The sequence below is a fragment of the Psychromonas algicola genome (assembly GCF_004378355.1).
GTDB lineage: Bacteria > Pseudomonadota > Gammaproteobacteria > Enterobacterales > Psychromonadaceae > Psychromonas.
In genome coordinates this window covers 1-80,894 of sequence record NZ_SNUB01000014.1, presented here as the reverse complement: position 1 = coordinate 80,894, position 80,894 = coordinate 1, and the positions used below count along the sequence as shown (strand labels likewise).

Annotated in this window: 66 protein-coding genes; 13 read left to right on the top strand and 53 right to left on the bottom strand. The window is 37.6% G+C overall.

The window, feature by feature from the left end:
- Positions 1-362 precede the first annotated feature (362 nt).
- The 43 genes from tuf to E2R67_RS08825 all read right to left on the bottom strand — a co-directional run bounded on the left by tuf (position 363) and on the right by E2R67_RS08825 (position 47,578).
- Positions 363-1,547 (bottom strand): elongation factor Tu, encoded by a 1,185-nt coding sequence (tuf, locus tag E2R67_RS09030; RefSeq protein ID WP_134290622.1) that lies wholly within the window; start codon positions 1,545-1,547, stop codon positions 363-365.
- A 73-nt stretch (positions 1,548-1,620) separates the two neighbouring features.
- Positions 1,621-3,717, bottom strand: a complete 2,097-nt coding sequence (gene fusA, locus E2R67_RS09025) for an elongation factor G (protein ID WP_134290621.1) — start codon at positions 3,715-3,717, stop codon at positions 1,621-1,623.
- A 76-nt stretch (positions 3,718-3,793) separates the two neighbouring features.
- Complete coding sequence (gene rpsG, locus E2R67_RS09020) at positions 3,794-4,264, bottom strand: 30S ribosomal protein S7 (RefSeq protein WP_134290620.1); 471 nt, start codon at positions 4,262-4,264, stop codon at positions 3,794-3,796.
- Positions 4,265-4,348: 84 nt separating this feature from the next.
- Positions 4,349-4,723, bottom strand: a complete 375-nt coding sequence (rpsL, locus tag E2R67_RS09015) for a 30S ribosomal protein S12 (protein WP_134276375.1) — start codon at positions 4,721-4,723, stop codon at positions 4,349-4,351.
- A gap of 188 nt (positions 4,724-4,911) precedes the next feature.
- Positions 4,912-5,202 carry a sulfurtransferase complex subunit TusB gene (gene tusB, locus E2R67_RS09010; RefSeq protein WP_134290619.1) on the bottom strand — a complete coding sequence of 97 codons (291 nt, stop codon included), beginning with the start codon at positions 5,200-5,202 and terminating at the stop codon, positions 4,912-4,914.
- Positions 5,203-5,562 carry a sulfurtransferase complex subunit TusC gene (gene tusC / locus E2R67_RS09005; RefSeq protein ID WP_243836989.1) on the bottom strand — a complete coding sequence of 120 codons (360 nt, stop codon included), beginning with the start codon at positions 5,560-5,562 and terminating at the stop codon, positions 5,203-5,205.
- 8 nt (positions 5,563-5,570) lie between these two features.
- Positions 5,571-5,975, bottom strand: a complete 405-nt coding sequence (gene tusD / locus E2R67_RS09000) for a sulfurtransferase complex subunit TusD (protein ID WP_134290617.1) — start codon at positions 5,973-5,975, stop codon at positions 5,571-5,573.
- Between the two features lie 31 nt (positions 5,976-6,006).
- On the bottom strand, positions 6,007-6,399 hold the full coding sequence (locus E2R67_RS08995) for a RidA family protein (protein ID WP_134290616.1): 393 nt from the start codon (positions 6,397-6,399) through the stop codon (positions 6,007-6,009).
- A gap of 779 nt (positions 6,400-7,178) precedes the next feature.
- Positions 7,179-11,399, bottom strand: coding sequence for a DNA-directed RNA polymerase subunit beta' (gene rpoC, locus E2R67_RS08990; RefSeq protein WP_134290615.1), 4,221 nt, complete (start codon positions 11,397-11,399; stop codon positions 7,179-7,181).
- A gap of 82 nt (positions 11,400-11,481) precedes the next feature.
- Positions 11,482-15,519, bottom strand: a complete 4,038-nt coding sequence (gene rpoB, locus E2R67_RS08985; protein WP_134290614.1) for a DNA-directed RNA polymerase subunit beta — start codon at positions 15,517-15,519, stop codon at positions 11,482-11,484.
- Between the two features lie 315 nt (positions 15,520-15,834).
- Positions 15,835-16,203, bottom strand: coding sequence for a 50S ribosomal protein L7/L12 (gene rplL, locus E2R67_RS08980; RefSeq protein WP_134290613.1), 369 nt, complete (start codon positions 16,201-16,203; stop codon positions 15,835-15,837).
- A gap of 43 nt (positions 16,204-16,246) precedes the next feature.
- Positions 16,247-16,750, bottom strand: a complete 504-nt coding sequence (rplJ, locus tag E2R67_RS08975) for a 50S ribosomal protein L10 (RefSeq protein ID WP_134290612.1) — start codon at positions 16,748-16,750, stop codon at positions 16,247-16,249.
- A gap of 265 nt (positions 16,751-17,015) precedes the next feature.
- Positions 17,016-17,720: a 50S ribosomal protein L1 gene (gene rplA / locus E2R67_RS08970; RefSeq protein WP_134290611.1), complete on the bottom strand. Its 705-nt coding sequence runs from the start codon at positions 17,718-17,720 to the stop codon at positions 17,016-17,018.
- 4 nt (positions 17,721-17,724) lie between these two features.
- Positions 17,725-18,153, bottom strand: a complete 429-nt coding sequence (rplK, locus tag E2R67_RS08965) for a 50S ribosomal protein L11 (RefSeq protein WP_134290610.1) — start codon at positions 18,151-18,153, stop codon at positions 17,725-17,727.
- Positions 18,154-18,665: 512 nt separating this feature from the next.
- On the bottom strand, positions 18,666-19,214 hold the full coding sequence (gene nusG, locus E2R67_RS08960) for a transcription termination/antitermination protein NusG (protein WP_134290609.1): 549 nt from the start codon (positions 19,212-19,214) through the stop codon (positions 18,666-18,668).
- Positions 19,215-19,223: 9 nt separating this feature from the next.
- Positions 19,224-19,604 (bottom strand): preprotein translocase subunit SecE, encoded by a 381-nt coding sequence (secE, locus tag E2R67_RS08955; protein WP_134290608.1) that lies wholly within the window; start codon positions 19,602-19,604, stop codon positions 19,224-19,226.
- Between the two features lie 299 nt (positions 19,605-19,903).
- Positions 19,904-20,764 carry a dTDP-4-dehydrorhamnose reductase gene (gene rfbD / locus E2R67_RS08950; RefSeq protein ID WP_134290607.1) on the bottom strand — a complete coding sequence of 287 codons (861 nt, stop codon included), beginning with the start codon at positions 20,762-20,764 and terminating at the stop codon, positions 19,904-19,906.
- A gap of 148 nt (positions 20,765-20,912) precedes the next feature.
- Entirely contained in the window at positions 20,913-21,461 is a 549-nt protein-coding gene (rfbC, locus tag E2R67_RS08945) for a dTDP-4-dehydrorhamnose 3,5-epimerase (protein WP_134290606.1), read from the bottom strand.
- Entirely contained in the window at positions 21,461-22,408 is a 948-nt protein-coding gene (gene rfbA, locus E2R67_RS08940; RefSeq protein ID WP_134290605.1) for a glucose-1-phosphate thymidylyltransferase RfbA, read from the bottom strand. The genes rfbC and rfbA overlap by 1 nt, the downstream gene beginning before the upstream one ends.
- A 68-nt stretch (positions 22,409-22,476) precedes the next feature.
- A complete protein-coding gene (locus E2R67_RS08935; protein ID WP_134290604.1) occupies positions 22,477-22,830 on the bottom strand; it encodes a four helix bundle protein in 354 nt (117 codons plus the stop codon).
- 158 nt (positions 22,831-22,988) lie between these two features.
- Positions 22,989-24,068, bottom strand: a complete 1,080-nt coding sequence (gene rfbB, locus E2R67_RS08930) for a dTDP-glucose 4,6-dehydratase (protein ID WP_134290603.1) — start codon at positions 24,066-24,068, stop codon at positions 22,989-22,991.
- An 86-nt stretch (positions 24,069-24,154) separates the two neighbouring features.
- Entirely contained in the window at positions 24,155-25,324 is a 1,170-nt protein-coding gene (locus tag E2R67_RS08925; protein ID WP_134290602.1) for a nucleotide sugar dehydrogenase, read from the bottom strand.
- Between the two features lie 88 nt (positions 25,325-25,412).
- A complete protein-coding gene (locus tag E2R67_RS08920) occupies positions 25,413-26,372 on the bottom strand; it encodes a DHH family phosphoesterase (RefSeq protein ID WP_134290601.1) in 960 nt (319 codons plus the stop codon).
- A gap of 118 nt (positions 26,373-26,490) precedes the next feature.
- Positions 26,491-27,864: an MBL fold metallo-hydrolase RNA specificity domain-containing protein gene (locus tag E2R67_RS08915; RefSeq protein ID WP_134290600.1), complete on the bottom strand. Its 1,374-nt coding sequence runs from the start codon at positions 27,862-27,864 to the stop codon at positions 26,491-26,493.
- A 197-nt stretch (positions 27,865-28,061) separates the two neighbouring features.
- Positions 28,062-29,987, bottom strand: coding sequence for a polysaccharide biosynthesis protein (locus E2R67_RS08910; RefSeq protein WP_134290599.1), 1,926 nt, complete (start codon positions 29,985-29,987; stop codon positions 28,062-28,064).
- 205 nt (positions 29,988-30,192) lie between these two features.
- The gene (locus E2R67_RS08905) at positions 30,193-30,753 is read right to left on the bottom strand and encodes a sugar transferase (protein ID WP_208379503.1); all 561 of its coding nucleotides are present in this window, start codon (positions 30,751-30,753) and stop codon (positions 30,193-30,195) included.
- Positions 30,754-30,756: 3 nt separating this feature from the next.
- Positions 30,757-31,707, bottom strand: a complete 951-nt coding sequence (locus E2R67_RS08900; RefSeq protein ID WP_134290598.1) for a UDP-glucose 4-epimerase family protein — start codon at positions 31,705-31,707, stop codon at positions 30,757-30,759.
- Positions 31,704-32,855 (bottom strand): glycosyltransferase family 4 protein, encoded by a 1,152-nt coding sequence (locus E2R67_RS08895; protein WP_134290597.1) that lies wholly within the window; start codon positions 32,853-32,855, stop codon positions 31,704-31,706. Before E2R67_RS08895 ends, E2R67_RS08900 begins: the two co-directional genes overlap by 4 nt.
- Complete coding sequence (locus tag E2R67_RS08890) at positions 32,845-33,849, bottom strand: NAD-dependent epimerase (protein ID WP_134290596.1); 1,005 nt, start codon at positions 33,847-33,849, stop codon at positions 32,845-32,847. The genes E2R67_RS08895 and E2R67_RS08890 overlap by 11 nt, the downstream gene beginning before the upstream one ends.
- Positions 33,850-33,862: 13 nt before the next feature.
- On the bottom strand, positions 33,863-34,975 hold the full coding sequence (locus E2R67_RS08885; RefSeq protein ID WP_134290595.1) for a glycosyltransferase: 1,113 nt from the start codon (positions 34,973-34,975) through the stop codon (positions 33,863-33,865).
- Between the two features lie 86 nt (positions 34,976-35,061).
- A complete protein-coding gene (locus E2R67_RS08880; protein WP_134290594.1) occupies positions 35,062-36,081 on the bottom strand; it encodes a glycosyltransferase family 2 protein in 1,020 nt (339 codons plus the stop codon).
- On the bottom strand, positions 36,078-36,395 hold the full coding sequence (locus tag E2R67_RS17005) for an acyltransferase (RefSeq protein ID WP_445177037.1): 318 nt from the start codon (positions 36,393-36,395) through the stop codon (positions 36,078-36,080). The genes E2R67_RS08880 and E2R67_RS17005 overlap by 4 nt, the downstream gene beginning before the upstream one ends.
- 170 nt (positions 36,396-36,565) lie before the next feature.
- Complete coding sequence (locus E2R67_RS08870; RefSeq protein WP_134290593.1) at positions 36,566-37,411, bottom strand: alpha-1,2-fucosyltransferase; 846 nt, start codon at positions 37,409-37,411, stop codon at positions 36,566-36,568.
- The gene (locus E2R67_RS08865; protein ID WP_134290592.1) at positions 37,408-38,460 is read right to left on the bottom strand and encodes a glycosyltransferase family 10 domain-containing protein; all 1,053 of its coding nucleotides are present in this window, start codon (positions 38,458-38,460) and stop codon (positions 37,408-37,410) included. The genes E2R67_RS08870 and E2R67_RS08865 overlap by 4 nt, the downstream gene beginning before the upstream one ends.
- A complete protein-coding gene (locus E2R67_RS08860) occupies positions 38,457-39,893 on the bottom strand; it encodes an MATE family efflux transporter (protein ID WP_134290591.1) in 1,437 nt (478 codons plus the stop codon). The genes E2R67_RS08865 and E2R67_RS08860 overlap by 4 nt, the downstream gene beginning before the upstream one ends.
- Positions 39,894-40,049: 156 nt before the next feature.
- On the bottom strand, positions 40,050-41,222 hold the full coding sequence (locus tag E2R67_RS08855) for a DegT/DnrJ/EryC1/StrS family aminotransferase (RefSeq protein ID WP_134290590.1): 1,173 nt from the start codon (positions 41,220-41,222) through the stop codon (positions 40,050-40,052).
- Positions 41,215-42,141 (bottom strand): GDP-L-fucose synthase family protein, encoded by a 927-nt coding sequence (locus E2R67_RS08850; protein WP_134290589.1) that lies wholly within the window; start codon positions 42,139-42,141, stop codon positions 41,215-41,217. Before E2R67_RS08850 ends, E2R67_RS08855 begins: the two co-directional genes overlap by 8 nt.
- A 10-nt stretch (positions 42,142-42,151) precedes the next feature.
- Entirely contained in the window at positions 42,152-43,276 is a 1,125-nt protein-coding gene (gene gmd, locus E2R67_RS08845) for a GDP-mannose 4,6-dehydratase (protein WP_134290588.1), read from the bottom strand.
- Positions 43,277-43,594: 318 nt separating this feature from the next.
- Positions 43,595-45,022 carry a phosphomannomutase gene (locus E2R67_RS08840; RefSeq protein ID WP_134290587.1) on the bottom strand — a complete coding sequence of 476 codons (1,428 nt, stop codon included), beginning with the start codon at positions 45,020-45,022 and terminating at the stop codon, positions 43,595-43,597.
- Between the two features lie 112 nt (positions 45,023-45,134).
- On the bottom strand, positions 45,135-45,293 hold the full coding sequence (locus E2R67_RS16940) for a GxxExxY protein (protein ID WP_279587491.1): 159 nt from the start codon (positions 45,291-45,293) through the stop codon (positions 45,135-45,137).
- A 37-nt stretch (positions 45,294-45,330) separates the two neighbouring features.
- Positions 45,331-45,522, bottom strand: coding sequence for a GxxExxY protein (locus E2R67_RS16935; protein ID WP_208379502.1), 192 nt, complete (start codon positions 45,520-45,522; stop codon positions 45,331-45,333).
- Between the two features lie 130 nt (positions 45,523-45,652).
- A complete protein-coding gene (locus E2R67_RS08830; protein ID WP_134290586.1) occupies positions 45,653-47,065 on the bottom strand; it encodes a mannose-1-phosphate guanylyltransferase/mannose-6-phosphate isomerase in 1,413 nt (470 codons plus the stop codon).
- Positions 47,066-47,107: 42 nt separating this feature from the next.
- Positions 47,108-47,578 (bottom strand): GDP-mannose mannosyl hydrolase, encoded by a 471-nt coding sequence (locus E2R67_RS08825; RefSeq protein ID WP_134290585.1) that lies wholly within the window; start codon positions 47,576-47,578, stop codon positions 47,108-47,110.
- A gap of 276 nt (positions 47,579-47,854) precedes the next feature.
- Between E2R67_RS08825 and E2R67_RS08820 the strand changes: the two genes are divergently transcribed.
- Positions 47,855-48,706: a class I SAM-dependent methyltransferase gene (locus E2R67_RS08820; protein ID WP_134290584.1), complete on the top strand. Its 852-nt coding sequence runs from the start codon at positions 47,855-47,857 to the stop codon at positions 48,704-48,706.
- 481 nt (positions 48,707-49,187) lie between these two features.
- Positions 49,188-49,460 carry a hypothetical protein gene (locus tag E2R67_RS08815; protein WP_134290583.1) on the top strand — a complete coding sequence of 91 codons (273 nt, stop codon included), beginning with the start codon at positions 49,188-49,190 and terminating at the stop codon, positions 49,458-49,460.
- Between the two features lie 291 nt (positions 49,461-49,751).
- Here the strand turns inward: E2R67_RS08815 and E2R67_RS08810 are convergent, their stop codons facing one another.
- The 4 genes from E2R67_RS08810 to nirB all read right to left on the bottom strand — a co-directional run bounded on the left by E2R67_RS08810 (position 49,752) and on the right by nirB (position 56,188).
- A complete protein-coding gene (locus E2R67_RS08810; RefSeq protein ID WP_134290582.1) occupies positions 49,752-51,512 on the bottom strand; it encodes a bifunctional protein-serine/threonine kinase/phosphatase in 1,761 nt (586 codons plus the stop codon).
- A gap of 201 nt (positions 51,513-51,713) precedes the next feature.
- Complete coding sequence (locus E2R67_RS08805) at positions 51,714-53,186, bottom strand: NarK family nitrate/nitrite MFS transporter (protein ID WP_134290581.1); 1,473 nt, start codon at positions 53,184-53,186, stop codon at positions 51,714-51,716.
- Between the two features lie 103 nt (positions 53,187-53,289).
- Positions 53,290-53,646: a nitrite reductase small subunit NirD gene (gene nirD / locus E2R67_RS08800; protein ID WP_134290580.1), complete on the bottom strand. Its 357-nt coding sequence runs from the start codon at positions 53,644-53,646 to the stop codon at positions 53,290-53,292.
- A 13-nt stretch (positions 53,647-53,659) separates the two neighbouring features.
- The gene (nirB, locus tag E2R67_RS08795; RefSeq protein WP_134290579.1) at positions 53,660-56,188 is read right to left on the bottom strand and encodes a nitrite reductase large subunit NirB; all 2,529 of its coding nucleotides are present in this window, start codon (positions 56,186-56,188) and stop codon (positions 53,660-53,662) included.
- A gap of 432 nt (positions 56,189-56,620) precedes the next feature.
- Between nirB and E2R67_RS08790 the strand changes: the two genes are divergently transcribed.
- The 4 genes from E2R67_RS08790 (at position 56,621) to E2R67_RS08775 (ending at position 62,964) form a co-directional block, all read left to right on the top strand.
- On the top strand, positions 56,621-59,371 hold the full coding sequence (locus E2R67_RS08790; RefSeq protein ID WP_134290578.1) for a nitrate reductase: 2,751 nt from the start codon (positions 56,621-56,623) through the stop codon (positions 59,369-59,371).
- Between the two features lie 652 nt (positions 59,372-60,023).
- On the top strand, positions 60,024-60,719 hold the full coding sequence (locus E2R67_RS08785; RefSeq protein WP_134290577.1) for an ABC transporter ATP-binding protein: 696 nt from the start codon (positions 60,024-60,026) through the stop codon (positions 60,717-60,719).
- Positions 60,719-62,293 (top strand): ABC transporter permease, encoded by a 1,575-nt coding sequence (locus E2R67_RS08780; RefSeq protein ID WP_134290576.1) that lies wholly within the window; start codon positions 60,719-60,721, stop codon positions 62,291-62,293. Before E2R67_RS08785 ends, E2R67_RS08780 begins: the two co-directional genes overlap by 1 nt.
- 8 nt (positions 62,294-62,301) lie before the next feature.
- Positions 62,302-62,964 (top strand): DUF3299 domain-containing protein, encoded by a 663-nt coding sequence (locus E2R67_RS08775; protein WP_134290575.1) that lies wholly within the window; start codon positions 62,302-62,304, stop codon positions 62,962-62,964.
- A gap of 86 nt (positions 62,965-63,050) precedes the next feature.
- On the opposite strand, the gene cysG is transcribed toward E2R67_RS08775, so the two are convergent.
- Complete coding sequence (cysG, locus tag E2R67_RS08770; protein WP_134290574.1) at positions 63,051-64,469, bottom strand: siroheme synthase CysG; 1,419 nt, start codon at positions 64,467-64,469, stop codon at positions 63,051-63,053.
- 558 nt (positions 64,470-65,027) lie between these two features.
- Here cysG and E2R67_RS08765 point away from each other — a divergent pair.
- The 4 genes from E2R67_RS08765 to E2R67_RS08750 all read left to right on the top strand — a co-directional run bounded on the left by E2R67_RS08765 (position 65,028) and on the right by E2R67_RS08750 (position 69,660).
- Entirely contained in the window at positions 65,028-65,291 is a 264-nt protein-coding gene (locus E2R67_RS08765) for a DUF4212 domain-containing protein (RefSeq protein ID WP_134290573.1), read from the top strand.
- A 15-nt stretch (positions 65,292-65,306) separates the two neighbouring features.
- Positions 65,307-67,025 carry a sodium:solute symporter family protein gene (locus tag E2R67_RS08760; RefSeq protein WP_134290572.1) on the top strand — a complete coding sequence of 573 codons (1,719 nt, stop codon included), beginning with the start codon at positions 65,307-65,309 and terminating at the stop codon, positions 67,023-67,025.
- 71 nt (positions 67,026-67,096) lie between these two features.
- Positions 67,097-68,971 carry a DUF294 nucleotidyltransferase-like domain-containing protein gene (locus E2R67_RS08755; RefSeq protein WP_134290571.1) on the top strand — a complete coding sequence of 625 codons (1,875 nt, stop codon included), beginning with the start codon at positions 67,097-67,099 and terminating at the stop codon, positions 68,969-68,971.
- Positions 68,971-69,660, top strand: a complete 690-nt coding sequence (locus E2R67_RS08750; RefSeq protein ID WP_134290570.1) for an exonuclease domain-containing protein — start codon at positions 68,971-68,973, stop codon at positions 69,658-69,660. The genes E2R67_RS08755 and E2R67_RS08750 overlap by 1 nt, the downstream gene beginning before the upstream one ends.
- 79 nt (positions 69,661-69,739) lie before the next feature.
- On the opposite strand, the gene glnS is transcribed toward E2R67_RS08750, so the two are convergent.
- Entirely contained in the window at positions 69,740-71,401 is a 1,662-nt protein-coding gene (glnS, locus tag E2R67_RS08745) for a glutamine--tRNA ligase (RefSeq protein WP_134290569.1), read from the bottom strand.
- Between the two features lie 127 nt (positions 71,402-71,528).
- The gene (gene nagE / locus E2R67_RS08740) at positions 71,529-72,986 is read right to left on the bottom strand and encodes an N-acetylglucosamine-specific PTS transporter subunit IIBC (protein ID WP_134290568.1); all 1,458 of its coding nucleotides are present in this window, start codon (positions 72,984-72,986) and stop codon (positions 71,529-71,531) included.
- Between the two features lie 263 nt (positions 72,987-73,249).
- On the opposite strand from nagE, the gene nagB reads away from it, so the two are divergent.
- Together nagB and nagA are read left to right on the top strand one after the other, a co-directional pair.
- Positions 73,250-74,041 (top strand): glucosamine-6-phosphate deaminase, encoded by a 792-nt coding sequence (gene nagB / locus E2R67_RS08735; RefSeq protein WP_134290567.1) that lies wholly within the window; start codon positions 73,250-73,252, stop codon positions 74,039-74,041.
- Between the two features lie 49 nt (positions 74,042-74,090).
- Positions 74,091-75,224, top strand: coding sequence for an N-acetylglucosamine-6-phosphate deacetylase (gene nagA, locus E2R67_RS08730; RefSeq protein ID WP_134290566.1), 1,134 nt, complete (start codon positions 74,091-74,093; stop codon positions 75,222-75,224).
- 102 nt (positions 75,225-75,326) lie between these two features.
- Here the strand turns inward: nagA and clpB are convergent, their stop codons facing one another.
- The 3 genes from clpB to rluD all read right to left on the bottom strand — a co-directional run bounded on the left by clpB (position 75,327) and on the right by rluD (position 79,766).
- Positions 75,327-77,900 (bottom strand): ATP-dependent chaperone ClpB, encoded by a 2,574-nt coding sequence (gene clpB / locus E2R67_RS08725; protein ID WP_134290565.1) that lies wholly within the window; start codon positions 77,898-77,900, stop codon positions 75,327-75,329.
- Between the two features lie 130 nt (positions 77,901-78,030).
- Positions 78,031-78,777, bottom strand: coding sequence for a peptidoglycan editing factor PgeF (pgeF, locus tag E2R67_RS08720; protein ID WP_134290564.1), 747 nt, complete (start codon positions 78,775-78,777; stop codon positions 78,031-78,033).
- Between the two features lie 8 nt (positions 78,778-78,785).
- Entirely contained in the window at positions 78,786-79,766 is a 981-nt protein-coding gene (gene rluD, locus E2R67_RS08715; RefSeq protein WP_134290563.1) for a 23S rRNA pseudouridine(1911/1915/1917) synthase RluD, read from the bottom strand.
- 182 nt (positions 79,767-79,948) lie between these two features.
- Here rluD and E2R67_RS08710 point away from each other — a divergent pair, with 182 nt between their 5' ends.
- Entirely contained in the window at positions 79,949-80,740 is a 792-nt protein-coding gene (locus E2R67_RS08710; RefSeq protein WP_134290562.1) for an outer membrane protein assembly factor BamD, read from the top strand.
- The last annotated feature ends 154 nt before the right edge of the window (positions 80,741-80,894 follow it).

Genomic DNA, 80,894 nt, shown 5'->3' with positions numbered 1-80,894 from the left:
GCTTCGAGTGAGTGGAAATCGTAATCTAAAGGCATAAAAAAATCCGATGTTGAGTGAACATCGGATTCTGATCCCATTCGGGTAAAAATCAACTAATTTTTCTTAACTGATCGGCATTAGAGCTTAAGCCCTCTTTTTTGAATGCAGTTTAAAACTATATTACGTAATGTTTATTTAAACGCAGTCGCGATGATAGCTGAAACAACACCAGCACCTACATGTACTTGGGTATAGCGCCACCTTTACGGATAGCGAAACGTAGACCTTCACCCATGGTTTGCACACTTTTCTATAGGTATAAAAAAAGACAGCTTAAGCTGTCTTTTTTGTATATTGTAAAACTAAAAACGAGTAATTATAAATTACGCGATGATAGTTGAAACAACACCAGCACCTACAGTACGGCCACCTTCACGGATAGCGAAACGTAGACCTTCATCCATAGCGATTGGACCAATTAGTTCAACAACGAACTTAAGGTTATCACCAGGCATTACCATTTCTACACCTTCAGGAAGCTCAACAGCACCTGTGATGTCAGTTGTACGGAAGTAGAACTGTGGACGGTAACCTTTGAAGAATGGAGTATGACGACCACCTTCATCTTTACTTAGTACGTATACTTCAGATTCGAACTTAGTATGTGGGTTGATTGAACCAGGCTTAGCAAGTACTTGACCACGTTCAACATCTTCACGTTTAGTACCACGTAAAAGAACACCAACGTTCTCACCAGCACGACCTTCGTCAAGCAGTTTACGGAACATTTCAACACCAGTACAAGTAGTAGTAGTAGTTTCTTTAAGACCAACGATCTCAACAGCATCACCAACAGTGATAATACCACGCTCAACACGACCTGTAACAACAGTACCACGACCAGCAATTGAGAATACATCTTCAATTGGTAGAATGAATGGTTTGTCGATATCACGCTCTGGCTCTGGGATGTAAGTATCTAGAGCGTTAGCTAATTCAACAATTTTCTCTTCCCACTCAGCTTCGCCTTCAAGCGCTTTAAGAGCAGAACCAAGGATAACTGGTAAGTCGTCACCTGGGAAATCGTATTCAGAAAGAAGTTCACGAACTTCCATTTCTACTAATTCTAGTAGTTCTTCATCATCAACCATGTCACATTTGTTTAAGAAAACAACTAAGTGTGGAACACCAACTTGACGAGAAAGTAGGATGTGCTCACGAGTTTGTGGCATAGGGCCATCTGTTGCAGCAACAACTAAGATACCACCATCCATTTGAGCAGCACCAGTGATCATGTTTTTAACATAATCGGCATGTCCAGGACAGTCTACGTGTGCGTAGTGACGAGTTTCTGTATCGTACTCGATGTGAGAAGTATTGATTGTAATACCACGCTCACGCTCTTCTGGTGCATTATCGATTGAAGAGAAATCTTTAGTGTCGCCACCAAATTTCTTAGTTAGTACAGCAGAGATTGCAGCTGTTAAAGTAGTTTTACCATGGTCAACGTGGCCAATTGTACCTACGTTTACATGTGGTTTATTACGTTCAAATTTTTCTTTAGACACAGTGTGTACCTTCTTTATCAGTAAATACCTCTCCACATGCCATCACATGGAAAGGTGTAGTTTAATTTATTTTTTATTTCGCTTCAATAATTGCGTTAGCAATTTTTTTAGGCGCATCAGCGTACTCTAAAAACTCCATAGAATAAGATGCGCGACCCTGCGTTGCTGAGCGAACTGCGGTTGCATAACCAAACATTTCAGACAGCGGTACTTTAGCATGAACGATTTTAACGCCACCAGGGCCATCGTCCATTCCTTCAATAATACCTCGACGACTATTAAGGTCGCCGACAACAGAACCCATCCAATCCTCTGGAGTCGTTACTTCGACTTTCATCACAGGCTCAAGAATTGTTGCATCAGCTTTTAATGCCCCATCTCTAAAACCCATCATGCCAGCGATTTTAAATGCCATTTCGCTAGAGTCAACCTCATGGTATGTACCATGGAGCAAAGTGACTCGAACGTCAAGCATTGGATAACCAGCAAGCACACCTTGGTTCATTTGTTCTTCGCAGCCTTTGCTCACTGCTGGAATGTATTCTTTCGGAATAACATTGTCAGCCATTTTGTTCACAAATTCAAAACCTGATCCCGCTTCAAGCGGCTCTAGTTTTAATTGGACGTGGCCATAATGGCTTGGTCCTTCGCCTTGACGAATAAATTTACCTTCCACTTCAACCGTTTTGCGGATAGTTTCACGGTATGCAACTTGAGGATTACCCACGTTACAATTAACAGAAAACTCACGACGCATACGGTCAACAATGATATCAAGGTGAAGTTCACCCATACCAGAGATCAGTATTTGTCCAGATTCTTCATTCGTTTCAACACGGAATGAAGGATCTTCGGCAGATAGTTTTTCTAGTGCTAGCGCTAATTTATCTTGGTCTGCCTTGGTTTTTGGCTCAACCGCGATTTGAATAACCGGTTCAGGGAAATCCATACGCTCAAGTATAATATTATGTCCAGGGTCACAAAGCGTTTCTCCCGTAGTGACGTCTTTAAGACCGACCGCAGCAGCGATATCGCCAGCACGGACTTCTTTGACTTCCTTACGTTCGTTAGCATGCATCTGTACGATACGTCCTAAACGCTCTTTTTTCCCTTTAATAGGATTAAATACTTGGTCACCAGACTTAACTACGCCTGAGTACACTCGGAAAAATGTTAACGTACCCACAAATGGGTCGGTTGCAATTTTAAATGCGAGTGCAGCAAATGGAGCGTCATCTTCAGCAGGACATGCTATTTCCTTGTCGTTATGTCCATTGATAGCTTTAATAGCTTCAACTTCTACAGGAGAAGGTAGATAGTCAATCACTGCATCTAACACTGCTTGAACACCTTTATTTTTAAAGGCACTTCCACAAGTTGCTAGTACAATTTCATTGTTTAACGTACGAATACGTAAACCTGCTTTGATGTCTGCTTCTGAAAGTTCACCTTCTTCAAGGTATTTATCCATCAGCTCTTCATTTGCTTCTGCTGCTGTTTCTACTATCTCATCGTGCAATTCTTGCGCGTGATCCAGTAAGTCAGCTGGAATGTCATCATATTCAAATGTCATTCCTTGATCTGCATCGTTCCAATTAATCGCTTTCATTTTAATTAGGTCGATAACACCGCTAAACTCATCTTCCGTTCCAATATTCAAATGAATAGGAACACAAGTTGCGCCTAGGCGGTTACGAATTTGCTCAAGTACAGATTCAAAATCAGCTCCAGTTCTGTCCATTTTATTAACAAATACAACACGCGGAACGTGGTATTTATTAGCTTGGCGCCAAACGGTTTCTGATTGAGGCTCTACACCTGACGAGCCACAAAATACAACTACAGCACCATCTAATACGCGTAAAGAACGTTCAACTTCAATCGTGAAGTCTACGTGTCCAGGTGTATCGATAATGTTGATGCGGTGCTGCTCATACTGATTTTGCATACCTTGCCAGAAAGTAGTAGTAGCAGCAGAAGTGATAGTAATACCACGCTCTTGCTCCTGCTCCATCCAATCCATCGTTGCTGCACCATCGTGTACTTCACCGATTCGGTGAGATACGCCAGTGTAGAACAATATACGTTCAGTAGTAGTAGTTTTACCTGCATCGACATGAGCGACAATACCGATATTACGGTAGCGCTCAATAGGAGTTGTACGTGACAATGCAATGTCCTTTTAAATAAAGCTTTGTGCAAATAGAAACGAAAAAGCACAGGCAAAAGCCCGTGCTAAGTATTTTCTACCAACGGTAGTGAGCAAACGCTTTGTTCGCATCAGCCATACGGTGAACGTCTTCACGTTTCTTAACCGCTGAACCTTTGTTATCTGCTGCATCGACTAACTCACCAGCTAGACGTAATGCCATTGATTTTTCACCACGCTTACGAGAAGCTTCAACTAACCAACGCATTGCTAACGCATTACGACGAGAAGGGCGAACTTCTACTGGAACTTGGTATGTTGAACCACCAACACGACGAGATTTAACTTCGACGCTTGGGCGGATGTTTTCTAATGCAACGTCAAATAGTTCCATTGGATCTTTAGCGCTTTTTTCAGCAGCTGATTCCAATGCACCGTAAACGATTTTTTCTGCAATAGATTTTTTTCCGTCAACCATTACTACGTTAACGAATTTTGTTAGGATTTCTGATCCAAACTTAGGATCTGGTAGTACTTTACGAGTAGCTACGACGCGTCTTCTTGGCATCTTATTTTCTCCGTGCGCTTCAGGATATTACCCAAAACATATTAAATTTAAATAGTGTTTGTTTGGCCTTACTTACGGAAAGTATTAAGATTTAGGCTTTTTAGCACCGTATTTAGAACGACCGTTACGACGTGCAGTTACACCTGAAGTATCAAGTGCACCACGAACTGTATGGTAACGAACACCCGGTAAATCTTTTACACGACCGCCGCGGATCAAGATTACACTATGCTCTTGCAAGTTATGGCCTTCACCACCGATGTACGAAGTTACTTCGAAACCGTTAGTTAGACGTACACGAGCAACTTTACGCATTGCCGAGTTAGGTTTTTTTGGTGTAGTAGTATATACACGAGTACATACACCACGTTTTTGTGGACACGCTTCTAGCGCAGGAACGTTAGTTTTTTGAACTTTGTCCTTACGCGGTTTGCGTACCAATTGTGAAATTGTTGCCATTGTTAAATAGCTCCTAAGTGTGTGTGAAAAATCAAACCCTAAAGATTAGGGTCGCAAGAGTTTACGCTGATTAGAATGGCGAGTCAATAATTAGACAATCGTGTTTTTGTTCACAAAACAAGATAAAAGAAAAAAACAGAAAGATGGAAGAGATAGAGGGTAAAAATTTTACTTATTTTCGTTAACAATTACCAAGCTAACTGACTTTGGCATTGGATAGTTAAATTAACAAAATCTGAATAGTCAATAACACGCCCATATTCAGCAGTGAGTCCGCGCGCTTGTAAATCTTCTTTTAAAATAAATAAACGTCTTTCGTCGTGAAGTTTAAGGAGTTCAGGCTGACAATCCACTGGTGCACTAACGGCAGTAACAGCGTCACTAATTAATAACAACTTATCGTCATTATTTAATAGTTTCAAACAATCCTTTAACGCAAAAGAACTAAAAGGAGAACTTTTTACAGTATGTAATATCATCTAAAAACTCAGTAATTGATCTTGTCGAGCAAGACAGGCTGTCATTTCATCTGGCGTCAGAAAGGTGGTTTTAATCACTAAATCATCCACTGAAATATTGCGTATAGCCAAAGACATTTGGCAGACATAAATTTGCTCCACATCATACAAATCCAACATTTGTAACATGGGTTGGAAATCTTTTTGTAAAATAAGATCGGCTTGATGCTTTGCGACTAATTGATAAACCCCATCCCCAATAAAAAAGATGCTTAAGGATTCATTAAAAGCTGATAAAGCGAGAGTTAAATCTAATGCTTCTCTAGCATGGCTTTTCCCATGAGGAGCTTGTCGATTAATAATGCCAATTTTTTTTTCCATCATGCTACCTAAAATTGAACCAAACGATCACAACTTGCAGAAAGCTCGGCTAACTGCCCTAACCCACTTAGTACAAAAGGAGAATTCACATTATGATGTAGCAATCCTAATTGTTCAGCTTCTTGCTGGTTAATCACTCCACGTCTTAAAGAAGCAGAAACACAAACCTCCAAAGGAAATTCATGTTTTTCAGCTAATAACGCCCATAAACTAGGCAAATTAACTTCATCCGTTGCAGGACTAATTAAACGATTTGCATTAAGCACACCATCTAAATAGAAAAAAACACCATTAATAGTATGACCCGCAGATAAAGCTGCACTACAAAACTGATAAGCAGATGAAGCACTTTGGCTACTGGCTGGATTGCCAGTCACCAAAATTGAAAATTTAACTACCTGATGGTCACACATAATTAACCTATGTTTAATGTGTTAATAATTGCTATTTATTTGCAACGTATGCAATCGCTTCCACTTCAACTAACACGTCTTTTGGTAAGCGAGCTACTTCTACGCATGAACGAGAAGGTGCAGATGTCGCAAAATATTTTGCATAGACTTCGTTAAAAGCGACAAAGTCATTCATATCTTTAATGAAACAAGTTGTTTTAATGACTGTTTCACCTGTTGCACCAGCTTCTTCTAGCACTGCAAATAAGTTTTTCATTACTTGTTCAGTTTGCTCAGTGATCCCGCCTTCAACGATTTCCATTGATTTAGGCTCAAGTGGGATTTGACCAGAAGTAAATATTAATTCACCAAATTGTGTTGCTTGACAGTAAGGACCAATTGCAGATGGAGCATTTTCTGTTGAGATAATTGTTTTTGAAGTCATTATTATACCTTTAGATAGCGGTTACTTTTACTTTTCAGCAAATCGAGAAATAAATTATTATTTAGTGTAAATATTTACCACCTAAAATAACAATTATATTGGTGAAGCTGAAATTTAACGCACAAAGCCACTTGCTGCAAATTTTATATTAACAAGCTTCGTAATTGGTAATAGAAATTAACGTAATTAACGACACAAAATAAGCAATAAAAAGGTCGGATAAATCCGACGTCCCGAGAACGAATCGATAAGTTGGTTTTAAGGCGCCATCGACTAGCTAAATAACTCATATAAATCCAACACATCGAATACATAGTTACATTCAGGGATGTGACTTTTAAGTCACCTGTTTATTAGCTGAATTACCTCGGATGAATCCAACCTCGAATATATGGTTACATTTAAACATGTGGCTTTATAAGCCCCCCGTTGATTTGAATTATTTCGAATGAAACCAACGATTCGAATACATAACTACATTTAGAGATGATACTTTTAAATCAGCTGTTTATTAGTTTGAATTAGCTCAGATGAATCGACGCCCAATATATGGATACATTTAGGCATATGACTTTTACTTCACCAGCAGCAACTTAGAGTTCAGCTTGGAGATACTCAAATTTTAGGTATAAAGAAAGGTGCCGAAGCACCTTTTTATTTTAAACATCTATTTAATTAGATGAGTAATATTTACAAAATAACTTTATTTAAATTGCTTTCAAAAAACCTAAAGACTGGTTATTTTGAAAACAATAGTTCAAGTATTTTGAAACCTATCCTTATTCACCAAAATCAACGGCGTTTAATAAGTCAGCTAAGTTTTGCTCAGCAGCTTCAACGTCAATGGTTGGTTGTTCAGCAATAGGCTCTAGCTCTTTCGCTTTAGCAGCAGCACGTGTTTTGTGATGTGCAAAACCAGTACCAGCAGGAATCAAGCGACCTACGATTACATTCTCTTTCAAGCCATGTAATTGGTCACATTTACCAGCAACAGCCGCTTCCGTAAGAACACGTGTTGTTTCTTGGAAAGAGGCAGCTGAGATAAATGACTCAGTTGCTAATGATGCTTTAGTAATACCTAATAACTGGTATTCAAACTTAGCAACATTTTTGCCTTCAGCTTCAAGTTTACGATTTTCAATAATAACACGTACTACTTCAGCTTGTTCACCCACTAAGAATGACGTGTCACCAGCATCAGTGATGATACATTTACGTAGCATTTGATTAACGATAACTTCGATATGCTTATCATTAATTTTTACACCTTGTAAACGATATACTTCTTGTACTTCATTAGTGATGTAGTTAGCCACTGGGCTAATACCACGTAAACGAAGAATGTCATGAGGAGACTCAGGACCGTCAGAAATAACCTCACCTTTTTCAATCTTCTCACCTTCGAAGATGTTTAGGTGACGCCATTTAGGGATCATCTCTTCATAGACATCACCATTTGCTTGTGTGATCACTAAACGACGTTTGCCTTTAGTTTCTTTACCAAATGATAATGTACCTGACACTTCAGCAAGAATCGCAGCATCTTTTGGCGTACGTGCTTCAAACAAGTCGGCTACGCGAGGTAGACCACCCGTGATATCACGAGTTTTTGAACTTTCTTGAGGGATACGAGCAACCGCATCACCAACTCGTACTGGAGCACCATCTTCTAGACTAACAATCGCTTTTGCAGGTAATGCATATTGCGCAGCAACATCAGTACCAGGAATGAATAAATCATTACCTTTAGCATCAACTAGTTTAGCCATTGGACGCATTTCTTTACCAGCACTTGGACGTTGTGCAGGGTCAATAACAACAATACTTGATAAACCAGTTAGCTCATCAGTTTGTTTGTTAATCGTTACGCCTTCAATGAAGTCTAAGAATTCAATCTTACCTTCCACTTCCGTAATGATTGGATGTGTATGCGGGTCCCAGTTAGCAATGATTTCGCCAGCAGTGATTGCTGTTCCATCTTGCTTCTCAAGAACGGCACCGTAAGGTAGACGGTGATTCTCTTTTGTACGACCTAATTCATCGATAATTGTTAATTCAGTTGAACGAGAAGTAACAACTACTTTCTCATCAGAATTAATTACAAACTTAGCGTTATGTAATTTAATTTTACCTGAGTTTTTAACTTGAATGCTGTTTTCAGAGGCAGAACGCGATGCTGCACCACCGATGTGGAACGTACGCATCGTTAACTGTGTACCAGGTTCACCGATAGACTGAGCAGCCATAACACCTACTGCCTCGCCTTGACCAACCATATGTCCACGAGCTAAGTCACGACCGTAACATTGTGCACAAGCACCGAAGTCAGTGTGACAAGTAATAACTGAGCGAACCCATACTTGGTCAACAGAAGCTTCTTCGATCAAGTCACATTTTTTCTCATCAAGTAATACGTTACGTTCGATTAATACTTCGTTATCCGTACCTGGTTTAATGATGTCACGAGCAACAACACGACCTAGTACACGCTCACGAAGTGGTTCAACAACGTCGCCACCTTGAATAAGTGGTGTAACTAATAGACCTTCTTCACTACCACAATCTTCTTCTGTGATAACTAAATCTTGAGCAATATCAACAAGACGACGAGTTAGGTAACCCGAGTTTGCTGTTTTAAGTGCGGTATCGGCTAGACCTTTACGTGCACCATGCGTTGAGATGAAGTACTGAAGTACGTTTAGACCTTCACGGAAGTTAGCCGTGATTGGTGTTTCGATGATTGAACCATCTGGTTTAGCCATCAGACCACGCATACCAGCTAGCTGACGAATCTGAGCGGCACTACCACGTGCACCAGAATCGGCCATCATGTAAACGCTGTTAAACGAATCTTGTACTGCTTCTTCGCCTTTCGCTGTTAATACTGTTTCTTTAGAAAGGTTTTCCATCATCGCTTTAGCAACTTGCTCATTCGCACTTGCCCAGATATCGATAACTTTATTGTAACGCTCACCCGCAGTAACAAGACCAGCTTGGAATTGCTCTTGGATTTCTAATACTTCAGCTTCAGCTTCTTCAACTAATGTTTTCTTAGCATCTGGAATAACCATATCGTCGATACCAACAGAAGCACCCGACAATGTCGCGTATTCAAAACCGGTATACATTAATTGGTCAGCAAAGATAACTGTATCTTTAATACCCAACAGACGGTAACAAGCATTCAATACGTTAGAGATTGCTTTTTTACCCATGTTTAGGTCAACATGCTCAAAAGGAAGACCTTCAGGCATAATTAAAGAAAGAATTGCACGACCGATAGTTGTTTCAACTAACTCAGTAGTAGAAGTACGAGATTTGTCTTCACCAATATGTACTTGCGTCATACGTACTTTAACAATCGCTTGTAAATCAACAACACCAGCACGGTATGCTTTTTCAGCTTCTTTAGCATTTTGGAAGTACATACCTTCACCACGCGCATTAATGCGAGTACGAGTCATGTAGTACAAACCTAATACAACGTCCTGAGATGGTACGATAATCGGCTCACCATTCGCTGGTGATAGGATATTATTCGTAGACATCATTAAGGTACGAGCTTCAAGCTGCGCTTCAATTGTTAACGGTACGTGTACCGCCATTTGGTCACCATCGAAGTCGGCGTTGTATGCCGCACAAACCAATGGATGTAATTGAATCGCTTTACCTTCGATTAATACAGGTTCAAACGCTTGGATACCTAATCTGTGAAGTGTTGGTGCACGGTTAAGTAGCACTGGATGTTCACGGATAACACCTTCTAGGATATCCCAAACTTCACCACCTTCACGGTCAACTAATTTCTTAGCCGCTTTAATAGTAGTCGCAAGACCTAATGCTTCTAACTTACCGTAAACGAATGGTTTGAATAGCTCTAATGCCATCTTCTTCGGAAGACCACATTGATGTAAACGTAAAGTTGGACCTACTGTGATTACAGAACGACCAGAGTAATCTACACGTTTACCTAGTAAGTTTTGACGGAAACGACCTTGCTTACCTTTGATCATATCTGCAAGCGATTTTAGAGGACGTTTGTTCGAACCAGTAATAGCTCGGCCACGACGACCATTATCTAATAACGCATCCACAGATTCTTGTAACATACGTTTTTCGTTACGTACGATGATATCTGGAGCAGCTAATTCTAAAAGACGTTTTAGACGGTTATTACGGTTAATAACACGACGGTATAAGTCATTTAGATCTGATGTAGCAAAACGTCCGCCATCTAGTGGTACTAGAGGACGTAAATCAGGTGGCAGTACTGGAAGTACAGTTAAGATCATCCACTCTGGTTTGTTTGAAGACTGGTGGAAAGATTCCACTAACTTCAGACGTTTAGTTAATTTCTTACGGCGAGTTTCAGAATTAGTTGTTTCTAATTCTTCACGCATGCCTTTGATCTCGTGGTCTAGATCTAGTTGCTTAAGTAATGCAAATACGGCTTCTGCGCCCATCATTGCATCAAACTCATCGCCCCATTGCTCTAGGTTGTCCAAGTACTCTTCTTCAAGAAGGATTTGGCCACGCTCAAGATCAGTCATTCCAGGTTCAACAACCACGAATGATTCAAAATATAGGATACGTTCGATATCACGTAACGTCATATCTAGCATTAAGCCGATACGAGACGGAAGTGATTTAAGGAACCAAATGTGTGCAACAGGTGATGCTAATTCGATGTGTCCCATACGGTCACGACGAACTTTAGCTTGAGTTACCTCAACACCACATTTTTCACAAATAACACCACGATGCTTAAGGCGTTTGTATTTGCCACATAAACATTCGTAATCTTTAATTGGACCAAAGATACGTGCACAGAATAAACCTTCACGTTCAGGTTTAAATGTACGGTAGTTAATGGTTTCAGGTTTTTTAACTTCACCAAAAGACCATGAACGGATCATTTCAGGTGATGCTAAACCGATTTTAATACCATCGAATTCTTTGGTTTTATTTTGTTGCTTTAAAAACTTTAGTAAGTCTTTCACGCTACTCTCCCATAGGAGTTAAAACTAGGCGCCTTAATGTACCAAGACGCCACATATTTACTTAAGCCAACTAACTTAGTGCTTAGCCGTTTTCTTCATCTAACTCGATGTTGATGCTTAATGAACGGATCTCTTTCAACAATACGTTGAATGATTCAGGCATGCCTGGTTCCATTCTATGGTCACCGTCTACGATGTTTTTATACATCTTAGTACGACCATTCACATCATCCGATTTAACCGTTAGCATTTCTTGTAGAGTGTAAGCAGCACCGTAAGCTTCTAGTGCCCATACTTCCATCTCACCGAAACGCTGGCCACCGAACTGAGCTTTACCACCAAGTGGTTGCTGAGTAACCAAGCTGTAAGAACCTGTTGAACGTGCATGCATTTTGTCATCAACCAAGTGATTCAGTTTTAACATGTACATGTAACCAACAGTTACTGGACGCTCAAATGGAATACCAGTACGACCATCAGTTAACTGTAATTGACCAGATTCTGGTAAATCAGCTAATGATAATAGTTCACGGATTTCACTTTCATGTGCGCCATCAAATGCAGGTGTTGCTACTGGTAAACCTTTGTATAGGTTTTTAGCAAGACGTAACACAGCTTCGTCATCAAAGTCATTTAAGTCAACGTGGCAAGGTGCATCGCCGAATGAGTAAAGTTTTTGTACGTATTCACGTACTTTACTGATTTCAACGTCGCGTTGATCTTTGATCATACGCTCTAGTTTCTCACCCACACCTTTACAAGCTAGACCAAGATGCGTTTCAAGAATCTGACCGATGTTCATACGTGATGGTACACCCAATGGGTTAAGTACGATATCAACTGGAACACCAAACTCATCGTGAGGCATATCTTCTACAGGTACGATGTTTGAAATAACACCTTTGTTACCGTGACGACCCGCCATTTTATCACCTGGTTGTAGGCGACGACGTACCGCTAGGTAAACCTTAACAATTTTTTGTACACCTGGTGCTAAATCATCACCTTGTGTAATTTTACGACGTTTAAGGTCAAACTCTTTATCGTAGTCTGCTTTAATTTCATCGTGTTGTGCATTGATTTGATCTAATAGTGTTTGTTTCTCGTCATCAGAAAGTACGATGTCAAACCACTGTGCCTTAGGCATTTGCAGTAGACGCGCTTCTTCTTGACCCGCTGAAACTAATAGATTTAATGCTTTTTCGTAGATAGCGCCTTCTAAGATTTTGAACTTCTCAGTTAAATCTTTCTTAGCCGCTTTCAACTGCATTTCTTCGATTTCTAATGCACGTTTGTCTTTCTCAACGCCGTCACGAGTAAAGACTTGAACGTCAATAACTGTTGCGTAAGTTGAGTTAGCTACGCGTAAAGAGCTGTCTTTAACATCAGACGCTTTTTCACCGAAGATAGCACGTAATAGTTTTTCCTCTGGCGTAAGTTGAGTCTCGCCTTTTGGCGTTACTTTACCTACTAAGATATCACCCGGTTTAACTTCAGCACCTACATAAACAATACCAGATTCATCTAGTTTGCTTAATGCAGATTCACCAACGTTAGGGATATCCGCAGTGATCTCTTCAGTACCCAATTTAGTTTCACGTGCAATACATGAGAACTCTTGGATATGGATCGTAGTGAAACGATCTTCTTGAGATACACGCTCAGAAATAAGGATTGAATCCTCAAAGTTGTAACCATTCCAAGGCATGAAGGCAATCTTCATGTTTTGACCCAATGCTAAATCACCCATATCAGTCGATGGACCATCGGCTAATACGTCACCGCGAACAATTGGCTCGCCAGGTTTACACGTTGGTTTTTGGTTAATACAAGTATTCTGATTCGAACGCGTGTATTTAGTTAAGTTGTAGATATCGATACCGGCTTCACCAGCAACTAATTCATCATCAGCAACTTTAACAACAATACGAGATGCATCAACGTAATCAATCGTTCCGCCACGTTTTGCGATAATTGTTACACCAGAATCGATCGCTAAACGACGCTCGATACCAGTACCAACTAACGGCTTATCAGCACGCAATGTAGGAACCGCTTGACGTTGCATGTTCGCACCCATTAAGGCACGGTTTGCATCATCATGTTCTAAGAACGGGATAAGTGACGCAGCAACAGAAATGATCTGTTGTGGTGACACATCCATGTAATCGATATCGTTTGGTCCCATAAAGGTAGTTTCACCTTTATGACGACATGGAATCATCTCTTCGTCTAACTGCCCAGTTGCATCAATGTTTGCAGATGCCTGTGCGATTACGAACGTACCTTCTTCAATTGCTGATAAATATTCAACTTGATCAGTTGGTTTACCATCAACTACTTTACGGTAAGGTGTTTCTAAGAAACCGTAGCTGTTAGTACGAGAGAAAGTCGCTAACGAGTTGATAAGACCGATGTTTGGTCCCTCAGGTGTTTCGATAGGACATAAACGACCGTAGTGAGTTGCATGTACGTCACGTACTTCAAAACCAGCACGTTCACGAGTTAGACCACCAGGACCTAATGCTGAAATACGACGTTTGTGTGTTACTTCTGATAACGGGTTATTTTGGTCCATAAACTGAGACAGTTGTGAAGAACCAAAGAACTCTTTAACAGCAGCTGAAATAGGTTTTGCATTGATAAGATCTTGCGGCATAGTTGCATCAAGGTCGCCTAAAGATAGACGCTCTTTAACAGCACGTTCAACACGTACTAAACCAACACGGAATTGGTTTTCAGCCATTTCACCTACACAACGGATACGACGGTTACCAAGATGATCGATATCATCTACTTCGCCATTACCGTTACGGATATCAATCAGCGTTTTCATCACACTTAAGATATCTTCTTTAGATAAAATACCAGGACCTTCATCGCCTTCAATGTTAACACGGCGATTAAACTTCATACGACCTACTTTAGATAAGTCATAACGTTCAGGTGCAAAGAATAAGTTTTGGAATAAACCTTCAGCTGCATCTTTTGTTGGTGGCTCACCAGGACGCATCATACGGTAAATTTCTACTAACGCTTCTAAACGGTTAGTTGAAGAATCAACACGTAATGTATCTGAGATAAATGAACCACAATCTAATTCATTTGTGTAGATAGCTTCGAATTTCTTGATACCAGATTGAGCAAGCTCAGCCAGTAATTCAACAGTAAAGATATCGTTTGCATTAACAATGATTTCGCCAGTATCTTTACTGATGTAATCTTTTGCAGAAACTTTACCTTCAACATGTTCAAACGGAACTTCGATAGTTTTAACGTTCGCTTTTTCAAGTTCACGAATATGACGAGCAGTAATACGCTTACCTGCTTCAACATACGTTTTACCTTTACTTACGATGTCAAAGTTAAATTGCTCACCACGTAAACGGTCAGCGATCAATGCCATTTGTATAGCACCGTCTTTAACAGTAAATTCAGTCGTATCGAAGAATAAATCTAAAATTTCTTCAGTCGTGAACTCAAGAGCGCGCAGCATAATAGTTGCTGGTAGTTTACGACGACGATCGATACGAACAAATAGGTTATCTTTAGGGTCAAATTCAAAATCTAACCAAGAACCACGGTATGGGATAACACGTGCGTTATATAACACTTTACCCGAGCTGTGTGTTTTACCTTTATCATGGTCAAAGAAAACACCAGGAGAACGATGTAATTGAGAAACGATTACACGCTCAGTACCATTGATTACAAAAGTACCGTTTTCTGTCATGAGTGGCATTTCACCCATGTAAACTTCTTGTTCGCGGATATCTTTAACCGTGCCTGCAGGTGCATCACGATCATAAATAACAAGACGTAATTTAACACGTAAAGAAGCAGAGTATGTTACTCCGCGAATTTGACATTCTTTAACATCAAAGACAGGTTCGCCTAAACGGTAGCTAACATATTGTAGCTCCGAAGTGCCTGAATAACTTGCGATTGGGAAGATGCTGTTAAAAGCAGCTTCTAGACCTACTTCGCCAGTTGGATCGACTTCAATGTATCGTTTGAATGAATCAAGTTGAATTTCCAACAAGTATGGTTTTTCCATAACTTGCGGGCGTTTCCCAAAATCCTTACGAATACGTTTTTTCTCAGTATAAGAGTAACCCATGTGGTTCCTTTGCTCGCTGATTAAATTGGTCATAGTTGTCTCATTTTTTGACTCTTAATGCATGACAACGGCGGCACATTATTTTGTTGTTAATGATATTTTGTAATCTTAACGGATTCAGTTTAGACCTATTTTTTAGGTGCAGCTTATTTCGCTAACTTTAAATACTGAAACAGTTGATTAGAACATCACCTTAAGCGTCCGATGACCGTAAAAAATAATGGCAAATCACGGTATCCTATAGCGCAAAAAGGCCGGTGATCAATAATCACCAGCCAGTGCCATTTTCATGGCTAATAAGTTAAAAAATTTAACTTATTTAAGTTCAGCAGTTGCACCGATTTCTTCAAGCTCTTTGATGAATGCTTCACCTTCAGCTTTCTCGATACCTTCTTTAAGTACCGCTGGGCAAGATTCAACAGCTTCTTTAGCTTCTTTCAGGCCTAGACCTGTGATGCCACGTACAGCTTTGATTGCTTTAACTTTGTTCTCACCGAATGCAGTAAGTACTAGGTTGAATTCAGTTTGCTCAGCAGCAGCGTCGCCGCCAGCAGCTGGACCTGCAGCAACAGCAGCTGCAGCAGATACGCCGAATTTTTCTTCCATTGCTTCGATTAGTTCAACAACTTCCATTACAGATAATTCTGCAACTGCATCAATGATTTGGTCTTTAGTAAGAGACATGAGTCAATTCCTATATATAGATTATAAAATGGTATTACAGCAATTACGCTGCAGATTCTTCTTTCTGGTCGCGAATAGCAGCCAGAGTACGTACAAGTTTGCCAGCTGCAGCTTCTTTCATAGTAGCCATCAGTTTCGCAATTGCTTCGTCGTATGTTGGTAATGTCGCTAAACGATCGATTTGAGCGGCTTCAATGAATTCACCCTCAAATGCTAATCCTTTAATTTCAAACTTATCATTTGCTTTAGCGAAGTCTTTTAAAAGACGCGCAGCAGCACCTGGATGTTCGTTTGAAAATGCAAGGATAGTAGGACCGGTAAACGTTTCTGTCAGACATGCAAAGTCCGTACCTTCAACTGCACGACGTGCTAGTGTGTTACGAATAACTCGTAAATATACACCGTTTGCACGTGCTTTTGCACGAAGTTCAGTCATTGCACCTACTGTTACACCGCGTGAATCGGCAGTTACAGCAGACAGAGCGCCTTTAGCAGCTTCGCTGACTTCAGCAACAATTGCTTGTTTGTCTTCGAGTCTTAATGCCATTTGGTTTTACTCCTGGATTCCACTAGGTTTTACCCTAGATAAACACCCCCATCTAATGATGAGGCACTATTTTGGTTACGGATCCAGTAGAATAATCTTTCTGGGGTCCGGTACCATCTACGCAGGAAATTAAGTTAAATCAAAGAGTTAACACCTGCGGTCTAAGAAGGGACCTAAGGCCCTCCAAAGTAAGGTCGCATATTATACAAACAATACACAACCTTGTATAGTCACTTAATGATTAATCATCAAATGACTAAAAAAATTACGCTACTACAGTTACTAAAGATGCTTGGTCAATTTTAACGCCAGCGCCCATAGTAGTAGATAGTGAAACTTTCTTAATGAATTGACCTTTAGCACCAGATGGTTTTACTTTTTTAAGCGCAACGATTAGGGCTTCTAGGTTTTCTTTAATTTGCTCAGCAGAGAATGATGCTTTACCGATTGTAGAATGGATAATACCATTCTTGTCGTTACGGTAACGTACTTGACCTGCTTTAGCGTTTTTAACAGCGCCAGCTACGTCAGGTGTTACAGTACCCACTTTCGGGTTAGGCATTAGACCACGAGGACCTAAGATTTGACCTAATTGACCAACAACACGCATAGCGTCTGGTGATGCAATAACTACGTCAAAATCCATTTCGCCAGCTTTAACTTGCGCAGCAAGATCGTCCATACCAACGATATCTGCACCAGCAGCTTTAGCAGCTTCTGCGTTAGCGCCTTGTGCGAATACAGCAACACGAACTTCACGACCAGTACCGTGTGGTAATACAGTTGCACCACGAACGTTTTGGTCACTACGACGAGAGTCAACACCAAGGTTAACTGCAACATCAATGCTTTCGCTGAATTTAGCTGTAGCGAACTTTTGTAAAAGTGCTACTGCTTCATTGATTTCGTATTCTTTAGTTCCGTCAACTTCTGCGCGGATCGCTTTCATGCGTTTAGATAATTTAGCCATTGTATTAACCCTCTACTTCCAGACCCATAGAACGAGCAGAACCCGCAATACAACGTACCATCGCTTCAAGATCGGCACCCGTTAAATCAACTTCTTTCGCTTTCGCGATTTCTTCTAGTTGAGCAACTGTTACTTTACCTACTTTATCTTTATTAGGTACAGCAGAGCCAGACTTGATGCCAGCAGCTTTCTTAAGTAAGTAAGATGCAGGTGGAGTCTTAGTTTCGAATGTGAAAGAACGGTCAGCGTATACTGTAATTACTACAGGAACTGGCGCGCCTTTTTCTTGAGATTCTGTTTTTGCATTGAATGCTTTACAGAATTCCATAATGTTAACACCGTGTTGACCAAGTGCAGGACCAACTGGTGGTGACGGGTTTGCCATACCAGCTGCTACTTGCAGTTTGATATATGCGGTTACTTTCTTAGCCATGATATATTACCTTTATTTGGGTATAACGCTGATTTAAAGCAGCTTCCCGATTAATACTTAAGTGCACGCATTATTGCAGTGAACTTGGTTCTTTTTTCTGTAGTTGTGAAACAAATCAAACCACAAATAAAAAGGGTGGCAAATTATACCTATAAGACACCCCAATTAACAAGGCCTTTGTCGTTTTTTTAACCGAAAAAAGTATTCCTCTTAAAAAACAACATTTCCACCTATTATTGGGACATCAAATTCATCCAACCTAGTATTAACTAACCATCCAACAGGTGGCTTAAAAGCCACGTCCCAAAACCATAACCTTCGTGGCCAACATTACCTCGGGACGTCGGATTCATCCGACCTGTATTAGCAAACTAAAAAGGCCGGCTTAAAAACCACGTCCTAATAAATCCCCGAATACAACCCAATGAATTAAAGCCTCAAAAACAACAAAGCCAATAAGTTTTCACTTATTGGCTTTTTAACGTATTAACAAAACGCGATTGCGTTGTTAATTAATCTTTTTCAACTTGAGAAAATTCAAGCTCAACCGGTGTTGCACGACCGAAGATAGAAACTGACACTTTCAAGCGGCTTTTATCGTAATCCACTTCTTCAACAGTACCAGAGAAATCTGCAAATGGACCATCAGTAACACGAACCACTTCACCCGCTTCAAACAAGGTACGAGGACGCGGTGTATCATGCGACTCTTGTAAACGGTTAAGAATATTATCAACTTCTTTTTTAGAAATAGGTGCAGGACGCTCAGCAGTACCACCAATGAACCCCATTACACGATCAATACTTTTCACTAAATGCCAGCTATCGTCATTCATTGCCATTTCAACTAAAACGTAACCAGGGAAGAACTTACGTTCACTCTTACGTTTTTGGCCAGCACGCATTTCAACCACTTCTTCAGTTGGTACTAAGATTTGACCAAAATGCTCTTCCATTTCATTTAAACGGATATGCTCTAATAATGTTTTTTGTACGCGACCTTCATAACCTGAAAAGGCTTGTACCACATACCATCTCTTTTTTTGAACTTCTTCTGTCATAATAAACCCTTAGATTGAGGTAGTGATAAATGAAACAACACGAACAAATATGCCGTCAAGACCCCATAAAATAAGGCCCGCAATCGTTGATACAACTAAAATAATTAACGTTGTTTGTACTGTTTCTTGGCGAGTTGGCCAAACGACTTTACGCACTTCAAGACGAGAGTCTTTAGCAAAACCTACAAACGTTTTACCTTTCTCAGTAAATGCAGCTGAAAGCAAAGCTAAAGCAGCCAATAATAGAAGTATTGCTATACGTGCAACAACATGAACTTGCTCGCCGTATAAATAATTACCAACAATAACTGCTGCTAATAACACGATAGTGATAGCCCATTTCAACCCATCAAGTGAGCTTTTGCTGTTTTCAGAATTTACTGTACTCATAACTCGTTGTATCCACTGTTAAAATTAATAATACCTTTCTTAGCATCAGTTGCTAAGCGGTAAAGTAACCACTCAAATGAGCCATTACTTGGTAGGTGAAAGACCTTATTTACGATAATAAAAGTCGCCACCTAGAAATAAAGCACGTCAGTATAAGGATTTTTCTGCCTTTTGTAACCTGATAATATACAAAATTAGTGATTCTTATTGATAAAAAACAGCTAAAGGCTTTTTATTGTTAAGCATTTTTGCATTAAGTTGCTTCATTATTTTAGTTTATATAAACATTCAGCATTATTTTACAGCTCATCCATCATTAAAGATAACTGCTTACGCCAATGAATTGTATTTAAACTCGAAACCTCTTCTGCACTAGTTTTATCTATTACAGAAAAAGCAGGTCGTTTAGCCGGAGTCGGATAAGCTGAACTAGGGATAGGCAATACAGGAATGGCTTTTTTAAGCAACCCTTTCTCAATACCAAGTTCTTGAATTGCAATAGCAAAATCATACCAAGATGCCACTCCGGCGTCAGTCCAATGATACACTCCTTTTACTTCAGGCTTCTCTACAATAGCCCATAGCCATGCAGCAAGGCCTCTAGCCCAAGTAGGCGTTCCAACTTGATCGTAAACAATACCAAGTTGTGGTTTGTCTTCCATTAAACGCAACATGCTTTTGACAAAATTATTTCCATGCACAGAATAAACCCAAGCTGTACGAACAATAACACTTCTTTCAGGAAGTATATTTTGTAAGGCATTATCACCAGCAAGCTTTGAAGCACCATAAACATTAATAGGATTAGTCATAGCATCAGTTTGATAAGGGGTTGTATTTGATCCATCAAAAACAAAATCAGTAGAAACATGCAAAATACGAGCATTAGTTTTTTGGCAAGCTTCAGCTAAATATCGAACGCCCTTTTCATTAACATCATAAGCAACCTCAATATCTTCTTCCGCCTTATCGACCGCAGTATAAGCCGCTGCATTAATAACTATATCGGGCTGTTCTTTACTTATAAATAAATTAATAGCATCTAGATCGGTAATATCTAATTCATTTTTACCAACACATAACACATCATAAGCAACGGGTATTGTGCGTTCTAACTCCCAAGCTAATTGCCCGCCTTTTCCGGTAATTAATACTTTCATACATATTCCTTTGGGGATAGTTATGGGTTATGAGCTATAAGTAATGAGTTATGAGTTATGGGTAATTTCCCACTACTCTTTACCGTTTACTCTTCGCCGTTTACCCATTCTCTTCACTCTTCACAGTTTACCCTTCACTACTACCTAATTATCTAAACTTAGGTGCATCTTGAAAAGAAAAACCTTTAGCATCTTTACCTGACAACTGAGGAGCCTCCCCATTAATTAACGGCCACTGAATAGCAAGAGAACTATCGTCCCAACGCACAGACACCTCTGATTCAGGATGATAATAATCAGTACATTTATAAACAAATTCAGCCGATTCACTCATAACATAAAAACCATGAGCAAAACCTTCTGGCACCCATAACTGACGCTTATTTTCGGCGGAAAGAACAACACCAACAGCTTGACCAAAAGTAGAAGAGGATTCTCGCATATCAACAGCAACGTCATAAACCTCGCCATCAGTAACACGTACTAATTTACCTTGAGTTTGCGCTCGTTGATAATGTAAACCACGTAAGATCCCTTTTGACGATTTGCTGTGATTATCTTGTACGAAAGGCTTCGCGCCGGTTACTTTCATGAACTCATCTGCACGAAAGGTTTCCATAAAAAAACCACGATCATCACCAAATACATTCACTTCGACAATTTTTACATCAGCTATCTCTGTATCGATAAACTTCATTAAATTATTCCGTTTGCAACATTAAATAAATACTGGCCATAACCCGTTTTTTTCAGGCGTTCTGCTTGTGTAAGAAGATCTTCTTTACTCAACCAACCTTGCGTATAAGCAATTTCTTCTAAGCAAGCGACTTTAAAGCCCTGTCGATGTTCGACTGTCTGCACAAATTGCCCAGCTTCTAGCAATGAATCATGAGTTCCAGTGTCGAGCCATGCGAAACCTCGACCAAGCAATTCAACATTTAAATCACCACGCTGCATATAAGCAATATTAACATCGGTAATTTCTAATTCCCCACGAAGTGAAGGTTTAATGCTTTTAGCAATATCGACAACGTCGTTATCATAAAAATACAAGCCAGTAACCGCATAATTTGATTTTGGCTTTTCAGGCTTCTCTTCAATACTCAACGCTTTACCATTTTTATCAAATTCAACCACCCCAAATCGTTCTGGATCGACAACATGATAACCAAATACTGAGGCTCCTTTTTTTACTTTCGCTGCAGCAAGTAATTTATCCGAAAAATGTTGTCCATAAAAAACATTATCGCCCAAAACTAAAGCGACATTATCGTCACCAATAAATTCTTCTCCAATGATAAACGCTTGCGCTAGACCATCAGGCGAAGGTTGCTCTGCGTATGAAACCGAAATACCAAATTGACTACCATCACCTAACATACGCTCAAAATTAGGCAGATCTTCGGGAGTCGATATAATTAGCACCTCTTTAATACCCGCTAACATCAAAACAGAAAGAGGATAAAAAATCATAGGCTTATCATATATTGGCAATAATTGCTTAGAAGTACCTAAGGTAATAGGGTGCAAACGACTACCAGAGCCACCAGCTAAAATAATACCTTTATATTTAGGTAAAGAGGCATGGGTAATGGGTGAGGAGCTTGGGCTCTCCGATGAAATTTCTATATTATTTATTGTCATTTTTTATCTTTTTTCCCGAATTTTAAACTGCAAATAGTGAAGAGTAATGAGAAATTACACATCGCCCATCACCTTGATACTTTTTTATGCAAACCAGTAATAAGGCGAGAGGCTTGATCAATACAATCAAACAACTCAGATGATTCAGGAGCAAAACCTAGATTCACTGCAATTAAATATTGAGTTTCAACTTCGCTTAAAGAACCACGAGCAATACTTAAAAAGTGAGCAAATTCCTTTGAGCCACTTCTTGCCGCACCCTCTGCAATATTAGAAGGTACTGATACTGCTGCTCTTCTAATCTGTGAAAGTAAGCCAAACTTTTCTTCACTCGGAAAACTATTCGACCATGAGTAAACAAGTTTAACCAAAGTCATGCTTACCTGCCAAGCCTGTAAATTATAATGTGGTCGTTCACTCATTGCTCAATCCTTTCTGTTATGAATAGTCATCGGTGAACGGTAATGAGTAAATGGTAAACTTACCCATAACCCATTACTCATAACTCATTACTCATAACTCATTACTCATTACTCATAACCCATTACTCATAACCCATTACTCATAACCCATTACTAAATCACTTGCCGCCAATACGTTGAAGTTGATATTCGCCACTTAATACTCTTCTCCACCAGTTTTCGTTATTCAAATACCATTCAACGGTTTTACGAATACCTGTATCAAAACTTTCTTCTGGTACCCAGCCTAACTCTTTTTCGATTTTAGAAGCATCAATAGCATAACGAACATCATGACCAGGACGATCTTTAACAAAAGTAATCAACTCACTGTAACTTTTCATTGAAGAAGTACTAAAAGCAGGATTTTCTGAAATAGGTTTTAAATCATCAAGAATGTTACAAAGAGTCTCAACCACTTCAATATTTTTCTTTTCGTTGTGTCCACCAATATTATAAGTTTCACCCACAATGCCTTCAGTGACCACTTTATATAAAGCGCGAGCATGATCTTCAACATAGAGCCAGTCTCTGATTTGGCTACCATCGCCATAAACAGGTAAAGATTTAGCGTCTAGCGCGTTTAAAATGACATGGGGGATCAATTTTTCAGGAAAATGATAAGGGCCATAATTGTTTGAACAATTAGTTACAACAACGGGCAAACCATAAGTACGATTCCATGCCCGCACAAGGTGATCACTAGAAGCTTTAGAAGCAGAATAGGGAGAACTAGGTGCGTAAGATGTTTCTTCAGTAAAAAGGTCGTGAGTCCCTTCCAAATCACCATAAACTTCATCAGTACTAATATGATGGAAACGAAAATTAGATTTTTTATTACCTTTAAGCTCCAACCAATATTGACGAGCAGCTTCTAACAAAGTAAATGTTCCCATAATATTCGTTTGCATAAACTCAGCGGGGCCATCTATGGAACGATCAACATGAGATTCAGCCGCTAAATGCATAACCGCAGTTGGTTGATATTTTTCAAAAGTTTCCTTCATCACCTGCGCATCACAAATATTAGCTTGCACAAAATGATAACGCTCATGATCTGAAATAGATGCAACAGACTCTACGTTCCCCGCATAAGTTAAACAATCAACATTAATAACTGAATCTTTAGTATTTTCTATAATATGGCGTACAACGGCACTACCAATAAACCCAGCACCGCCAGTAATTAAAATCATAATAAAACCTTACAATAAAAATGTATTAAAATAGAACTTTATATCAGCATGCGCTTCAGAATTAATTCTATTAAATAACAAATAGAGAACTAATCACTCCCAAAAAGATCACGCGTATAAACTTTGTCAGCGACATCTTTAATTTCATCAACCATACGATTAGACACAATAACATCACAGGATTGCTTGAATTCATCCAAAGATGAAATAACTTTAGAATTAAAGAAAGTCGGCTCTTTAAGCTCAGGTTCATAAACCACGACTTCAATACCTTTTGCTTTAATACGTTTCATAATCCCTTGAATACTTGACGCCCTAAAGTTGTCAGATCCAGACTTCATAATCAGCCTATAAATACCAACTACCTTGGGATTTCTCGCTAAAATAGAGTCAGCAATAAAGTCTTTACGTGTTGTATTGGCATCAACAATAGCGCCAATAATGTTGTTTGGTACATTAGCGTAGTTAGCTCTCAATTGCTTAGTGTCTTTAGGCAAACAATATCCGCCGTAACCAAAAGAAGGGTTGTTATAGTGAGAGCCAATGCGTGGATCTAAGCCAACACCTTCAATGATTTGACGAGAATTTAAATTGTGTGCTTCTGCATAACTATCTAATTCATTAAAATAAGCAACACGTAACGCAAGGTAAGTATTAGAGAACAACTTAACCGCTTCAGCTTCCGTTGAATCAGTAAAAAGTACATCAATATCTTCTTTTAACGCTCCTTCTACTAATAAACTAGCAAATACCTTCGCGCGCTCTGATTGTTCACCTACGATAATTCGTGAAGGATATAAATTGTCGTGCAACGCTTTTCCTTCACGTAAAAATTCAGGAGAGAATATAATATTCTCGCAACCAAACTCTTTTTTAATGCTTTCGGTATAACCGACAGGGACAGTTGATTTAATCACCATCACAGCTTTAGGATTAATTTGCATTACATCTTTAATCACCGACTCAACGGATGAAGTATTGAAGTAATTTGTTTCAGAGTCATAGTCAGTGGGAGTAGCAATGATCACAAACTCAGCACCTTTATAAGCGAGTTCTTTATCTAAAGTCGCATTGAAATTTAACGCTTTATTTGCTAAAAAATCTTCAATTTCAGCATCCGCAATAGGAGATTTTTTCTGATTCAATAACTGTATTTTTTCAGCGACAAGGTCAACCGCGACCACTTCATTATGTTGTGCGAGTAAAACTGAATTAGATAATCCAACATACCCTGTTCCTGCAACGGCTATTTTTTTCATTTTAATATCTCATCATGGCAATGTAAGTGATCCAAATATTATACGCTGACTTTCTTACTTAAGAATAGCAAAGTCATTATTTTATTTATTAATCATGATAATAGGCTTCGACAACATCAATAAACGGCTGTAATAAAGTAGTAGGCAAATGGTTAACTCCAGCAGCTGCTGCTCTTCCACCACCCGTTTCAAATTGACTACAAAGTTCACCAGCGCCTTGCTTGTTATTCAAGGGTGCACGCAAAGAAACTAAATAACCACCCTGTGTATTTTTAGTTAAAACTGTAAATGCACTATTTGGCTCTTGGTTTGCTAATAAATTGCCATAGACCCCACTGATACGACGAGACCACTTTTCATCAGGTAATTCAAAAACTTTAAGTAAATCACTTTGGTGTAACGCAGGAATTGCTAACGCTTTTTCTAGATCTTCTTGATAAGCCGTTTGTAATTGATAAAAAGGCGACAACTTATCTTCAAAAACATCAAATGGACTCGCATAAGCTAATAAAGCCTGATACAAATCAGCCGGGTCAAAATGTAAATCAGCAACATTCGCCCCATAGCCATTGTAATTAATTAATGTACCTAACTCTTTTAATAACACAGATTGTTCTTTTGTATGGCCGGCAGCAGCAGATAAGGCATCGGCTTTAGCAATTAAATTATCACCATAAGCCGCACAAATAGCCCAATCGTGAAATTCTCCTTTTAAATGCTTATCAACAATTAACGCAGTACAGGTATTAGCATCTAAATCAATTAAGGCCGTTAAATTTTTATGTTGAGGAATATCTCCAGCTCGATGGTGATCGGCATAAAATACAGTCGCACCGCTATTAAGAGAGCTCAATAATGCCTCGATATTTTTTTCCATAGAAATATCTAACACGGTCACGCTATCTTCAGCATTAACTGAAATAGTCTGTAATAATTGAATATTACGTTTTACCCCTGTCACAAGCGTAGAGGTTAGAGGAGAAGATAAACGCAATTGTAGTAATGAAATAATGCCATCAGCATCGCCATTGAAAATATCGTAATGCATAAAAACCTTTATAATTCGAGCCAAGAGCAAAAAATAGATTAACAAATAAAAATGTAGTAGAAACAATCTTTTAATTGTACCCCACCATCAAACCAAAATCTAAGAAAGTAAGAAACCGTTAACAAGGAATATCAACATTTAGACCTTGCTGCTGTAATTTATTGGCTAATGCTTGTTTTGCTTGCTCATCGCCATGCACAATAATCACTTTCTCGGGTTGATAGCGAATACGTTTAATAAAATTAAGTAAATTAGCTTGATCAGCATGTGCCGAGTAACCTGAAATCGTATGTATACCGGCTTTGATTGTTAACTTATCCCCATCAATAATAGCATAACCACCGTGTGGTCCATAATGTTGAATCTGTTGCCCTAAGGTCCCCTTCGCTTGATAACCAACAAATAACACATCAGCTTTTGGGTCATCAATAAACCGCTTTAAATAATTAACAACACGACCGCCAGTACACATGCCACTAGCGGCAATCACAATTGCGGGTTTGTCTCGCTTAGCAAGATAATCTATCACCTGAAGGTGCTCTTGGTGCGTATCAACCGTATACAAGCTTTCAAAATCTAAAGGATGACGTCCTTGTTTTAATCGCCCTTTAGCTTCCGCATCCCAGAGTTTTTGAAATGCTTCATAATATTCAGTGAACTTGGCTGCCATAGGCGAATCAACAATCACTTCGATATCGGCTAATTTTTTGAATTTAGCATGGGAAATAATTTGCTCAAGCTCGTAAAGCAACTCTTGTGTACGCCCAATACTAAAAGCGGGAATAATAACAACACCATTGTCAGAGATAGCTTTAATGAGTACCTTTTCTAACCGTTTACTACGTTCACGCCGCCCTTCATGATTCTTATCACCATAAGTACTTTCAATCACAACCACATCGGCTTTATAAGGGCTTTTAGGGGAAGCAAGCAAAGGAGAATAAGTTGCACCAAGATCGCCTGAAAATACAACTCGCTTTGCTTTCGCTGAAACAGTTTTAATATCCACTTCTATATAAGCAGATCCTAGAATATGACCTGCAGGCTGAAACTTTACTTTTGTCGAAAAAGGACCATGTAAAGGAATGCTTAACCATTGTTTATAAGGTACCGCGATAAGTTGTTCTTTTAGTCTAGATAAACAAGCTTTAATAATAGATTGGTTACGTGTCACACCCACTTTCAAAGCATCTTCAATGACCATAGGCAACAAAGCAGCAGTCGCTTCCGTAGCAATGATAGGCCCTTTAAATCCAACGGCTAATAAATAAGGAATTCGACCAACATGATCAATATGACAATGCGTCACCAACAAAGCCTTAACAGTCGTGATATCAAATTCGATAGATAACACATCATTTTCATTATGCTCAGTGATATCAGCACCTTGAAACAACCCGCAATCAACCAATAAACTATTATGTTCATCAATCACCAACTGATGGCAAGATCCAGTAACTCCATTAACAGCGCCATGATGAAGTATTTCCATAACGACCTCCGAAAATTTAATCTTATATTAACAGTAGCTAAGAATAATAACGGCGAGATTCTAAATCAGAAAAGTTTAATTATTCAATTAAATAGCAAAAATTCAATTTAGTTATGACTTGAATTCAAGAGTGATATAAAAAGAAATTTTCCCAGAAAATAATAAAATCACCGAATAGATCTTAAATAAATATTCATCTAAATTTTTATTTTTAAAGCATCAATCTTTTCATTCCAGACTAAATCTCCAATACCATCAGTTGGGTTAAAACCAGTAGGTGTTGATAATAAAATATCGCGAATTAAATCATGTTCAAAATTACTACAAACACCATCCAGTTTTGCTAGTATTTCCTCATATTCTTTTAAAGGCAAAAATGATTCATTGGCAGTCATTATTCTACCATGTGCGGTTTGACTAACACTTTCCCCAATTAATAACTCTTCATATAGTTTTTCACCTGGACGTAAGCCAGTAAATTGAATTTCAATATCACCAAGAGGATTTTCTTCACTTTTAATTTCGAGCCCAGATAATTTAATTAAATTTTCAGCTAAATCAGTGATTTTAACAGGTTCCCCCATATCTAATACAAACACATCCCCGCCCTTCCCCATTGCACCTGCTTGGATAACAAGTTGTGCTGCTTCCGGGATTGTCATAAAAAAGCGAGTAATATCAGGATGAGTGATAGTTAAAGGACCGCCACTTTGAATTTGTTTTTTAAACAATGGGATAACTGAGCCAGATGAACCTAGGACATTACCAAAGCGAACCATACAAAAACGAGTACCTTGTGGCTTCAAAGCTTCTTCTGCCGCAAGTGCTTGCAGGCCTAACTCAGCAAGGCGCTTTGTTGTCCCCATAACATTGGTTGGACGAACGGCTTTGTCTGTCGAAATTAAAACAAAAGATTCAACATGACTAGCAATAGCGGCTTTTGCAGTATGGTAAGTACCAAATACATTATTACAAATACCTTCTGCTGCATTAAACTCAACTAAAGGCACATGTTTATAAGCTGCAGCATGGTAAACAGTGTTCACTTTAAACGTAGTCATCACTGTTGTTAAGCGCTTAACATTTTGTGCGCAACCTAACAAAGGAACTATTTTTACTTTTACAGACAGCTTTGTATTAATCTCTGCTAACTCTTTGTCTATTTTATACAAAGCAAACTCTGAACGTTCAAATAAAATGATAGTGGTAGGTTGTTCTTGTATAATTTGGCGACATAATTCAGAACCTATTGACCCGCCAGCGCCAGTTACCATAACGACTTTATTTTTTATATTTGCTTCAAGTAATACCTGTTGTGGAGAAACAGGATCTCTCCCTAATAAATCTTCAATAGCAACATCTTCTAGCTGATCGATATTGGCCTTTCCTGACACAATATCTTCCATAGAGGGGACACTTAGAACCTCTACACGAAAATGGACCAATGAATTAATAATCTCTTTACGACGAGATCGTGACGCGCTAGGCACAGCTAAAAATATTTTCTTTATATTATGCTTTGCTATTAAAGCATCGATTTCTGTTAAATCTCGAACCGTAAGGCCTTGAATAATTGTACCAATCAAAGTCGTATCAGTATCAATGAAAGCCGCGGTTCGGTATTCTTCTGAAGATTTTAAAGACTGAGCTAATTGACGACCTGCACTTCCAGCGCCATATATCAAAATGCACTCTTGTCCTTTTTTATTTCCTTGAGCAACCAAAGTACGAACAATTAAACGAGACCCACCACAAAGTAGAGATAAGAAAGCAAAGTAAATAATAGGAACAGTTCGAGGAATTCCAGCTTGTAAATAAAAAGAACAAAAAGACAAAATAACAGCAGAGCATAACGCTCCAACCAAGATAACAAATAAAGCATGAAAAGTAAGATAACGTAAAATTGCACGGTACAAACCTAACCGCACAAAAATAAATAAGGTAAGTACCAGTGTCCCAATCAAAGCATAAGTATTCTCAACATCCATAAATCCAATAAATTCACCTAATCGAACCCAAAAAGAAAAATAAAAGGCAATACAAATGAATAAAGAATCAATGAATAAACTGATGAGGCGTTTATGAGAACGAGATAATTGACAGACTTTATTAATATATTTCATATTTTATAATCACAACTAAACAGGAGATAAGAAATTGAGCATAAACTTCAGTAAAAGTAACATAAAAAAGATATTAAAAATCAATTACATTATAGATCGTTTTCACATAAAAGCAGAATGAGGTTTAAATAAAAAACAAAGAAATTGCTAACCCAATAAATAGAAAAGCTTATATTGCAACCAGATTTATTACTTTAAAAGTCATTTATTTAATTGCATCACCAGTGCCACTTCCAGTTACAGTTAAAAAAATGTACCTAAAATATAATTGAACAGTTAAAGATTCGATCATTTCTTGATCTTTTTTAGCCAACAACTCTGGTGTCGACATATCAATGTTATTCACTTGCGCTAGCCCTGTTATGCCCGGAAGTACATTATAGACTCCACGCTCCGAACGCTCAGTAATGAGTTCATCTTGATTAAACAAGTTAGGACGAGGTCCAACAAAACTCATTTCACCTTTTAACACATTAATTAACTGAGGTAACTCATCGAGTTTAGACTTTCGTAAAAATGATCCTAACTTAGTAATAGAGGTAGTACTAGCTAAATGGCTCGCAACAGACTGTGTATCAACAGACATGGTACGGAATTTAATAAGCTTAAATGGTTTTTTATTTTTACCTACTCGTTCTTGAATGAAAATAGGAGAGCCAGTATCAAAATAGCCAATCAAAGTAACAATTAAGAGAATTGGAAAAGTAACAAGTAAGCCGAAGAAGGCCATTAAAAAATCGAAAAAACGGATAATAAAATGAGTCATATGTTAAAAATCACCATTAGATTGAATAAAAGCATCTGCTGTTTTCTTCATGCACTCAGCTGCGCTGTAGGGAGGTTTCCAGTTTAACAACTCTTTAGTTTTAGAAATATCTAACTGTAAAGAACCACATAATCGAACAGATATAGCAGGTTTAGCAATCAATTTAGCAGCGAGAACAAACCAAGAGGGAGCGATAGATATCAATTTACTTTTAACATTCAATGCTAAAGCCATATTTTGCAATAAATCCGTTGTCGATAAGTCTTGATCATCCGACACTAAAAAAGTGTGATTAGCTGCTTTAGGGTGATCAATACAAGTAATAATCAAATCGACTAAATTATCGACGCTAACTAAACTACGTAAGTTATTTTTAATACCGCCTAATGGCAAAGGAATACCTTTATGAACCCACTTCATCATAGAGGCAAAATTAGCTTTAACACCAGGACCATATACCAAGGGAGGACGGATAATAACAACCTCCATCCCAGTTTCTGTTGCAATTTTTCTTAATCCAACTTCAGCTTCATATTTACTTAAAGCATAAGGATCCGCTGGCATAAACTTATCATCAGGTTTAAAAGGAAAACCTAATTCACTAGATTCACCATTAACCTTGATTGAACTGATAAAAATAAAACGTTTAACGCCTGTCTCAGCGGCTTGTTGAGCAAGATTTAATGTGCCATAAGTATTAACATTTCGAAATGCTTCTAGAGGAGAACTTACTGCATCGTTCATAACATGTACTCGAGCAGCACAGTGAATTACAACTTCCACATCTATTAACGCATCTTGATAAACAGATTGTTTATCAATAACGCCATAGTAATAATTTAAATTTTCTGATTCTAACGGTTTTCGGCTTAAAACCTTAAGATTATTTGAAGGAACTTTATTTATTAACGCCTGACCTAAAAAACCAGTTACGCCTGTAATTAATATACTCATATTGAACTAATAACCTGCATCTGTTGAGAGTATAAATTTAAATGTTTCTCTACCACATATTTTACATCAAACTCTTCTTCGGCATATAAGCGGGCTTTCTCTCCCATAGATAATCTCATAGCAGGTTCTGAAATCAATTCCAAAAACGCTTCAGCTAAACTTTTAGCATTTTTTATAGGTACTAATTTACCTGTTATATCAGGAATAACAGAATCACGACAACCAGGATTATCTGTTGTAACAATTGGACGTCCACAAGCCGCAGCTTCAATTAATACTTTAGGAACACCCTCACCATAATATGATGGCATAGTAATAATATGAGATTCTCTAAAACATTTAGGAATATCATCACAATGTCCTAGCAAAGTAACAACGCCTTCATCACTCCAAGCATTTAATTCAGTTTGAGAAACACTATTAGGATTAGCTAAATCAGGAGTGCCTGCAAGAAGAAACTCTACATTATCAACATTTTGAAGAACGACTTTAGCAGCCTCAATAAATTCATAAACCCCTTTTTCTTTAAGTAACCGACAAGCCATAACAATTTTAATAGGCCCAGTCTCTGGCTCTTTACAATATAGATAAGTATCAAGATCTGCACCAGATCCTTTGATTAGTACTTTCTCATGGTAAGATAAATTGGTTACTAAAGATAAAATATTTTCATCATTAGTATTCTGAAAAATAGCAACCTTACGCTTGTGGAGAAAAGCTAATTTATAAAAGAATGATACAAAATATTTGGTTAATTTAGCACGAAAACTATTAGCAGAAAAAACATAGCCAAGGCCTGAAATGGCGGCTACAAAACTAGGCTTAACACGTAAAGAATGTAAAACTAAACCAGAATAAAGTACAGGTTGTATTGTAACTGCATGCACAATATCGGGAGTAATATCTTTAAACAATTTTCTTAAAATAAATAATGATTTGATTTCATTAATTAACGCTCCACCACTTCGAGAGAAGTTGATATCATGAACATTAATCCCATAATCTATAAGTGTATCTAGCTTCCCCGTATCTTTGCATATTAGATGAACTTCATATCCGCTTTTAATCGCAGCTAAGGCAATTGGCAGTCGATGAGAAATAAAAAACCAATCAACATTAACGACAAAAGCGATTTTCTTACAATTCATAAAAGTCTCGATACCAATCCACTAATTTAGCAACACCTTCAGCCACACTTACTTCTGGCTTATAACCAGTTATTGCAAAAAGATCTTGAGTGTCTGCATACGTTTGATACACATCACCAGCCTGCATACCCCGAAAATTTTTCTTAGCTTCAACTCCTAATTCATCTTCAATTGAGCTGATAAACTTCATTAAGTTAATTGGACTGCCATGCCCGACATTATAAATCTGGTAAGGTGCAGAGCTTGTTGCAGGAGTACCAGTTTCAACAGTCCATTTATCATTTCTAGTAGGCACTATATCAACAACCCGAATAACCCCTTCAACGATGTCATCAATGTATGTAAAGTCTCTCCACATATCTCCGTTATTGTTAATATCAATTGTGTCTCCCTCTAATATTTTTTTAGTAAAAATATAAGGCGCCATATCAGGACGCCCCCAAGGACCGTAAACAGTAAAAAAACGCAGTCCAGTGGTAGGGATATCATAAAGATGAGAATAAGAATGAGCCATTAATTCATTTGATTTTTTAGTTGCTGCATAGAGTGATACAGGATGGTCAACAGAATCTGAGGTTGAAAATGGCACTTTAGCATTCAAGCCATAAACTGAACTAGAAGAGGCATAAACTAGATGTTTCACTTGCGTATGTCGACATCCTTCAAGAATATTCAGGTGCCCAACTAAATTGGAGTCGGCATAAGCCATAGGATTTTCAATTGAATAACGAACCCCTGCTTGTGCAGCTAAATGAATAACACGATCGAATTGGTGCTCTATAAATAATGCAGCCATTAACTCACGATCTGACAAATCAACTTTAATAAATATAAACAAGTCATGTTCAGCACGCTTCAAGCGCGCTTCTTTTAGATTTACATCATAATAATTATTGATATTATCGATACCAACGACCTGATGCCCTTGTTCGCAAAGTCTTTCAACGACACATGAACCAATAAACCCAGCGGCACCTGTAACTAGATATTTCATTTTAATCCTAAAGCTAGTATAAATTGAGTAATATATTTTTGTATTTTTTTAATATAATGGGCAATGAAAAATCATTTTTCCTCAATTTAGATTGTTGATGCATTTTAATTTTCAAATCAGAATCACTTAAGAGAGCTCTGATGCTATCCACTAATGAATTGACATCCCCAATAGGAAATAAAATACCGCAATTTTTACTAATAATTTCAGATGGCCCACCACATGCACTACTTATAACAGCAGTATCACAAATAAATGCTTCCACTATAGTATTACCAAAGCTTTCACTCTCAGACGTTGACACGAGTATGTCTGCTCGTGCAATATATTTATATGGGTTACTAACCCACCCTAAAAAATGAACCCTAGAAATAATTTTTAGTTGTATAGCAAGTCGCTGTAAAGCTTCTCTTTCAGGACCACATCCTACAAATAAAACTTCGACATTCTCATCTAAATACACAAGAGCATACAGTAAATCAGAATGACGCTTTATTTTTATTAATCGTCCAACATTAATAATGTATTTTTTATTTAAATTAAAATTAAACTCAACAATATCCTCTTGAGCCAACGCTTTAATTTTGGTTATATCGAACGGATTATATATAACAACACTTCTATTCTTAAACATAAAAAGGTTTTCCATATCTTGCTTCACTACATTAGAAACCGATATGATTAAATCTGCAAACGAATATAATAGTTTTATCAAGATGAGATTTACTTTTCCGGCAATCCCCTCATACTTTAAGCGACTTATTATACTATGATTTACGACCTGCACGACATGAGAGCTTTTAAACAAACACTTCGCAGTAAGGTTTACATAACAAGAACGGAACAAATGACTTTGTACCAACTCAATATTATTTAATTTTATATGCTTTTTTAAGCGAAAAGCCAAAAGAATAGTCATAAGAAGACTCTTTATTCTATTTCTTTTTAATGTAGAGTTAGATAGGTACGTGACTTTAATATTAGGATGCACTTTATGAAAATTGTCTTTTTCAATGCAAATTAGCTCAACACTTACCCCTTCAGTATATAAAGATTCGATCAGCTCGACAACGATCTTCTCTGCCCCCCCATTACTAAGAGAGTTTATTAAAAGTGCAACTTTCACTAGATTACCTGTTCAATATCAAAAATAAACAAGTTTTAATAAAACTAGTCTTTGATATATTAAAACCATTAAAATACAGCAAAAATTCACTCATTAAATATCAATCCTTTTAGATAATTAAAAACACCGATGTAAAAAAAACGAAACTTCAAGCCATTGATAATATTAAGATTATTACGTTTGCACTCAAAATAAATTGCAACAATAAATTTTTTACTTAATACTTTAATCAAAAATTTATCAGAAAAAACACATGTTTTACGATTATGTTCCAATATAGTAAGAAAATAAACATTCAATTTATCAATATCAACTTTATTATCTCTTAATCTAGAGTTAGACGCACAGATATAGTGTAATTTATTTTCTGATTCAATATTCTTCATACCAAGTTCCAGAAGAACATTAGTAAATATACTTTTTATTAATTTGTATCTTAGGTCAGGTTGAAAATTAGAAGAACTATGAGTAATGCTACTAACACTTTCTCGATATTTTAATAATACTTTTTGTACATTGCCCATTTTCGTATAGTGAGATAAACGCCACCAAAACTCATAGTCTTGAGAATTAAAATAATCTATGTGGTATCTTAACTTGTAACTATTTAAGACTTCTTTTCTAAACATAACAGTAGGATGAATAAAACAAACTGAAAATAAAAGCTTCGGTAATAAAGCATCATGCGATGATGGATGCTTTAACGTACTATTACCATTTTTATATTCACCAAAAACTTCAGCCCAAGTACCACACACACCTATTTCAGGGTTTGCTTCCATATAAAGCACTTGTTCTGATAATCTCTCTTTAAATGAAATATCATCAGCATCCATTCGAGCAATATACTCGCCTTTGGCTAGGTCTAGCCCTTCATTCAAAGAAAAGGGCAACCCACGATTCCTACGACTAACCAATTTAATTCTTTCATCTATGGCTGAAAAACCTTTGATAATATTTAAGCTATCATCAATTGAGCCATCGTTTATAATAATAAATTCAATATTTTGATAACTTTGGTCAAGTATGCTCTCAATCGCTTCTTTTAAGTATTTTTCTGCATTAAATACTGACATAACGACTGACACTAAAGGTACAGAGCTCATAATATAAGCTCCCTTAATACTTTTGCAGGATTTCCCGCTACTATTACATTCCCTTGAATATTTTTAGTAACGACGCTCCCCGCGCCAACAATAACATTATCAGCAATATTTACACCAGCAAGAATAATTGCACCAGCGCCAATTTGAACATTATTTCCAATTATAATTTCTTTATCTATATGCTTATTCTCAACTAAAAATGATGACGTACAAAGACCAGTTGAAATTATCATTGCTCCTGCGGAAATTGTAGTATTATTACCTATTTTCAATCCACCTTTGCCATTTAAATAAACACCGTCATTGATTGACACATTATCCCCCACTTGTATAAATTGGGGATTTTTAAGATAAAACGCTCCCCACAATTTAAAATTGGAGCCGCAGCTTTGTAAAAGCATAGAATAATAAATTCTATTAAGACTTAATAGTTTACGTTTAAAGCTATAAATTAATCTCGATGTATATTTAATTAAGAGAATCATTAGAATTGAAGCCACGAATCAGGTACCCATTTATTATTATATGGATTATGTGCCATCCATTTTGACGGAGAGACTATAATTTTTCCATCATTTTCATTTAACCATGCCCCCCACCAACTAAATGAGCTATTAGCCACTATATTATGCTTACACTTACTCATTAAAATTAAATCATCAATTTCTGTTTCCGTATTTTTAACATAAACGCAGTTTTTTAAAAAATTGAAATTTTTTTTACACCACTTCAAATCATTTGAAAATATGAAAAAAACTGGAGAATCAACGATTTCTCCAATGTATTCAATCGCCCGTTGATAGTAATCTAAGTCAAGAACTCCAATTTCAGGGTGTTTTAAATAATCACCTCTTCTAACATGAAGACTTATTGAATTACATTTCATTATTTCTCTTAAAAAAAGTTTAGCCTGATAGCTTAGCTCATTTTTTGGGGTGAGCTCCTTGAGAATGAGTTGACGTATAGCTGAAAAATACATTTCATTTTGCCAGTACCCATCAAGGTAATAAGGAGTCTGTTCAAAAACGCGTGCATCAAAGATTGTCCGTCGTTTTTCCTTGCAATAATTCTTTTTCTTAATTAAACCTAATTTTCTAAAAAACCTAGTTATCTTAGTTTTATTTCCAGCCAGACGAATTATTTCTTGATTATTTGCAATTTCGGCATCTACATTAAAGGCATCTAATCTAAAACCGTTATGGATTTTATGATTAATAAAAGCACTAATATCTAATTTTAGCGGTACTGAATGATGAATAGCAACTGCCCGACCTACCGCATACTGAAATAACTGATTACCTAAACCACCATTTATCTTAGTAATAATCATAATCTAACCTTCGAATCGTCTGTAAAAATGGCTTTTATTATTGTGCTCACAAAGCCCTCACTTTTAAAAGGCAGTGCTTTCTCACTGTTTAGATAAGTACTAATATTATTAAGATATACTAAGTAATCATTATCAGTCATATTATTCATATAATCATAAATTGCTTCATAAGTCGAAAAGCTACGCTTATCGATAAAGCATCCCTCTGGAATATTGTCTTTCACATTATCGGCTCCCCAATAAACTGGAACACAACCAGCAAAAAAACTATCAAATATTTTTTCAGTAATATAACCAGGTATATCTTTCGCATTTTCATAACAAATAGAAAAACGATATCGTTCCATAACTGGCCGTTTATGATCTACCATGCCCTTATAAGAAGGATATGTTAGCCTTAATAATTTTTGAAAAAGCTCAGGAAATATTGGTAGCCGATTAAAACCTCGAATAATTTTTGGACCAGTAAATTGATAACGATTCCACCCAACGCCATAGAGGTCAAAGTCATCAGGGTGGTGTTCTTCAAACCAACGAATTGCTTTTTCTCTTTCACTATATAAATCTAGTCCCTTTAAATGCGAATCTAGAGTAGGTTTAGGTTTTTTATTACCTGCAATTAACACACATAACTTGTCTTTTTTATAGATATCTTTATTGATTTGCTTTGGGAAAGCATGAGCATAATTAAGCTTAATATATTGTTTTCCATCGACTAATTCATCATACCAAGTAAACACTTTATTAAAGTGTTTAAGTTTTTGAAGATCATAATTATCTGGCCTAATAAAAGCACTTTCACTTAAAATGAGGTAACTTTTTAATCGAGAGTTTTTTCGGGGTAACTCACTAGGCATATTGGATGCGTAAATAACTATTTCAGAATCATCAATAGAATTAATATCTTGTGTCGATAAATCATAGCCTTTTAAAGCAAATCCAGCTTTAAGCTTAATAAAACGATCAACCCAATTATCACGATGAAGCACAACATTAAATATTTTATTTTCAGTTAAATAAGAACTGACAACTAAACAAGCTTTCTTCATTTTAAACTCATAATTTGTATTTTATTTTTTAATAAAAAATATTGTATTAATAAAAAATATAAGCCACCAATAATTAGCCAACCTATTGAATTTGACATTGTAGGGGCCGACTCAATAAAAGAAAAAAATAATAAGGGCGACATAAATAATATTGACTTCACTATAATTGAAAAGTTTAATTTTATATTAAGTAACTTTTTCATACTTAAAAACATTGTTAACAAAGTTATCAAATATGAAAAAGCAAGAATAACTGGTACTTTCCATAAATCTTTTGAAACATCTATGGAATATAAACCTATTATCATTATCAAAAAACCGAAAAAATAAGGCCCGATGGTGTTTTTAGTCTTCACTTCTGACTGTGAAACCATATAGATCAAGTTTGTCGAAACTCTAAATAATTCAATTACAGCACCTATCATTGTATAAATATAGGCTTCATAAAAGTTTTCAGATACTAATAACTTTGCCAAGTATGGTGAAAAAACGATAACATAAATAGTAACACCTATATAAATAGAAAACATACTATTTGCGAGTTGGTTCCAAATTAATGCTCTGTCTGATTTCGTAGCATTTGTTATCTTTTTTAAGTACAGCGGCATATAAAACTGAGTAGCCAGACTATCTAATGCTGAAAAAATTGAATTACTTAAAGCCAAACCAACAGAGATAAATGCCAAAATTTTGGCAGAATACAAATGTTCTAAAATCAATCTAAATGATGCGGTTTGCCCCCATTGCAAAAATAAAGTGAAAGTAACCGGTAAGATAAATAAAAATACCTTTATTAAATACTCTTTGTTAAACGCGAGTTTGGCTTTATCTAAAGAAAAAACACTCTTTGAAACCAAAACTCTATATAAAAGCAGACTAAATATTATTTGAACTAATACTGCGCCATAGAGCCAGGCCATAGCAGATTGAAACAACGAAAATAATAAAAGAGATGCAATAAGACTTACTAATAAAGTTGAAACTGAAAAAATTGTAAAAGTAATTCTACTAACAAGTACATTGGCAGCACTTAAAAATACCCCATGAACTAACGCGACAAGCGAAATAATTATAAAAAAAACATATGACATTAATGAGAAATATTGTTCGTAATCAAACAAATAAAAAATAAATATTGAAAGTATCGCAGCCACAGGTATCGCTGCCCCCCTTAAAACCAGCATGACATTCGTAGCAGTTTTAATATTATTTTTTTGTTTCCAATGAACTAGATGTCGACTATAAAATTGTCCCAGAGGATTAAAGCAGGCAAAAGCTAATAAATTTACTACAGTTAACAATATATAGTAAATTCCGACTTCTGATTCACTAAGCAATTCAGTGATTAACCGAAGACTCCCTAATCCAATCAATACTTGTAGGGCTTTACCAACACCAAGAATAGTAAAATCTTTTATGTTACGATTACTCAATTTCACTATACCTTAAAAAAAATGGTCTATTCATGCATTCTCTGATTTATGCTATTTAAAAATTTTACAATATAATTCCTTGCATATTTTTTTCTTTCTATAAATATGTTGAATTTAACAAAATCTATTAACAGTATTCAAATATGATCATATTAATTAACAAAGGATTTTAGCTAGCTGCTTTATTTCTTTCTCTATATCATTTTGATGATTACCAACAAATAAACCATGTACATCAAGATATTCTGCCGCTTCTAATGTTCCTGACACTTCATAGTCAAAGTACTCTAGTACTTCTTTATTTTTCAAGAAATTCCCAGTTACAATTGGACGACATTCAATCCCATTTTCCGTTAATAATTTAACTAATTCAGCTCTACTATAAGGAGCTTCTTCATTTAATATTAATGAAAATCCAAACCAGCTGCTTGATCCAGTTTCTTGTTGAATATCGATGAAGGGATGATTAGCAAATAATGATTGAAACAACTTCGCATTTTCACGACGTATTTTAATAAATTGAGGCAATTTTTTTAATTGTTCAATACCTAGCGCACCACTCATTTCTAAAGGGCGAACATTATAACCAGGTAGCATAAATTTAAATGACTCTTCAAAGGCATCGTCACTTTTTTCACCACTGACTTTATTAAATTTAGGTAAATTACGCGTCCAACCATGTGCTCTAATACAAAGCAGAATGTGATAAAGCTCTTCGTCATCAGTCACAACACAACCACCTTCCATTGTTGCAATATGATGAGAGAAGAATGAACTGTAAGTCCCCATTACACCAAAAGTACCAGCTTGTTTTCCATCAACAGTTGCTCCCATTGACTCACAGTTATCTTCTAAAATAAAGATATCTCGACCAGCAATGATTTCATTCATACGAATGTAATCATTAGGGTTACCCAATAAATTAACCGACAAAATAGCTCTCGTATTATCAGTAATAGCTGCTTCCAACTTATCTAAGTCCATATTTAATGTATGGCGATCAATATCAACAAATTTAACTTTTAGCCCATATTGTTGTAAGGGAAAGTAGGTTGTAGACCATGAAACAGCAGGAACGATAATTTCATCTCCACGCTTCAATTTCAAAGATTCATTTTTGGTAAAAAATAATGATGCGATCATTAATAAATTAGCAGTTGAACCTGAGCTCACCATTAACGCATATTTAGAACCAAAAAATTCAGCAAAATCTTTTTCATATTGAGCAACTTCCTTACCCATGGTAAACATGTCTGACTCTATAACTCTTTGAATTGCAGAATATTCGTTATCATCCCACGTACTACTTGCTAGCGCGTAATTAGCCATTACAATACTCACTTAAATAAAATTGATATGTTTTTTGAATCCCGACGTCTAATTCTGTTTTATAGCCCCAGCCGAATTCTTTTAATTTTTGATCATCGATTAATTTTTGCTTCATGCCAACAGGTTTACTTAAATCATGCTTAAATGAGCCTGTATAACCAACAACATTAGCGACAGCTCGATAATATTCATTAATTGTAAAATCTGTCCCCAAACCTACATTTATATTTTGTGGCATTTTCTCAAAATGATTAATGGCATAAAAAATAAAGTCAGCCAGATCTTCTGCATACATAAACTCACGTCTCGCTTCCCCATCTCCCCATATATCTATCTCGCTAAGGTTATTTTTTTTAGCTTCATCTATTTTACGAATTACTGCAGGGATCATATGCGAGTTTTTGGGTGAAAATTTATCAAAAAGACCATATAAATTACATGGAATAATTGTTTTATAAAGTAAAGCGGGATTTTCTTTACTTATATATTCACACAATCGCGTACTTGTTATTTTTGCCAACGCATAACCTTCATTAGTTGGCTCCAACTCACCTTTTAAAATTAAGTCTTCGCCCAACGGATTTAATGCGTCTCTAGGGTACATACAAGAGCTACTTAAATTTAAAAATTTAGTGATGCCACAATCTTTCGCAGCCGTCAGAATATTAAGTCCCATCTGCATATTATCAACTAAAAATTTAACAGGATTTGCCATATTAGCTTGAATACCGCCAACGATACCTGCGGCATGAATGATCATGTCTGGATTGTGCTCTGCAATATAACGCTTAACAGAGTTAGCATCTAATAAATTAAGCTCTGAGCTTGCTGGTGATAAAAAAACATGTTCATGCAGCTTTGCTACTTCAAGAACATTTCTTCCAACCATGCCATTTGCGCCAGTAAGTAAAATTTTCATAGGATTCCGCTTACTCAACTGCAACTGAGGTTGTGTAGCCGTGAGCTTTTAAAATCGCATGTTGTTTGGCTTTTTCTAAATCGTTAGAAACCATTTCAGCACACATCTCTTCTACTGTTATTTGCGGAACCCAACCTAATTTAGCTTTTGCTTTAGAAGGATCTCCCAATAATGTTTCAACTTCTGCAGGACGGAAATAACGAGGATCAACTTTAACAATTACATCTCCTACTGCTAATGCAGGCGCATTATCACCTGTGATAGATTTAACAGTAGCAACTTCTTCAAGTCCTTTGCCTGTAAATTCAAGTTCTATCCCAGCTTCTTTCGCTGATAATTTTACAAACTCACGTACAGATATTTGTTTTCCTGTTGCAATAACAAAATCTTCTGCGACATCTTGCTGAAGCATCATCCATTGCATACGAACATAATCTTTAGCATGTCCCCAATCGCGCAGTGCATCCATATTACCTAGGTATAAACACTTCTCTAACCCTTGAGAGATATTCGCAATGGCACGCGTAATTTTACGTGTTACAAAGGTTTCACCTCGACGCGGTGACTCATGGTTAAATAAAATACCGTTACACGCATACATACCGTATGACTCTCGGTAATTAACCACTATCCAATAAGCATACATTTTAGCAACGGCATATGGTGAACGCGGATGAAACGGTGTCGTTTCTTTTTGTGGGATTTCTTGTACCTCTCCATAAAGCTCAGAAGTAGAAGCTTGATAAAATTTTGTTTTCTTTTCTAAACCTAAGAAACGAATTGCTTCTAATAAACGTAATGTTCCCATCGCATCAACATCTGCAGTATATTCAGGGCACTCAAACGAAACAGCAACATGAGATTGAGCGCCAAGGTTATAAACTTCATCTGGCTGAACATCTTTTAAAATACGCGTTAGGTTTGATGAATCCGTTAAATCGCCGTAATGGAGGAAAAATTTTTGATCTTTTTCATGGTTATCCTGAAAAATATGATCGACACGTTCAGTATTTAATGAAGAAGCTCGACGTTTAATACCATGAACTTCATAACCTTTATCTAATAAGAACTCAGCAAGGTATGAACCATCTTGGCCTGTAATACCTGTAATTAATGCAACTTTACTTTTTGACATGAAAATTCCTAACTAAAATTATTTTATAAAAAACTAACTATCACCAAATTACGCGAATTAAACTAATTTTTAGAATCAAAACCTTCAAGATCTTAATTCGTCGTATCTGTACGATTCGGTGATAAATACTTTTTAACACTATCAACGAATTACGCAAATTAAACTAATTTTTAGAATCAAAACCTTCAAGATCTTAATTCATCGTATCTGTAAGATTCGGTGATAAATACTTTTTAACACTATCAACGAATTACGCGAATTAAACTAATTATTAAAATCTTAACTATTTTAATTTGTGCCATTAGTGCAATTCGTTGATTATATCTTTTGAATATTTTTAAGTGCTTTCACGACACTATCATTTGCAACAATATAATTATCAGCTTCAGCATAACAGCGTAATTCTGGCGCGTTGCCTGAAGGCCTTAAATGAATAATTACGTTATTATTTAGTGTTATTCTTAACCCATCCGTTTCATCAACATGTTTAATGGCTATATTTTTAAAACCTAATTGACTGATTAATTCACTTGGATTCTTTTTCCCCGATGCGATAATCGATTGGCTTTTAGCTGTTGCAAAATTCTGAATACGATCACTATAGGTAAATCGTTGTGGTAATGCTTTAACAAGTTCAGATGTTTTCTGCTCTTGAGCTGCAACCAGCAACATAATAGCAGGTAAAATTGCATCTCGTGTTGGTAATGCTTTTAATGATTTGCCATTAATAAAAACATCACTACCCAATAAAAAACCGCCATTTGCCTCAAACCCAGCGACAGTATTAAACTCTTTAGCTAACGGCTGAAATTCAGCAATAACATAAGGTGAACCAATTTTTGTTCTTTCCACATGTCTAAATTTATTGCAACTTTCAATAGCAGTATTACAACTAACAGGTACAGCTAAAGCTTCTATATTTAATACGTCTGCACTTAAAAGCCCTAATATATCGCCACGTAACCAATTTCCATGCTCATCTGATACTAATGGTCGGTCACCATCACCATCCGTAGAGAAAACCATATCCAAACTATATTCTTTAGACCAATTAATCGCTTTTAAAGTATCTGCTTCTGAAACGGCTTCAGTATCAATAGGAACGAATTGGTCACTACGCTCTAATGCAATGACTTCTGCACCAAATGCTTCAAAGATTCGATAATAAAGATCTCGTCCCGCACTTGAATGCTCATAGATACCGATACGTTTCCCTGTTAGCCAAGGCAATGTAAAAAGCGAAGTATAACGATTAACATATTCATCTTCAGCTTTTTTATTGACAATTAAATCAGAAATGTCATCAATCTCTGTAAAATGGACTTTTTCTGTAAGAATAGCTTGTTCATCTTGTTTACTAATTTCACCGTCTGGGCGATAGAATTTGAGTCCATTGCGATCAAATGGAATATGACTTCCTGTGACCATAATAGCAGGCATGTCATCTTCTTGTGCAATATAGGCTAAAGCTGGTGTTGGTACTACGCCGTAGTAAATAACATCAATGTTGATTTGCTTTAAAACTGCTTCACATGCTTGAGCCATAGCATAACTACTTGGACGGTTATCAATGGCAATAGCCACTGTATTGAAGCTAAAGTTATTCTTGATACTTTGAATAAAAGCGACAGCAAAAGCAGCACAAACATCGGGTGTAAATTGAGTCACTAATCCGCGAGCCCCACTTGTACCAAATGCAACACCGCTGTCTGCAATAACTTCTGAACTAATTAAATTGTTGTTCATATAAACCTTATATTACGTACATCAAACACTGTCAGCGAATTATACTAATGACTCTAATTTTAAAAACCAAATACTTTAATTCGTTAAATTAGCTTAATTTAGTGATAAATACTTATTGCTGGCTAAAATTATTTACAAGCCTTTTACTTTCCAATGATCGTTGACCAAAGTTAACTAATAATCCCAATTTTAAATCTGTCGCTTTTAAATAATTAAGCAATTGAGATTGATGTATCGAATTTAATTCTGAAAGTGCTTTAAGCTCAACGATTATGCTTTCATAACAGATAAAATCTGCTTGATATGTTTTATTTAAAAAATCCCTTATAGAAAATATTTAATGGTTTTTCTCTAACATAAGGAATTTGTCTTAATTTAAACTCACACTCCAACGCTTCTTGATACACAGCTTCTAAAAAGCCACAGCCGAATTCACGATGAACGGCCATACATGCACCAATAACATTGTAACTTTCATTTTTAAATATTAACTCATTCACATCAACACACCTTATAATGTAAAAGTTCCATTAAATATAGTGCATTAACTTACATTTTCTCTAATTAAAGCTGCAAACTCTTTTTCAAAATTCGTTAAATTAGTGTAATTAGTGTAATTCGATGATAAGCCTACACACGTCCATATTTATCTTCAAAGCGGACGATATCGTCTTCACCTAAGTAACTTCCCGTTTGTACTTCAATCATTTCAAGTGGGATTTTACCTGGGTTTTCTAAGGCATGAATATTTCCTAATGGAATATAGATAGATTGATTTTCCGTTACTAATGTAGTCTCGTCACCATTTAAAACACTTGCCGTACCAGATACTACAATCCAATGTTCAGCTCTATGATGATGCTTTTGAATAGATAATTTACCACCTGGTTTAACGGTTATACGTTTAACATGATCTCTTTTACCCGTATCAATTGAGTCATATTTCCCCCACGGGCGATAGACTTCTCGGTGTAATTTACACTCTGATCGTTCACTGGCTTTTAACTGATTAACAATATTTTTTACATCTTGTACTTTATTTTTGTCAGCGACTAATATTGCATCTTTTGTTTGAACAATCACTAGATTATCGACACCAACCGTGGTCACTAATTGATTTTCTGCATAGATATAATTATTAGTAGAGTTGTCTGTGATTACATCGCCTTGAATCGCATTATTGTTTCCATCTTTTTCTGATACATCCCATAAGGCAGAGAAAGACCCAACATCACTCCATCCTGCATCCATTGGAACAACAACGACGTCTTTACTTTTTTCCATCACTGCATAATCTATTGAGTCATCGGGACAGGATTCAAAAATAGTTTTATCAACACGAATAAACTCCATATCGGTTGAATTACTTGCAATGGCCTTTTGGCAGATAGTTAACATTTCAGGAGAAAATTTACCTAGCTCTTCAAGGTAACGGCTTGCTTTAAATAAAAACATACCACTATTCCAGTAGTAACTTCCATTTTCCAAATATTTTTCAGCTGTTGCTAGATCAGGCTTTTCGACGAATTCACTGACAGAAAAAGCATCACCATTTTGCTCACCTGATTTTATATAGCCATACCCTGTTTCTGGTGCAGTAGGAACAATCCCAAAAGTAACTAACTTACCTTTTTGTGCAAAAGACAGCGCCTTACTAACAGAGTCTTCAAAAGCTTTTACATTTTCAATCACATGATCTGCGGCTAACACTAGTAAAATAGGTTCTTCACCTTCCTCACTATTATTGACCGCTTGTATTGCAGCTAAAGCAATCGCTGGTGCTGTATTTCTACCAACAGGCTCTAGAATAATGCCGCCATGTTGATAGCCACCTAAACGCAATTGTTCTGCTGCAATAAAGCGATGTTCTTCATTGCAAATAAGCACTGATGGCGAATGTTCGATGCTAGATAAGCGAACAACCGTTTGTTGGAGCATTGATTGCTCACCCGTTACCGTTAAAAATTGTTTGGGGTAAAGTTCGCGAGAAAGCGGCCATAGTCGAGAACCCGCTCCACCAGCCATAATAATAGGAGTGATCATAAAATATTATCCAACTTAAAATGAAAGTTAATTCGTATTAATTTATCTAAATAGTTCATCTGCTTGCTTATCTTCTTGAAAATACCATTTGCTATGTAAATGAACAGTTTTATCGTTTAATAACTCTTCTTTTGAAAGCCACCGATAATTTGAATGTTGCTCTTTCGGCAGAGAATTCAGGTCTGCATTAAAGGCTATTTCATAAGCTAATACAATATAATGGGTACTGAAATTTTCTTCGGAAAAGTTATCATCGTAAAAATGCTGATAAATTCCCTTAAATATTGATTCCACATTATCTAAATTTAATTCACTTTTAATTAAACGGTAAAATGCTTGCTCAAAGGTTTCACCTTTTAAAACTCGTCCGCCAGGAACAAACCATGCGCCTTTTGCAGGACGATTAATTCGCTTACCAAGTAAAAATTTCTCTTCTTTATTTTTAACAATAAAATCTATTGATATAAGAGGTGTTGATTCTACAACTGTTTTAAATGTAGCTAATGGAAGCATAGTGTTCTATTAATTATTTTCGTTATGAATTATATAACTATAAACATTAGCATTTTACTGACTTACTTTTTACATTAATCTAACATCATTGCTATTCACATCAACTTATTCTGTTAATAATTACTCAAACGTTCATTTTTTATAAATTATTCGCTCAATTACTATTCATTAATGAACGACATTATCAAAGCTATTTATATAAAGTGTGCAATCCCCCCTTTTCATTTGTATAATTTGCGCCTTAATAACCATACACTTTCCATATAAGTTACCCCTATGATAAAACGCACTTTTACTGCACCTTGGCCTGATTATGAACTGATTGATGCTGGAAATAATCAAAAACTCGAACGTTGGGGTAATGTTGTTACCATTCGTCCTGAGATGAATGCTTATTTTGAACCTGTTTTATCTAAGAAAGAATGGCTAGCAAAAGCACATTTTGAGTTTATTGAAAGTAGTAGCAGTGCTGGTGAGTGGAAATCACTACAAGGTGGTTTAGCACATGATTGGCAAATCACGTTTAATAATATCACCATCAATTTACACCTGACTAAATTTAAACATGTTGGGCTATTTCCTGAGCAACGTGCAAACTGGGATTTTATTGCCGATAACCTAAAACATGGCGACCGCTTTTTAAACCTGTTTGCTTATACTGGCGTAGCTTCTTTAGTCGCACGAGATCAAGGTGCTGAAGTGCTACATTGTGATTCTGTAAAACAGATAATCAAATGGGGCAAAGAAAACATGGAATCTTCAGGACTAACTGACGTGCATTGGGTGTTAGAAGACGCATTAAAGTTTGCACAACGTGAAATTAAACGTGGGAAACACTATCAAGGCTTGATTATGGATCCCCCCGCCTTTGGTATCGGTGCGAAAAAAGAGCGTTGGAAAATAGAAAATAAATTTCCAGAATTAATTGAAGCGGCATTAGCATTACGATCTAAAGGCGGCTTTATTATAGCGAACACTTACTCCCCTCGTTTAGATGCAGCAAGAATTCGTCAAATCACTAATGAATTATGTAAAGGTGAAAAAGTACAAGTAACCACGTTAAGTGTCAAAAGCCAAACCGGTAAGATTTTAGATTATGGTTTAAGAACGGTTATTACTGAAGGGTAAAGAATAGTTTTGGGTAAGCTGAAAGGTTCTTGGGACGTCAGATTGTTCCGACCGATTTGAGTACTCTAATTATAGGTGAATTAAAAACAAGCAAATCTAAAACCCCAAAAGGTCACTTAAAAGTGACGTCCCGAAATAAAATAAAGTAAAGCACAGGTAGCTTTAAAGTCACGTCCCGAGAACCATAAAGTCAAAAATGAAAGATAATATGCATTCTCACGGAGGACCGTGAGGAACGACCCACTTCGGGATGTCGAATTCATCCGACTGAACTATCGATGCTAACAGCAGGTGGCTTAAAGGACATGTCCCTAAAGACAAAATTCAAAGCAAAATAGGTCACTTGAAAGTGACATCCCAAAACAAAATATTGATCGTTTAAACGTGATGCTATAAATATAAAAAACACGCAAATGATATTTACTTTCATTCGCATTTATACTAAATTTATACCGTAAAACATAAACAATGGTATGAATTAATGAATGAAAAGAAAACTTTAAAAAAGCTGCAAAAGAAATTGAAGAAAAATAAGGTAAAAAAAAATAAAGCTTCTTTTGAATCCCCTATTGTTGAAATTTTATCTTTGTTTGAAGACGCAAAAAAACCTAAAAATATTGATATTAATTATTTAGATACGTCAGATTTAAATATTTTTTACAAACCCTATAAATCAGAGGCTTGTAAAAAATGCCCTGCTTTAAAAAATGGCATGTGCAAGTGTGCATTGAAGAAGATGAATAAAGTAGCTTAATTCAATTATTAATAAAGCATTTTAAAAAATACATCCCGAATGAAAAGCATAAACTAGCTAGTAATAATCAGTGATGTCGGATTCACCCGACCGAATTAAGTATGCTAATTGTAGATAGATAAAAGCAAGCCAAAAGCCTAAAACACCAAGAGGGCACTTAAAAGTGACGTTCATAAATAAAGTAAAGCTCTGGAACCTTGAAAGCCAAACCCCGAGAACAGCAAACAAATCATTTAAAAAAGTGATGTACTAAGTAAAATTAAGCGAAAATAAGGTCAAAATCAATCATGGTTATCCATCCTTATTGAGCAATAAAAACCACTCAATCACACTCACGCCCATAAATATATAAGCGAGGATTTGCCAAAATTTGGCTGGATCGCGCTCTATTAATGCCGGTTTTAATTCTTCTGCTGTTTTCTTGTTTTGGCTCTGTGTAAAGTCACTTACAAATTCGCTCATACTTGTATAGCGTTCTGCTAGTTTAGGATGCAATGCTTTTTGTAGGATGTTGTCTAAACGTTTTGGTAAATCTTCTCTGTGTGTTTGAATCGGCTCATAAACCCACTTGTAATGCCTTGCTCGCTCTAGTGAGTGGCCTTGATTCATTGGGTAAGGTAAATGTCCTGTTAGTAATTCATAAAGTATCACGCCAATTGAAAACAAGTCAGATAGCGCTGAACTCTGACCATGGTTTAAATATTCAGGGGCAATATAATCTACCGCGCCTAGTGGTTCATCTTGCTGCTCTTTAACGATATCTTCAAAACCACTGATTTTAACGGTACCAAAATCAATTAACTTCACTTCATTGTTAACTGAGATAATAATATTCTCTGGCTTTAAATCTCTGTGTACCATGCCAGCACGCTGTAATACGCGCACTGCATTGACCACTCTAATAATAATATTATGCGCTTGTTGTAGGTCTGGATTAGGATTCTCTTGCATCCATTGCCTTAGTGTTATGCCTTCAATATGCTCACAAATATGATACAAAAACACAGAGCCTTTCACGTTTTTAGCAATAGACATGATATTAGGGTGCTTAATGGATTGGCCAACCCACTGCTCTTTATAAAAACCTAATAAATAATCTAGATCTTCCTCAAAGTTAAGCGAAGGCATTTTTAATACAACCCGCTCCTGCGTCTTTTTATTTACCGCTAAATAAACATGGCTGCGAGCACCTTCATGTATTATTTTTTCAATTTTAAAACCATCTATCTCATTGCCCACTTGCATAGCGGGAGGAATGATCAATCCTTTCAAATGGGTAAATAATTCATTTAAATCGGCATTAGGTAATGAAGTCACTTGCATTAATAAACAAGTAATATTATCGCTACTGCCTTTTGCTAACGCATCATCACAAATCTTTTTGGTGAGATCTTCAAACTCTTGTGTGCTTGGCGCTGTCGAGATCTTTTGTAAGTAACTATTTAATGCAGCATAGTCTAAGTAATCATGCACACCATCACTGGATAACAAAAACAAATCACCGGGTTGCAAAGGCACCGTTTGATAATCGATATCTAAATGTGAGTCCATGCCTAAAGCACGAGTTAAAACAGTGTTTTGACGGTAAATAGCACGACTGTGATCATGACTCAGTTGCTTAAGTTTTTCATCTCGATATAAATACACTCGGCTATCGCCAACATGTAATAAATGGGCAGTATTTGATTTGATGATCAAGCTACTAAAAGTAGTAATTAATCCGTTATGACGAGCATCGGTTTCATTGTGTTTGTATAACCAACTATTCAGAGAATTTAACACCTTGCTTGCGGATTGTTTAACATCCCAACTTCTATCGGTGCTGTAATAGTCAGTAATAAATTGAGTCACACTGGTATGGCTTGCCTGTTGAGAGTTATCACTGCAACTCACTCCATCAGCAACACAAGCGACAATCCCTTTTACGTTTTTCTCAACTAAGGAATAAGGCTCTTTAACGGCGAATGCATCTTGATTAACATCGCGATTTCCTGCAGTGGAATAACCGCCGATACAGACATTCAGTTTTGGAGTTTTTGGGCTCTTATTCATAGGGCGCTACCTTTATTATTCTTATTTTAAAACGTCAAAATCTAAACCTATTAAAACCATAGATGCACAATCATTGATGATCTAGCGTTCAAATAAAAAAATGGATGAAACTAAGACATTGATTTCATAATTAAGCATTTTAATTACAAAGCAATAACGCAGCTAACATCCATTTCAACAACTAGCTTAATAAACGATGACCTAGTGATTACCTACATCAATCAAAGTAACACTGCCATCTTCATTTACTTCTGCAATTTTACCCTTTGGCTCAGTCATAAATAATAAAGTGATAAGACCAAGGAAAGCCGTTGCAGCAATCACGTAAAAGAAGGTTTGGTAATCAACAAACGATAAAATAGTCAGGTAAACAACCGCACCAACATTACCGTAAGCACCTGTCATACCTGCAATTTGCCCTGTCATGCGACGTTTGATTAAAGGCACAGTGGCAAATACAGCACCTTCACCTGCTTGCACGAAGAAAGAACATAACATCGCAGCAGCAACCGCTACCCATAACACCCAACCACCGTTGATTTGTGCCATTAGCAAATAACCTAAGGCTAGACCTGCAGTTAATATAATTAATGTTGATTTACGACCAAACTTATCAGACAACCAACCGCCACCTGGACGTGAAGCTAAATTCATAAACGCATAAGCAGAAGCCACCATTCCGGCAACAACAGGCGTTAATTCAAAGGTTTCTAAAAAGAACAATGGCAACATAGAAACCACTGCTAATTCCGATCCAAAAGTAGCAAAATAAAGAATATTTAATACCGCTACTTGTTTAAATTTATATTGATGAAGAGTAGGAACAGGCGTCGTAAATATGTTTTTATTCACCTTCCACACCTGAGACCATTCATACAAATAAAGTGCAAACAATAAACCATAAATAGTGTAACAAACACTATTAGAAATCATGCCTACGTTTGATGGAGCCAACTTCCAAGCTAATAAAGCAAGTGCCGCATACATAGGCACTTTCATTAATAATAGTAAGAAGAAATCTCCTTTAGAAGTCACTTCCATTGCAGTTAAATTAGCAGGTTTGAAGTAAGTTGAACCTTTTGGCGTGTCGGTTACGTTAGCGTAAAAGATAAAACCAAATACTAAGCTCAATAAGCCAGTCACAGCCATTGCATAACGCCATCCATCTTCACCGCCAAATAACAAAGCAACCGTTGGCAAAGTAAATGCAGCAGCGGCACTACCAAAGTTACCCCAACCGCCGTAAATACCTTCCGCTGTACCTAACTCATTATGCGGAAACCATTCAGAAACTAAACGAATACCAACAACAAAACCGGCACCAATAAAGCCTAATGCAAAACGAGAAATCGCTGCTTGCATAAAGTTATCTGAAAAAGCGAAAGTAAAACAAGGAATTGAACAAAGAATTAATAATGCAGAATAAACAATTCTTGGACCGTATTTATCGGTTAAAGAGCCAATAATCACGCGAGCTGGAATGGTGATCGCAACATTAAGAATCAATAATGTTTTGATTTCTTCTGTTGTTAAACCTAAGGTTTCTTTAACTGATTGTAGTAGTGGAGCGAAGTTAAACCAAACTGCGAAAGTGATGAAAAAAGCCATCCAACTTAAATGCAGTGTTTTCATCTTTCCTTGAAAAGAAAAAATATTAAAAGTGCTGTTACTCATTATACATCCTGTATTTTTACATAAAAAAACTATTCACGATAAAAAACGAACTAAAGCAGCAACACTACCTTAGTTCGTTTTATTGTTTTATTAAGGGGATAAACTAGCTTGCTTCTTTAAGCTGCACTTGCTCATTTTCGATACGAATAGCGAAGGTTTTAAGCTTATGCTCCTCTTTATCTGAATCTAAACATTCTCCAGTAACCAAGTTAAAACGTTGTTTATACAATGGCGAAGCAACATAAACTGTCTCTTCTGTCGATCCCATCAAACCGCGCGATAACACATTCGCTTGACCAAATGGGTCATGGTTTGCAACGGCATACACATTGTTAGTTTGTTTACATAAAAAAATCGCTACTTGTTGTTCATTAAATAGAGCGCAAATACCCGCGTTAGGCGTTAAATCGTTAATAGAACAGATGTCCGTCCATGTTGTGTTTGTTGATTGTATTTCCATTTTTTGTACCCTATTAGCTTAATTCTTTAATTTCAATTGCGTCTTTAAAAATTGGGAAACGTTGTTCCCTTTCAACTTTAAAAGCAAGATCCGCATCCGTCTCATTACTGTTAATGTAATGTTTAAAACGTTTTAGTTTCTCAGGATCTTCAATGGTTGTTTTCCATTCACATTGATAGTTCTCAATATTGCTTTCCATTTCAGCTTCTAGTTCTGCATTAATATTTAATGAGTCATTAATAATCACATCTCTTAAGTAATCAATGCCGCCTTCCATATTCTCTAACCATACAGAAGTACGTTGTAAACGGTCAGCAGTACGGATGTAGAACATGTAGATACGATCGATATAAGTACGTAATTCTTCATCAGTTAAATCAGAGGCGAATAAATCACCGTGACGAGGACGCATACCGCCGTTACCCGCAACATATAAATTCCAACCTTTATCCGTTGCAATTAAACCAAAGTCTTTACCCTGTGCTTCAGCACATTCACGCGTACAGCCAGACACACCGAACTTAACTTTATGTGGTGAACGTAAACCTTTATAACGATTTTCAAGGTCAATTGCGAAACCGATACTGTTTTTAACACCGTAACGACACCAAGTACTACCAACACAAGACTTAACCGTACGTAATGATTTACCGTAAGCATGTCCCGTTTCAAAACCTGCATCGACTAACTTTTTCCAAATTGCAGGAAGTTGATGTAATTGCGCGCCAAATAGATCCACACGCGCACCGCCTGTAATTTTGGTGTAAAGGTCGAATTCTTTCGCCACCTCACCAATTACAATCAAACCATCTGGCGTAACTTCACCGCCCGGAATACGTGGAACAACAGAGTAAGTCCCATCTTTTTGCATATTACCTAGGTAGTTATCGTTAGTATCTTGTAAACCAACATGCTCATCTTCTAATACGTAGTCGTTCCAGTAAGATGCAAGAATATTTGCCACGGCAGGTTTACAAATTTCACATCCTAAACCACTACCACATTCAGTTAATAACGCTGAGAAGGTTTTAATTTTCTTAACGCGGATAATGTCCGCTAGCTCTTGGCGAGAATAAGCAAAATGCTCACAAATATCTTTCTTAACTTCAAAACCAAGATTTGCAAGTTCGTTATCTAACACTTGCTTAGCCAGTGCAGAACAACCACCACAACCTGTTGCTGCTTTAGTTGAAGCCTTAAGTTCACCCATGCTACAACAACCTGCAGCAACGGCGTCTTTAATATCACCTTTAGACACATCAAAACATGAACAAATCGCCGCTGTATCAGGTAAGGCATCGACGCCCATCCCAGCTGACTCTTCGCCATCAGAAGAAGGTAAAATAAGTGTGCTTGGGTTAGCAGGTAAATTCATATCATTTAGTTTTAACTGTAAAAGATTACCGTAAGCATCAACATCACCCACCAATACAGCGCCCACTAATTTCTTACCATCAGCTGAAACAATTAATCGTTTGTAAACCTGTTCAATTTCATCATTGTAAGTATAAGATTGTGCCCCCGGAGTCTGGCCATGTACTTCACCAATACTCGCTACATCTACCCCTAACAATTTCAATTTAGTACTCATATCTGCACCAGTAAATGCAGTTTCTGAATCACCATGCATATGCGCGGCAGCCACTTTGGCCATTTGGTAACCTGGTGCCACTAAACCAAAAATAAAGTTTTCCCATAATGCACATTCACCAATCGCATAAACGTCTTCAACACCCGTTTGACAGTGATTGTTAATAACGATACCGCCACGTTCACCAATTGGAATACCGGTTTTACGTGCAAGTTCATCTTGAGGGCGAATACCTGCAGAGAAGATGATCATATCGGTTTCTAAATGTGAACCATCTGCAAAATTCATTCTGTAACGGCGTTCTGTACCCGCTACGATTTCTGTTGTCGCTTTTTCGGTATGCACTTGCACACCTAATTCTTCAATTTTACGGCGTAATAACGAACCACCACCTTCATCTAATTGCACAGCCATTAAACGTGGAGCAAATTCAACTACATGTGTTTCAACGCCTAAATTAACTAAGGCATTACCGGCTTCTAAACCTAATAAACCACCACCAACAACCACGCCAACTTGACTTGTTTCGCCTGATTTGGTGATGTCTTCTAAATCATCAATTGTACGGTATACATGACAATGCTCTTGGTCGTTTCCTGGAATTGGGGGAACAAAAGGATAAGAACCCGTTGCTAAAACAAGCTTGTCGTAGCTTTCAACGCGACCGCTTGCTGTAATAACGTTTTTATTATCAAAATCTAAATCAACGACTTTGTCATTTAATACAAATTTAATGCCGTTTTCTTCGTAATAAGCTGCATCAGTTAAAGCAAGATCCTCTGCTGTTTTACCTGAGAAAAAATAACTCATCTGTACGCGGTCGTAAGCAAGGCGGGACTCTTCAGAAAAGGTGATCACTTCATACTTACTATCATCATTACCTATTATGGTATCAATGAACTTATGGCCTACCATTCCGTTACCAACCACAACAATGCGCTGTTTACTCATAATCGTTATTCCTTTTTACTTCTATTTAAGTGCACACTTAGCTTCACTAAAACAAGCTATTTTGAGTTACTGTTGCAAAACTGAGACCAAATAAAGAAAGTATTTAAATAAAAAAAAATAACCATTCCAATTCAATGGTTTAATTGATATTTAGGCAATAAAAAAAGGATTTAAAATAGCACTGAACAATCCATATGTTAATTAAATGTAAACAAGCAGTGCATCGTCGCTCTCATTTGGTGCAGATTTTTTACACAAGCCACCAGCTTACTTTTACTTCATTATATACAGCCATCACAAATGACCTCTTAGCCATTGATTTTAAAGTATAAAATGACACTTATAATTTAATTAATAAAATAAATCAGACTTGGTGTGTTCTTTGCTCTCTATTAGTTATAAGTAAAAAGCGTATACCAAAGAGAGTTAGGAATGACAGAAGATAAAAATTTATGGACGAAATCAACCTGTGCATATTGTGGTGTAGGTTGTGGTATTGAAGCTAGCCTAGATGCAAAAGGCGAATTAAACATCCGTGGCGATAAATCCCATCCAGCTAACTTTGGTAACCTTTGCTCAAAAGGGCTCGCCTTAGGTGAAACCGTCAGCCATGATGGACGATTATTACAACCTAGCATTAACGGTGTAGAGAGTGACTGGCCTACCGCTTTACAGCATGTTGCAGAAAAATTCTCACAAACTATCGAAGAGTTTGGTCCTGATTCCGTTGCTTTTTATGTCTCAGGCCAATTATTAACTGAAGATTATTACGTAGCGAATAAGCTTATGAAAGGCTTTATTGGCAGCGGTAACATAGACACCAACTCTCGCTTATGTATGTCATCAAGTGTGGTAGGTTACAAACGTGCATTTGGTACCGATACTGTACCCGGTTGTTATGAAGATTTAGATACCGCAGAATTAGTGGTGATCACAGGCTCTAACTTAGCTTGGTGTCATCCTGTTATCTTTCAGCGTTTAAAAGCAGAAAAAGAAAAACGCGATAATCTATTTATTGTCGTCATTGATCCTCGTGAAACCGATACTTGCTCTATTGCTGACTTACATTTAGCGATTCAACCAGAGACTGACGTAACCCTATTCAATGGATTATTGGCTTACCTTGCTGAACATAACAAGCTAGATCAAGATTATATTCAAGCACACAGCGAAGGGTTTGATACCGCACTAGAAGCCGCTCAACAAAGCTCGCAAGATCTCACCCAAGTTGCAGCTACCTTAAATGTTAGCGAGCAAGATTTAACGACGTTTTATCAACACTTCGCAGACACTGAAAAATCACTTTCTATTTATTCTCAAGGTACCAACCAATCGACACAAGGAAGTAGCAAGGTAAATAGCATTATCAATACACATATTGCGACGGGACGAATTGGTAAACCCGGAATGGGGCCTTTTTCTATCACAGGACAACCCAATGCAATGGGCGGCCGTGAAGTAGGCGGCCTCGCAAATATGTTGGCTGCGCATATGGAATTTGGCGATCCAGAAGCACATCAAATGATCAGTGATTTTTGGCAAACCGAACAACTCGCCACCCAACAAGGTTTAAAAGCCGTAGATATGTTTGATGCCATTAATGAAGGCAAAATAAAAGCGGTTTGGGTAATGGCAACGAATCCAGTAGTAAGCTTACCAAACAGTAATAAAATTATTGCAGCCTTAGAGAAGTGCCCACTAGTGGTTGTCTCTGACTGCATGGCAGAAACAGCGACCACAAAATATGCCGATGTACTGTTACCCGCTCAAGGTTGGAGTGAAAAATCAGGTACAGTCACCAACTCAGAAAGACGTATTTCAAGACAACGTCGTTTATTACCAAGCCCAGGAGCAGCCAAAGCGGATTGGTGGATCATCTGTGAAGTTGCAAAACGAATGGGATTTGCCGACGCCTTTACTTATCTTCATGAAGGTGAAGTTTTTACTGAATTTGCAAAAATGACAACCTTAGGCAACGAAGACGGATTAAAACGTGACCTTAACCTAATTGGATTAACGCAATTGGATGCAAAAGGATACAGCCAACTGACACCACAACAATGGCCTGTCACTACTTTGCAAACAGAAAACATTCACCAACGCATGTTTACAGATAAGCAGTTTTTCACAGCGTCTAAAAAAGCACAATTTATTGCAGTTTCACCAACAGCACAAAAACCAAAAAATGCAGCCTATCCTTTAATTTTAAACAGCGGCCGTATTCGTGACCATTGGCATACAATGACGCGAACAGGTTTATCAAGTCGTCTAGGTGCGCATATCGCAGAGCCTTTTGTAGCGATTAATCCAGAAGACGCGAAAACATTAAACATAGAAAATGATAGTTTAGTGGCGATTAATAGCGAACAAGGTGCAACCCTAGTTCGCGCTAAATTAACTGAAAGACAAAGCAAAGGGCAAATGTTCTCCCCTATCCACTGGAATAAACAAACCGCTAAAAGCGCGAACGTCTGTAACTTAGTAAGTGACGATAACGATCCAGTGTCGGGACAACCAGGTTTTAAATCCACCCAAGTTAACGTCAAAAAATGGCATTACCATAGTGAAGCCATGTTATTAACGCGCGAATCATTAGATTTAGAGTTGTTTGATTACTGGGTAAAACAGAAAGTAGAGCAAGGCTACTTATATAGAATCGCAGATAACCGTTCACCTATTGAGTTAGCAGAAACATTACAAGGTTTATTAAATAATAAGCTAGGTAAAACGCTACAGTTTTCAACCACAGAACAATCCCTACAAGCAGTACATCGTTATGCCTTTGTAAAAGACAGCAAGCTTAGCAACGCTTACATCACGGCAGCACAACTAACCACGCATTCATTAGAATGGTTACAAAGCGTATTAGACTTGCCATTAGATAGCAGTATCGAACTGACCTTGATTTCAGGGATCGTTCAAGGGAAACTCGCACAAGGTAAAATCATTTGTGCCTGTAAACAAGTAGGCATCAATACCATCACCGAAGCAATACAAGATCAAGGTTGCCAATCACTCGATAGCATCAAATCATGCACAAGCGCAGGAACTGGTTGTGGCAGTTGTGTACCAGAAGTCAGCAACATACTTGCAGACTACTTAGAAAACAATCCTCACCTAGTGACAGAAGCCGTCACAAGCAACGGCGTAGAGAAAATAACAGTAGAAGAGTTTATTGTATAACCCTCCTAATTTTAAAAGGTCGGATTTAACTGTTGGGAACATCAGATTTATCCGACCTTCTTTTCAACTAACCACATAACAGCGGTCAAAAATGGTTTTCGGGACGTCGGATTCATCCGACCTTCTTTTAACTAATCGCAACAGGTGGCTTGAAAGCCACATCCCTAAAACACCAAAAGTAAATCGGCTTCGGGACGTCGGATTCATCCGACCTTGTGTTAACTAATCGCATTATAGGTGGCTTAAAAGCCACGTCCCGAAGTCACACCTAAAACATACAAAATCAAAAGCCAAACGACTTCGGGACATCGGATTCATCCGACCTTGTTTTGCATAATCGCATTACAGGTCACTTAAAAGTGACGTCCCTAAATCAACACAAAAGAGGCTTAAAAGCGACGTCCCTAAATCAACACAAAAGAGGCTTAAAAGCCACGTCCCGAGATCAAATTACAAGTCATTTAAAAGTGACATCCCGAGAACATCTTGAAGCAACATCGTAAGAACACAAAACACATTGAGAAAATAAATGCCTCTTTTTACTTGCTCTATTATTTTTTATTTTGTTATATTGTAACAATCAAGAGTTATGTTATAACAAAATTAACGTAACCTCTCCGCTAATGCGTTCTCGTTCATATATGGAAAAGTGATGATAAATTTAACTGATCTCAGCTTTGCTTGGAATAAACAACCAATAATCGACATCAAGGAACTCACCATCAAGAAGGGTGAACATTTATTTATTGAAGGCCCGAGTGGTAGCGGCAAGAGTACTTTATTAAGTTTGCTCGCTGGGGTGATCACACCTCAAAGCGGTGATATTTCTATTCTTGAGCAACCACTGAATTTATTAACGGCGAGTCAAAAAGATACCTTTAGGGCCAACCATATTGGTTTTATATTCCAACAATTTAATCTGCTCCCTTATTTGAATGTGTTGGATAACATTACTTTACCTTGCTCCTTCTCAGGCATCCGAAAACATAAAGCATTATCACAAAGCAAAAACCTAGAAAGTGAAGCGATTCGTTTATTAAACGCGTTAGGTTTGGATGATCCTGAATTGTTACAACGTAGTGTTAACGAACTGAGTGTGGGACAGCAACAACGTGTTGCGGCGGCTCGCGCTATGTTAGGTAGCCCTGAAATTATTATTGCGGACGAACCTACTTCTGCATTGGATAGCGATAACCGCGAATCCTTTATTAAAGTGTTATTCGATGAATGCCAAAAGGCAGATATCACGCTTATTTTTGTTAGCCATGATACAAGCTTAAAAACGCACTTTAAGCACAGCCTTAAACTACAAGAAATTAACCAAGCAACTATTAAGGAGGCGGTGTAATGGCTATTTTATCGTTAGCATTTAAAAGTTTACTTAATCGCAAACTCACTTTTTTTATTACTCTATTTTCAATCGCCATCAGTGTGACTTTGCTATTAGGCGTACAAACCTTAAAAACTGAAACTAAAACTAGTTTTATGAAAAGCATTTCAGGTACTGATTTAATTATTGGTTCTCGTGGTGCTTCATCGCAGTTATTACTCAGCTCGGTATTTCATATTGGTAGCAGCACGAACACTATCAAATATGAAACCTATCAAGATATTGAAAAATTACCTGCCGTTGAGTGGGCCGTTCCAATTTCCATGGGAGATTCACACAAAGGTTATACTGTTATTGCTACTAACTTGAGCTTTTTCGATCACTTTAGTTATGCCAATAAACAAAACCTAACAGTTCAGTCTGGCAGTATTGATGACGATATGTTTGCCGTAGCCATTGGTGCCGATGTAGCACAAAAACTAGATTACCATGTGGGCGACCGCATTATTGTGACTCACGGCGGTGGTGAAATAGAAGGACATGATCACGATAATATTCCTTTCTTTGTTAGTGCAATACTCTCCCCTTCTTTCACCGCTATCGACCAAACGCTTATTATTTCGTTAGAAGCAATGGAAGCAATGCACACTGAAACGCATGATCATTTAGGTGCGTTGCCGGGTGAAACATTGTTAGATTCAGATCATCATGAGCATCACGACGAGCATGATGAAGACCATGAACAACATGCCGCACATGATAAACACGATGAACATCACGACGAACATGATGAAGACCATGAACAACATACTGCACATGATAAACACGATGAACATCATGACGAGCATGATGAAGACCACGCACAACATGCCGCACATGATAAACACGACGAACATGACGAAGACCATGAACAGCATGCTGCACATGATAAACACGATGAGCATCATGATGAGCATGACGAAAGCCATGAACAACATGCTGCACACGAACATGAAGATACGCAAGACCAACGTATTGCACGCTTGTTAAAACTGAAACCAGAAAATATCAATGCTATTTTTGTTGGACTAACTTCTCGCCACGCTGTTCTAGGTATGCAAAGTTATGTTAATAATTTCCAAGGTGAACCACTTACTGCGATTATCCCCGCGGTTGCATTACAAGAACTATGGCAGTTCTTTAGCCTTGCGGAATCAGCACTTAATATTGTGACAACTTTTGTCGTATTAGTTGGTTTATTGGGCATGCTCAGTATTATTTTGATGAGTTTAAATGAACGTCGTAGAGAAATGGCTGTCTTACGGTCTGTGGGTGCACGACCAAGCCATATTTTTGGCCTGATAATTGGTGAAGCAGGCTTTGTTTGTTTAACTGGTATTCTACTTGGTGTGATATTACTTTATGCTGTGTTACTCATATTACAAACCCCATTAGCAAATTATTACGGGTTTTATTTAGACATTAATATGTTAACCAGTAATGATTTATTTATTTTATTAACCATTCAATGTAGCGCATTATTGATTGCTCTCATTCCGGGCGCATTGATTTATAAATATTCGCTGTCCGACGGTATGAATATTAAATTTTAGGAATAGATGTGAAGAAAATATTCTTTATCACTTTATTATTAAGCTTTATCTCTACGGCACAAGCCGTAGACGCATTTAAGATTACTTGGCAAGATTTAGAAGGGAAAATGGCACCTTTCCATAATCCCTTTGATGAGCTTTCCGACGAACAGCTTTATAACCTATCGATTTATGGGCGTATTTCTGAAATCGAAAAGTTTGCTCCCGATAAAGTTACCGATGCAATGCGAGAAGAAGCCGCTGCCGCTAAGGCAAAACTGATCGCTGAAAAAGTTGATATTGAATATTTATTTGAACAACGTTTGTTATTAATTGAAAAACGCCAAGCAGCGGCTCTAGTGACTAATGATTTATTAGCCAATAGAGAAATTGAAATGTCTGGTTTTATGCTTGCATTGGAGTTTGATAACGGTTTAGTCACTGAGTTTTTGTTGGTGCCGACCATGGGAGCTTGTTCGCATAAGCCAGTACCACCAGCTAACCAAATCATTTATGTGAAAGCCCAAAAAGCCATTGAAGCTGGTTCGCCTTATATGCCAATTAAGGTAACGGGTAAATTACGTATTACTCCACAGGCAAAAGATTTGTATTTAGTGGATGGCCAAAAGAAAATTGAAATGGCTTACACCTTGGAAGACACAATCGTAGAGCCTTTTATCGCAACGCGTTAACATTTAATTATCTCAACAAACAAAAAGGCCGTGATACTGAATGATTTGCATCAGTATCACGGCCTTTTTTATTAATAGTTATAAAGTTACGATAAGTTAACTAAGAACGGATCTCTTGATGGTTTAGGATTATTATCCGGTTCAAACCATGCTAATTTACTAGCAAGCTCTACTACTTCGCCAACTATAATTAACGTTGCACCTTCTAACCCACCACCTAATTGTGATAATTCAGATAAACAACCTGTGATCACTTGCTGATCGTGCCTTGTTCCTTTATTAATTAAGGCGACGGGTGTATTTGCATCGCGGCCATTAATTAACAGGTTACTTTGAATATCCGTTGCACGTAAAAGCCCCATGTAAACTACTAGGGTTTGATTCGGAATCGCTAATGCTTTCCAATTTAATGGTTGCCCGTCGGCTTTTCTGTGTCCAGTTACAAAAGTCACGGACTGAGCATAATCTCGATGCGTTAAAGGAATACCTGCATAAGCACTACAACCAGAAGCCGCTGTTATTCCTGGTACAACTTGGAAAGCCACACCCGCTTCAACCAGCTCTTCTAATTCTTCGCCACCACGACCAAAGATAAATGAATCACCACCTTTTAAACGCACTACTTTTTTGCCTTGTTGAGCAAATTCAACCAACATTTGATTAGTACGAGACTGTTCAACTTCATGATTACCAGCGGCTTTACCTACAGACATTAAGTCAGCATCACGTCTAACAAGATCTAATATTTCTTTCGACACAAGGCGATCATATAAAACGATATCGGCTTGTTGCATTAGCTGTAGCGCTCTTAGCGTTAATAAAGAAGGATCGCCTGGACCTGCGCCAATCAGAGCCACTTCACCTTGCGCGATTTCTTCGGTCAAATTCGCTTCCATAAAGTCTTGCGCTTTTTGCATTTGCCCTTTTTGTAACAGGCTTGCAAGGGTGCCATTACCAAATAACTTTTCCCAGTAGCGACGACGTAAAGACTCTTTAGTGATCACTTGTTTCACTCTATGTCTAAATTCACCTGATATTTTCGCTAAACGAGCGATATGCATTGGTAATAAGGTTTCTAAACGCTCACGAATCAAGCGTGCTAATACTGGTGCTTTGCCGCCACTTGAAATCGCCACAACGATAGGAGAACGGTCAACAATAGAAGGCATAATAAAAGTACATAGGCTTGGTTCATCAACCACATTCACTAATAATTGTTTTTGCTCTGCTAGTTTCGCAATATGTTCGTTAATTTCACGCTGATTAGTTGCCGCAATCACTAACCATTTGTCTTCAATAAATTCATCTTTAAAAACATCATGAATAATAGTTAATTGATTATTATCGGCTTTTTGTTGTAAAGACTCACACACTTCAGGCGCACAAACAGTAATTGCTGCACCGGCTTTTAATAACAAGTGCACTTTACGAACTGCAATATCTCCACCGCCAACAACAAGGCAATGACGATCTTTTATTTTGGTGAAAATTGGAAAATAATCCATATCTATCTCAGGTGGTGAGTAAAGGTAATACTATAAAGAATTAGTAAGCGAATATAAAATATTTAAAGCACATTATTTATGTCAATTATGTATATAGATGAACAGATATACACTTAATGATTGTTATTACTATTTACAACTAAAATCCTTATTAAGATTTGAATTTTAAATCACAAATAATGAATAATAATTCATATTATAGCCTTTTAATGAATATCAACAATTGCTTTTTCCGCTTCATTTTTATTATTACAAAAAATAATCAGCATATGATCTGTGTCTACAAATTTAATTTTATCCCCTCTCATTGTGATAAACCGCGCAATTTTTAATCAGAAAAATATGATCTCGCGCTGTTCTCTCTGTATCAAAACAAAATAATTAACATAGTATTAACAACGTATTTACTTGATAAGGAAATAACTTCTCAATAAATAATTATTAAGTGATTAAAAATAGAATGCTTATTTTTTGTTTCATTAACGGTTAATTTAACGACAAAAAATAATGCCATTTTATCAACAATCACTTTCTCATTGACACATTAAGGAGAATGAAATGAGTTTTGAAAATGTAGATAAAGCCGATGGATATTGGAAAGAAAATATCAGGCTGGTGATCATACTACTAAGTATTTGGGCAGCGGTTTCCTTCGGCTGTGGCATTTTATTAGTTGACGTATTAAATGAATTTACCTTTATGGGATTCAAACTAGGATTCTGGTTTGCTCAACAAGGTGCGATATATGTGTTTGTGGCGTTGATTTTTGTTTACGCAGCAAAAACACACAAACTTGATCAAAAATACGGTGTTGACGAATAAAAAAGGATTACAACAATGGATGTTCAAACTTTAACTTATCTTATCGTAGGGGCCACTTTTGCCCTGTATATTGGTATTGCGATATGGAGCCGAGCTGGCTCAACTCAAGAATTTTACGTAGCAGGTGGCGGTGTTCACCCAGTAGTTAATGGTATGGCAACGGCAGCTGATTGGATGTCAGCGGCTTCGTTTATCTCATTGGCAGGTATCGTTTCATTTGTTGGATACGATGGCTCAGTCTACCTAATGGGTTGGACTGGTGGTTATGTACTACTTGCTCTATTAATGGCGCCTTATTTACGTAAATTCGGTAAATTTACTGTGCCAGATTTTATCGGTGATCGTTATTACTCACAAACAGCGCGTACTGTTGCGGTTATTTGTGCGATCTTCGTGAGCTTTACTTATATCGCAGGGCAAATGCGCGGTACGGGTGTTGTATTCTCCCGCTTCTTAGAAGTAGATGTTGATACAGGTGTTTACATCGGCATGTGTGTGGTTTTCTTCTACGCGGTATTAGGTGGAATGAAAGGGATCACTTATACACAAGTAGCACAATACTGTGTTTTGATTTTTGCCTTTATGGTACCTGCTATTTTCTTATCCATTTTAATGACTGGTCATGTTATTCCACAAATCGGATTTGGTTCTGAATTGTTAGATGCCGCTGGTAATAGTTCAGGTGTTTTCTTACTTGATAAACTAGATGGCCTCTCCACACAACTCGGGTTTGCTGAATATACCATTGGTTCAAAAAGTACTATTGATGTGTTCTTTATTTGTGGCGCATTAATGTTTGGTACTGCTGGTTTACCGCATGTCATTGTACGTTTCTTTACAGTTCCACGCGTTAAAGATGCACGTAGTTCAGCAGGTTGGGCGTTAGTATTTATCGCGATCATGTACACAACGATTCCTGCACTAGCGGCTTTCTCTCGTGTAAATATGATTGAAACCATTAATGGTCCCGATGGCCAAGGTGTTCCACATGCTGAAGCACCAAGCTGGATCAATAGTTGGGAAAAAACAGGTTTAATCAAATGGGATGATAAAAACGGCGATGGCAAAATGTCTTACGCTAATGGCGAAACTAATGAGATGAAAATCGACCGCGATATCATCGTATTAGCAACACCTGAAATTGCGAACTTACCTGCTTGGGTTATCGCATTGATTGCTGCCGGTGGTTTAGCTGCTGCACTATCAACCTCTGCTGGATTATTATTAGTTATCTCAACCTCTGTGTCCCATGATTTACTTAAGAAAAACCTCATGCCACATATCTCTGATAAAAAAGAGCTCATGTATGCGCGAACAGCCGCCGCTGTTGGTGTTGTGATTGCAGGTTATTTCGGCATTAACCCACCGGGCTTTGTAGCCGCCGTGGTCGCAATAGCCTTTGGTTTGGCTGCCTCTTCTTTATTCCCAGCAATTACGATGGGGATCTTCTCTAAGAAGATGAACAAAGAAGGTGCGATTGCAGGTATGGTTGCAGGTTTAGCCTTTACTACGATTTACATTATTTACTTCAAATTTGTAAATCCAGGTGCCAACATTGCTGACAACTGGTTATTTGGTATTTCACCAGAAGGTATCGGTTTGTTAGGTATGGTGATTAACTTCTCTGTTGCTATCTTGGTTTGTAGAATGACAGCTGAAGTGCCAAAAGATGTACAAGAAATGGTTGAAGCCATTCGTTTCCCTAAAGGATCAGGCGAAGCCTCTAACCATTAAATTGATGGTTAATTTTAAAAAGCGCTTCGGCGCTTTTTTTGTTTGTTATTGATTCAATAAAGGACAAAGAAATGGATAACAGTGAATTACAGCCTATTTTCGATTTTATGTGTCAATTACCCCCTTTTGATTCACTCGATCAAACAATCCTAAAACAATGCTGCCAATCCTTAACCATTGCTTATTACGGCAAGCAACAACAATTAGTGCATGTTGATACCAATCAAGCGCAACTTTACATTGTACGTAGCGGTGCTTTTGAAGTTACAACACAACAAGGTGAATTAATTGATCGCATCGCTGAAGGTCAATTCTTTGGTTTTAGTGGCATGTTGTCTGGCGAAAAAGTGGTTAACCAAGTACATATACTCGAAGATGGATTGGTTTATCATTTACCTGCAACAATGTTTGACCAATTACGCGCACAAAGCCACTCCTTTGATCGTTTCTTTAATCAAGCTTTTGCAAAACGTTTACGCAATCAGGGTTCCATTTCCAATAAACATATTAATACTGCTCGCATTACACATATTATGTGTCGAAATCTCACTACCATTCATCCCGATGCCACTATCCATCAAGCTGCTTTATTAATGTCTGAAAAAAGATTGTCGTCTTTAGTGGTAATGGAAGATCAACTTTTATGCGGTATTTTAACGGATCGCGATTTACGTAACCGTGTCTTAGCAAAAGGATTAAACGGCGATTTATTAGTGAAACAAGTGATGACTGACAATCCTTTCACTATCGAGCCTAATGCACTTATTTTTGAAGCTATGCTAAAAATGAGTGAAAACAATATCCACCATTTACCTGTTGTGGATAAGGTGGATTTAGCAGGTCAAGAGCAACAAGGTAAAAAACCAATCGGCATTATTACCAGTACCGACCTGATTCGTAGCCAAAGCTCGCAACCTCTATTGCTGATTGGACAAATCGATCGTCAAAACAGCCTAGAAGAAATTATTCAAGTCAGTCAAAAAATACCAGAGTTATTACATAACTTAATTAGCAGCGATGCAAAAGCGATTGAGATTGGCCGTATTTTAACGTCGGTCACCGATTCATTAACACGCCGATTAATCACCATAAAACAAATGCAATTAGGTGAAGCGCCAATGTCATTCTGCTGGCTTGCCTTTGGTTCTCAAGGTCGGCAAGATCAAATGGCAGGCTCAGATCAAGATAATGCACTTGTACTAGAAAGAGAGCCTAAGCAAACAGAACAAGCTTATTTTAAAGCTTTATCAGAATATGTTTGTCATGCCTTGGATGCCTGTGGTTTTCCATTCTGCCCCGGTAATATCATGGCGCAAAACCCACAATGGCAATTAAGCTTAAAACAATGGCAACAACAGTTTACAAGTTGGGTGCGCACACCAAATCCAAAAGCTTTGTTAAATGCCACTATCTTTTTTGATATTCGCCCTATTTCAGGTGACTTTCATTTGTTTGAGCAGCTTCAAGAAACCATCTTAAAAACAACTAAAAATAACGATATCTTTATTGCAGCAATGACCAAAAATGCATTGCAATCAACGCCACCTTTGGGGTTTTTCCGTAGCTTAGTGATAGAGCGAGATGGCAGTGAAGTAAAAGGGATCGACTTAAAACATAAAGGTAACGCCTTAATTAATGACATTGTGAGAATCTATTCTTTAGCCGCGGGCGTAGCCGAAGTAAACACTAGCAAACGCCTTGAAAGTTTGATTTCAAAAAACAAAATAGATAAAGAAATTGCTATGAGTTTATTGGACGCATGGGAGTTTATTGCTCATAAACGCTTAACCAATCAAGGTTTACAATTTAACAAACAACAAACCGTTTCTAATTACATTTTGCCGGATAACCTTTCGCCCTTAGCAAGACACCAATTAAAAGATGCTTTTAAAGTCATTCATGAAGCCCAATCCACCATTCGATTAAAATTTTTAAGGCGGTTTTAATGCTTAAACAATGGTGGTTGCAAAGGCAGTTAAAAAAGCGAATTAATAACAGTTCGTTAGATAGCGCGCGAATGCATTATCAATATTTACTCGACCATTTGCATCAACCTATTTCTACAGTGAATCTGTTGGCGCTTGATATTGAAATGACAGGGTTAGATCCTAAAAAAAATCAAATGGTGAGTATTGGTATAATTCCTATTATCAACGCGCAAATTCAACCTAAATTAGCACAATATAAATTAATAAAAATTCAAGGTAGTGTGGGTCAAAGCGCAGTGATTCACGGTGTGTTAGATAACGATCTCAAGCATGCATTATCTATTCAGGAAATATTACTTTGGTTATTTAAACAATGTGAAGATAAAGTCTTAGTCGCGCATCACGCACCACTAGATTTGCAATTCCTACAACGTGCATTGTTAAGCACTCAAATACATTCACAACCTTTGTTAGCTATTGATACCTTGCATATCGACAAGGAACGTCAGCTTCGTCAACATCAAGTGTTGAAGACAGGCAGTCTTCGCTTAAACGCTTGTCGTTCTCGTTATAACTTACCCATTTATAATGCTCATAATGCATTAACCGATGCGTTAGCTTGTGCAGAACTTTTGCTAGCGCAATTGAGTCAAATGGGAGGAATGGAAGATATTACATTAGCGCAATTACTCATTAAAAATCGCTAACGAGTAATAAACACAAGCTTACAGGCATAAAAAAGGCCTTCATAAGAAGACCTTTTAGCGATTGATAATGAGCTAACGATTAACCAGCCCAAGAATCGCGTAGTGCAACCGTGCGGTTGAATACTAACTTCTCTGGCGTTGAATCTTTACTATCAGCACAGAAGTAACCTTCACGCTCAAATTGGTAAGCCACTTCCGCTTTTGCATCTACTAAGCCTTTTTCAACAAAACCGTGTTTTACCACTAATGATTCAGGATAAATGACGCTATGAATGTCTTCTGCAGCAGCTGGGTTTTCAGCCGTGAATAGACGATCGTAAATGCGGAACTCAGCTTGATTATTAGAAGCAGCACTTACCCAATGAATAACGCCTTTTACTTTGCGTCCATCTTCAGGATTTTTACCTAAAGTACCTGCATCATAAGTACAATGAACTTCTGTGATATTACCTTCAGCGTCGGTTTTAAAATCATCGGCACGGATCACGTAAGCATTACGTAAACGTACTTCTTTATGTAATTTAAGACGTTTGTATTGCTTGTTACCTTCTTCTCTAAAGTCGGCTCTATCGATATAAAGTTCACGAGAGAAAGGTAAAGTACGAGTTCCCATGCTTTCATCTTTAGGATGAACTGGCGCGGTTAGTTGTTCAATTTTATCTTCATCATAGTTAGTGATGATTACTTTGATTGGGTCGATCACTGCCATCGCACGTGCGCCATTCGCTTCTAAGTTTTCACGAACACACGCTTCAAGCGATGCTAGTTCAACTGTATTTTCTTGCTTAGTCACGCCAATACGTTTTGAAAATTCACGTAATGAAGCCGCTGGGTAACCACGACGACGCATACCAGAAATCGTTGGCATACGAGGATCGTCCCAACCTGTTACGATATTGTCTTCAATTAATGCATTTAATTTACGCTTAGAGGTCAGTGTGTACTGCAAGTTCAAACGTGAGAACTCTATTTGACGTGGTTTAGCAGCAATAGTGATATTCGCTAGCACCCAATCATAAAGTGGACGATGATCTTCAAATTCTAATGTACATAAACTGTGGGTTACGCCTTCGATGGCATCCGAAATACAGTGTGTGAAATCGTACATTGGGTAGATGCACCATTTATCGCCAGTTTGATGATGATGTGCAAAACGAATACGATAAATCACAGGATCACGCATTTTCATGTTTGGTGAAGCCATATCGATTTTTGCACGCAACATCATTGTGCCTTCTTCAAACTCACCCGCACGCATACGTTTGAATAAGTCTAAGCTTTCAGCAATTGGACGATCACGGAATGGGCTATTTTTACCTGGCGAAGTTAATGTGCCACGGTATTCACGCGTTTGTTCTGCATTTAATTCACAAACGTAAGCTTTACCGTTTTCGATTAACTCAACGGCGTAATCAAAAAGTTGTTCAAAGTAGTTTGATGAATAACGAATATCACCTTGCCATTTAAAGCCTAACCAAGTGACATCTTTTTCAATCGCAGCAACATAGTCAGCATCTTCTTTAACTGGGTTGGTATCATCAAAACGCAAGTTACAAGCAGAATTTGGGTAATCTAAGGCCAAACCAAAGTTTAAGCAGATAGATTTAGCATGACCAATATGTAGGTAACCATTGGGCTCAGGAGGAAAACGTGTCTGGATCGCCTGATGTTTACCACTCTCAAGATCGTTTTCAATGATAGTGCGAATAAAATTACTTGGGCGTGTTTCCAGTTCAGACATTGTAACCTCTAAAATACATGATTCATAAAGGAGCAATCATCGTATATTCTAGCGCTAAGCTCAAGTTAAATAATGCTATAAACGTGAGAAACACTAAAGGCACTCGAATGAATGCCTTGAAAATGAATCACTTTATTTCTTTCATCGCATCGGCAATACTTTCGGCTTGCGGTCCAATAATCACTTGTAGATTATTTTCACCTAATTTCACCACTCCCATTGCACCTAATGCTTTCATATCAGCTTCTTTAATTTTAGTGCGATCCGTTAAGGTTAAACGCAAACGAGTGATACAAGCATCAATCGTTTCAATGTTTTTTATGCCACCTAATGCCTTAACGTAAGCTTTTGCTAAGTCATTACCTTTTTTAGGCTCGTCTTGATGAATTAAAGTTGCTTCCTGTTCCCGTCCCGGTGTTTTCAAATTCAATTTTTTTATTAACCCCATAAAAGTAAAATAGTAAATCCCAAAGAAAACAACACCTTGTGCAAGTAGCATATACCACTGTTTTGCCAATGGATTTTTTGATGAAAGCACCATATCAACAAAACCAGCAGAAAAACCAAAACCAGCCATCCACTCCATATGAGCCGCAATATAAACTGAAATCCCGGTTAATAACGCATGCACAAAATACAATAGCGGCGCGACGAACATAAACGAAAACTCTAATGGTTCAGTAACGCCAGTAAAGAATGATGCTAATGCGGCGGCAATCATAATTGAAGCGACTTTTTCTTTGTTTTCTTTTCTCGCGGACATATAAATGGCTAATGCAGCACCTGGTAACCCAAACATCATAATCGGAAAGAAACCTGCTTGATACATTCCCACTGTCCCCACTGCTGTTTTACCTTCAGCGGCAAATTCAACGATGGTTTGTTGGCCAGCTAAAAAGTTAGGGATGTCATTAATGCCTGCAACATCAAACCAGAAAACGGAGTTAAGTGCATGATGAAGCCCAACAGGAATTAATAAACGATTAAAGAAGCCATAAAGCCCTGCCCCAAAATCACCAAGGCCAGAAACGGTTTCACCAAAACTCAATAGATTGGCATAAATCAGAGGCCACAGATACATCAAAGCAAAAGACACAATCATCATCACAATAGAAACAACGATAGGCACAAAACGACGACCAGAGAAAAACGCTAAGGCATTATGTAATTCAACATTTGAAAATTTGTTATATAACTCAGCAGAAATGATACCAACAAGGATCCCAATAAACTGATTATCTATTTTTGCAAAGGCGGCATGAGCCACTTCGCCTGTAATTTGCTCAACGGCAGTTGGCGACAATAAAGTGGTCACCACTAGCCAACCAACTAAACCAGAAAGTGCAGCGGCACCGTCTTTATCTTTGGACATGCCATAGGCAACACCGACCGCAAATAACAACGCCATATTATCAATCACAGCAGAGCCTGCTTTAATTAAAAAAGCAGCTAATTGAGATCCTCCCCCCCACGCATTGGGGTCAATCCAATAACCCACTCCCATTAATATGGCAGCAGCAGGTAAAACCGCAACAGGCACCATTAATGCTCTACCTATTTGTTGCATGTAACCTAAGATATTCATCCTGTTCTCCTTAACGTGATGTTAAACTTTTAATGGTTATAATGCTGTAATAGCAAAAAATAAAAAATGACTCCAGATAAGATAGCTTGCTTCAAGCATAAACCCTATGACTTTAGCCGCTTTGTCATAAGGCGCAAATGTAATCCATTGATTCTGTGATATCTATACTCGTTAAACTTATCTTGTCACTGTAAACACATGTCACTTTAAGTAAACTAACGTTAAACTCTATTCGCCCTTGTGTTATTAGTTAGGAGTCCTTCATGCGCTTAGTTCCATTACAACATACTGCTGATGTCGGTTTATGGTCTGCTCGTTATATTGCAGATCAAATCACTGCGTTTGCGCCGACGGCAGAACGACCATTTGTGCTTGGACTCTCAACGGGAAGCACGCCTTTAGCAACTTACCAACATTTAATCGAGTTTTGTAAAGCGGGTAATCTCAGCTTTCGCAATGTAATAACTTTTAATATGGACGAATATGTCGGGCTTTCCGCTTCTGATCCACAAAGTTACCATCACTTTATGCATCAACAATTTTTTGACCATCTCGATATTCAACCTCAGAATATTAATTTATTAAATGGGTTAGCTGAAGACTTAACAGCTGAATGCCAACGCTATGAAAATAAAATTAAAAGTATCGGTAAAATCCATTTATTTTTAGGTGGTGTCGGTATTGATGGTCATATTGCCTTTAATGAGCCCGGTTCGTCATTAGCTTCTCGTACTCGTATCAAAACCTTAGCTTTAGATACACGGTTCGCTAATTCCCGATTCTTTGATAATGATGTTGATAAAGTCCCTAAGCAAGCATTAACCATTGGTGTAGCGACATTATTAGATGCAAAGGAAGTATTGATCTTAGCAACAGGGCATAATAAGGCCTTAGCATTACAAGCAGCCGTTGAAGGTCCAATAACACAACAATGGACAATCTCAGCCTTACAAATGCATGAAAAAGCGATCATTGCCTGCGATTCAGCCGCGACCATGGAGCTTAAAGTAAAAACATTAAAATACTTTACTGAAATAGAAGCGCAAAATGCGTAAGCATTCAATAAACAATACAAATTCAGCTATTTCTACGGAGAAATAAATCATGTACGCCCTAATCAATTGTACAATTTATACCAGTGAATCAATATTAACTGAGCATGCGGTGATCATTGAGAATGACCGAATAGAACAGATTTCACTTATTTCCGATTTGCCAAAAGACTTAAAAACAATTGATTTAAATGGAGATAATTTATCCGCCGGGTTTATTGATTTACAATTAAATGGCTGTGGTGGTGTGATGTTTAATGGTGCGGAAACAATGGACACTTTAGCGACCATGCAAGCCGCTAATTTAAAATCAGGCACCACAAGTTACCTGCCCACCTTCATTACTGCTGCCGATGATGGCATGAAACAAGCGTTACAAGTCACACGCAGTTATATGCAACAAACGCCTAATGAAGTCTTAGGTTTACACCTTGAAGGACCTTACATTAGTGTGGCAAAAAAAGGGATTCATCGCCAAGAATTTATCCGCGATCCAGATGCTGCGATGATTGATCAACTCTGTGCCAATGCCGATATTATTCAAAAAATCACGCTTGCTCCTGAAAATACGCCTCTTGAAATCATTCAACAGTTAATCGATGCGGGTATTGTTGTTTCATTAGGGCACAGTAATGCAACTTATCAACAAGCGACAGCCGCTATTCAGCACGGCGCTTCATTTGCTACGCATTTGTTTAATGCAATGAGCCCAATGACAGGACGCGAGCCTGGCATGGTCGGAGCGATTTATGATAATAATATTTATGCAGGCATTATTGCCGATGGCTTTCATGTGGCTTATGAGAACATTCGAATCTCTAAAAAAATCATGGGTGACAAATTAATTTTAGTCACCGACGCCACAGCGGCCGCAGGTGCTAATATTGAAAGTTTTGATTTTGTAGGCACTCAAGTTTACTACAAAGATGGCAAGTGTTTTGGAGCAGACGGCACTTTAGGTGGTTCAGCATTAACCATGATAGAAGCCATTGAGAATAGTGTTAAATTTGTTGGTATATCACTTGATGAAGCATTGCGAATGGCCACTTTATATCCAGCTAAAGCCATTGCTGTTGATAATAAATTAGGCAGTATTAGCGTAGGAAAGATTGCGAATTTGACACGTTTTAACCATGATTTTGAAGTTACAGCAACCGTGGTTAATGGCGTTTATCAAGCATCATAGGTGTTTAGTTGTTTAGTTGTTTAGTTGCTTATATGATTAACTAATCGAAATAAAAAGAGGCCGCTAAGCGACCTCTTTGATATTGAGCTTTAGTAGCTCGTGCTATTGTTTAAAAACAATCTTACCGTCTTCTACATCCGCAAGAATGGTTTTACCCATTACAAGTTCATCGGATAGTATTTTCTGCGCTAATGCGTTTTCTAATAACTGTTGTACCGCCCTTTTTAAGGGACGCGCTCCGTAAGCTGGGTCATAACCAGCATTCACCAATAAATCGATGGAATCTTCATTAAAGGTGAGATGGTAATCCTTACCTTTAAGACGAGTTTGCAATGCATGTAATTGGATCGTCGCGATAGATTTAATGTGTTTTTCACTCAACGGGTGGAACACAACGGTTTCATCAATACGATTCAAAAACTCAGGCTTAAAGTGATTACCTAACACACCTAATAAAGTATTTTTCACTTCATCATAGGACGCACGAGGGAAGGACTCTTGAATAATTTCAGAGCCAATATTCGAGGTCATAATGATCACTGTGTTACGGAAATCCACGGTACGGCCTTGTCCGTCTGTTAAACGCCCGTCATCTAATACTTGCAATAAAATATTAAACACATCTGGATGTGCCTTTTCTATTTCATCCAACAGGATCACTGAATAAGGTTTACGACGAACCGCTTCCGTTAAGTAGCCACCTTCTTCATAACCAACGTATCCCGGAGGCGCACCGACCAAACGAGCAACAGAATGTTTCTCCATAAATTCGGACATGTCGATACGCACCATATTATCAACACTATCAAACAAGAACCCAGCGAGTGCTTTACAAGATTCTGTTTTACCTACCCCAGTTGGACCTAGGAATAGGAATGAACCAATTGGACGGTCAGGATCACTTAACCCTGCACGGCTACGACGAATCGCATTGGAAATTGCATCAATAGCTTCATTTTGACCAACGACTTGTGAATGAAGATGTTTTTCCATTTGTAGTAGTTTGTCTTTTTCACCTTCTAGCATTTTTGAAACAGGGATACCTGTCCAATGCGCTAAAATAAGGGCAATTTCATTTTCGGTCACGCTATGTTTAAGCAATGTCATTTCTTGCATTTCAGCTTGTGAAGCAAGATCCAATTGTTTTTCTAAGTCAGGAATTCGCCCGTATTGTAATTCCGACATACGCGTTAGATCTGCAGCACGACTTGCCACTTCTAAATCTAGACGTGCTTGCTCTAAGGCTTGCTTAATATTTTGCGTACCTGATAAAGCCGCTTTTTCTGTTTTCCAAACTTCATCTAACTGTTTATATTCTTTACCTTTTGTTTTTAAGGTTCTTTCTAAATCTTGAAGACGTTTTACGCTGGCGTCATCCGTTGAATTTTGTAGGGCTTTTTGCTCTACCGTTAATTGGATGATTTTACGTCCTAATTTATCTAAACTTTCTGGCTTAGAGTCCATTTGTAAACGAATACTTGATGCTGCTTCATCGATTAAATCGATCGCTTTATCAGGCAATTGGCGATCAGAAATATAGCGATGTGATAAGGTCGCCGCAGCAACAATCGCAGGATCGGTAATTTCTACTTTATGATGTAATTCGTAGCGTTCTTTTAAACCACGTAAAATGGCAATCGTATCTTCAACGCTAGGTTCATCCACTTGTACTTTTTGGAAACGACGCTCTAAAGCGGCATCTTTTTCAATATATTGACGATATTCATCTAAAGTCGTTGCACCAACACAATGTAACTCTCCTCGCGCTAACGCAGGTTTAAGCATGTTACTTGCGTCCATTGCGCCATCGCCTTTACCCGCGCCAACCATGGTGTGTAATTCATCAATAAAGAGGATCACTTGCCCTTCTTCTTTTGACAATTCTGCAAGTACTGCTTTTAAACGCTCTTCAAATTCACCACGGTATTTTGCACCCGCGATTAAAGAGCCCATATCTAATGATAAAACGCGTTTTCCTTTTAACCCTTCTGGGACTTCACCATTAACAATACGTTGCGCTAAGCCTTCTACAATGGCGGTTTTACCCACACCAGGTTCACCGATGATCACAGGATTATTTTTAGTACGACGTTGTAATACTTGTACCATGCGACGCACTTCGTCATCTCGACCAATCACTGGGTCTAATTTACCAGAAGCCGCTCGCTCGGTAAGGTCGATAGTGTATTTGTCCAAAGCTTGCTCTGGGCCATCATCATTTGCATCGGTGACATTTTGGCCTTGACGAATTTTCTTCAAAGACGCTTCTACTTTATCTTTTGAAAGACCTAATTTTTTTAATGTGTTGCCTAGTTCGCCTTTATCTTCACACACTGCCATTAGGAATATTTCTGAAGAAATAAACTTATCTTTGGCTTTCTGTGCATATTTATCGCAAAGATTAAAGGTAATGCCGAGTTGGCTAGAGAGTTGTATATCACCGCCAATACCAGACACTTTAGGCATTCTGTCTAACATTGCTGAGAGTTGAGATCGTAATAAATTTACGTCTATTTCAAGATCTGACAATATCGCACGTACTGATCCACTATCTTTATTCAGTATCGCCGCTAATAAATGAGTTCCTTCGATATACTGGTGATCACGTCCTAACGCAATAGATTGAGCATCAGACAAAGCCAGTTGGAATTTGCTCGTTAATTTATCTAAACGCATGATGTTTCTCCTAAGTGTTTACCCTATAAAGAATGGGGACAAGCAAATTAATAACAAGGTTAGTGTAGAAGAAAATCAATAATAAATGGCTTTAAAAATGAGGAAAATTAAAACGGAAGAGGCTAAAAAGCTAGTCGATCCAAATGAAGGTCGCTAAGCGCCCTGTTTTACCATCTCGGCGATATGAATAGAATAATTCGGGGTCGTTGAAGGTACATAACTCACTTTCGCTAATGTTAACGCCATCAAACTCAGTTAGTCGTAATTTGGTTAATTGATGTAGGTTAGCAAACCATTTACCTGTTGTTTCAGCTGCAATAAAAGCATCATCGGCTAATGGATTTTGTTGAATGAATTGATCGCGCACATCATCCCCCACTTCAAAAACCTCAGGGCCAATACAAGGACCTAACCAAACCAGTAAATCATCAGTTGATAAAGCCAGTTCATTGCAAATACGATGCAGCGTTTTTTCCACAATTCCATCACATAAACCACGCCAGCCAGCATGAATAGCTGCCACAAAACTGCCTTGTTTATTGGTAATTAAAACAGGTAAACAATCAGCTGTCATTACCACGCAAGTTCGCTGAGAAGAGTCAGCCCAACTTGCATCTGCATTTACATTTTGAGGTGTGTTATTGGTTAGCTTAATAAGCTCGGTGCTATGAGTCTGATTTAACCAACAAAAGTTAGGCGCTTTATTGAAGTGATTTGTTAACAGTAAGCGATTGTTAGCAACATGCTCAGGATCATCACCAACATGTTGCCCTAAGTTCAAACCTAAAAACTCCCCCTGACTCACACCACCTTGTCGTGTTGTTGAGTAAGCATGAATATGGGCGGGAGCCGCCCAGTTAGGTTTAATTAACTGCATCAGCGTGATTACAGATCTAATTCTTTTTCATGGGAGATAGCATCGGCACGCAATGCGGCTGCTAGCACTTTAAAGTCTTCTGGCGGCTCTGCATGCCATTCCATTTCTTCGCCTGTTATTGGATGCTCTAAACGCAACATGGTTGCATGTAGTGCTTGGCGTCTAAAGCCACGTAACGCTTCGCTTAATTCAACCGATGCACCTTTTGGCGGACGCGGACGACCACCGTAAACAGGGTCACCAGCTAATACATGGCCAATCGACATCATATGCACACGAATTTGGTGAGTACGACCCGTTTCTAAACGCAAACGTAAACGTGTATGTGCACGATACTTTTCAGAGATGCGGTAATGTGTGATTGCGTCTTTACCAGCAGTAAAGTTAACCGCCATTTTAGTACGATGCACTTTATCACGGCCAATTGGGGCATCAACTTTCCCCCCCGCGGTAAAACAACCAGAGGCAATAGCATCATATTCACGCGTCATTTGGCGTGCTTGTAAGCTTGTGACTAAATGTGTTTGAGCGGGAACGGTTTTAGCCACTACCATTAAGCCAGACGTTTCTTTATCAAGACGATGCACTATACCTGCACGAGGTACTTCAGCAATACTTGGGTAATGGTATAACAATGCATTTAATAAGGTACCGCTAGCGTTACCAGCACCAGGATGAACAACTAAACCAGCAGGTTTATTGATCACTAAAATATCGTCATCTTCATAGACAATATCTATTTCAATTTTTTGAGCAATAAACGTCACTTCATCTTTAAGAACAGCATTTACTTCTAGTAATTGCCCCGTAAAAACTTTTTCACGTGGCGTAGAAGAAACTTTGCCATCGATCTGTACCAGATCCGCTAAAATCCATTCTTTAATGCGAGAACGTGAATAATCAGGGAAAAGTGCGGCAACCGCTTGGTCTAATCGAAATCCTAACTGTTCATCAGTCACTTCTGCAGATAGGTGTATTGCTTGGCTCATAGTGCTCTCTTATTGTGTTTTGTTCTGTTGTCGTAGTCTTAATGCGTATACTTGTTACCGAGCAAAGTGCTTTGTTCAGTTGGTAACTGGGTATATTGTCACATTTTGTCTTTTTTTACTTTTATTTCTTTCTGCGATAACCGATACTGTTGTTTTTAATCTTGGCTGACATTATAACACTTATGAATAAGATCCTTAGACTAATAACGAGCAGTTTTTTTATCGCCACAGTTATTTCTGGTTGTTCCTCGCAAAGAGCACAGGAACCACAGGTTGCAGATAAACCACCTGTTGAATTATATAAAGATGCTGCTATTGCATTAGAATCAGCTAATTTCGAAAAAGCCTCTGAAGTTTTAGAAGCTTTAGATAGCCGTTATCCTTTTGGACCTCATGCTGAGCAAGTTCAATTAGACTTAATTTATAGTTACTACAAACGCGGTGAAATCGCACTAGCAACCGCTAATATTGATAAGTTTATTCGCTTAAACCCAACTCATCCTGATTTAGATTATCTCTATTATATGCGTGGTCTTGTTAGTTTGTCTGCAGATCAACAAATATTTCAAAATTTATACGGTGTAGATCGCTCCGACCGCGATCAAACTCACTCGCAAAAAGCTTTTAAAGCCTTTAACAAAATCATTACTGATTACCCACAAAGCCAATATGCAAAAGATGCGCGCCAACGCATGATATTTTTGAAAGGCCGTCTTGCTCGTTACGAAATCTCTATTGCAGAATGGTATTTAAAACGTGACGCTTACGTTGCAGCCATTAATCGCGCGAAAATCGTATTAAATAATTACCCTGATACACAATCGGTAGAACAAGCTTTACGCATCATGATACTTGCTTATAGAGAGCTCGGCTTAGAAACGCCAGAGAAGAATGCGATGGCAGTATTAAAACTAAATTACCCTAACAGCGGTGAAATTAAACGCGAAGACAAATGGGTTATATTTGATTGGTAATCTATAAATAGACAATAAAAAAGGAGAACTTAGTTCTAATGCCTGTCAGTTAAGAACTGATGGGCATTTTTTTACCTTTTCTTTCTGCGTATCTTTTGGGTCTCGCTTTAACCATTCTTGGGTAACTTCTCTCTCGCCGTTCAGGCAAAACAAA

Bases quoted from the DNA above. Each gene is read 5' to 3' on its own strand.
- rplJ (WP_134290612.1), bottom strand. From the start codon at position 16,750: ATGGCATTAAGACTCGAAGACAAACAAGCAATTGTTGCTGAAGTCAGC.
- rluD (WP_134290563.1), bottom strand. From the start codon at position 79,766: ATGAGCCAAGCAATACACCTATCTGCAGAAGTGACTGATGAACAGTTA.
- E2R67_RS08820 (WP_134290584.1), top strand. From the start codon at position 47,855: ATGATAAAACGCACTTTTACTGCACCTTGGCCTGATTATGAACTGATT.
- E2R67_RS08785 (WP_134290577.1), top strand. From the start codon at position 60,024: ATGATAAATTTAACTGATCTCAGCTTTGCTTGGAATAAACAACCAATA.
- pgeF (WP_134290564.1), bottom strand. From the start codon at position 78,777: ATGCAGTTAATTAAACCTAACTGGGCGGCTCCCGCCCATATTCATGCT.
- nagE (WP_134290568.1), bottom strand. From the start codon at position 72,986: ATGAATATCTTAGGTTACATGCAACAAATAGGTAGAGCATTAATGGTG.
- E2R67_RS08895 (WP_134290597.1), bottom strand. From the start codon at position 32,855: ATGAATTGTAAGAAAATCGCTTTTGTCGTTAATGTTGATTGGTTTTTT.
- nagB (WP_134290567.1), top strand. From the start codon at position 73,250: ATGCGCTTAGTTCCATTACAACATACTGCTGATGTCGGTTTATGGTCT.
- secE (WP_134290608.1), bottom strand. From the start codon at position 19,604: ATGAGTACAGTAAATTCTGAAAACAGCAAAAGCTCACTTGATGGGTTG.
- E2R67_RS08870 (WP_134290593.1), bottom strand. From the start codon at position 37,411: ATGATTATTACTAAGATAAATGGTGGTTTAGGTAATCAGTTATTTCAG.
- E2R67_RS08905 (WP_208379503.1), bottom strand. From the start codon at position 30,753: ATGACTCATTTTATTATCCGTTTTTTCGATTTTTTAATGGCCTTCTTC.
- glnS (WP_134290569.1), bottom strand. From the start codon at position 71,401: ATGTCTGAACTGGAAACACGCCCAAGTAATTTTATTCGCACTATCATT.
- nagA (WP_134290566.1), top strand. From the start codon at position 74,091: ATGTACGCCCTAATCAATTGTACAATTTATACCAGTGAATCAATATTA.
- E2R67_RS08765 (WP_134290573.1), top strand. From the start codon at position 65,028: ATGAGTTTTGAAAATGTAGATAAAGCCGATGGATATTGGAAAGAAAAT.
- E2R67_RS08710 (WP_134290562.1), top strand. From the start codon at position 79,949: ATGAATAAGATCCTTAGACTAATAACGAGCAGTTTTTTTATCGCCACA.
- E2R67_RS08920 (WP_134290601.1), bottom strand. From the start codon at position 26,372: ATGCATTACGATATTTTCAATGGCGATGCTGATGGCATTATTTCATTA.
- clpB (WP_134290565.1), bottom strand. From the start codon at position 77,900: ATGCGTTTAGATAAATTAACGAGCAAATTCCAACTGGCTTTGTCTGAT.
- E2R67_RS08760 (WP_134290572.1), top strand. From the start codon at position 65,307: ATGGATGTTCAAACTTTAACTTATCTTATCGTAGGGGCCACTTTTGCC.
- E2R67_RS08880 (WP_134290594.1), bottom strand. From the start codon at position 36,081: ATGAGCTCTGTACCTTTAGTGTCAGTCGTTATGTCAGTATTTAATGCA.
- tusC (WP_243836989.1), bottom strand. From the start codon at position 5,562: ATGGAAAAAAAAATTGGCATTATTAATCGACAAGCTCCTCATGGGAAA.
- rpsL (WP_134276375.1), bottom strand. From the start codon at position 4,723: ATGGCAACAATTTCACAATTGGTACGCAAACCGCGTAAGGACAAAGTT.
- rplK (WP_134290610.1), bottom strand. From the start codon at position 18,153: ATGGCTAAGAAAGTAACCGCATATATCAAACTGCAAGTAGCAGCTGGT.
- E2R67_RS08890 (WP_134290596.1), bottom strand. From the start codon at position 33,849: ATGAAATATCTAGTTACAGGTGCCGCTGGGTTTATTGGTTCATGTGTC.
- nusG (WP_134290609.1), bottom strand. From the start codon at position 19,214: ATGACAGAAGAAGTTCAAAAAAAGAGATGGTATGTGGTACAAGCCTTT.
- E2R67_RS08830 (WP_134290586.1), bottom strand. From the start codon at position 47,065: ATGATCACTCCTATTATTATGGCTGGTGGAGCGGGTTCTCGACTATGG.
- E2R67_RS08750 (WP_134290570.1), top strand. From the start codon at position 68,971: ATGCTTAAACAATGGTGGTTGCAAAGGCAGTTAAAAAAGCGAATTAAT.
- rplA (WP_134290611.1), bottom strand. From the start codon at position 17,720: ATGGCTAAATTATCTAAACGCATGAAAGCGATCCGCGCAGAAGTTGAC.
- tusB (WP_134290619.1), bottom strand. From the start codon at position 5,202: ATGATATTACATACTGTAAAAAGTTCTCCTTTTAGTTCTTTTGCGTTA.
- E2R67_RS08805 (WP_134290581.1), bottom strand. From the start codon at position 53,186: ATGAGTAACAGCACTTTTAATATTTTTTCTTTTCAAGGAAAGATGAAA.
- E2R67_RS08935 (WP_134290604.1), bottom strand. From the start codon at position 22,830: ATGAGTGAACGACCACATTATAATTTACAGGCTTGGCAGGTAAGCATG.
- E2R67_RS08995 (WP_134290616.1), bottom strand. From the start codon at position 6,399: ATGACTTCAAAAACAATTATCTCAACAGAAAATGCTCCATCTGCAATT.
- E2R67_RS08915 (WP_134290600.1), bottom strand. From the start codon at position 27,864: ATGGAAATACTTCATCATGGCGCTGTTAATGGAGTTACTGGATCTTGC.
- rpoB (WP_134290614.1), bottom strand. From the start codon at position 15,519: ATGGGTTACTCTTATACTGAGAAAAAACGTATTCGTAAGGATTTTGGG.
- E2R67_RS08810 (WP_134290582.1), bottom strand. From the start codon at position 51,512: ATGAATAAGAGCCCAAAAACTCCAAAACTGAATGTCTGTATCGGCGGT.
- rfbC (WP_134290606.1), bottom strand. From the start codon at position 21,461: ATGAAGTTTATCGATACAGAGATAGCTGATGTAAAAATTGTCGAAGTG.
- E2R67_RS08865 (WP_134290592.1), bottom strand. From the start codon at position 38,460: ATGAAGAAAGCTTGTTTAGTTGTCAGTTCTTATTTAACTGAAAATAAA.
- E2R67_RS08850 (WP_134290589.1), bottom strand. From the start codon at position 42,141: ATGAAAATTTTACTTACTGGCGCAAATGGCATGGTTGGAAGAAATGTT.
- rplL (WP_134290613.1), bottom strand. From the start codon at position 16,203: ATGTCTCTTACTAAAGACCAAATCATTGATGCAGTTGCAGAATTATCT.
- nirB (WP_134290579.1), bottom strand. From the start codon at position 56,188: ATGAGTAAACAGCGCATTGTTGTGGTTGGTAACGGAATGGTAGGCCAT.
- E2R67_RS08825 (WP_134290585.1), bottom strand. From the start codon at position 47,578: ATGCTTCCATTAGCTACATTTAAAACAGTTGTAGAATCAACACCTCTT.
- rfbA (WP_134290605.1), bottom strand. From the start codon at position 22,408: ATGACAATAAATAATATAGAAATTTCATCGGAGAGCCCAAGCTCCTCA.
- E2R67_RS08755 (WP_134290571.1), top strand. From the start codon at position 67,097: ATGGATAACAGTGAATTACAGCCTATTTTCGATTTTATGTGTCAATTA.
- cysG (WP_134290574.1), bottom strand. From the start codon at position 64,469: ATGGATTATTTTCCAATTTTCACCAAAATAAAAGATCGTCATTGCCTT.
- E2R67_RS08780 (WP_134290576.1), top strand. From the start codon at position 60,719: ATGGCTATTTTATCGTTAGCATTTAAAAGTTTACTTAATCGCAAACTC.
- E2R67_RS08790 (WP_134290578.1), top strand. From the start codon at position 56,621: ATGACAGAAGATAAAAATTTATGGACGAAATCAACCTGTGCATATTGT.
- tusD (WP_134290617.1), bottom strand. From the start codon at position 5,975: ATGTGTGACCATCAGGTAGTTAAATTTTCAATTTTGGTGACTGGCAAT.
- rfbD (WP_134290607.1), bottom strand. From the start codon at position 20,764: ATGAAAGTATTAATTACCGGAAAAGGCGGGCAATTAGCTTGGGAGTTA.
- E2R67_RS08910 (WP_134290599.1), bottom strand. From the start codon at position 29,987: ATGAAATATATTAATAAAGTCTGTCAATTATCTCGTTCTCATAAACGC.
- gmd (WP_134290588.1), bottom strand. From the start codon at position 43,276: ATGTCAAAAAGTAAAGTTGCATTAATTACAGGTATTACAGGCCAAGAT.
- E2R67_RS08925 (WP_134290602.1), bottom strand. From the start codon at position 25,324: ATGAAAAAAATAGCCGTTGCAGGAACAGGGTATGTTGGATTATCTAAT.
- E2R67_RS08855 (WP_134290590.1), bottom strand. From the start codon at position 41,222: ATGGCTAATTACGCGCTAGCAAGTAGTACGTGGGATGATAACGAATAT.
- nirD (WP_134290580.1), bottom strand. From the start codon at position 53,646: ATGGAAATACAATCAACAAACACAACATGGACGGACATCTGTTCTATT.
- E2R67_RS08840 (WP_134290587.1), bottom strand. From the start codon at position 45,022: ATGAACAACAATTTAATTAGTTCAGAAGTTATTGCAGACAGCGGTGTT.
- E2R67_RS08900 (WP_134290598.1), bottom strand. From the start codon at position 31,707: ATGAGTATATTAATTACAGGCGTAACTGGTTTTTTAGGTCAGGCGTTA.
- rpsG (WP_134290620.1), bottom strand. From the start codon at position 4,264: ATGCCAAGAAGACGCGTCGTAGCTACTCGTAAAGTACTACCAGATCCT.
- E2R67_RS08815 (WP_134290583.1), top strand. From the start codon at position 49,188: ATGAATGAAAAGAAAACTTTAAAAAAGCTGCAAAAGAAATTGAAGAAA.